This window comes from Serratia sp. OS31 (assembly GCF_014164835.1).
GTDB classification, from domain to species: domain Bacteria; phylum Pseudomonadota; class Gammaproteobacteria; order Enterobacterales; family Enterobacteriaceae; genus Serratia; species Serratia liquefaciens_A.
Window position 1 is genome coordinate 1 of the sequence record NZ_JACJFQ010000020.1, and the last position, 110,934, is coordinate 110,934.

General features: G+C 57.1%; 92 protein-coding genes and 1 pseudogene. 48 read left to right on the forward strand and 45 right to left on the reverse strand.

Translation table 11 applies throughout. The features are described from left to right. A partial coding sequence (locus H5P17_RS16615; protein WP_182824087.1) for a transposase occupies nt 1-97 on the reverse strand: 97 nt, incomplete at its 3' end. 84 nt (nt 98-181) lie between these two features. On the opposite strand from H5P17_RS16615, the gene H5P17_RS16620 reads away from it, so the two are divergent. After that, nucleotides 182-1,111, forward strand: a complete 930-nt coding sequence (locus H5P17_RS16620; RefSeq protein ID WP_255477941.1) for a Fic family protein — start codon at nt 182-184, stop codon at nt 1,109-1,111. A 54-nt stretch (nt 1,112-1,165) separates the two neighbouring features. Here H5P17_RS16620 and H5P17_RS16625 read toward each other — a convergent pair whose 3' ends face one another. Further along, entirely contained in the window at nt 1,166-2,434 is a 1,269-nt protein-coding gene (locus H5P17_RS16625) for a cytosine deaminase (RefSeq protein ID WP_220496880.1), read from the reverse strand. A gap of 303 nt (nt 2,435-2,737) precedes the next feature. On the opposite strand from H5P17_RS16625, the gene nirB reads away from it, so the two are divergent. The 4 genes and pseudogenes from nirB to cysG all read left to right on the forward strand — a co-directional run bounded on the left by nirB (nt 2,738) and on the right by cysG (nt 7,893). Then, on the forward strand, nt 2,738-5,287 hold the full coding sequence (gene nirB / locus H5P17_RS16630) for a nitrite reductase large subunit NirB (RefSeq protein WP_182824091.1): 2,550 nt from the start codon (nt 2,738-2,740) through the stop codon (nt 5,285-5,287). Beyond that, complete coding sequence (nirD, locus tag H5P17_RS16635; RefSeq protein ID WP_182824093.1) at nt 5,284-5,610, forward strand: nitrite reductase small subunit NirD; 327 nt, start codon at nt 5,284-5,286, stop codon at nt 5,608-5,610. The genes nirB and nirD overlap by 4 nt, the downstream gene beginning before the upstream one ends. Nucleotides 5,611-5,640: 30 nt before the next feature. After that, nucleotides 5,641-6,441 (forward strand): nitrite transporter NirC, encoded by an 801-nt coding sequence (gene nirC / locus H5P17_RS16640; RefSeq protein ID WP_044554767.1) that lies wholly within the window; start codon nt 5,641-5,643, stop codon nt 6,439-6,441. A 49-nt stretch (nt 6,442-6,490) separates the two neighbouring features. Next, a pseudogene (gene cysG, locus H5P17_RS16645) lies at nt 6,491-7,893 on the forward strand (siroheme synthase CysG). Nucleotides 7,894-7,943: 50 nt separating this feature from the next. Here the strand turns inward: cysG and trpS are convergent. From trpS to pilM, 13 genes are all read right to left on the reverse strand, one after another. Further along, the gene (gene trpS / locus H5P17_RS16650; protein WP_182824095.1) at nt 7,944-8,948 is read right to left on the reverse strand and encodes a tryptophan--tRNA ligase; all 1,005 of its coding nucleotides are present in this window, start codon (nt 8,946-8,948) and stop codon (nt 7,944-7,946) included. 2 nt (nt 8,949-8,950) lie between these two features. Further along, nucleotides 8,951-9,649, reverse strand: coding sequence for a phosphoglycolate phosphatase (locus tag H5P17_RS16655; protein ID WP_044554770.1), 699 nt, complete (start codon nt 9,647-9,649; stop codon nt 8,951-8,953). After that, entirely contained in the window at nt 9,642-10,319 is a 678-nt protein-coding gene (gene rpe, locus H5P17_RS16660; protein WP_020837326.1) for a ribulose-phosphate 3-epimerase, read from the reverse strand. The genes H5P17_RS16655 and rpe overlap by 8 nt, the downstream gene beginning before the upstream one ends. Nucleotides 10,320-10,375: 56 nt before the next feature. After that, complete coding sequence (gene dam / locus H5P17_RS16665; protein ID WP_044554771.1) at nt 10,376-11,188, reverse strand: adenine-specific DNA-methyltransferase; 813 nt, start codon at nt 11,186-11,188, stop codon at nt 10,376-10,378. A gap of 277 nt (nt 11,189-11,465) precedes the next feature. After that, nucleotides 11,466-12,488: an SPOR domain-containing protein gene (locus tag H5P17_RS16670; RefSeq protein ID WP_044554772.1), complete on the reverse strand. Its 1,023-nt coding sequence runs from the start codon at nt 12,486-12,488 to the stop codon at nt 11,466-11,468. 157 nt (nt 12,489-12,645) lie between these two features. Then, nucleotides 12,646-13,743, reverse strand: coding sequence for a 3-dehydroquinate synthase (aroB, locus tag H5P17_RS16675; RefSeq protein ID WP_044554773.1), 1,098 nt, complete (start codon nt 13,741-13,743; stop codon nt 12,646-12,648). Nucleotides 13,744-13,836: 93 nt separating this feature from the next. After that, nucleotides 13,837-14,358 carry a shikimate kinase AroK gene (gene aroK, locus H5P17_RS16680; protein WP_004391482.1) on the reverse strand — a complete coding sequence of 174 codons (522 nt, stop codon included), beginning with the start codon at nt 14,356-14,358 and terminating at the stop codon, nt 13,837-13,839. A gap of 113 nt (nt 14,359-14,471) precedes the next feature. Then, a complete protein-coding gene (locus H5P17_RS16685) occupies nt 14,472-14,702 on the reverse strand; it encodes a hypothetical protein (protein WP_020837331.1) in 231 nt (76 codons plus the stop codon). Nucleotides 14,703-14,708: 6 nt separating this feature from the next. Next, nucleotides 14,709-15,953, reverse strand: coding sequence for a DNA uptake porin HofQ (gene hofQ, locus H5P17_RS16690; RefSeq protein WP_182824097.1), 1,245 nt, complete (start codon nt 15,951-15,953; stop codon nt 14,709-14,711). After that, nucleotides 15,950-16,306: a DNA utilization family protein gene (locus H5P17_RS16695; RefSeq protein WP_182824099.1), complete on the reverse strand. Its 357-nt coding sequence runs from the start codon at nt 16,304-16,306 to the stop codon at nt 15,950-15,952. The genes hofQ and H5P17_RS16695 overlap by 4 nt, the downstream gene beginning before the upstream one ends. Further along, nucleotides 16,299-16,823 (reverse strand): hypothetical protein, encoded by a 525-nt coding sequence (locus H5P17_RS16700; protein WP_182824101.1) that lies wholly within the window; start codon nt 16,821-16,823, stop codon nt 16,299-16,301. Before H5P17_RS16700 ends, H5P17_RS16695 begins: the two co-directional genes overlap by 8 nt. Continuing rightward, complete coding sequence (locus H5P17_RS16705; protein WP_182824103.1) at nt 16,816-17,352, reverse strand: PilN domain-containing protein; 537 nt, start codon at nt 17,350-17,352, stop codon at nt 16,816-16,818. Before H5P17_RS16705 ends, H5P17_RS16700 begins: the two co-directional genes overlap by 8 nt. Then, nucleotides 17,352-18,194 carry a type IV pilus biogenesis protein PilM gene (pilM, locus tag H5P17_RS16710; protein ID WP_182824106.1) on the reverse strand — a complete coding sequence of 281 codons (843 nt, stop codon included), beginning with the start codon at nt 18,192-18,194 and terminating at the stop codon, nt 17,352-17,354. Before pilM ends, H5P17_RS16705 begins: the two co-directional genes overlap by 1 nt. Before the next feature lie 122 nt (nt 18,195-18,316). On the opposite strand from pilM, the gene mrcA reads away from it, so the two are divergent. Continuing rightward, complete coding sequence (gene mrcA / locus H5P17_RS16715; RefSeq protein WP_182824107.1) at nt 18,317-20,875, forward strand: peptidoglycan glycosyltransferase/peptidoglycan DD-transpeptidase MrcA; 2,559 nt, start codon at nt 18,317-18,319, stop codon at nt 20,873-20,875. A gap of 48 nt (nt 20,876-20,923) precedes the next feature. On the opposite strand, the gene nudE is transcribed toward mrcA, so the two are convergent. Continuing rightward, entirely contained in the window at nt 20,924-21,478 is a 555-nt protein-coding gene (gene nudE, locus H5P17_RS16720) for an ADP compounds hydrolase NudE (protein WP_006319109.1), read from the reverse strand. Between the two features lie 467 nt (nt 21,479-21,945). On the opposite strand from nudE, the gene H5P17_RS16725 reads away from it, so the two are divergent. The 7 genes from H5P17_RS16725 (at nt 21,946) to H5P17_RS16755 (ending at nt 28,847) form a co-directional block, all read left to right on the forward strand. After that, the gene (locus H5P17_RS16725; RefSeq protein WP_182824109.1) at nt 21,946-24,078 is read left to right on the forward strand and encodes an intracellular growth attenuator family protein; all 2,133 of its coding nucleotides are present in this window, start codon (nt 21,946-21,948) and stop codon (nt 24,076-24,078) included. A 97-nt stretch (nt 24,079-24,175) separates the two neighbouring features. Then, on the forward strand, nt 24,176-24,856 hold the full coding sequence (gene yrfG / locus H5P17_RS16730; protein ID WP_044554780.1) for a GMP/IMP nucleotidase: 681 nt from the start codon (nt 24,176-24,178) through the stop codon (nt 24,854-24,856). Continuing rightward, nucleotides 24,853-25,260, forward strand: coding sequence for a ribosome-associated heat shock protein Hsp15 (hslR, locus tag H5P17_RS16735; protein WP_182824111.1), 408 nt, complete (start codon nt 24,853-24,855; stop codon nt 25,258-25,260). Before yrfG ends, hslR begins: the two co-directional genes overlap by 4 nt. 25 nt (nt 25,261-25,285) lie before the next feature. After that, nucleotides 25,286-26,164, forward strand: a complete 879-nt coding sequence (hslO, locus tag H5P17_RS16740; RefSeq protein WP_182824113.1) for an Hsp33 family molecular chaperone HslO — start codon at nt 25,286-25,288, stop codon at nt 26,162-26,164. 196 nt (nt 26,165-26,360) lie between these two features. Beyond that, entirely contained in the window at nt 26,361-27,980 is a 1,620-nt protein-coding gene (pckA, locus tag H5P17_RS16745) for a phosphoenolpyruvate carboxykinase (ATP) (RefSeq protein WP_182824115.1), read from the forward strand. A 127-nt stretch (nt 27,981-28,107) separates the two neighbouring features. Next, nucleotides 28,108-28,371 carry a plasmid stabilization protein gene (locus H5P17_RS16750; protein WP_044554783.1) on the forward strand — a complete coding sequence of 88 codons (264 nt, stop codon included), beginning with the start codon at nt 28,108-28,110 and terminating at the stop codon, nt 28,369-28,371. Further along, nucleotides 28,368-28,847 carry a type II toxin-antitoxin system VapC family toxin gene (locus H5P17_RS16755; RefSeq protein ID WP_044554784.1) on the forward strand — a complete coding sequence of 160 codons (480 nt, stop codon included), beginning with the start codon at nt 28,368-28,370 and terminating at the stop codon, nt 28,845-28,847. The genes H5P17_RS16750 and H5P17_RS16755 overlap by 4 nt, the downstream gene beginning before the upstream one ends. A 16-nt stretch (nt 28,848-28,863) precedes the next feature. On the opposite strand, the gene envZ is transcribed toward H5P17_RS16755, so the two are convergent. Both envZ and ompR read right to left on the reverse strand, forming a co-directional pair. Then, a complete protein-coding gene (envZ, locus tag H5P17_RS16760; RefSeq protein ID WP_182824117.1) occupies nt 28,864-30,243 on the reverse strand; it encodes a two-component system sensor histidine kinase EnvZ in 1,380 nt (459 codons plus the stop codon). After that, entirely contained in the window at nt 30,240-30,959 is a 720-nt protein-coding gene (gene ompR, locus H5P17_RS16765; RefSeq protein WP_004709363.1) for a two-component system response regulator OmpR, read from the reverse strand. The genes envZ and ompR overlap by 4 nt, the downstream gene beginning before the upstream one ends. A gap of 418 nt (nt 30,960-31,377) precedes the next feature. On the opposite strand from ompR, the gene greB reads away from it, so the two are divergent. The 5 genes from greB (at nt 31,378) to H5P17_RS16790 (ending at nt 37,819) form a co-directional block, all read left to right on the forward strand. Further along, on the forward strand, nt 31,378-31,851 hold the full coding sequence (greB, locus tag H5P17_RS16770) for a transcription elongation factor GreB (protein ID WP_044554786.1): 474 nt from the start codon (nt 31,378-31,380) through the stop codon (nt 31,849-31,851). 157 nt (nt 31,852-32,008) lie between these two features. Continuing rightward, nucleotides 32,009-34,339 (forward strand): Tex family protein, encoded by a 2,331-nt coding sequence (locus tag H5P17_RS16775; protein WP_182824119.1) that lies wholly within the window; start codon nt 32,009-32,011, stop codon nt 34,337-34,339. A gap of 632 nt (nt 34,340-34,971) precedes the next feature. Continuing rightward, a complete protein-coding gene (gene feoA, locus H5P17_RS16780; protein ID WP_037426593.1) occupies nt 34,972-35,196 on the forward strand; it encodes a ferrous iron transporter A in 225 nt (74 codons plus the stop codon). Between the two features lie 65 nt (nt 35,197-35,261). Further along, nucleotides 35,262-37,577: a Fe(2+) transporter permease subunit FeoB gene (feoB, locus tag H5P17_RS16785; protein ID WP_182824121.1), complete on the forward strand. Its 2,316-nt coding sequence runs from the start codon at nt 35,262-35,264 to the stop codon at nt 37,575-37,577. Then, nucleotides 37,577-37,819, forward strand: a complete 243-nt coding sequence (locus tag H5P17_RS16790) for a FeoC-like transcriptional regulator (RefSeq protein ID WP_044554790.1) — start codon at nt 37,577-37,579, stop codon at nt 37,817-37,819. The genes feoB and H5P17_RS16790 overlap by 1 nt, the downstream gene beginning before the upstream one ends. A 37-nt stretch (nt 37,820-37,856) precedes the next feature. Here H5P17_RS16790 and H5P17_RS16795 read toward each other — a convergent pair whose 3' ends face one another. Next, nucleotides 37,857-38,141, reverse strand: coding sequence for a YdgH/BhsA/McbA-like domain containing protein (locus H5P17_RS16795; protein ID WP_044554791.1), 285 nt, complete (start codon nt 38,139-38,141; stop codon nt 37,857-37,859). Between the two features lie 260 nt (nt 38,142-38,401). After that, a complete protein-coding gene (gene bioH / locus H5P17_RS16800) occupies nt 38,402-39,178 on the reverse strand; it encodes a pimeloyl-ACP methyl ester esterase BioH (RefSeq protein ID WP_182824124.1) in 777 nt (258 codons plus the stop codon). Between the two features lie 42 nt (nt 39,179-39,220). Between bioH and gntX the strand changes: the two genes are divergently transcribed. Continuing rightward, nucleotides 39,221-39,904: a DNA utilization protein GntX gene (gntX, locus tag H5P17_RS16805; RefSeq protein WP_182824126.1), complete on the forward strand. Its 684-nt coding sequence runs from the start codon at nt 39,221-39,223 to the stop codon at nt 39,902-39,904. Nucleotides 39,905-39,971: 67 nt separating this feature from the next. Further along, nucleotides 39,972-40,547 (forward strand): Fe-S biogenesis protein NfuA, encoded by a 576-nt coding sequence (nfuA, locus tag H5P17_RS16810; RefSeq protein ID WP_006328556.1) that lies wholly within the window; start codon nt 39,972-39,974, stop codon nt 40,545-40,547. An 85-nt stretch (nt 40,548-40,632) separates the two neighbouring features. Here the strand turns inward: nfuA and malQ are convergent, their stop codons facing one another. Both malQ and malP read right to left on the reverse strand, forming a co-directional pair. Further along, the gene (gene malQ, locus H5P17_RS16815) at nt 40,633-42,723 is read right to left on the reverse strand and encodes a 4-alpha-glucanotransferase (protein ID WP_182824128.1); all 2,091 of its coding nucleotides are present in this window, start codon (nt 42,721-42,723) and stop codon (nt 40,633-40,635) included. A 9-nt stretch (nt 42,724-42,732) separates the two neighbouring features. Then, nucleotides 42,733-45,138, reverse strand: coding sequence for a maltodextrin phosphorylase (malP, locus tag H5P17_RS16820; protein WP_182824130.1), 2,406 nt, complete (start codon nt 45,136-45,138; stop codon nt 42,733-42,735). Between the two features lie 542 nt (nt 45,139-45,680). Here malP and malT point away from each other — a divergent pair. From malT to glpD, 6 genes are all read left to right on the forward strand, one after another. After that, nucleotides 45,681-48,395 (forward strand): HTH-type transcriptional regulator MalT, encoded by a 2,715-nt coding sequence (gene malT, locus H5P17_RS16825; RefSeq protein WP_044554796.1) that lies wholly within the window; start codon nt 45,681-45,683, stop codon nt 48,393-48,395. Between the two features lie 25 nt (nt 48,396-48,420). Beyond that, nucleotides 48,421-48,969, forward strand: a complete 549-nt coding sequence (locus H5P17_RS16830) for a GNAT family N-acetyltransferase (RefSeq protein ID WP_182824132.1) — start codon at nt 48,421-48,423, stop codon at nt 48,967-48,969. 148 nt (nt 48,970-49,117) lie between these two features. Next, complete coding sequence (glpE, locus tag H5P17_RS16835; RefSeq protein WP_020837374.1) at nt 49,118-49,444, forward strand: thiosulfate sulfurtransferase GlpE; 327 nt, start codon at nt 49,118-49,120, stop codon at nt 49,442-49,444. 167 nt (nt 49,445-49,611) lie between these two features. Continuing rightward, a complete protein-coding gene (gene glpG / locus H5P17_RS16840; RefSeq protein WP_115060745.1) occupies nt 49,612-50,448 on the forward strand; it encodes a rhomboid family intramembrane serine protease GlpG in 837 nt (278 codons plus the stop codon). Nucleotides 50,449-50,484: 36 nt separating this feature from the next. Then, a complete protein-coding gene (locus tag H5P17_RS16845) occupies nt 50,485-51,243 on the forward strand; it encodes a DeoR/GlpR family transcriptional regulator (protein ID WP_020837378.1) in 759 nt (252 codons plus the stop codon). 266 nt (nt 51,244-51,509) lie between these two features. Next, entirely contained in the window at nt 51,510-53,018 is a 1,509-nt protein-coding gene (gene glpD / locus H5P17_RS16850) for a glycerol-3-phosphate dehydrogenase (protein ID WP_044554799.1), read from the forward strand. Between the two features lie 42 nt (nt 53,019-53,060). Here glpD and glgP read toward each other — a convergent pair whose 3' ends face one another. From glgP to asd, 6 genes are all read right to left on the reverse strand, one after another. Beyond that, a complete protein-coding gene (glgP, locus tag H5P17_RS16855) occupies nt 53,061-55,508 on the reverse strand; it encodes a glycogen phosphorylase (protein WP_044554800.1) in 2,448 nt (815 codons plus the stop codon). 125 nt (nt 55,509-55,633) lie between these two features. After that, nucleotides 55,634-57,067, reverse strand: a complete 1,434-nt coding sequence (gene glgA / locus H5P17_RS16860) for a glycogen synthase GlgA (protein ID WP_044554801.1) — start codon at nt 57,065-57,067, stop codon at nt 55,634-55,636. 127 nt (nt 57,068-57,194) lie between these two features. Further along, nucleotides 57,195-58,472, reverse strand: a complete 1,278-nt coding sequence (glgC, locus tag H5P17_RS16865; RefSeq protein ID WP_020837383.1) for a glucose-1-phosphate adenylyltransferase — start codon at nt 58,470-58,472, stop codon at nt 57,195-57,197. A 12-nt stretch (nt 58,473-58,484) separates the two neighbouring features. Then, on the reverse strand, nt 58,485-60,470 hold the full coding sequence (gene glgX / locus H5P17_RS16870; protein ID WP_182824134.1) for a glycogen debranching protein GlgX: 1,986 nt from the start codon (nt 60,468-60,470) through the stop codon (nt 58,485-58,487). After that, complete coding sequence (glgB, locus tag H5P17_RS16875) at nt 60,467-62,653, reverse strand: 1,4-alpha-glucan branching protein GlgB (protein WP_182824136.1); 2,187 nt, start codon at nt 62,651-62,653, stop codon at nt 60,467-60,469. The genes glgX and glgB overlap by 4 nt, the downstream gene beginning before the upstream one ends. A gap of 496 nt (nt 62,654-63,149) precedes the next feature. Then, nucleotides 63,150-64,253: an aspartate-semialdehyde dehydrogenase gene (gene asd, locus H5P17_RS16880; protein ID WP_020837386.1), complete on the reverse strand. Its 1,104-nt coding sequence runs from the start codon at nt 64,251-64,253 to the stop codon at nt 63,150-63,152. 213 nt (nt 64,254-64,466) lie between these two features. Here asd and H5P17_RS16885 point away from each other — a divergent pair, with 213 nt between their 5' ends. Further along, the gene (locus H5P17_RS16885; RefSeq protein WP_041415736.1) at nt 64,467-65,060 is read left to right on the forward strand and encodes a YhgN family NAAT transporter; all 594 of its coding nucleotides are present in this window, start codon (nt 64,467-64,469) and stop codon (nt 65,058-65,060) included. Between the two features lie 48 nt (nt 65,061-65,108). Here the strand turns inward: H5P17_RS16885 and gntK are convergent, their stop codons facing one another. From gntK to H5P17_RS16905, 4 genes are all read right to left on the reverse strand, one after another. Then, the gene (gntK, locus tag H5P17_RS16890; RefSeq protein ID WP_044554805.1) at nt 65,109-65,636 is read right to left on the reverse strand and encodes a gluconokinase; all 528 of its coding nucleotides are present in this window, start codon (nt 65,634-65,636) and stop codon (nt 65,109-65,111) included. A gap of 183 nt (nt 65,637-65,819) precedes the next feature. Then, nucleotides 65,820-67,136, reverse strand: coding sequence for a gluconate transporter (gene gntT, locus H5P17_RS16895; RefSeq protein WP_037425035.1), 1,317 nt, complete (start codon nt 67,134-67,136; stop codon nt 65,820-65,822). 365 nt (nt 67,137-67,501) lie between these two features. Then, nucleotides 67,502-68,497 carry a gluconate operon transcriptional repressor GntR gene (gene gntR, locus H5P17_RS16900; RefSeq protein ID WP_020837390.1) on the reverse strand — a complete coding sequence of 332 codons (996 nt, stop codon included), beginning with the start codon at nt 68,495-68,497 and terminating at the stop codon, nt 67,502-67,504. Nucleotides 68,498-68,628: 131 nt separating this feature from the next. Beyond that, nucleotides 68,629-69,324, reverse strand: a complete 696-nt coding sequence (locus tag H5P17_RS16905) for a pirin family protein (RefSeq protein ID WP_044554806.1) — start codon at nt 69,322-69,324, stop codon at nt 68,629-68,631. 386 nt (nt 69,325-69,710) lie between these two features. Here H5P17_RS16905 and H5P17_RS16910 point away from each other — a divergent pair, with 386 nt between their 5' ends. Then, on the forward strand, nt 69,711-70,229 hold the full coding sequence (locus H5P17_RS16910; RefSeq protein WP_044554809.1) for a GNAT family N-acetyltransferase: 519 nt from the start codon (nt 69,711-69,713) through the stop codon (nt 70,227-70,229). Beyond that, nucleotides 70,226-71,404 carry a P1 family peptidase gene (locus H5P17_RS16915; protein ID WP_182824138.1) on the forward strand — a complete coding sequence of 393 codons (1,179 nt, stop codon included), beginning with the start codon at nt 70,226-70,228 and terminating at the stop codon, nt 71,402-71,404. The genes H5P17_RS16910 and H5P17_RS16915 overlap by 4 nt, the downstream gene beginning before the upstream one ends. A gap of 60 nt (nt 71,405-71,464) precedes the next feature. Here H5P17_RS16915 and iolE read toward each other — a convergent pair whose 3' ends face one another. The 4 genes from iolE to iolD form a co-directional block, all read right to left on the reverse strand. Next, nucleotides 71,465-72,361: a myo-inosose-2 dehydratase gene (gene iolE / locus H5P17_RS16920; protein ID WP_182824140.1), complete on the reverse strand. Its 897-nt coding sequence runs from the start codon at nt 72,359-72,361 to the stop codon at nt 71,465-71,467. Between the two features lie 60 nt (nt 72,362-72,421). Next, the gene (locus H5P17_RS16925; protein WP_044554812.1) at nt 72,422-73,306 is read right to left on the reverse strand and encodes a sugar phosphate isomerase/epimerase family protein; all 885 of its coding nucleotides are present in this window, start codon (nt 73,304-73,306) and stop codon (nt 72,422-72,424) included. A 39-nt stretch (nt 73,307-73,345) separates the two neighbouring features. Then, nucleotides 73,346-74,359, reverse strand: coding sequence for a Gfo/Idh/MocA family protein (locus H5P17_RS16930; protein WP_044554813.1), 1,014 nt, complete (start codon nt 74,357-74,359; stop codon nt 73,346-73,348). A gap of 64 nt (nt 74,360-74,423) precedes the next feature. Further along, nucleotides 74,424-76,364 carry a 3D-(3,5/4)-trihydroxycyclohexane-1,2-dione acylhydrolase (decyclizing) gene (gene iolD, locus H5P17_RS16935; RefSeq protein ID WP_182824142.1) on the reverse strand — a complete coding sequence of 647 codons (1,941 nt, stop codon included), beginning with the start codon at nt 76,362-76,364 and terminating at the stop codon, nt 74,424-74,426. Nucleotides 76,365-76,898: 534 nt separating this feature from the next. On the opposite strand from iolD, the gene iolC reads away from it, so the two are divergent. Both iolC and H5P17_RS16945 read left to right on the forward strand, forming a co-directional pair. Beyond that, a complete protein-coding gene (iolC, locus tag H5P17_RS16940) occupies nt 76,899-78,827 on the forward strand; it encodes a 5-dehydro-2-deoxygluconokinase (RefSeq protein WP_182824144.1) in 1,929 nt (642 codons plus the stop codon). Between the two features lie 197 nt (nt 78,828-79,024). After that, nucleotides 79,025-79,861, forward strand: coding sequence for a MurR/RpiR family transcriptional regulator (locus H5P17_RS16945; RefSeq protein ID WP_020837400.1), 837 nt, complete (start codon nt 79,025-79,027; stop codon nt 79,859-79,861). Between the two features lie 45 nt (nt 79,862-79,906). On the opposite strand, the gene iolB is transcribed toward H5P17_RS16945, so the two are convergent. Then, complete coding sequence (gene iolB / locus H5P17_RS16950) at nt 79,907-80,728, reverse strand: 5-deoxy-glucuronate isomerase (RefSeq protein WP_044554816.1); 822 nt, start codon at nt 80,726-80,728, stop codon at nt 79,907-79,909. A gap of 177 nt (nt 80,729-80,905) precedes the next feature. After that, nucleotides 80,906-82,411: a CoA-acylating methylmalonate-semialdehyde dehydrogenase gene (locus H5P17_RS16955; RefSeq protein WP_044554817.1), complete on the reverse strand. Its 1,506-nt coding sequence runs from the start codon at nt 82,409-82,411 to the stop codon at nt 80,906-80,908. 553 nt (nt 82,412-82,964) lie between these two features. Here H5P17_RS16955 and H5P17_RS16960 point away from each other — a divergent pair. Together H5P17_RS16960 and H5P17_RS16965 are read left to right on the forward strand one after the other, a co-directional pair. Continuing rightward, the gene (locus H5P17_RS16960) at nt 82,965-84,392 is read left to right on the forward strand and encodes a sugar porter family MFS transporter (protein ID WP_182824146.1); all 1,428 of its coding nucleotides are present in this window, start codon (nt 82,965-82,967) and stop codon (nt 84,390-84,392) included. A gap of 46 nt (nt 84,393-84,438) precedes the next feature. Next, the gene (locus H5P17_RS16965; protein ID WP_182824148.1) at nt 84,439-85,275 is read left to right on the forward strand and encodes a TIM barrel protein; all 837 of its coding nucleotides are present in this window, start codon (nt 84,439-84,441) and stop codon (nt 85,273-85,275) included. A gap of 56 nt (nt 85,276-85,331) precedes the next feature. Here H5P17_RS16965 and fetB read toward each other — a convergent pair whose 3' ends face one another. The 5 genes from fetB to H5P17_RS16990 all read right to left on the reverse strand — a co-directional run bounded on the left by fetB (nt 85,332) and on the right by H5P17_RS16990 (nt 88,824). Then, on the reverse strand, nt 85,332-86,105 hold the full coding sequence (fetB, locus tag H5P17_RS16970; protein ID WP_044554820.1) for an iron export ABC transporter permease subunit FetB: 774 nt from the start codon (nt 86,103-86,105) through the stop codon (nt 85,332-85,334). Further along, nucleotides 86,092-86,769, reverse strand: a complete 678-nt coding sequence (gene fetA / locus H5P17_RS16975) for an iron ABC transporter ATP-binding protein FetA (protein ID WP_044554821.1) — start codon at nt 86,767-86,769, stop codon at nt 86,092-86,094. The genes fetB and fetA overlap by 14 nt, the downstream gene beginning before the upstream one ends. 175 nt (nt 86,770-86,944) lie before the next feature. Beyond that, on the reverse strand, nt 86,945-87,226 hold the full coding sequence (locus H5P17_RS16980; RefSeq protein ID WP_044554822.1) for a FaeA/PapI family transcriptional regulator: 282 nt from the start codon (nt 87,224-87,226) through the stop codon (nt 86,945-86,947). A 15-nt stretch (nt 87,227-87,241) separates the two neighbouring features. Further along, nucleotides 87,242-88,408, reverse strand: coding sequence for an FKBP-type peptidyl-prolyl cis-trans isomerase N-terminal domain-containing protein (locus H5P17_RS16985; RefSeq protein WP_182824150.1), 1,167 nt, complete (start codon nt 88,406-88,408; stop codon nt 87,242-87,244). A gap of 2 nt (nt 88,409-88,410) precedes the next feature. Beyond that, complete coding sequence (locus tag H5P17_RS16990; protein WP_044554824.1) at nt 88,411-88,824, reverse strand: hypothetical protein; 414 nt, start codon at nt 88,822-88,824, stop codon at nt 88,411-88,413. 763 nt (nt 88,825-89,587) lie between these two features. Here H5P17_RS16990 and H5P17_RS16995 point away from each other — a divergent pair. The 9 genes from H5P17_RS16995 (at nt 89,588) to H5P17_RS17035 (ending at nt 98,611) form a co-directional block, all read left to right on the forward strand. Continuing rightward, on the forward strand, nt 89,588-90,118 hold the full coding sequence (locus H5P17_RS16995) for a fimbrial protein (RefSeq protein ID WP_020837413.1): 531 nt from the start codon (nt 89,588-89,590) through the stop codon (nt 90,116-90,118). 88 nt (nt 90,119-90,206) lie between these two features. After that, nucleotides 90,207-90,758 carry a fimbrial protein gene (locus H5P17_RS17000; protein ID WP_182824152.1) on the forward strand — a complete coding sequence of 184 codons (552 nt, stop codon included), beginning with the start codon at nt 90,207-90,209 and terminating at the stop codon, nt 90,756-90,758. Between the two features lie 102 nt (nt 90,759-90,860). Then, nucleotides 90,861-93,362 (forward strand): fimbria/pilus outer membrane usher protein, encoded by a 2,502-nt coding sequence (locus H5P17_RS17005; protein WP_182824154.1) that lies wholly within the window; start codon nt 90,861-90,863, stop codon nt 93,360-93,362. 19 nt (nt 93,363-93,381) lie between these two features. Then, entirely contained in the window at nt 93,382-94,137 is a 756-nt protein-coding gene (locus H5P17_RS17010) for a molecular chaperone (protein WP_370570045.1), read from the forward strand. A gap of 11 nt (nt 94,138-94,148) precedes the next feature. Then, a complete protein-coding gene (locus H5P17_RS17015; protein WP_182824156.1) occupies nt 94,149-94,763 on the forward strand; it encodes a fimbrial protein in 615 nt (204 codons plus the stop codon). 14 nt (nt 94,764-94,777) lie between these two features. Next, on the forward strand, nt 94,778-95,782 hold the full coding sequence (locus H5P17_RS17020; RefSeq protein ID WP_182824158.1) for a fimbrial protein: 1,005 nt from the start codon (nt 94,778-94,780) through the stop codon (nt 95,780-95,782). 18 nt (nt 95,783-95,800) lie between these two features. Beyond that, complete coding sequence (locus H5P17_RS17025) at nt 95,801-96,340, forward strand: fimbrial protein (protein ID WP_182824160.1); 540 nt, start codon at nt 95,801-95,803, stop codon at nt 96,338-96,340. 22 nt (nt 96,341-96,362) lie between these two features. After that, entirely contained in the window at nt 96,363-97,997 is a 1,635-nt protein-coding gene (locus H5P17_RS17030) for a PglL family O-oligosaccharyltransferase (protein WP_182824162.1), read from the forward strand. Nucleotides 97,998-97,999: 2 nt separating this feature from the next. Continuing rightward, the gene (locus H5P17_RS17035; RefSeq protein WP_182824164.1) at nt 98,000-98,611 is read left to right on the forward strand and encodes a LuxR family transcriptional regulator; all 612 of its coding nucleotides are present in this window, start codon (nt 98,000-98,002) and stop codon (nt 98,609-98,611) included. A 14-nt stretch (nt 98,612-98,625) separates the two neighbouring features. On the opposite strand, the gene ctlX is transcribed toward H5P17_RS17035, so the two are convergent. Further along, nucleotides 98,626-99,552, reverse strand: a complete 927-nt coding sequence (ctlX, locus tag H5P17_RS17040) for a citrulline utilization hydrolase CtlX (protein WP_182824166.1) — start codon at nt 99,550-99,552, stop codon at nt 98,626-98,628. 41 nt (nt 99,553-99,593) lie between these two features. On the opposite strand from ctlX, the gene H5P17_RS17045 reads away from it, so the two are divergent. The 5 genes from H5P17_RS17045 to H5P17_RS17065 all read left to right on the forward strand — a co-directional run bounded on the left by H5P17_RS17045 (nt 99,594) and on the right by H5P17_RS17065 (nt 107,176). After that, nucleotides 99,594-100,109 carry an Lrp/AsnC family transcriptional regulator gene (locus tag H5P17_RS17045; protein ID WP_255477942.1) on the forward strand — a complete coding sequence of 172 codons (516 nt, stop codon included), beginning with the start codon at nt 99,594-99,596 and terminating at the stop codon, nt 100,107-100,109. Nucleotides 100,110-100,273: 164 nt separating this feature from the next. Continuing rightward, nucleotides 100,274-101,515, forward strand: a complete 1,242-nt coding sequence (locus H5P17_RS17050) for an SrfA family protein (protein WP_182824168.1) — start codon at nt 100,274-100,276, stop codon at nt 101,513-101,515. After that, complete coding sequence (locus H5P17_RS17055) at nt 101,515-104,460, forward strand: virulence factor SrfB (protein WP_182824181.1); 2,946 nt, start codon at nt 101,515-101,517, stop codon at nt 104,458-104,460. Before H5P17_RS17050 ends, H5P17_RS17055 begins: the two co-directional genes overlap by 1 nt. Next, a complete protein-coding gene (locus H5P17_RS17060) occupies nt 104,457-106,655 on the forward strand; it encodes a virulence factor SrfC family protein (RefSeq protein ID WP_182824169.1) in 2,199 nt (732 codons plus the stop codon). The genes H5P17_RS17055 and H5P17_RS17060 overlap by 4 nt, the downstream gene beginning before the upstream one ends. Before the next feature lie 107 nt (nt 106,656-106,762). Continuing rightward, the gene (locus tag H5P17_RS17065; protein WP_182824171.1) at nt 106,763-107,176 is read left to right on the forward strand and encodes a VOC family protein; all 414 of its coding nucleotides are present in this window, start codon (nt 106,763-106,765) and stop codon (nt 107,174-107,176) included. A gap of 611 nt (nt 107,177-107,787) precedes the next feature. On the opposite strand, the gene H5P17_RS17070 is transcribed toward H5P17_RS17065, so the two are convergent. Further along, the gene (locus H5P17_RS17070; RefSeq protein ID WP_182824173.1) at nt 107,788-108,987 is read right to left on the reverse strand and encodes an NAD(P)/FAD-dependent oxidoreductase; all 1,200 of its coding nucleotides are present in this window, start codon (nt 108,985-108,987) and stop codon (nt 107,788-107,790) included. A gap of 301 nt (nt 108,988-109,288) precedes the next feature. Here H5P17_RS17070 and pitA point away from each other — a divergent pair, with 301 nt between their 5' ends. After that, on the forward strand, nt 109,289-110,791 hold the full coding sequence (gene pitA, locus H5P17_RS17075; protein ID WP_182824175.1) for an inorganic phosphate transporter PitA: 1,503 nt from the start codon (nt 109,289-109,291) through the stop codon (nt 110,789-110,791). Nucleotides 110,792-110,934 lie beyond the last annotated feature (143 nt).

Genomic DNA, 110,934 nt, shown 5'->3' on the forward strand with positions numbered 1-110,934 from the left:
TGCCCAGCTTGCGACAGACGTCCGGCACTGACGTACCCAGTTCAGCCTGCTTCAGGGCAAAAACAATCTGCTCTTCGGTGAATCGTGACTTTTTCATCGGCACATCCTCCGTTCAGGGGAGTCATTATCATGCCGGAATTCTGTTTCTGAATGGAGCAGGATTTTGGGGTAGGGTCAAGCTTTGCTCACTTCTCAGCTTGAAGGGACTCAGGCGACGCTGACAGATGTTTTTGATGAAGAAGCCGGGTTGTCTGTAACGAATGCGAATGATGTCGAAGAAGTCACCCGGTATCTGCAGGCATTTAGATTTGTCCGTGAGCAAATACTCTCTCCAACGGGATTACCTGTATCGGTCCGCTTATTAACAGAAGCCCACAAAATTCTTCTGGATGGCATTCGTGGTGCCAACAAGCAGCCGGGCAGTATACGAACCAGTCAGAACTGGATTGGCGGCACTCGCCCAGGTAATGCAGCGTATGTTCCACCGCCGCCGGAGCATGTTGCCCATTTACTGGCCGAGCTCGAGATGTTCATTCACGATGAAAAACCAACCTTGCCCCCTCTGGTGAGGATAGCTTTGGCGCATGCTCAGTTTGAAACTATTCATCCTTTTCTTGATGGCAATGGCCGCATAGGTCGTTTGCTCATCGCCATGTTGCTTGAAACATGGGAGATTTTGCCTGAGCCATTATTGTATGTATCTGGATATCTAAAGGCTCATCAGACCGAATACTATCGTTGTTTGTCCGAAATCAGGAGCAATGGAGATTGGGAATCCTGGGTGACGTTCTTTCTTCAAGGGGTTGAAGTCGCTGCAGAAGAAGCGCAACGAAGCATCATTCAGATAGCTTCGTTGATCGCAACTGACAGAAAAAAAATTCTCGGTACGGCATCAAGCACACTGCAAACACTGCGCCTTTTTGAGCTATTGCCTACAATGCCAAAATTGACCGTGGAACGAGCTCAAGCGGAATTAGCCGTCTCCTTCCCGACAGCCAGCGCCGCCATCAAAGCGCTGGAAACTGCGGGAATATTGATGGAAACGACCGGTCGATTAAGAAGCAAAAGCTATGTCTATCAGGCCTATGTAGATATATTACGCAATGATTAAAAACACCGGGTGATAAGCCTTTTGTAGCGAACGAAAAAGGTGAATAGCCCGGCCTTAGCGCCGGAAATCCACCTTCTCATCCTGCGCCAGATACAGCGTGGTTTCGGCAGGCTGGGTCTCGGCGATCACCGCTCCCTGCCGTATCGAATAGCGCACCGGCGTCTGTCGGCGCACCGCGTCAAAACCGCTTTCCGCCGGCAGAATCACCAGGTTGGCACTGTTCCCTGCCATCAGGCCGTAATCGGTCAGGTTCAACGTCCGTGCGCTGTGGCTGGTGATCAGTTTCAGCCCGTCATCGATTTGGCCGTATCCCATCAGTTGACACACATGCAGCCCCATATGCAGCACCTGCAGCATGTTGGCGGTCCCCAGCGGGTACCAGGGGTCGAACACATCGTCATGACCGAAGCAGACGTTGATATTCGCCTCCAGCATCTCTTTCACCCGGGTGATGCCGCGCCGCTTCGGGTAGCTGTCGAAGCGCCCCTGCAGGTGGATATTTACCAGCGGGTTAGCAACAAAATTGATGCCTGACATTTTCAGCAGGCGGAACAGCCGTGATGCATAGGCGCCATTGTAAGAGTGCATCGCCGTGGTGTGGCTGGCGGTCACCCTGGCACCCATGTCCATTTTCAGCGCCAGCGCCGCCACGGTCTCGACAAATCGCGACTGCTCGTCGTCAATCTCATCGCAGTGGACATCCACCAGCCGATCGTATTTCTGCGCCAGAGCAAACGCCTTGTGCAGCGACTCCACGCCGTATTCCCGGGTGAATTCAAAGTGCGGGATGGCCCCCACCACGTCGGCCCCCAACCGCAGCGCCTCTTCCAACAGGGCTTCGCCGTTGGGATAAGACATGATGCCCTCCTGCGGGAAGGCGACGATTTGCAGCGTAACCCAGGGTGCCACTTCCTGCTTCACTTCCAGCATCGCACGCAACGCCGTCAGGGTCGGGTCTGAAACGTCAACGTGGGTACGGACGTACTGCACGCCGTTGGCGATCTGCCATTTCAGCGTCTGCCAGGCGCGTTGCTTGACGTCCTCGTGGGTCAGTAACGCCTTGCGTTCCGCCCAGCGTTCAATGCCTTCAAATAGAGTACCTGACTGGTTCCAGGCCGGTTGCCCGGCAGTTTGGGTGGTATCCAGATGGATATGCGGCTCGACAAATGCCGGCTGCGCCAGCCCGCCCTGCGCATCCAGCACGTCGTTGCGCCACTCTTGCCCTTCCGGCTGCGGCACGATATGGGCGATGCGCCCCTGTTCAATGGCCAGTTGCCACAGCCCTTCATGCCCGCTTAAACGCAGGTTATCGATAAACTTCAATGGACTCTTGGCCACGCTTCACCTCTGCTGTTCCAGCCTGTTTTATTCATCATACTGGCAGCGGATCAGACTGACAAAGCGCCCTTGCGGTTATTACCCCGCCCCTTACTCCCAAATAAGTAGAATTCGCGTTAACTGGCTCGTTTCAGCTAAAGATGAATAAAAACCGCAACTTATCAAATATCGATAAAAATCATCCATATACCACATAAGAGGTATATAGAGGGGCGATTGATTTGCATCAATAAATCGCCCGTGGGGAAGAATAAGGTAACCCTAGGAAACCAGAATTTTGAGGCAATAATGAGCAGAGTCAAACTTGCTGTCATCGGGAACGGCATGGTCGGCCACCGGTTTATCGAAGATCTGTTGGAAAAAGCAGACAAAGACCAGTTCGACATCACCGTATTTTGTGAAGAACCGCGCATCGCCTACGACCGTGTGCACCTGTCTTCTTATTTTTCCCACCACACCGCCGAAGAACTCTCGCTGGTTCGCGAAGGCTTTTACGAAAAACAGGGCGTAAAAGTGCTGGTCGGCGAGCGGGCCATCACCATCAACCGCAGTGAAAAAGTCATTCACTCCAACACCGGCCGCACGGTGTACTACGACAAGCTGATCATGGCCACCGGCTCTTACCCGTGGATCCCGCCGATCAAAGGCTCGGACAGTCAGGACTGCTTCGTCTACCGCACCATTGAAGATCTCAACGCCATCGAAGCTTGCGCACGCCGCAGCAAACGCGGTGCCGTGGTCGGCGGCGGCCTGCTCGGGCTGGAAGCCGCAGGCGCGTTGAAAAGCCTGGGCGTAGAAACCCACGTCATTGAGTTTGCGCCGGTACTGATGGCAGAACAGCTCGATCCAATGGGTGGCGATCAGCTGCGTCGTAAAATCGAACGCATGGGCGTCAAAGTTCACACCGGTAAAAACACCCAGGAAATCGTCAACGGCGGGGAACAGGCGCGCAAGACCATGCAGTTCGCCGACGGCACCGCATTGGAAGTCGACTTTATCGTTTTCTCCACCGGCATCCGTGCCCAGGACAAACTGGCCCATCAGTGCGGGCTAGCTACCGCACGCCGGGGCGGCATCGTGATCAACGACAGTTGCCAAACCTCAGATCCTGACGTTTACGCCATCGGCGAATGCGCTTCGTGGCGCGACCGCACCTTCGGCCTGGTTGCTCCAGGCTATAAAATGGCGCAGGTCACGGCTGACCATCTGCTGGGGCGCGAAAATACCTTCCTGGGCGCAGACATGAGCGCCAAGCTGAAATTGCTGGGTGTCGACGTCGGCGGCATCGGTGATGCCCATGGCCGTACCGAAGGGGCGCGCAGCTACGTTTATCTGGATGAAAGCAAAGAAATTTATAAACGCATCGTGGTCAGCGCAGACAACAAGACCCTGCTCGGCGCGGTGCTGGTGGGTGATACCAGCGACTACGGCAACCTGCTGCAGTTGGCGTTAAACGCCATTGAACTGCCGGAAAACCCGGACGGTCTGATCCTGCCTTCGCACGCCGGCAGTAAACCGGCCATCGGCGTCGACTCCCTGCCGGAAACTGCACAAATCTGTTCCTGCTTCGACGTCAGCAAAGGCGACATCATCAAAGCGGTCGGTATGGGCTGCCATACCGTTGCGGCCATTAAATCTGAAACCAAGGCCGGTACCGGCTGCGGCGGCTGCATTCCTCTGATCACCCAGGTGATGAACGCCGAACTGGCCAAACAGGGCATCGAAGTCAACCATCACCTGTGCGAGCACTTCGCCTATTCGCGCCAGGAGCTCTACCACCTGATCCGCGTTGAAGGCATCAAGTCTTTCGACGAATTGCTGGCTAAATACGGCAAGGGTTACGGCTGCGAAGTGTGTAAACCTACCGTTGGCTCGCTGCTGGCCTCCTGCTGGAATGAGTACGTGCTCAAACCGCAACATACGCCGCTGCAGGACACTAACGACAACTTCCTCGGCAATATCCAGAAAGACGGCACTTATTCGGTGATCCCACGCTCCGCCGGCGGTGAAATCACGCCGGACGGTTTGATGGCGGTCGGCCAGATCGCCAAGGAATACAATCTGTACACCAAGATGACCGGCTCTCAGCGCATCGGCATGTTCGGCGCGCAAAAAGACGACCTGCCGGCCATTTGGAGCAAACTGATTGCCGCCGGTTTTGAAACCGGCCACGCCTACGCCAAGGCGCTGCGCATGTCGAAAACCTGCGTTGGCAGCACCTGGTGCCGCTATGGCGTCGGCGACAGCGTCGGGTTTGGCGTCAAGCTGGAACACCGCTACAAAGGCATTCGCACCCCGCACAAAATGAAGTTTGGCGTTTCCGGTTGCACCCGTGAATGCGCCGAGGCGCAGGGCAAGGACGTCGGTATTATCGCGACCGAAAACGGCTGGAACCTGTACGTCTGCGGCAACGGCGGCATGAAGCCACGCCATGCCGATCTGCTGGCGGCTGACCTCGACAGCGAGACGCTGGAACACTACCTCGATCGCTTCATGATGTTCTATATCCGCACCGCCGATAAGCTGCAGCGTACCTCGGTATGGCTGGAAAGCCTGGAAGGCGGCATCGATTACCTGCGCAAAGTGATCATTGACGACAAACTGGGCATCAACGCTCAGTTGGAAGCCGAAATCGCCCGCCTGCGCGACGCGGTGATCTGCGAGTGGAAAGAAACCGTTGAGCACCCTGAAGCTCAGGTACGCTTCGCCCACTTTATCAACAGCAGCCAGCGCGATCCGAACGTCCAGGTGGTCGCCGAACGCGAGCAGCATCGCCCGGCCCGCCCGGATGAACGCATTCCTGTCACCCTGCTGGAAGTCGAGGAGAACAACGCATGAGCCAGTGGATAACCCTTTGCCCCATCACCGATATCCTGCCAGGCACCGGCGTGTGTGCCCTGATTGGCGACCAGCAGGTGGCGATATTCCGCCCCTACGCCGACGAGCAGGTCTTTGCCATCAGCAATATTGATCCCTTCGCCCAGGCCAGCGTGTTGTCACGCGGGCTGATCGCCGAACATCAGGGTGAGCTGTGGGTCGCCAGCCCGTTAAAAAAACAACATTTCCGCCTGCACGACGGTTACTGTCTGGAAGATGACAGCCGCTCCGTCGCGCATTTCACCAGCCGGGTTTTGGACGGCATGGTGCAGGTCGCGGCCTGATATTTCTACTTTAACCTCAGGGGAAGCAGCATGTTCACCGATACCATCAACAAATGCGCCGCCAACGCGGCGCGCATCGTCCGGCTGGCGAAACACAGCCCGCTGGGCTTTTGGATCAGCTCGGCAATGGCCGGGGCCTACGTCGGCCTCGGCATCATTTTGATCTTCACCCTCGGCAATCTGGTCGATCCATCCCTGCGTCCGCTGGTGATGGGTGCCACCTTCGGCATCGCCCTGACGCTGGTGATCATCGCCGGTTCCGAACTGTTCACCGGCCACACCCTATTCCTGACGCTCGGCGTCAAGGCCGGCACCATCCGTCAAAGCCAAATGTGGGCTGTCTTGCCGCAGACCTGGTTGGGCAACCTGTTGGGCTCGGTGCTGGTGGCGCTGATGTACTATTACGGCGGCGGCAGCCTGTTGCCGGTGGACACCAGTCTGGTGCACACCGCGGCGTTGGCGAAAACCACCGCACCGGCGGAAGTGCTGTTCTTCAAGGGCGTACTGTGTAACTGGCTGGTCTGCCTGGCGATTTGGATGGCGATCCGCGTGGAAGGTGCCGCCAAGTTCATCGCCATCTGGTGGTGTCTGCTGGCCTTTATTGCTTCCGGCTATGAACACTCGGTCGCCAATATGACGCTGTTCGCCCTGTCCTGGTTCGGCCATCACAGCGAGGCCTATACCCTGAGTGGCATCGGCCATAACCTGCTGTGGGTGACGCTGGGTAATATCCTGTCCGGCTCGGTGCTGATGGGCCTGGGTTACTGGTACGCCACACCGCGTGCCGAACGGCCGCAGGCTGAAAAAGCCGCAACGCGTCAAACCGCATAATATTCCGGGGCGCTTTGCGCCCCACTGCTGATTGCCCCGAGGATTGCCGATGGATTACCTGCCGATTTTCTGCCAACTGCAACACAAAGCCTGCCTGCTGGTCGGTGGCGGCGAGATTGCCGAACGCAAAGCCCGTCTGCTGCTGGATGCCGGCGCGGCGTTGACCGTCAACTCCTGCAGCTTCAGCCCGCAATTTCACGAATGGGCCGCGCTTGGCCGGGTCACGCTGGCAGAAGGCGAGTTCAGCCCGGCGTTGCTGGCAGAAAAGTGGCTGGTGATCGCCGCCACCGATCGGGTCGAAGTCAACGCGTTGGTGTATCAATGCGCCAATCAGCAACGGGTGTTCTGCAACGTCGTGGATGATCCCAAGCGCGCCAGCTTTATCATGCCGTCGATTATCGATCGCTCACCGATTATGGTCGCGGTGTCTTCCGGCGGTAAAGCGCCGGTGCTGGCGCGGCTGTTGCGAGAAAAACTGGAGGCCATGCTGCCTCAGCACCTTGGCAAGCTGGCGCAGTTGGGCGGTTCATTGCGTCAACGGGTGAAAAAACACTTCGCCGATATCGGTGCGCGCCGTCGTTTTTGGGAAAAACTGTTTGCCCACGACCGCCTGGCGCAATCTTTGGCCAATAATGACCAACCGCTGGCGGATCGGCAGATCGAGGAGCTGTTTAGCCATCAACAGCAACAATGCGGTGAAGTGGTGCTGGTGGGCGCCGGACCGGGTGACGCAGGCCTGTTGACCCTGAAAGGTCTGCAGCAGATCCAGCAGGCTGACGTGGTGGTTATGACCGCCTGGTCTCCGATGAGGTCATGACGCTGGTTCGCCGGGATGCCGAGCGCATTTTCGTCGGCAAACGTGCCGGCAATCATTGCGTGCCGCAAGATCAGATTAACCAAATCCTGCTCGAGCAGGCGCAACAAGGTAAGCGCGTGGTACGACTGAAAGGCGGTGACCCGTTTATCTTTGGCCGCGGCGGCGAAGAGCTGGAAACGCTGGCCGACGCCAATATTCCATTCTCAGTGGTGCCGGGCATTACCGCCGCTTCCGGGTGTTCAGCCTACAGCGGTATTCCCCTGACCCATCGCGACCATGCGCAAAGCGTGCGCCTGGTGACGGGGCACGCCAAGCGCGATGGCGGGTTGAACTGGTCAACGCTGGCCGCCGGACAACAAACGCTGGTGTTTTACATGGGCCTGACGCAGGCGGCAGAGATCCAGCGCCAACTGGTTGCGCACGGTATGCCGGCGTCCACCCCGGTGGCGTTGGTAGAGAACGGCACCTCTTGTCGTCAAAAGGTGATCGAAGGGGAACTGAACCAGCTGGGAACCCTGGCCTTGCGAGCCGCCAGCCCAAGTTTGATCATCGTCGGCAGCGTGGTGAGCCTGCGCAGCAAACTGAACTGGTTCTCCAGTCAGGAATCACCACCGCCGCTGGCGCAAATGGCTTAATCCAGACGTAAAAAAAGCGGCCAATGGCCGCTTTTCATTTATGGCGAGGATCACAGTGGCGACACGAAGCCAACCGCCTGGTAAACCTTGGCCAACGTTTCCTGCGCACGAGCACGAGCCTTGGCCGCGCCGTCACGCATTACCTGCTGCAGTAAGGCCTCGTCATTGCGGAAACGGTGGTAACGCTCCTGCAGCTCACCCAGCATGCCCGATACCGCTTCGGCTACCGCACCTTTCAGGTGGCCGTACATCTGGCCTTCAAACTCGGCTTCCAGCTGAGCGATGCTCTTGCCGGTCACACCGGCGAGAATATCCAGCAGGTTTGATACCCCCGCCTTGTTCGCCACGTCGTAACGCACGACCGGCGGCTCTTCGGAATCGGTCATCGCACGTTTGATTTTCTTGCTCACCGCTTTCGGATCTTCCAACAGGCCAATCACGTTGTTGCGGTTATCGTCCGACTTGGACATTTTCTTGGTCGGCTCTTGCAGCGACATCACGCGAGCGCCGGACTTGGGAATAAACGGTTCAGGGACTTTGAACACATCGCCGTACAAGGCATTGAAACGCTGACCGATGTCACGGCTCAGTTCCAGATGTTGCTTCTGGTCTTCACCGACCGGAACCTGGTTAGTCTGGTACAACAGGATATCCGCCGCCATCAGCACCGGGTAGCTGAACAGGCCGGCGTTGATGTTCTCCGCATAGCGTGCGGATTTGTCTTTGAACTGGGTCATACGGCTCAGTTCGCCGAAATAGGTATAGCAGTTCAACACCCAGCTCAGCTGCGTATGCTCCGGCACGTGAGACTGCACGAAGATGGTGCTCTTTTGCGGATCGATACCACAGGCAAGATACAGCGCCAGCGTGTCCAGCGTAGCTTTGCGCAGTTTCTCTGCGTCCTGACGTACGGTGATCGCGTGCAAATCAACGATGCAGTAGATGCAGTCGTAATCGTCCTGCATTTTCTCCCACTGACGCAGGGCCCCCATGTAGTTGCCAATGGTCAGTTCACCGGACGGCTGTGCGCCGCTAAATACGATGGGCTTACTCATGTTTAAATTTCCTGATTCTCTAAAGATGACAGCCCAAGAGCGGGCAACAAATCGGCAAAGCGCTCCAACACGCGGTCGGGATGGCTCAGGGCAATCGCCTCGCCGTAGTTATAACCATAGGTCAGCGCAACGCTTGGGCAGCCAGCCGCCTGCGCCGCCTGAATATCATTGCGGGAATCGCCCACAAACAGTAACTCGTTGGCACGCAGGCCCAACTTGCCGAGAACCAGATACAGCGGTGCCGGGTGCGGTTTTTTTTCCACCACGTCATCACCGCCGATAATCAGCGAGAAGTCATCGAGAATGCCCAGCGCAGCCAGCAAGGGGGCGACAAACGGCGTCGGCTTGTTGGTCACCAGCGCCATGGGATACCCTTGCGCGGCCAATTGGGTCAGCGTTTCCCTCACCTGAGGAAACAGGAGGCTGCCGTTGTCCACGGTTTGCGCATAGAAGTGATCGAAACGCTCGCGCAGCTGCAGGCAGTGTTCCGGCGTGGCTTCCACTTCGGCCCAGCGCAGCGCGCGTTGCACCAGCACGTCTGCGCCATTGCCAATCCAGGTGCTGACCCGGGCCTCACCGGCCTGCGGCAGTCCCATTTCCGCCAGCGCCATATCGATAGCGGCGGCCAGTCCCGGCGCGCTGTCTACCAGCGTGCCATCGAGATCAAACGCCAGAGCGCGGATGGCACTGAAATCAGCCATGCGTCACCTTCGCCAGTTCGCTGCGCATATCATCAATCACCCGACGATAGTCCGGCTTGCCGAAGATGGCTGAACCGGCGACAAACATGTCTGCACCGGCTGCGGCGATTTCGGCGATATTGTCAACCTTCACCCCGCCATCCACTTCCAAACGGATATCGCGACCGCTTTCGTCGATCAGCTTGCGCACCTGGCGCAGCTTATCCAAAGTGCCGTGGATAAACGACTGGCCGCCAAAGCCAGGGTTGACCGACATCAGCAGGATCACGTCGATTTTATCCATCACATAATCGAGATAGCTCAGCGGCGTCGCCGGGTTGAATACCAAGCCGGCTTTACAGCCGTGTTCTTTAATCAATTGAATGGTGCGATCGACGTGTTCGGAGGCTTCCGGATGGAAAGAGATGTAACTGGCACCCGCTGCGGCGAAGTCCGGTACTATGCGGTCTACCGGCTTCACCATCAGATGCACGTCAATCGGTGCGGTGATGCCGTAGTTACGCAGCGCCTGACAAACCATCGGCCCGATGGTCAGATTGGGAACGTAGTGGTTATCCATCACGTCGAAGTGCACTACGTCGGCACCTGCGGCCAGCACGTTGGCCGTGTCTTCACCCAGGCGAGCAAAATCTGCCGACAAAATGGACGGGGCAATCAAAAATTTTTTCATCCGCTATCTCCAAACGTAGGGTTCGAATTTGTGATACGCCGGGGCGTAACCCCGGTTTAACGATAAAGCGCCAAAAGTTCATTCACTTTGCTGCGACCAAGAATATTGCGGCTGATGGTGCGGCGCGCTTTCACCACGTACAGCGAGGCGTGCTGATACCAGTCACGCGTCAGTTCGGTATCGTGGTTGGAAATCAATACCGGCACCTGGCTTTCAACCGAAAGCTGATGCGCCATCAACGCCAGGCTTTGTTGATCGGCCATGCTGAAGCTGTTGGTGTGGTAGGCGGTAAAATTCGCCGTCGCCGATAATGGCGCATACGGCGGATCGCAATACACTACGGTACCACGCTCGGCTTTTGCCATGGTATCCCGGTAATGCTCGCAGACAAAAGTGGCGTTGCGGGATTTTTCGGCGAACCAGTACAGCTCTTCCTCCGGGAAGTACGGTTTCTTGTAACGTCCAAACGGGACATTGAATTCCCCACGCAGATTATATCGGCACAGGCCGTTATAGCAGTGGCGGTTCAGATAAAGAAACAGCAGCGCGCGGCGATAAGGGTCGTCACTAGTATTGAACTGTTCGCGCAGCAGGTAAAACTGATCCGACTTATTGAATTCATCGGTGAAAAGGAGGCGGGCATCGCGCACGAAGTCATCCGTACGCAGCTTAACGATGTTATACAGGTTAATAAGATCGCTGTTGATGTCGGCGAGAATATAGGCATCGTATTCCGTGTTCAGAAAGACTGAACCCGCACCCACGAAGGGCTCGATTAAGCAGTCGCCTGCTGGTAGATGACGACGAATCTCGTCCACCAGCGGGTATTTTCCACCAGCCCATTTTAAAAAAGCGCGGTTTTTCTTCATGCCGTCAATTAGCTACTTATTATACAATTCAGAGCGGCGGATTGTACTCTGTTTCAGACAGCACATCAGCGCACAAATTTAAGTGATTGATACCCTTCATACTTCAAGCCGCAGCATCGTCGGCCACGCACGGTCGTTCAGCCTGTTTCCTGGCCACTTCAGTCATCTGTCGCGGGCTAAATTGCGCGCCCCGATTAACATGGGCGCAGCATGCTGCGCCCCTCAATGTCTGAAACCCCTGCTCTTGCCGTCTGACTGCAGCTTGAAATCTACCGGGTTACTTTTTCAGTTCTTGCTGTACCTGGCGTACAGGTCGAACCCATGGTTTTTTCGCCTGAACATCCGCCGGCAGCGTCGCGATTGCACGCTTCGCTTCTGCCGAAGAGGCATAGTTGCCACTCACCAGCACATACCAAGGCTTGCCGTCACGCTGAGTCGAGTACACCAGATAATGCTGCAATTTCTGCTGTTTGGCATACGCATTCAGCGTGTCTGAACGCGAGGCACTGCTCAGTTGCAGAGTATAATGGCCTGCCGGTGCAGACTGCAGCGAACCAGCGCTGCCGCTTACGGCACCCGCCTTGGCACTTGCCGCTCCCGCTTTGGCAGAAGAGGTCGGCGCTGGCGTATACACCGTGGTCGGCGCTTTATGCTGCGAGGCCGTAGCCGCTGGCTTGGTGACGGATTTTGCCGGCGTTTTGTGTTGCTGTGACGCCGTTCCCTGAACCGGACGTACGGTTTCTTTCGCCGCTGCGCCGTTCATCAGGGTGGCAGGAGCCGTCGGCAGGGTCGAAGCCGGCCCCGTCATGCCCTGCGTTGCGGTATCAACCTGTCCTTGCTGGGCGGACAACGCATCCGACATATTACCCGGCAGATCAACCCGTTGCTGCGCGCCGCCCTGTTGTGGCTGCGGTTGCGCTTCAGTCGGGGTGCTGGCGATCGGTGGAACGCTGACGGTTTGCGGCTGAGAGCTGCTGCTCACGCCGTTATTGTCATTGGTGTCGGTAGTGCCGCCTGGTACGCCGGAATTACCGGCCGTCAGCGAAGAAGAACCAGACAGGTTAATGTCTTTGGCTGCGCCATTTTGTGCGCCTTCCTGAGCCGCTTCATGCTTGGTTGGCGCTTTCAGCGCCGAGCCAATGCCGACAATCAGCAATAACAGCACCAAAATACCGATACCAATCATTAAATGCTGACGTGAAACGGCGAAACGCGGTCCCGGAGCCGGCTTGCGCGAACGTGCAGGACGACGATCGCTGCTATCAGGTCTGAGATCGTCTTCCGGTTTAAACTCATCCATCTGAAACCCTCCAACTAGAGGCAAAAGCCCACCACTGTAGACCTACCGTGGCACGGGCAGATTAACCCGATGATGGTAAAGCGATGCCATGCATGCTTTACACATATTAATATAGATGTAAACGGCGGCTAAGCCACTGTTACTTCGTCCGATTTACTTAGGCATTCCGTGCAGGAAGGCAAGCTGCGATCGAAGCAAGCACCATTTCATGCCCCACCCCGCCACGGACCTCCGCCTGGCCAATGGCCGTCGGCAGTACCAGGCGCAGCTCACCGGCCAGTACTTTCTTATCGCGCAACATATGTGGCAGATAAGATTCCGGTGCCATTTCCTGCGGGCCACATACCGGCAAACCGGCGCGCAGCAACAGTGCTTTAATACGTTCAATATCTTCGACGGAGAACTGACCGAGGCGGTGTGCGGTTTCTGCCGCCATCACCATGCCGGCGGCAACGGCTTCACCGTGCAACCACACACCATAGCCCATTTCAGCTTCGATAGCATGACCGTAAGTATGGCCCAGATTCAGCAGCGCACGCAGACCGCTTTCGCGTTCATCGGCGGCGACCACCTCAGCCTTGAGTTCACAACAGCGGCGGATGCAATAGGCCAGAGCCTGCATGTCCAACGCCATCAGCGCATCGATATTGTTTTCCAGCCAGACAAAGAAATCGCGGTCGAGAATGATCCCGTACTTGATCACTTCAGCCAGACCAGAGGAGAGCTCACGCGCCGGCAGGGTTTTCAGGCAATCCAGATCAACCACCACGGAAACGGGTTGATAGAAGGCGCCGATCATGTTTTTGCCGAGCGGATGATTGACGGCGGTTTTACCGCCAACGGAAGAGTCCACCTGCGACAGCAGCGTGGTAGGAACCTGAATAAAGCGGACACCGCGTTGATAACAAGCGGCGGCAAAACCGGTCAGATCGCCCACCACGCCGCCGCCCAGGGCAATCAGCGTGGTATCGCGACCGTGCGGTTTTTCCAACAGCGCCGAGAACACCTGCTCAAGCACGGCAAGGGATTTGTACTGTTCGCCATCAGGTAAAATCACCTGATCCACCATGACGCCGGCCTGCTCCAGCACCTTCCGGACGCGGTCCAGATAGAGTGGCGCCAGGGTTTGGTTGGTGACCAGCATTACCTGTTCACCCGCCTTCAGCGGCATAAAAGAAGCCGGATCGTTAAACAATCCGGCGGCTATGGTAATCGGGTAGCTGCGCTCCCCAAGCGTTACGGTAATTCTCTCCATGTCGCGCTCAGTTCTCAATGTGGTTTATCCCCGCTACTGCGGGGAACACAATCAGTCTTTCCGCATTTGCCGTGGCGAACACGGAAACCGCAATCAGTTGCTTTCCAGCATGTTGATAATCTGGTTGGCAACCACTTTGGCGCTTTGATCGTCGGTGCGGATGGTGACATCTGCAATTTCTTCGTATAACGGATTGCGCTCTTTCGCCAGCGCTTCAAGCACTTCACGCGGAGGAGAATCAACCTGCAGCAGCGGACGCTTTTTGTCGCGCTGGGTACGGGCCAATTGCTTCTCGATAGTGGTTTCCAGATACACCACTACGCCACGCGCCGACAGACGGTTACGCGTTTCACGCGATTTAACCGAACCGCCACCGGTAGCCAGCACGATGCCTTGCTTTTCCGTCAGTTCATTAATGACTTTTTCTTCACGATCGCGGAAACCTTCTTCACCTTCCACGTCGAATACCCAGCCCACGTCAGCTCCGGTACGTCGCTCAATTTCTTGATCGGAGTCGAAAAACTCCATATTGAGTTGCTGAGCTAACTGACGGCCAATAGTGCTTTTGCCGGCACCCATAGGCCCAACCAGAAAGATATTGCGTTTCTCTGCCATGTTTTTCGGTATTACTAAGACAATTCGTTAATGTTAACCCGCCCCGCCAATCAAATCAGCGGCGGGACCTAAACTGAAACCTCATGAACGATAGTGCGAGATCAGACGGAAAATTATCTCAACACTCTTGGTAGTTTGGCAACCGAATAAATCGCAATCCACGCCGCAGGAGGGAAACCATACGTTTTTAACGGCGTCTTGGCGCTAACAAAAAAACCTCGGTGCTCAATTCGGTAACCCTTGTAAGCTAAATCGGTCGCAGCGTCAAACGCAGATGCCCCCAAGGCGATAAAAAAGTGCATCTGCTCATCAACTTTAGGTGATTTCCCACGAACCTGACACATTGACGCTCAGGCCTTAATCAATGTCGGAGTAATGAATATCACCAGCTCGCGCCGTTTATGCTGTTTGCTGCTCTGTTTGAACAAAGATCCCAGCAGCGGCACATCGCCAATACCGGGCACCTTATCGGCCCCGCGGGCCCCATGACGCTGAAATACGCCGCCCAAAACGATGGTTTCGCCATCTTTCACCGTCACCTGGGTTTTGATCTCCTGCTTATCTATCGCCAGCGCCTCGCCTGCCCCACGGCTGATTGAACGCCCGGGCATGTTCTGGCTGATTTGCAACGTCAGGGTAATGCGGCCATTGGGCAAAATTTGTGGCGTGACCTCCATCCCCAGCACCGCCTCTTTAAACTCCATCGATGTCGCCCCACTGGAACCACTCTTCACCTCATAGGGGATTTCAGTGCCTTGCTTAATGCTGGCGGTTTGCAGGTTGGCCGTCAGCAGCCGAGGGCTGGCGATAATTTCTACCCGGTTTTCCTGTTCCAGCGCCATTAATTCCAGATCCAGCAATCGTCCGCCGATGCGTGCCAGGTGAAAACCTGCGCTGACGGCGCTGCGTTCCAGCGGCAACGCCACGTTGAAGCCATCCAACTGCCACGACTTTGCCGGTCGCGCATCCGGTGCCAATCCCCAACGCACGCCAAGTTCCCGCAAGCTTTCACTGTTGATGGTGACGATATGCGCCGCCAATTGCACCTGTGCCAACGGCGTGTCCATTTCCGCGATCCGTTGAGTCAATAACGCCACTGTCGGTGCGGTATCTCGGATCAGCACGGCATTGGTGCGTTTGTCCGCCACCACGCTGCCTCTCTCGCTCAGCAATATACCGCCCTGAGCATTCAGGTTTTCGGCAATCTCGGTCGCATCGGCATGGTTCAACGGCAGAGTCACGCTGTGCAAGGGCTGTTTTTGCGCCAGTGCCTGCTGTTGCCGCTGCTTTTCCTGCTCGCTCGGCTCGGGAAACACCATCATGACGTTGCCCTCCAGCGTCATGGTCAATTTCCCCATGCGTAAAATCACGGCCAGCGCCTGCCGCCAGGGCACGTTATCCAATCTCAGCGTCAGGTTACCCTCTACACCCGCAGCGGTGACCACATTCAGTTGCTGATAATCCGCCAGCGCCTGCAATACCACCGCAACCGGCGCATCCTGAAACTCCAGTGAAATGGGGGCGGGTTCCTGTCCTGCGCTTGCGATAGCGCTTCCCCACAGCAGCGCGACAGGCAGCCAACGGTATCCTTTCATTTTTCTTCCTTATGTTTTCCCAACGTCAGCACCACCCTGTTTTCGGCGGCCGGGCATGCCGGATCACCCAGCGCCTCTTTGAGCGTCAATTGCCGTTCCAGCACCTGTTCCACTTGCCAGCGCCCGGCCAGCAGCGTTTGCCGAGGTTTGGCCCGCAGCCACTGCCCAGCGGGGGTAACGATCCAGGCATAGCGCAACGTCGCTTGCCCGATGATGCCTTTTAGTTGCCAGCTCGCCGGCGATTCCGCCGGTGTCGCGCAGTCAGGCGAGGGTAGCGGCCTGAAAGGGTCCCGAGGTTGCGCCAGCAGCGATATCGGCAGCAACAGCAGCCATAACCCGAGGTTTTTATTCATTGGGCGTTACCGCTGCAGCCTCAGCCACGGCCACATCCTGAAAAGTGAACTGCACCGTTAGCCCCTCCTGCTGTGTTCCAATCGTCATCTGGTCGATACGCAGTTTGGCAGGCAGCGCGTCCAGTAACCTTAACAAGCGGCCGTAATCAAGGTGCAGTTGCAGGGTTTGCCGCGAGGAGTTTTCCTGCTGCTGCCAGCGTTGCAGCCCCGCATCTACCCGCTGCAATACCTCCGACAATGCTTCATCCGCGGCAGGCGGTTGCGCAACCTGTTGCAGCTTTTGATTCAGCGCCTCCAGCGTCGGCATGCGGGCCAGCTGTGCCGCCAAAGGGGCTATTTGTTGCGTCACTCGTTGCTGCTCCGCCTGGGTTTTGCCCAGTTGTTGCCACGGGCCCTGCAACAGCAGCAGGCCGAACAGCAGGAACAGCCCACTCAATGCCAGCCACTGCATGCTTAACAGCTTCCACCCTGGCAGGATCAGGCATCTCGTCAGCCAAAACGGCAGTGGCTTACTCATCCCGTCCCCACTGCGCCACCAGGGAAAATGAAAACAAACCATCCTGACGCTGTACCACCTCGGCCAGTTGGCCACGCCGCAACAACGGCAATGCGGTCAGCTGTTGCTCAAACTGGGTTACAGCTTCGTAGCGGTGGCTCAAGCCCCGCAGGGTAAGATTGTGCGCATTGCTTTCCAGTGCGCTAAGCCACAGCGGCGCAGGCAGCAGGGCCGAAAGTTGTTGCAGCAAGTTAAGATGGCGTCGGTTGTGCGCCAGATTCTTGCCATGCTGCTCCGCCTGTGCGGTCAGGTTCGCCAGGCGAATCATTGCCTGTTGCCGTTGCTGATAGCGCCCCGTCAATTCAGCCTGCTGCCGGGCCAGCGCTAACAATGCCTGATGCTGTTGTTCCTGTTGCTGGCTCAACAGGCCATAAGCCCCCATTAGCGCTGCCAACCCCAGCACCAGTTGCAGCACGAACAGGCGTAACCAGAAAGCAGCACGGCGCCGCTGGATGCACGCACGCCAGGGCAGAAGATTAACCTGATACATCAGCGGTCCTCTGCACGCAGCGCCAAACCGCCGGCCAATACAAACGCCGCCGGCACGGGTGGCTGCGGCGGACGCAGCTGACTGAAAGCGCTGAACGGTGACCAGGGTAAACTCCCCGACGGAGGCAGCTCATCCAGCACGCTGCTATAGTAAATCTGCTGCGTCGCCAGCGACGGACAGGCGGCATGCATCGCCGTCAGCGCCTGGTCGGCCCCTTCGGCCTCCCCCAGGCTGACAATGCCATAGGCAAGGGCCTGGGGAGAGGGGGCGACCCATAACCACTCCCGATCGAGACGGTGCAGCAAACCGGCTTCAGCCGACACGCCTGCCGCCGTTGCCATCATGCGCAGTGCGCAAGGAGTGATATCGACCGCCTGCGGCTGCAGATTGGCCTGATGCAAACAGTGCAGCCACTGCTCCAACTCCTGCTGTCGCGCGGCGGTGAGCAGCAAAGTACCGGGATCCGGCGGGGAGGGTCGGTAATCCAGTGCCAGCGTCTGGCTGTCCAGCGGGAACTGTTTTAAACCCTGACTGATGATGTATTCACCGCGAGCCGGCTCTTTCAGCCTGGCGTCCGGCAGCGGCATCTGCTGCTGTAAAACCCGCTGGGCGGGCAATGCAATGCGTAAGGAAATATGTCTTGGTAACTGAATTCGCCATTGTCGCAATGCCTGAATCAGCAGCTCGGGGTGTTCGAGGCAGCCTTCTCGCAACACCGGTTGCGGTAGCCTTTGTTGCCACCAGTGACGCAGTTGCCAGCCGTTGCGGCGGCGCTGTGCTGCCAGAGCGCGAATGCAGTGACTTTGTATATCCAGCCCCACCTGCCATGCTTGAGTGAACATATTTCGCCCGACCTCCATATCGTCAGATGATAAAAGAACATATCCATGTTGCAGGCTTGCCTTTATACTACCGCGCGGTTGTTTATAAACTGCCCAAATGACATGAAAATGGGAAATCTCAGGTGAAGTTCGTAAAGTATTTACTAATCCTTGCAGTGTGTTGCATCGTGTTGGGGGCAGCCTCGATCTTTGGCTTGTACAAATATGTCGAGCCACAGTTGCCTGACGTTGCGACGCTGAAAGATGTGCGGCTGCAAATACCGATGCAGGTTTACAGCGCCGACGGCGAACTGATCGCCCAATACGGTGAAAAACGCCGTATTCCGTTGAAACTGAACCAAATTCCACCGGTTATGGTGCATGCGTTTATCGCCACCGAAGACAGCCGCTTCTATGAGCATCATGGCGTCGACCCGGTCGGTATCTTCCGTGCTGCCTCTATTGCGCTGGTCTCCGGCCACGCGTCCCAGGGGGCGAGTACCATTACCCAACAGTTGGCTAGGAACTTCTTCTTAAGCCCGGAACGCACCCTGATGCGAAAAATCAAGGAAGCTTTCCTGGCGATTCGCATCGAACAGATGCTGAGCAAAGACGAAATCCTCGAGCTGTACCTGAACAAAATCTATCTGGGGTATCGCGCCTATGGCGTGGGTGCCGCGGCTCAGGTTTACTTCGGTAAAGACGTTAGCCAGCTCACCTTAAGCGAAATGGCGACCATTGCCGGCTTGCCGAAAGCGCCGTCTACCTTCAACCCGCTCTACTCCCACGATCGCGCCGTCGCGCGCCGCAACGTGGTGCTGTCGCGCATGATGGATGAGCATTACATCACTCAGGCGCAGTACGATCAGGCTCGCAGCGAAGAACTGGTGGCCAACTACCATGCACCGGAAATCAGCTTCTCCGCCCCGTATCTCTCCGAGATGGTGCGTCAGGAGATGATCAAACGTTATGGCGACAACGCCTATACCGACGGTTACAAGGTCTACACCACCATCACCAAAAAGCTGCAGTTGGCGGCGCAGGAGTCGGTACGTAACAACGTGCTGGCCTACGATATGCGCCACGGTTACCGTGGCCCGTCCAACGTGCTGTGGAAAGTCGGCGAAGCGGCGTGGGATCAAAAACAGATCGTCGATTCCTTGAAGAATCTGCCGAACTACGGCCCGCTGTCTCCGGCGGTGATTGTCGCGGCCAACGCCGAAGAAGCGACGGCCATGATGGCTGACGGCAGCCATATTGCGCTACCGATGGCGACCATGCGCTGGGCGCGTCCTTACAAATCCGATACTCAGCAGGGCCCAACGCCGAAACGCGTTACCGACGTAGTGCAGGCCGGTCAGCAAGTCTGGGTGCGTAAGGTGGGCGAGAATTGGTGGCTGTCACAGGTGCCGGACGTCAACTCGGCCCTGGTGTCGATCAACCCGAATGACGGGGCCGTGAAGGCGCTGGTCGGCGGGTTCGACTTCAACCAGAGCAAGTTCAACCGCGTTACCCAGGCGCTGCGTCAGGTCGGTTCGAATATCAAACCTTTCCTGTACACCGCCGCGATGGACAAGGGCCTGACCCTGGCAACCATCCTGAATGACCTGCCGATCACCCGTTGGGATCCGGGCGCCGGCACCGACTGGCGACCGAAGAACTCACCGCCAACCTACGATGGGCCAATTCGCCTGCGTCAGGGGCTGGGGCAATCTAAAAACGTGGTGATGGTACGTGCTATGCGCGCGATGGGCGTCGACTATGCGGCAGAATACCTGCAGCGTTTCGGCTTCCCGGCACAGAACATCGTGCACACCGAATCGCTGGCGCTGGGTTCCGCTTCGTTCACCCCTATGCAACTGGTGCGTGGCTATGCGGTTCTGGCCAACGGCGGTTACCTGGTGGATCCATACTTTATCACCAAGATTGAAGACGATAGCGGCAACACGGTGTTCGAAACCAAGCCGAAGATTGTCTGCAGCAGCTGTAACCTGCCGGTGATCTACGGTGATACCCACCGTTCTGCCGTACTTTCTGAAGACAATATTGAAAATGTCGCGACGTCGCAGGAAGGCAAGAATGGCAGCGTGCCTATGCCGCAACTGGAGCAGGTGACTCCGGCTCAGGTGCTCCAGGATGGTGATCAGCAGTATGCGCCACACGTGATCAGCACCCCGCTGGCGTTCCTGATGCACGACGCGCTGAACAGCAACATCTTCGGCGAACCGGGCTGGATGGGCACGGCATGGCGTGCAGGACGCGATCTGAAGCGTCGTGATATCGGCGGTAAAACCGGGACCACCAACAGCTCGAAAGACGCCTGGTTCTCCGGTTATGGCCCGGATACCGTGACCTCGGTATGGATTGGTTTTGATGACCATCGCCGCGACCTTGGCCGTGCTACGGTTTCAGGTGCGATACCGGATCAGGTCTCCGGCGGCGAAGGCGGTGCGAAGAGTGCACAGCCGGCATGGGACGACTTTATGAAAACCGCGCTGGAAGGCATTCCGGAGCAGAAGGTCACTCCACCACCGGGCATCATCAGCGTTACCATCGACAAGAGCAGCGGCAAGCTTTCTGGCGGCGGCGGCGGCAGTCGCTCCGAGTACTTCATCGAAGGGACTCAGCCAACGGACTACCCATCGCGAGATACCGGCACTACGTTGACGGATCCCGGCGGTGAGAGCCACGAGCTGTTCTAACAAAATAGGCCAGATTTCTCTGGCCTTTTTTTATTTAGGATTCAAAGATTAACGCGAACCGCGTAAAAATGCCTCGGTCAGGAACAACGCGCTGACATTGCGCGCCTCACGGAAATCCGGTTCAGCCAGCAACGCCATCATATCGGCAATCGGCCAGCGTACCTGCGGCAAGGGCTCCGGCTCATCCCCTTCCAGACTCTGCGGGTAGAGATCGTGTGCCAGCACGATATTCATTTTGCTGGAAAAGTATGACGGCGCCATCGTCAGCTTGCTGAGGAAGTCAAAGCGTTTGGCGCCAAAACCCACCTCTTCCATCAGTTCGCGGTTCGCCGCCTCCAGCACGCCTTCACCAGGATCGATCAACCCTTTGGGAAACCCCAGCTCATAGGATTCGGTGCCCACCGCATATTCACGGATCAGCAGCAAGTCGTCGCCAATCACCGGCACAATCATCACGGCCTCACGGTCCGAGGGCCGCATCCGCTCGTACACCCGCCGTACACCGTTACTGAACTCCAGATCGACGGACTCAACGTTAAATAAACGCGAACGCGCGACCGTTTCCACTTTCAGAATTTTAGGTTTTTGCAGGTGTTTATCCATGATTGCCTCAAATGAGTTATCCGGCGACAGGCCACAATTTCAGACGTGATGGCGCGGATAACCAGAATAGTGATTGGCGTGACGCGCAGTTCACTTGCGTTCAAACGCTGACCAAATCCGATCTTGATCACATTGTGCGTTAATGAGAACCTTTCCCGCAACGAGCACAAGCAGTAATTTACTTTTTTTTAACAACTGTAGCCAGCGCTGGCCGATTTTCTGCCTCTCTCAAGCAAAAAAGAGTGCATTAAAATAAGATAATGCCGATACCGATAGAAGGGCCCGATTGCTATCATCACACAGGTAAGGCATGGCGATAAAACGGGCAATTATTATCAATAAATGAGATCCCAACGGAGAATCTGTTCTCCCGTCACTGTTCGGGGTGTCTCTTGATGATTTGGCTGCGTATAATGCGCCACGATTCATCAGGTTGGTGAGGTTCACGGGTTCAAGATGGGGATAGCATGAGCACAATAGTGTTGATATTGGCCTTAGTGCTTGCCTGCCTGATTGCCGCCGGCCTGTATCTCTGGTTTAAAGCCCGCAATCAGCCGCTGCTGACGCGCGCGTTGCCCTTTATCAAACCCACACACCGTAAACTGACTGGCGAAGAGCGCGCTGCCGTTGAGCATTATCTCGGCCAGCAAAATAAGCTGAGCAACAAACTGTTGCCCGGCAACAGCTCGCTGCCTTCCGCCAAGCTGGCTCTGACACCGCAGAGCGACAACGTCTATCCCATCACCCATGCCATTACCCGCTACGGGCTGGCCAGCGATGAACCCAACAAGTGGCGCTATTATCTGGACGCTGAAGAGGTGCATCTGCCGCCGTTCTGGGAGCAGTACATCAGCGCCGATAACCATGTGGAAGTGATCAGAACCCAGACGTTACCGCTGGTCATCTCCCTCAATGGGCATTCGCTGAAAGACCATATTCACGATCGGCCGCAACCGCCGGTGGTGAAAGCCGCCCCGAGTCAAAATGCCTCCATTCGCAAGGAGGAGAGCGAACTCGTCGAGCTGGTGAATATCCGCAAGGAAACGCCGGAAGAACATGCGCTGACTCGCCCGAACGGCATCAAGGAGGCCGCCGTTATCTCGGCCGCCCTGCTGCTGCTGTTCTTCAGCCTGATAAGCCCGGTGGTGGTTATCCCCTGGATGATTCTGGTTGCCGTGCTGATGATCTCCTGGGGCTGCTGGAACCTGTTCCGTCGGCCGGCAACGCGTGAACTTAAAGAAGTGCACTGCCTGCGGGGTACTCCCAAGCGCTGGGGGCTGTTTGGCGAATCCAATCAGGGGCAGATCAGCAATATCTCTCTCGGCATCATCGATCTGATTTATCCGCCGCATTGGCAGCCTTATATCACCCAGGATCTGGGCAAGACCACCGACGTGGATATCTACCTTAACCGCCAAGTGTTGCGCCAGGGACGTTTCCTCTCACTGCACGATGAGGTGAAAAACTTCCCGTTACAGCAATGGGGCAGAAACGCGGTGCTGATGGCCAGCTCGTTTTTGGTGCTGGTGCTGCTGCTGACCTATATTCCGCTAAGCCTGCCGCTTAAGCTGAGCATGGCCTGGCTGCAGGGCGCGCAAAAAATCGAAGTGACCAACGTTCAGGCTCTCGAAGGCGCAACCTTGCGCATCGGCGATACCCTGAAAGCGCAAGGAAACGGTATGTGTTATGTGCCGCCACCGGTCAACGGTTCGCACACCTCCAACTTTATGCCTTTCGACTGCTCTGGCATTTACTGGAACAACGCCGCCCCCCTGCCGCAGCCGGAGTCCGATATCATCGACAAAGCCTCCGCGTTGCTGGCGACGGTCAATACCCAGTTGCATCCCGACGGTACCGATCAGAAACTCAACCCGCAGCTGGCCAGCGCGATTGAAAAATCCGGTATGATCCTGTTGGATGATTTTTCCGATATCGTGCTGAAAACGCAGGATTTATGCCAGGCGGACAACGACTGCGTCCGGCTGAAGAACGCCCTGGTGAACCTGGGTAACGTCAAAAACTGGGCAACCCTGGTAAAACGCGCCAAGTCGGGCGCTTTGCAGGGGGTCAACGTGTTGCTGCGCCCGGTGAGCGCCGAATCGCTGGAAAGCCTGACCAAGGTTGCCGCATCGTCGTTTGTCTACAGCGAAACCCGGCAGGCCGCCGCCGCGCTCAACAGCCCTCCGCCTGGCGGGTTCCTGATCAGCAGCGATGAAGGCAAGCAGTTGGTCAATCATCCCCAGCCTGCGGTCCCCTTAAACGAATACAACGCGCTTGATCAGTGGAATGAGCTGCAACGCCTGGCCAGCATGCTGCTGCATACGCCGTTTGAAGCTCAGGGCGTGATCACCAATATCAGCGTCGACGCCAACGGCACACGCCATATTGCGCTGCACAGCGAGCCGGATATCATCACCCTGTGGCGCTATCTCGGCACCAGCCTGCTGCTGCTGACGGTCGCCGTCGTTCTGGGTTACAACACCTGGCGACTGGTACAGCGCCGCCGCATCAACCAGCACCGAACCGCCGATATCCAGCGCTATTACGAAAGCTGCTTTAACCCGCAGCTCTCCCCGATGTCATTGCGGCCGATGCCCTGAGTCATCCGTCGGCCTGCTTCCTGTCACCCACTTTATGCTAGGCTAACGCTATTCCCCTTATCCTGCGGACCCGCGACGGTTCGCCTATGGAGTTTTCATGGTTCCCGAGTTTGACTGGCGTGAAATTGATACCGTGCTGCTGGATATGGACGGCACCCTGCTCGATCTGGAGTTCGACAGCCATTTTTGGCTCAGCCTGGTACCACAGGCCCTGAGCGAGCAGCGCGCTATTCCGTTCGACGAAGCGCGTAAAATCATTCACCAGGAATACCTGGCAGTACAGCACACCATGAACTGGTACTGCTTCGACTACTGGAGCGAACGGCTGGATCTTGATATTTACCGCATGACTACGGAGGTCGGCAGCCGAGCTCGCCTGCGTGAGGATACCGAGCCCTTTTTGCAGGCATTGCGAGCCGCAGGTCACCAGACTATTCTGTTGACCAACGCCCATCCGCACAGCCTGGCGGTAAAAATTGAGCATACCGGTTTGGATCGGCACCTTGATTTATTACTTTCTACCCACACATTTGGTTATCCGAAAGAAGATCAGCGTTTGTGGCAGGCCGTGCAGCAACACACCGGATTTGATCCGCAACGCACCCTGTTCGTCGACGACGGTGAACCTATTCTGGATGCTGCCCGCACCTTCGGGATCCGCTATTGCCTGGGCGTTCAGAATCCGGACTCCAGCATGGCGGAGAAAACTTTCCGACACTACCCGGCAATGCGCGACTACCGCTTGTTGATTCCGGCGTTAGCCAAGGGGGAGCAATGAAAGATAAGGAAACACGGGACGACGCGGTCCGGCTGGATAAATGGCTTTGGGCGGCTCGTTTCTACAAAACCCGCGCGTTGGCGCGGGACATGATCGACGGCGGCAAGGTGCACTACAACGGACAGCGCGGTAAGCCGAGCAAGATTGTCGAGCTCAATGCCGAGATCAAGCTGCGTCAGGGTAATGATGAGCGCACGGTGATCGTCCTGGCTCTGGCCAGCCAACGGCGCGGCGCCGACGAGGCGCAGCAAATGTATCAGGAAACCGAAGCCAGCATCGCCAACCGAGAGAAAGTGGCGCTCGCACGCAAGATGAATGCGCTGACCATGCCGCATCCGGACCGCCGTCCGGACAAGAAAGAGCGGCGCGACCTGATTAAATTTAAATTTGGTGAGCAGGAATAACCCCTCGCCGCAATGAGAGAAAACTATGTCTAACCATGACCAATTGCACCGTTACCTGTTTGAAAACTACGCGGTGCGCGGTGAGCTGGTTACCGTCAGCGAAACCTATCAGCAGGTCCTGAACAACCATGATTACCCGGCACCGGTTAAAAAACTGCTGGGTGAACTGCTGGTAGCCACCAGCCTGCTGACCGCAACCTTGAAGTTCGACGGCGATATCACCGTACAATTGCAGGGCGACGGCCCGCTGAAGCTGGCGGTGATTAACGGCAACAACCGCCAGGAAATGCGTGGCGTAGCGCGCGTACAGAGCGAAATCGCCGATGACAGCACGCTGCATCAGTTGATCGGCAATGGCGTCATGGTGATCACCATCGCGCCAACCGAAGGCGAGCGCTATCAGGGCGTAGTGGCACTGGAAGGCGAAACGCTGGCCGAATGCCTTGAGGCTTACTTCCGCCAGTCCGAACAGCTGCCAACCCGTCTGTTCATCCGCACCGGCGAGTTCGAAGGCCAACCGGCCGCGGGCGGTATGTTGCTGCAGGTGCTGCCGGCGCAGGACGGCAATGCCGATGATTTCGATCATCTGGTACAGCTGACCAACACGGTGAAAAGCGAAGAGCTGTTCAGCCTGCCGGCCAACGAAGTGCTGTATCGCCTGTATCACCAGGAAGAAGTCACGCTGTATGAACCGCAGGACGTGATCTTCCGTTGCACCTGTTCACGCCAGCGTTGCGCTGATGCGCTGATCACCCTGCCGGCGGAAGAAGTGGCCCAAATGCTCGAGCAGGATGGCAATATTGATATGCACTGCGATTACTGCGGCAATCACTATGTGTTTGACGCCGTAGACGTTGCCGCCTTGTACACTGGTAACACCGACGAAAGCGAGCAGTTGCACTAAGTAGCACCCCATATCGGCGGGCGCGCCCTGCGCCCGCTCATTCACCTCGTTTGCACGTTTGCTTTTTTCCGTGTGCTATCTCTCAGATCGTAACGAAAAACCGACTAAAACGTTAAATATTTGATACCTATCGCGGTTACTCGCTGCTGAATCCCTACAATTGGCGCCAGAAATTCTGTGACCAAGGAGTAGTGACATGCGTGTTAAAGGTATAACCCCTCAGGATCTGGCCGCTTATGGGATTCATAACGTCGGCGAAATCGTTCACAACCCGAGTTATGACTTGCTGTTCAAGGAAGAAACAGACCCATCTCTGGAAGGTTATGAACGTGGGGTCGTAACCAAGCTGGGTGCTGTATCCGTCGACACCGGTATTTTTACCGGCCGTTCCCCGAAAGATAAGTATATCGTCCGTGACGACATCACCCGCAACACCGTCTGGTGGGCCGATCAGGGCAAAGGAAAAAACGACAACAAACCCCTCAGTCCGGAAATTTGGGCTGACCTGAAACAGCTGGTCACCACTCAGCTCTCTGGCAAACGCCTGTTTGTGGTGGATACCTTCTGCGGTGCCAACGCCGACTCACGCTTGAAAGTCCGCTTTATCACCGAGGTTGCCTGGCAGGCACACTTCGTCAAAAACATGTTCATTCGCCCGACGGAAGAAGAACTGCAGGATTTCGAACCGGACTTCGTGGTGATGAACGGCGCCAAATGCACTAACCCGAACTGGCAGCAACAGGGCCTGAACTCGGAGAACTTTGTCGCTTTCAACCTGACCGAACGCATGCAGCTGATTGGCGGCACCTGGTACGGCGGCGAAATGAAAAAGGGTATGTTCTCCATGATGAACTACCTGCTGCCGCTGAAAGGCATCGCTTCCATGCACTGCTCGGCCAACGTGGGTGAAAAAGGTGACGTGGCGGTATTCTTCGGCCTGTCCGGCACCGGCAAAACCACCCTGTCCACCGATCCAAAACGCCAGCTGATTGGCGATGACGAACACGGCTGGGATGACGACGGCGTGTTCAACTTCGAAGGCGGTTGCTACGCCAAAACCATCAAGCTGTCCGAAGAAGCCGAGCCGGATATCTATCACGCCATCAAACGCGATGCGCTGCTGGAAAACGTCACGGTGCTGGCCGACGGTACGATTGATTTCAACGACGGCTCGAAAACCGAGAACACCCGCGTTTCCTACCCGATCTATCACATCCAGAACATCGTCAAGCCGGTTTCCAAGGCTGGCCACGCCACCAAGGTGATCTTCCTGACCGCAGACGCCTTCGGCGTCCTGCCCCCGGTTTCTCGCCTGACCGCCAACCAGACCCAGTACCACTTCCTGTCCGGCTTTACCGCCAAGCTGGCCGGTACCGAACGCGGCGTGACCGAGCCGACCCCAACCTTCTCCGCCTGCTTCGGCGCAGCCTTCCTGTCTCTGCACCCAACGCAGTACGCCGAAGTCCTGGTGAAGCGTATGCAGGCTGCGGGTGCCCAGGCCTACCTGGTTAACACCGGCTGGAACGGCACCGGTAAACGCATTTCGATCAAAGATACTCGCGGCATTATCGATGCGATCCTCAGCGGTGAAATCGATAAGGCAGAAACCATTACTCTGCCTATCTTCGATCTGGCGATGCCAACCTCACTGCCGGGCGTTAATCCGGACATTCTGGATCCCCGCGCCACTTACGCCAACCTTGAGCAATGGCAAGAGAAAGCGCAGGATCTGGCCGAGCGTTTTGTCACCAACTTTGACAAATACACTGACACCCCGGCAGGTGCCGCACTGGTCAGCGCCGGTCCAAAACTGTAATACCTTCTTTTTTACAGCTTCCTCTAAGGCGTGGATATCACGCCTTTTTTTATTTTCATCGGTTGTTTTTTGAGCGGCACAAAGAGATAATAATGCAGTGCAATCATTGATAGCAAAGGAGGTTTCAATGGCTACCATAACCGTCAGAAATCTGGATGACGAAGTAAAGGAGTTGCTGCGCGTCTCGGCAGCAAAAAATGGCCATTCCATGGAGGAGGAAGCTCGAATGATTTTGAAACAGGCCTTGGTGAAAAAACCGCCGCGCTATGGTTTAGGCACGCGTATGCATCAACACTTTGCCGAATTGGGTGGCGTTGAGCTGGAGATCCCGCCGCGTGATAAAACACCGCCGCGGATTGTCACCTTTGACGACGACGATGACCAGGTATGATTATTCTCGATACCAATGTAGTTTTAGAATTGCTGCGTCCGGCGCCTCATTATCACGTCTTAAGGTGGCTGGACCAACAAGATACCTATCAATTCTATCTGAGCGCTGTCGTAGTCGCGGAACTCTATACCGGCATAGCCCGTATGCCCTATGGCAAAAGACAGTCCGAGTTGCAAACCAATCTCGGTGTCATGCTGCATGAGGAGTTTTCGGAAAGAGTTTTGCCCTTTGATACTGGCTGCGCTCTGCAGCAGGCGGAATTAATGGGTGCCAACCACCGCCAAGGCATCGGCGTCAGCTTTCCTGACACCCAAATCGCCGCCACCTGCCTGCATTACGGTGCCACCCTGGCCACACGCAATACCCAAGACTTTATCCATTGCGGCATTGAGTTAATCGATCCCTGGCAAGCCAGCACCGGTCGGCGTCTGCATGAAGAAGCGGCGGAGTACTACGTGATGAGCAGAAAGCCCTGACAGGGCAACCTCACTGTCAGGGGAGTTTGGCGTTATCTTTCGCTGCCTGATGCCCGTTTCCCGACTCTTTTTTCTCCATCGGTAACGGAATATAAGCCCGGATCAACAGCCCACCGCGTTCGCTGGTGCCGATATCCAGTGCGCCATGATGCCCATCGATAATGCGCTGTACGATAGCCAGGCCCAGCCCGGTCCCGCTGGTACTGCGCGCGCTGTCACCACGGACAAACGGCTGCAACAGATGCTTCAGCTCTTCCGGCTTGATGCCAGGACCGTCGTCCTCCACCTGGAACCAGCCGCGCTGCAGCTCACGGCCGCTGCTGACTTTGATCCAGCCGTTGCCGTAACGCGCCGCATTCACCACCATATTTACCGCCGCACGCTTGATCGACAGTGGATGCACATTCATCATCAGCTCGCCCGGCGCCAAAGCGGTTTCAATCACCCGCTCATAGCCACTCTCGGCGGCCACCACTTCGCCCAGAATGCTATTCAAGTCGCTGATTTCTGTCTGCATCTCCTGGCCGGTGCGCAGATAATCAATAAACTGCTCAATGATGTCGTTGCACTCTTCAATATCTTTATTGATCGACTCCGCCAGGTAGCCGTCTTCGGCACTCATCATCTCGGTCGCCAGACGGATACGCGTCAGTGGCGTACGCAGGTCGTGGCTCACCCCGGCCATCAGCAATGTGCGGTCGTCCGCCAGTTGCTTGACGCCCGACGCCATCTGATTAAAGGCCCGCGTTACCGAACGGACTTCCGATGCGCCATACTCACGCAGCGGCGGTGGAATGATGCCCTTACCCACCTGCAAAGCGGCGTGCTCAAGCTCCACCAGCGGGCGGTTCTGAATACGGATAAACAGCCAGGCGCCGCCGATCGCCAACAGCATAATCGCCAGGGTATAGCGGAACAGCGGCGAGAAATCGCCCTGGTGAATTTCAGTCAGCGGAACACGCACCCAGATATCCGGCTGCAGCCAGGTTTTCAGCCACACTACCGGTGAGTTTTTGTTCACTTCCACCCGGACGTCGGTTGGCCCGCCGAGCTGCTGCGCCATTTGCTGGCTGAGGAATTGGTAGTGCTGCGCCCAGCGCAGGCCGCTCTCCTCCGCCGCAGAATTGGTGTAGAGAGAAATTCCCAGTTCGCGATAGATTTCGCGACGGAACGCCGGCGGCACTTCCAACAGCGTCCCATCCTCCAGCTGCAGCCGGTCGGTCATCAGCATACGAACTTCGTAGGCCAACACCTTATTGAACTGCTGCAGGCTGGGCAGGATGGCAAAGTTCAGCACCACCAGATAGGTCGTCACCAGGCTGACGAACAGCAGGGTGACGATCAATAGCAGGGTTCGGGCAAACGAGCTACGCGGTGAAAAGCGCAATCGTCTCATGCCTTGCTGCCGTCCGGGACGAAGACGTAGCCAAGACCCCAAACGGTCTGGATGTAGCGTGGATGCGCAGGATCTTCCTCTACCATGCGACGCAAACGAGAAATCTGCACGTCGATGGAGCGTTCCATGGCGCTGTATTCACGGCCGCGGGCCAGGTTCATCAGCTTATCGCGTGAAAGCGGCTCGCGTGGATGGCTCACCAGTGCCTTCAGCACCGCAAACTCACCGCTGGTCAACGGCATTGGTTCGTCTTCGCGGAACATTTCGCGGGTGCCCAGGTTCAGTTTGAATTTACCAAAGGCGATCACCGCCTCTTCCTGTGAAGGAGCGCCCGGCAGTTCATTGGCCTGACGGCGCAACACCGCACGGATGCGGGCCAGCAGTTCACGCGGGTTGAAGGGTTTTGGGATGTAATCGTCGGCGCCGATTTCCAGGCCAACGATACGGTCGACTTCTTCGCCTTTGGCGGTAACCATAATGATCGGCATAGGGTTGCTTTGGCTGCGCAGACGGCGGCAGATGGAAAGCCCGTCTTCGCCCGGCAACATCAGGTCCAGCACCATCAGGTGGAATGATTCACGAGTCAGCAAGCGATCCATTTGCTCAGCGTTGGCTACGCTGCGAACCTGAAAACCCTGTTCGGTTAAATAACGCTCTAAAAGCGCACGCAGGCGCATGTCATCATCGACGACCAGAATCTTATGATTCTCTTGCATTGTATTACTCCCAAAGGCTTTATTGCCTGACGTGAATATTGTTAAAAAACCCTGTCATTTCGGACAGCGTTTAATGGTATATATTCTAGACGAAATTGTTACAAAGCTTATTCTTTTGCCCATTTATCAACAATTTTCATCAAAATGCCCGCGACGATCCGCCAAAATCCCGATGCGCATAGGTTAAATTTACAAGCACCGCGTCTTATGGCAGGCGGGCATACCCGACGGCTGATTCGGCAGTGTAACTCAGCCGGGGCGATAAGAAACGCGAGCACCGGCAATTTTGCCGCGTAGCCGATGATTAACGCTCATTTGATTGTGCAACAGCAGCCTACAGCCCGATGCGAGTTTGTGCGACACTTTGCCAATGCAATGACGTCCTTCCCTTTGATATGCCCCTAAAGGCGGAACCACGATGAGAACGCAGCTGATAACCCGCGAAGGTTACGACAAGCTAAAGCAGGAATTAGACTTTCTCTGGCGCGAAGATCGGCCAGAGGTCACCAAAAAAGTGACCTGGGCAGCCAGCCTCGGCGACAGAAGTGAAAATGCCGATTATCAGTACAATAAAAAGCGACTGCGGGAAATCGATCGCCGCGTGCGCTACCTGACCAAATGCCTCGAGCAATTGAAGATTGTCGATTACTCGCCGCAGCAGGAAGGCAAAGTGTTTTTCGGCGCCTGGGTGGTGGTAGAAAATGAGGACGGCGACATTAAACGCTTCCGCATCGTCGGCTATGACGAAATTTTTGGCCGCCGAGACTACATCTCCATCGATTCGCCTATGGCCCGCGCGCTGCTTAAAAAAGAAGTGGGCGATGCAGCCACCGTCAATACGCCGGTCGGCGATGCCCTGTGGTACGTGAATGAGATCGAGTACGTAAAATAAGATTTCAGTTTTTTCCGAGCGGCCGCCCGCCGCCGCAGTACAGGCCGCTTTACGCGCTATGACTGTCGAGAGGCGGCCCGCTCCACTGGCATTTTCCCCGCGCAATCCGTATAACTGTCCCCCTGTTTACCAACCGTTCTCAACAGATACCAGACTTATGAATGACCCACTGAGCCGCATTATTGCAACAGAACTGCAGGCCCGGCCGGAGCAAGTTGACTCCGCCATCCGTCTGCTGGATGAAGGTAATACCGTGCCCTTTATTGCACGCTATCGTAAGGAAGTCACCGGGGGTCTGGACGATACCCAACTGCGCCAGCTGGAAACCCGCCTGGGTTATCTGCGTGAACTGGAAGACCGCCGTCAGACCATCCTTAAATCGATCGACGAGCAGGGCAAACTGACCGAACAGCTGGCGACGGCAATCACCGCCACGCAAAGCAAAACCGAACTCGAAGACCTCTACCTGCCTTACAAACCCAAGCGCCGCACCCGCGGTCAGATCGCGATTGAAGCCGGTCTGGAGCCTCTGGCAGACACCCTGTGGCAGGATCCTCAGCAGCAACCTGAACAACTGGCCGAAGGCTACGTTGATGCAGACAAAGGCGTAGCGGACGTAAAAGCCGCCCTCGACGGCGCGCGTTACATCCTGATGGAGCGTTTCGCCGAAGACGCCGCATTGCTGGCCAAGGTCCGTAACTACCTGTGGAAACATGCGCATCTGGTGTCCAAAGTGGTGGAAGGCAAGGAAGAGGCCGGGGCCAAGTTCCGCGACTATTTCGATCACCATGAACCCATTGCCCAGGTGCCATCGCACCGTGCGCTGGCCATGTTCCGCGGCCGTAACGAAGGCGTACTGCAGCTGGCGCTGAATGCCGATCCCCAGTTTGAAGAAGCCCCACGCGAAAGCCAGGCGGAGCAGATCATCATCAGCCATCTGGATCTGCGCCTGAATGATGCTCCGGCGGACGCCTGGCGCAAAGCGGTGGTCAACTGGACCTGGCGTATCAAGGTGCTGCTGCATCTGGAAACCGAACTGATGAGCACCGTGCGCGAACGTGCGGAAGACGAAGCGATCAACGTCTTTGCCCGTAACATGCATGACCTGCTGATGGCGGCACCGGCCGGTATGCGCGCCACCATGGGGCTGGATCCGGGCCTGCGTACCGGGGTCAAAGTGGCGGTAGTCGATGCTACCGGCAAGCTGGTCGCCACCGACACCGTTTACCCGCACACGGGCCAGGCCGCCAAAGCCGCAGCCATCGTCGCCGCACTGTGCATCAAGCATAAAGTGGAACTGGTCGCCATCGGCAACGGCACCGCATCGCGCGAGACCGAGCGCTTTTACCTCGACTTGCAACAGCAGTTCAGCGAAGTCAAAGCGCAGAAGGTGATCGTCAGCGAAGCCGGCGCTTCGGTGTACTCCGCTTCCGAACTGGCGGCGCTGGAGTTCCCTAACCTCGACGTCTCGCTGCGCGGTGCGGTATCCATCGCACGTCGTCTGCAGGATCCGCTGGCCGAGCTGGTCAAAATCGACCCGAAATCCATCGGCGTCGGCCAGTATCAGCATGACGTCAGCCAAAGCCAACTGGCGAAAAAGCTCGATTCCGTGGTCGAAGACTGCGTGAATGCCGTCGGCGTCGATCTGAACACCGCCTCGGTGCCGCTGTTGACCCGCGTAGCTGGCCTGACGCGCATGATGGCGCAGAACATCGTCACCTGGCGCGACGAAAATGGTCGCTTCAGCAACCGCGAACAACTGCTGAAAGTCAGCCGCTTGGGGCCGAAAGCCTTTGAACAGTGCGCCGGCTTCCTGCGTATCAACCACGGCGACAACCCGCTGGACGCCTCGACGGTTCACCCGGAAACCTACCCGGTGGTCGAACGCATTCTGGCGGCAACTCGTCAGGCTCTGCAGGATCTGATGGGCAACCCGGCGGCGGTGCGTAGCCTGAAGGCCAGCGACTTTACCGACGAGAAGTTCGGTGTGCCGACGGTGACCGACATCCTGAAGGAGCTGGAGAAACCGGGGCGCGATCCTCGTCCGGAATTCAAAACCGCAACCTTCGCCGAGGGCGTGGAAACCCTCAACGACCTGCAACCGGGAATGATCCTGGAAGGTTCGGTCACCAACGTCACCAACTTCGGTGCCTTTGTGGATATCGGCGTGCATCAGGATGGACTGGTGCATATCTCCTCGCTGGCGGACAAGTTTGTCGAAGATCCGCACACCGTGGTGAAAGCCGGCGATATCGTCAAAGTGAAGGTGATGGAAGTGGACCTGCAACGTAAACGCATAGCATTGAGCATGCGCCTGGACGAGCAACCGGGTGAAGGTTCCCCACGCCGCGGCGGCAATTCGGCGCCGGCCCGGGACAACGCTACCCGACCGCAGGCCAATAAGGCTAAACCGCGCGGTGGCAACACCTCGGCTGGCAACAGCGCCATGGGCGACGCACTGGCTGCCGCCTTCGGCAAAAAGTCGTAGTCAAAACGCAAGATGCACAGGGAGGGGTTAACCTCTCCCTTTTCCGCTAAATATCCTCACCTTTTTTTGACCCGCCTCAATAAAACTGCATTCTTCTTCCGCGCTACCGACAGCAATAATCACTCCGACTTTAAGCCCGGAAAAAACGTCGAATCGCCATTCATTAACATCGTTATTAACATTAAATTCTCATTTCAGCATTTCCCAGCGAAACACAAATGGTTAGCGCTCGTATTCAGCCTGTTAAATGTTGCCAAATAAATACCGATAGTGACGCCATCGAATAAAAGCAGTCGAATATGTCGTTAATTTTTTCAAAGTAGAAAAAATTACTACAATAACGTAACTGATTTAACTCACCATTCGCATTTGCACCCCGCCCGGCACGGTGATAAAAATAGCGCTGTCAGGCAATTGCATTCACTAAATGTGATCGCCACAACCTTTGGTTACCAATACCCCTATTTTTTGTATTGAATACGATAATTATTCTCACTATTATTATTTTGCGTGTTCACTGCATTACCTCATGGATTGAAAGCGTCGGCAGCCCGTGGTTTTTATCTCGGAACTGCCATTGGAACGTTCTTTTATCATCACCAGCCCAATAGCCTGGGCTTAGAGAAGGTTACATGCATCTTCTGCCTAAACGATCTTATAAGATCGCCGGCTTCGCCAATGAAATCGGCCCGGCTTATCGCCAAAAACTTTTATCCCTCGGCATGCTGCCAGGGTCGTCATTTGAAGTGGTACGCGTAGCGCCATTGGGTGATCCCATAGAAATCAAAACCCGCCGCGTCAGCCTGGTGCTGCGCCGGAAAGATCTGGCCCTGATCCTGCTCGACGGCCAATCCTGAGCCGTTGTGCCTTGGCCATGCGCATCGCCTGGCCCAATTTTCTTCGACTGATATCACGCTAAACTATGAAAAAACTCACGATTGGCTTAATAGGCAACCCCAACTCCGGCAAAACTACGCTGTTCAACCAGCTGACCGGGGCGCGCCAGCGGGTCGGTAACTGGGCTGGCGTGACGGTTGAGCGCAAAGAAGGCCTGTTCAACACCCCGCAATCGCAGGTGAAACTGGTCGATCTGCCCGGCACCTACTCCCTGACCACCATCTCGGAGCAAACCTCACTCGACGAGCAAATTGCCTGCCACTACATTCTCAGCGGCGACGCCGATCTGCTGATCAACGTGGTCGATGCCTCCAACCTGGAGCGCAATCTGTATCTGACGCTGCAACTGCTGGAGCTGGGCATCCCCTGCATTGTCGCGCTGAATATGTTGGACATCGCCAAAAGCCAAAAAATTAATATCGATATCGCGGCGCTGTCGGCACGTCTCGGCTGCCCGGTGGTGCCGATGGTGTCCACCAAAGCCGACGGCATTGGCGTGCTGAAGCAGATGATCGACAACCATCAGTTCAACGAATTAAAAGCGCTGGTGAACTACCCGCCGTTGCTGCTCAAGGAAATGACCACGCTGAGCGACGCCATGCCGCAGACCCTGCCAAGCGAGCAACGCCGCTGGCTGGCACTGCAGATGCTGGAAGGCGATATCTACAGCCACCAGCTTGCCGGCCCTGCGGCGGCCCTGCTGCCGGCCGCCAGACAGGCGCTGCAACGGCAGCAACAGGAAGACCCGGCGCTGGTGATTGCCGATGCACGTTATCAGTCAATCGCCACCCTGTGCGATGCCGTCAGCAATTCACAGCAGGCCATGCCGAACCGCCTGACCGAAGCTCTGGATAAAGTGATCCTCAATCGCTGGTTAGGGGTGCCCATCTTCCTGCTGGTGATGTATTTGATGTTCCTGCTGGCCATCAACCTCGGCGGCGCACTGCAACCGATCTTTGATATCGGGTCGGCGGCAATCTTTATTCAGGGTATTCAATGGCTGGGCTATACCCTGCACTTCCCTGAATGGCTGACCATTTTCCTGGCGCAGGGGGTCGGTGGCGGTATCAACACCGTGCTGCCGCTGGTACCGCAAATTGGCATGATGTACCTGTTCCTGTCGTTCCTCGAAGACTCCGGCTATATGGCGCGTGCGGCATTCGTGATGGATCGCCTGATGCAGGCGCTCGGGTTGCCCGGCAAGTCCTTCGTGCCGCTGATCGTCGGCTTCGGCTGTAACGTTCCTTCAATCATGGGCGCCCGCACGCTGGATGCGCAGCGCGAACGCCTGATTACCATCATGATGGCACCCTTCATGTCCTGCGGCGCCCGGTTGGCGATCTTCGCCGTGTTTGCTGCCGCCTTCTTTGGCCAGGACGGCGCGGGGGTGGTGTTCTCCTTGTATATGCTCGGCATTGTGGTGGCGATCCTCACCGGATTGGTGTTGAAGTACACCATCATGCGCGGTGAAGCCTCCCCCTTCGTAATGGAGCTGCCGGTTTACCATGTGCCGCACCTGAAAAGCCTGCTGCTGCAAACCTGGCAGCGTCTGAAAGGCTTCGTGCTGCGCGCCGGTAAGGTGATTGTGGTTGCCAGCATCTTTATTGGCGGCCTGAACAGCTTTTCGTTCAGCGGCAAGCCGGTGGATAACATTAATGACTCGGCGCTGGCATCGGTCTCCAAGGTGTTGACGCCGCTGCTGCAACCTATGGGTGTGCACAGCGACAACTGGCAGGCTACCGTCGGCCTGGTGACCGGTGCCATGGCGAAAGAAGTGGTGGTCGGTACGCTAAATACCCTGTACACCGCCGAACATATCAATAGCACCGAGTTTGATGCCGCCAACTTTAACCTGCTGGATGAACTGGGTGGCGCATTGGACACCACCTGGCAAGGGCTGAAAGACACCTTCAGCCTGAGCGTACTGTCCAACCCGATTGAGGCCAGCAAAGGCGACGGGGAAATGGACGTCGGCTCAATGGGCGTTATGAGCAGCAAATTCGGTTCCGGGGTTTCGGCCTACAGCTACCTGATCTTTGTCTTGCTGTACGTCCCTTGCGTCTCGGTGATGGGGGCCATCGCCCGCGAATCCAGCCGCGGCTGGATGACCTTCTCCATTCTCTGGGGATTGAACGTCGCCTACTCGCTGGCCACGCTGTTTTATCAGATTGCCACCTTCAGCCAGCATCCGCAGTACAGCCTGACGGCGATCGCCATCGTGGTGGTGTTCAATCTGCTGATCCTGTTCGGCCTGCGTCGGGCACGTAGTCGGGTCACGGTACGCCTGAGCAACGCCACTCCGGCGGCCTGTTGTCAGGGTGCCAAGGGCAATTGCCACTGATGGCCGGCCTGCTGCAGATCCGCGACGCATTGGCGCTGCACGGTAGCGTGCAGGCGCTTCAGCTCAGCCGTCAGTTGGCGGCCCCGCTGCCGCTGGTGCAGGCAATGCTGGAGCGTTTGGTCGCGATGGGAAAAGTGGAGCGTATCGAGCAGGATAACAGCGCTTGCCTGAGCGGCAGTTGCAAAAGCTGTCCGGAAGGCAAAGCGTGCAGCAGTACGGTGATATATCGGTTAAAACACTGAGAGGTGGGGCGCGGCACGAGGCGCGCCCCCTTCTGGATTATTGCTTGTCTTTGTACACTTCGGCGATAGCACTGAACTTGCCGTGCTCACGGCCTGCCAGGATCACGTAATATTGTCCGCCTTTCTCATCAGCCAGTTTGGACAGCTCTTCTTTAGCATCCATCGGCGATGTGGTTTGTGCGGTGGTGGTTACCGTACCGAGCTTCTCGTATTTACCCGGATTCTTATCCAGATCTTCCTTGGTCAGCAAGGTCGCCGCCAGGGTGCTGAAAGACACGGAACCCACAACTAACGCTGCAACAATCATTTTCAAAGATTTCATTACCATACCTCTCAAGGGATAATTTATTTGTTATGAAAGCCGTCCAGAGTAAATGCGCGATAATACTGACTGCCGTGACATCTTCGGACCTCGTTGCTTTCCCTGACGAGACCGTTTTCCCAGAGACGAAACGCCGAATGAAAATACGCACGCGTTTTTTCATTTTGCAGCCAACGCAGTTACCCACCTAAGTATCGAACAGGTTTATTTTTTATCCACTAAGCGGCTCTTTTTTTAGCGCTTTATTGTGCGATTTGGGGTCAGATCCCATTTTCGGCCACAAAGGTGCCAATAATTTCTGCAAATTCATCAGGGTGGGAAATGAATGGTGCATGAGCTGCTTTTGCAATGATGATTGATGGCGAGTTTGGCCACTTGGCATCAAGCAGTTCTGCCACCTTACGCGGCACCAAACCGTCCAGATAACCGTAAACCCGCAACAGCGGCAACGGCAGCTTGGCCAGTGGCTGGCGCAAATCGGCCGTTCGCAGTATTTCCAGCCCGCCGTTTAATACCTCAACGCTTGGCACCGGTTGGTTAAGCACCACCGATTTCAGCAGGCGGGCATCTTGCCGCGCGCTTTCCGTTCCCAGCGTCTGCAATGCCAGAAAACGCTCTACGGTACGCTGAAAATCCTGCCCCAGCTGATGCTGGAAACCGCTCAACACCTCCGGGCGGATCCCCGGCCAGTCATCCTGAGCGGCAAAACAGGGTGATGAAGCTACGGTGATCAACCCGCTCACCCGTTGCGGCTGCAGCAATGCAATCTGGCTGGCCACCAGCCCGCCCAGCGACCAGCCCAGCCACCAGGCCTGCGCCGGCGCCGCTGCCATTACGGTTTCCGCCATCTGTTCGAGTGACATAGGGCCAAACCCCTGGCTACGGCCATAGCCCGGCAGGTCGACCAGATGCAGGCGGAAATGCGGCGTCAGTCGCTCAATCATGCAATGCCACACTTCGGCATTCAGCCCCCAGCCGTGGAGCAGCACAAGATCGCGATCGCCTTCACCTATTGTTTGCCAGTACAACGCACTCATCCGTTATTGTCCTTTCATTCTCATCCGTCAGGGAGGACGGTTATGCTATCAATCCAGAGCCGCTGTTGGCTATGCCGACAGTCGCTGCGTCTTCATGGTCAGGGGATCTGCAGCTACTGCCTGCGTCACATGCCCGCCAAACCTTTGTGCTGCCCGCGCTGCGGCCTGCCCGCCGGCGATGCCAGATTACCTTGTGGCCGCTGCCTGCAACAGCCGCCGCCCTGGCAGGCGCTGGTGTTCGTCAATGACTATGCCGCGCCGCTGCGCCAACTGATAAAAAAGTTCAAGTTTCAGCACACGCCGGAGCTGGCCCCGCTGCTGGCGCGGCTAATCCTGCTGAACTGGCAACAGGCGCATCGAGAGCAATATCTGAACAGACCCGATATCATTTTAGCGGTACCCTTGCAGGCAAAACGTTGCTGGCGGCGTGGCTATAATCAGAGCGATCTGCTGGCGCGGCCGCTGGCCCACTGGCTAGGGTGCGATTATCGCCCCGCCGCCCTGAGCCGGGTGCGTAAAACGGCCCCGCAGCTACGGCTATCGGCCCGCGCGCGGCGGCGCAATCTGCGCGGTGCGTTTCGTTGCCATGAAGCCATGACGGGCCGACACGTCGCCCTGCTGGACGATGTGGTGACGACCGGCAGCACGGTCATGGAAATCGCCAAGTTGTTGCAGCGGCAGGGAGCCGCATCGATCCAGATCTGGTGCGTTTGCCGCACGTTGTAGTGCCAGGGCAATGGGCGTATTATAACCTAGTATTAAAGTCAACTATTTGAACTAACGAGCTAATGCCATGATTCGTATAACAGATACTGCACAGGAACACTTTGCCAAACTGCTGGCAAACCAAGAGGAAGGCACCCAAATCCGCGTATTCGTGATCAACCCGGGTACGCCTACGGCCGAATGCGGTGTCTCTTATTGCCCGCCGGACGCCGTGGAAGCGACAGACACCGAGCTGAAGTTCGAAAAGCTGTCCGCCTATATCGACGAGCTGAGCAAACCGTATCTGGAAGATGCCGAAATCGACTTCGTCACCGACCAACTGGGCTCGCAGCTGACGCTGAAAGCGCCAAACGCCAAAATGCGCAAGGTAGACGACAACGCGCCGCTGATGGAACGTGTTGAATACGTGCTGCAGTCGCAGATCAACCCACAGTTGGCCGGCCACGGCGGCCGCGTGACGCTGATGGAAATCACCGATGATAGCCTGGCCATCCTGCAGTTCGGCGGCGGCTGTAACGGTTGTTCAATGGTCGACGTGACGCTGAAGGAAGGCATCGAGAAAGAGCTGCTGCAGAAGTTCCCTGAACTGAAAGGCGTGCGCGATTTGACCGAGCACCAGCGCGGCGAGCACTCTTACTACTGATCTCCTGAACCAGGGCAGCCTACCCAGGGCGGATAAAAAAATGCCGGATTAGGTTAAGCCAATCCGGCATTTTCACGATGTGCAATTACCCCACCGAGACCTTGCGCCGCCGCTTGTCCAAATCCTTCAGCAGGCGATTGACCTGCTGATCGGCAAACATCTCTTCCAGCGTTTTAGTCAGTTTACGCCGCCAGTTAGGGTACTGATCGCTGGTGCCGGGAATATTGACCGGGTCCGCCATATCCAGCCAGTCTTCCGGCTGCAGACCCAGCAAGGCGCTGGCGCTGTCGGCGACATAACGCTGCAAACCACGGTTAAGCAGCGGGCTCATATTCAACAACGCCGCCTTTTTACCCACTTTCTGCGGCACACAGCCATAGTGATGCAAGCCGTCCAGTAACCCCTGCTTGGCGCGTTCGCGATCGGCGAACAGCTCTTTCAGGATCTCCGCGTCCGGATACAGCCCCAGCTTGTTGCCAAGCTTCAGATCGCCACTTTGCCAATAACCACGCAGCGTCGGCAGGTCGTGCGTGGTGATGGTCGCCATCGCCTGAACCGGATAGGCCTGCGGGGCGCGGAAGTGGTTCTCGCCGTCGCGTTCGAAGTACAGCACCTTATAGGAATAAACGCCGCTGTCGCGCAGCTTGCCGACGATTTCCACCGGAACGGTACCGAGGTCCTCACCAATCACCATGCAGCAGTGACGTTGACTTTCCAGCGCCAGCACCGCCAGCAGATCATCTACCGGATATTTCACGTAGGCGCCGTGAACGGCGGTTTCACCGTAAGGGATCCACCATAAACGCAGTAACGCCATCACATGATCAATACGCAGCGCACCACAGCTGGTCATATTGGCGCGCAGCAGATCGATAAACGGCTGATAGCCACGAGCCGCCATCACATGCGGATCCATCGGCGGCAGCCCCCAGTTTTGCCCTAGCGGCCCAAGAATGTCCGGCGGTGCGCCAACCGAGGCTTTCAGACAATACAGATCGCGTTCGCACCAGGTTTCAGCCCCCCCTTCCGCCACGCCAACCGCCAGATCGCGATAAAGGCCAATCGGCATCTGCTGTTGCTGACTCTGGCGGAAACAGTCGGCGAACTGGCTGGCAGCCAGCCACTGCAGCCACAGGTAAAATTGCACCTGTTCTTGCTGCTGCTGACAAAATTGCTTTACCGCAGCGCTGTCACCCTGCTGATATTCTTTCGGCCAGGCCGGCCAGCCCCACAGGCTGTCATCAGCGGCCGCAAGATGAGCATGCAGCGCGTCGAATGCCGCCTGCTGATACAAACTTTCACCGCCGTCGATAACAAACTGCTCGAATGCCTGGCGCTGCTCGTCACCGGGTTTGCGCGACTGGAACAGCGGGAATGCCAGTTGCAGCGCCGCCAGCTTAAGCTGCGTCACCTTGGTGTAATCCACCCGATCGCTGCCACGGGCCTCCGCCAGCTTTTTTTGCGTTGCCGGTTTCAGCCACCATTGCTGGGCGGCTTCGTTGCGTTGGAAATCTTCCACCGCATTCACATCGATATAGATCACGTTCAGCCAGCGGCGCGATGACGGGCTGTACGGGCTGGCACTTTCCGGGTTGGCCGGATACAGCGAGTGAATCGGGTTCAGCCCGACAAAAGCGCCGCCCCGTTCACCGACCTGCTCCACCATCTGGCGCAGGTCGCCAAAGTCACCGATGCCCCAGTTGCGATCGGAGCGAAGAGTGTAAAGCTGGACGCAGGCGCCCCACAGCTTCTTGCCGGTCAACAAGGCATCCGGTTCGAAGCAGCGTTTCGGTGCCACAATCAACCGGCACTGCCACTGCTGTTCGCCCTGTGTCAGCGTCAGTTGATGGTAGCCCGTTGGCAATTCAGCCGGCAGGGTGAAGGTTTTGCGTGCGCTGGCGCGGCCTTGCTGCCGGCCGCCGTCTTCACGCAGCAGCGTCCACTGATACTCACCGCTGCCCGCCAGCGGCAATGCCACCGGCGCGCCCTGATAAAACACCTTCACCGCCGGCAGCGGCGTCACCGCAGCCTCCTGCGGTGTGGCGCTCCGGCCCATGGCGTCCAGCAGCCTGCGCTTGGTGTCCTCAGCGATCGCCTGCTGTTGACCATGGGCATTAATATAATCGGCAGCGATACCCGCCTGAGCTGCCGCCTGATCGATGACCTTGCGATCCATTCGCTCTCCTTAACGCTTGGCTTGCCAGATACGCTGCTGGTAGTCGCGGATCGAGCGATCCGAACTGAACATCCCAACGCGTGCGGTGTTAAGAATAGTACGACGCGTCCATTCATCACGGTCACGATAGAGTTCGTCTACCTGCTGTTGAGCTTTGCAGTAAGAAGCAAAGTCCGCCAGCACCAAATAAGGGTCGCCGCCCTCCAGCAGGCTGTGCAGCATCATGTCGAAAGCATGCTTGTCGCCGTTGCTGAATGCGCCGCTCGCCAATTCGTCCAAAATCGCTTTCAGGTGTTTGTCTTTCTTGCGGTAGCTGAGCGGATCGTAGCCTTTCGCCAGCAGTGCCTTCACCTGATCCACGGTGTTGCCGAAGATAAAGATGTTGTCTTCGCCCACCTGCTCGGCGATTTCCACGTTAGCGCCATCCAGCGTGCCGACGGTCAACGCACCGTTTAACGCCAGCTTCATGTTGCCGGTCCCAGAAGCTTCTTTACCGGCGGTGGAGATCTGTTCGGAGATATCCGCAGCCGGGATCATCAGCTCAGCGACGGAAACGCGGTAATCAGGAATAAACGCCACTTTCAGGCGATCCTTCACCAGCGGATCGTTGTTGATCTTCGAAGCCGCCTGGTTGATCGCATAAATGATGTTTTTCGCCAGGTAATAGCCCGGAGCCGCTTTGGCGCCAAACAGGAACACGCGCGGCACGATGTCCAACTGCGGGTTATCGCGCAGTTGGCGATACAGCGACAGGATATGCAGCAGGTTAAGGTGCTGGCGTTTGTATTCGTGCAGGCGCTTGATCTGCACGTCGAAAATCGCGTCCGGGTTCAGTTTCAATCCCATGACGTCGTGCACATAATTGGCCAATACGACTTTATTATCGCGCTTGATTTGCTGATAGCGCTGACGGAACGCCGCGTCATCGGCGAACTTCTCCAACCCTTTCAACGCGTCAAGATCGTTAGCCCACTCCACCTTCAGCGTTTCGTCGATCAGCCCAGACAGCGCCGGGTTACACTGCTTCAGCCAGCGACGCGGCGTGATGCCGTTGGTGACGTTGTGGAATTTGTTCGGCCACAGTTGGTGGTATTCCGGGAACAGATCTTTCACCACCAGATCGGAGTGCAATTGCGCCACACCGTTGACCGCAAAGCCGCTGACCACGCACAGGTTAGCCATACGAACCTGCTTGTTATGGTGCACCGCCAACTTGGCCCACACCGCGTCGTCACCCGGCCAGTGTTGGTCCACCAGCTTTTTGAAGTTGGCGTTGATCTGCTTGATGATGGAGAAGTGGCGCGGCAGCAGGCTGCGTACCAGCTTCTCATCCCAGCACTCCAGCGCTTCCGGCATCAGGGTATGGTTGGTGTAGGCGAAGGTCTTGCTGGTGATGGCCCAGGCGGCATCCCACGCCAACTGATGTTCATCCAACAGAATGCGCAGCATTTCCGGAATGGCGATGGTCGGGTGGGTGTCGTTAAGCTGGATCACTTCGTACTTCGGCAGATCTTCAATCTTGCGGCCCGCCAGATGGTGCTTACGCAGGATATCCGCCACCGAGCAGGCACACTGGAAGTATTGTTGCATCAGGCGCAGGCGCTTGCCCGCCTGGTGGTTGTCATTCGGATACAGCACCTTGGTCAGCTTGGCCGCTTCAACGCCCTGCTTCTCCGCCTGCAGGAATTTACCGTCGTTGAAATCGCCAAGATTAAATGGATGTTGATGGGTGGCCTGCCACAGACGCAGCGGTTGAGTCACGCCATTGCGGAAGCCCAACACCGGCAGATCCCAGGCCTCGCCGCGCAGGGTAAATGCCGGGCGCCACAGTTCGCGGCCATCGGCCAATTTCTCCAGTTTCCCGCCGATGCCCACATCCACCGACAGCGCGGCGTTGTGGCGGAACCACGGATAGCTTTCGCGCTGCCAGTTATCCGGCGCTTCCTGCTGCTGGCCGTCGCTAAACGACTGGCGGAACAGCCCGTATTGGTAATTCAGCCCGTAACCGGTGGCCGGTTGCTCCACCGTCGCCATCGAATCCAGGAAACAGGCCGCCAAACGCCCCAGCCCGCCATTGCCCAACGCCGGATCGGTTTCCTGCTCCAGCAGATCCGCCAGTTTGATATCCTGCTCCGCCAATGCCTGCTCGACGGTGTCATACCAGCCCAGGTTAATCAGGTTGTTGGCCGTCAGGCGACCAATCAGAAACTCCATCGAAATGTAGTTCACGTGGCGCAGCGGCTTGCTGCTTTTGCGCGGTGCAGGTTGTGCAGCCAACTGCTCGGCCAATGCCGCGCTTACCGCCTCCCACCATTGGTGCTGAGTCATCTGTTGTGCAGAACTGAGGCCAAACTTTTGCCACTGACGGGTCAGTGCCGCCAGGAAAGCATCCTTTTTAAGCGTAGGCTGGGACATAAAAAACTCTCTATCCAGTAAGTGGGTCAAATTAGCGTTATCGTGCCGGGGAGAAAGAGTGAAGGCATCATCCCGCCTGGGGATTAGCTGGGGAGGAGGATTGGGGCGTAGCTAAAATTGTGATCTCAGGCACTTTTTGACTCCCTTGCATCATGCAAAAAAGCCCACCGACGGACACAGTGAGCACTGAGAACAAGGTGAAAACTTGTTCAATGACGTTAGCACAGTTATTGCAGAGGCTACAGTCGCCTGCGCGCCCATAAATGCTTTCCTGTACCTGCGTCACTTAAGCGCGCTAAAACACCACGCTTCCACAGGGCTTTAGCTGTAAACGTAAAAAAGTGTGATCAATAGCAATATAACTCCAAGCCGATGCGGAACCTTGTTGCAATACGTTTAACGTTGTCAGAAGTTAGGAGGGGGATTAATTACGAGCCATAAAATAATTAACCCCACTCCGATCCCGGCAGGCGTCGCGATGCAATGAACGTCAACGGGCAGGCCAACGGCTACGGAAACCGCGATTTTCACTCTGGAATACTATGCTAATCCCATCAAAACTGAGCCGTCCGGTACGGCTGCAAAATACCGTGATCCGCGATCGCCTGCTGGCCAAATTAGCCAGCACGGCCAACTATCGTCTGACATTGGTCAATTGCCCTGCGGGATACGGGAAAACGACGCTGGTCGCTCAGTGGGCGGCCGGCAAATCAGATTTAGGCTGGTATTCGCTGGATGAAAGCGACAACCAGCCCGAGCGCTTCGCCAGCTACCTGATCGCCGCCTTGCAACACGCCAGCGGCGGCCACTGCGTCAAAAGCGAAGCACTGAGTCAAAAGCATCAGTACGCCAGCCTGTCGGCACTGTTCGCCCAGGTGTTTATCGAGCTTTCCGACTGGCATCAGCCACTGTATCTGGTGATTGACGACTACCACCTGATCACCAATGACGTGATTCATGAAGCCATGCGCTTTTTCCTGCGCCACCAGCCGGAAAATCTGACGCTGATCCTGTTGTCCCGCACCTTGCCGCCGTTGGGCATTGCCAACCTGCGCGTGCGTGACCAACTTCTGGAGATGGGCACGCAGCAGCTGGCGTTTACCCATCAAGAAGCCAAACAGTTCTTCGACTGTCGCCTGACGGCCCCCATGGAACAGCATGACAGCAGCCGGCTGTGCGATGAGGTCGAAGGTTGGGCCACCGCACTGCAGCTCATTGCGTTATCCGCCCGTCAGTCCACCTCTTCCGCCCAGCAGTCGGCCAAACGCCTGGCGGGCCTTAATGCCAGTCACCTGTCGGATTATCTGGTGGACGAAGTGTTGGATCACGTCGATGCCGAGGCGCGCGCCTTCCTGCTGCGTTGTTCGGTGCTGCGTTCCATGAACGATGCGCTGATCGTCCGCCTGACCGGCGAAGACAACGGCCAGCAACGGCTGGAAGAGCTGGAGCGTCAGGGCTTGTTTATCCACCGCATGGACGACAGCGGCGAGTGGTTCTGTTTCCACCCGTTGTTCGCCACCTTCCTGCGTCAGCGTTGCCAATGGGAATTGGCGCTGGAGCTGCCGGGCCTGCACCGGGCCGCCGCCGAAGGCTGGCTGGCGCTGGGGTATCCGGCGGAGGCAATCCACCACGCGCTGGCGGCCAGCGACGTCAGCATGCTACGCGATATTCTGTTGCAGCACGCCTGGTCGCTGTTCCACCACAGTGAGCTGGCCCTGCTGGAAGAGTGTCTGAACGCACTTCCCTACGAAAAGCTGATCCAAAACCCCAAGCTTGCACTGCTGCAAGCCTGGCTGGCGCAGAGCCAGCACCGCTATATCGAAGTGAACACCCTGCTGGAGCGCGCCGAGCAGGCGATGCGCGAGCATAAAATTGACGTCGATCGCACCCTGCATGCCGAATTCGATGCCCTGCGCGCGCAGGTGGCCATCAACGCCGGCAAACCGGAAGAGGCCGAACGCCTGGCCACCGAAGCGCTGAAATTCCTGCCGCTTTCCAGCTATTACAGCCGCATCGTCGCCACCTCGGTCACCGGCGAAGTCCATCACTGCAAGGGCGAGCTGGCTCGCGCACTGCCGATGATGCAGCAGACCGAGCAGATGGCGCGACGCCATCAGGCATACCACTACGCGCTTTGGGCGCTGCTGCAGCAGAGCGAAATTCTGATTGCCCAAGGGTTCCTGCAGGCCGCCTACGAAACGCAGGACAAAGCTTTTGAGCTGGTGCGCGAACAGCATCTGGAACAGCTGCCGATGCACGAGTTCTTGCTGCGTATCCGTTCACAAATTCTGTGGTCCTGGTCGCGACTGGACGAAGCGGAAGACGCCGCCCGCGAAGGCCTGAAAATCCTGGCCAACTACCAGCCCCAACAGCAGTTGCAGTGCATTGCCATGTTGGCCAAGTGCTCGCTGGCGCGTGGCGATCTGGATAACGCCAATGCGCATATGCAACGTTGCGAAGTCCTGCTGCACGGCTCTCAATACCACCGCGACTGGCTGACCAATGCCGACAAACCGCGGGTGATCCACTGGCAGATGACCGGCGACACCGCAGCCGCGGCCCAATGGCTGCGCCAGACCGAAAAACCCGGCATGGCGGACAACCACTTTATGCAGGGCCAGTGGCGCAACATTGCCCGGGTGCAGATCATGCTGGGCCAGTATGAAGAGGCCGAAGTGGTGCTCGATGAGCTCAACGACAATGCCCGCCGCCTGCGCCTGGTTAGCGATCTGAACCGTAACCTGTTGCTCAGCAACCAGCTTTACTGGCAGATGGAGCGTAAAAGCGACGCGCAAAAAGTTCTGATGGAGGCGCTTTCACTGGCCAGCCGCACCGGATTTATCAGCCATTTCGTCATTGAAGGCGAAGCGATGGCGCAGCAACTGCGCCAATTGATTCAGCTTAATACGCTGCCGGAGTTGGAAAATCATCGCGCTCAACGTATTCTGCGCGATATCAACCAGCATCATCGGCATAAGTTCGCGCATTTTGACGAGAACTTCGTCGATAAGCTGCTAACTCACCCTCAGGTACCGGAACTGATCCGCACCAGTCCGCTGACGCAGCGCGAATGGCAGGTACTGGGGCTGATTTATTCCGGCTACAGCAACGACCAAATCGCCGGCGAACTGGACGTGGCAGCCACCACCATCAAAACCCATATCCGCAACCTGTACCAAAAGTTGGGCGTAGCCCACCGCCAGGAAGCGGTACAGCAGGCGCAACAACTGCTGAAGATGATGGGGTACGGCGCCTGACGAATACAGAAAGGACTAATCGATTATGGAAGATGTCATTATAGACAACGCTAAACCATCAGATGCGGGAGAGGTCGTCAGGCTTATCGCGCTGGCGGATAAAGATGCGGTACTGGCCCTGTCTGGCAAAGACGATATCAACGAAGCCCTTTTTCAGTACGAAGTGAACTTCGGCCGCCATGATGTGTATTTTGGCTATAAAAATGTCTTCGTGGCTCGGGACAAGGAAAAAATCCTTGGCTGTATCCTCTATTTCAAAGGGGAAGACGAGTCAGGGTTCACGGCCATAACAGAGCATCGAGCTGAAATGGAAAATGAATCAGATCCCGATGAAATATATATCGATTCCCTGGCCGTCCTGCCGGAGTGCAGAGGACGAGGGATAGCAAAATCTCTGATTAACCGTGTCGTTGAGGAAGCCGGGCGGCAAGGGCTCAATAAAGTCGGCCTTCTGGCCGATACCAAAAAGCCCCACCTGAAAGCCCTGTACCAAAAGCTAGGGTTCAATGTGACGGCGGAGATAGAGCTGCTCAACGATCGCTACGAAAAGATGACGGTCGCAACGGGCGCGTAATCAGTCAGGAAAAGGGGTCGCTTCTCCGATAGTGTTCCGTATGCCAGCAACATAACTCGCGTGATAAACCACAGTCTTCATCTGGTCTTAATTGCTACGAAATTGATTACAATGGCGGCATATTCTTATTACGAGGCAGTTGGCAGTTATGGAACAGTTTGAAGCGATCAACGTTGAGCAGGCGCACAGCCGTTGGAAAGACGACAGCGCCGCGCTGGTCGACATCCGCGATCCCCAGAGTTTTGAAGCCGGGCACACGCCAGGCGCCTTCCACCTGACCAACGCCAGCCTGCAAACCTTCATGCAGCAAAACGACTTTGATCGTCCGGTGATGGTGATGTGCTACCACGGCAACAGCAGCCGCAGCGCGGCGCAATACCTGCTGCATCAGGGGTTTGACGCGGTGTACAGCATCGACGGCGGCTTTGAGGCCTGGGCTCGCCAGTATCCTCAGGACGTTGAAACCTCCGCATAATCCTCCCCCCGCCGTCTCGGCGGGTTCCTTTTTCGCGCTTTTAGTGAGTGTTTTTGCGGGTTTTTCACAGATCTGCTGCCTGCGCTCAGGATTTCGACGGTATAATCGGCCGTCAACGCCATCGGGGCAAACCGGCGGCTAAAATCATTCACTTAGACGGAAAAGCCATGGTTAGAGTAATCGCCGTATCCAACCCCCGCCTGGCGCAGGCCTTTGTCGACTATATGGCGACACAGGGCATCGAGCTACGGGTGCACAACAGCGGCGAAGCGGCAGAGATCTGGCTGGCTGACGACAGCCATCTGGAGCAGGTACAACATGAGCTGCAGCAGTTTCTGATCGATCCACTCAACAGCCGCTACCGGGCCGCCAGTTGGCAGGCCGGCAAGACCGACGCCGAGCTGCACTACCAGGGCTATTCTTATCTGCAAACCTTGCGCAGCAAGGCCGGCCCGCTGACGCTGAGCGTGATGGCGCTGTGCATTGTGGTCTATATCCTGATGCAGATACTGGGCGACGACGCGGTAATGTACTGGCTGTCCTGGCCGCAGAACAGCGAGCAGTACACGCAACTGTGGCGCTGGGTCAGCCATGCTTTCCTGCATTTCTCGCTGCTGCACATCACCTTTAACCTGATGTGGTGGTGGTATCTCGGCGGCCCGATGGAAAAACGCCTCGGCGCCGGCAAGCTGTTCGTGCTGGCGGTGGTCTCGGCCTTTTTCAGCGGTTGGGCGCAGTCGCTGTTCAGCGGTGCCTTGTTCGGTGGTCTGTCCGGCGTGGTCTATGCGCTGATGGGTTACTGCTGGCTTAGCGGCGAACGTGCGCCGGAACGCGGTCTGATGCTGCCACGCGGCCTGATGGTGTTTTCGGTGCTGTGGCTGGTGGCCGGATATTTCGATATTTTAGGAATGTCGATCGCTAACGCGGCACACGTAGCCGGTTTAGTGTTAGGGTTATTGATGGCATTTTGGGACACGCGTCATCGCGCGCACAACGAACAATAACAGCCAGGTACAAGCCGGGCGTTTTAGGGGATTACCGTGAAGCAAACACAGCGTCATGACGCAATTATCGAGCTGGTGCGCCTGCAGGGGTATGTCAGCACGGAAGAACTGGTCGAACATTTTGACGTCAGCCCGCAAACGATTCGCCGTGATTTGAATGACCTGGCCGATCAGAACAAAATCCAACGCCACCACGGTGGGGCCGCGCTGCCCTCCAGCTCGGTGAATGCCGCGTATAACGATCGTAAAGTGATGTGGTCGGAACAGAAAGCGCGTATTGCCCAACGCGTCGCCAGCCAGATCCCGGACGGCGCCACGCTGTTTATCGACATCGGCACCACGCCGGAAGCGGTCGCTCATGCGCTGATGAACCACAAGAACCTGCGCGTGGTGACCAATAACCTGAACGTCGCCACCCTGCTGACCGCCAAAGAAGATTTCCGCCTGATCCTGGCCGGTGGCGAAGTGCGCACCCGCGACGGCGGCATCATGGGCGAGGCCACGCTGGACTTTATCTCCCAGTTCCGTCTCGATTACGGCATTCTGGGTATCAGCGGCATCGATATGGACGGCTCGCTGCTCGAATTCGACTATCACGAAGTGCGCACCAAACGCGCAATTATCGAAAACTCGCGCTGCGTCATGCTGGTGACCGACCACTCCAAATTCGGCCGCAATGCGATGGTCAACCTTGGTAACATGAACCTGATCGACTATCTGTTTACCGACCAGCTGCCACCGCCAAGCGTGATGAAAATCATCGAGCAGTACGACGTACAACTCGAACTGTGCTAAGCCCTTTCCGCCACGTTTAACCCTGCGGTACCGCTTTTCAGCGCCATTACGCCCGCCGTTTTCTCCGGGGTTCAGCCTGCTGGCCCCGGTCATTCCCAATCGAAATACCCCCTCTTTTTGTATAACTACTATCATCAAACTGTTACCTCTATCACGCCTAAATGTTTTTGTTTGGTTAAGTCTTGGCTTGTTTGTTGGTTTTTGATTACAATCATGAGCGAAAACGAACATGAAAGAGCTATTTCGAACATCTGGAGGAAGTTGACGTGGAAACCAAAGACTTGATCGTTATCGGTGGCGGCATCAACGGTGCCGGCATCGCGGCGGATGCTGCCGGGCGCGGCCTGTCCGTACTGCTGCTGGAAGCGCAAGACTTGGCCTGTGCTACGTCTTCCGCCAGTTCCAAACTGATCCACGGTGGCCTGCGCTACCTGGAACACTATGAATTCCGTTTGGTCAGCGAAGCGCTGGCAGAACGTGAAGTGCTGCTGAAACTGGCACCGCACATTGCCTTCCCAATGCGCTTTCGCCTGCCGCACCAGCCGCACCTGCGTCCGGCCTGGATGATCCGTATCGGCCTGTTCCTGTACGATCACCTGGGCAAACGCACCAGCCTGCCGGGCAGCAAGGGTTTGCGCTTTGGACCAGAATCGGTGCTGAAGCCTGAATTGAAGCGCGGTTTCGAATATTCCGACTGCTGGGTTGACGATGCTCGCCTGGTGGTGTTGAACGCCCAGGAAGTGGAAAAACGCGGTGGCGAAGTTCGCACTCGTACCAAGGTCACCCGTGCATGGCGTGAGAATGGCCTGTGGATGGTTGAAGCGGTCGATGTCGACAGCGGCAAAACCTTTACCTGGCGTGCCAAGGGCCTGGTGAACGCCACTGGCCCATGGGTGAAGCACTTCTTCGACGACGGCCTGAAACTGAAATCGCCTTACGGTATCCGCCTGATCAAAGGCAGCCACATCGTGGTGCCGCGCGTACACGATCAGCCGCAGTCCTATATTCTGCAGAACGAAGACCACCGTATCGTGTTCGTGATCCCATGGAATGACGAGTTCTCCATCATCGGTACCACCGACGTGGAATACCACGGCGATCCGAAAGACGTGAAGATTGACGATAACGAAATCAACTACCTGCTGAAAGTGTATAACGATCACTTTAAGAAACAGCTGGGCCGTGACGATATCGTCTGGACTTACTCCGGCGTGCGCCCACTGTGCGACGACGAATCGGACTCACCGCAGGCGGTCACCCGCGACTACACGCTGGACGTGCATGACGAACAGGGCAAAGCGCCGCTGCTGTCGGTGTTCGGCGGTAAGCTGACCACCTATCGCAAGCTGGCTGAGCATGCGATGGAAAAACTGGCACACTACTACCCTGGCTGCGGCCCGGCGTGGACCAAAAACGGTTCGCTGCCAGGCGGTGACATCGGTGGCGATCGCGACAGCTACGCCGCAAAACTGCGCCGCGAGCACAGCTGGTTGCCTGAAGCACTGGCGCGTCGCTTTGCTCGCACCTACGGCAGCCACAGTGAGCTGATCCTGGCCGGTGCCAACAGCCTCAACGATCTGGGCGAAGATTTCGGTCACGGCCTGCATGAAGCCGAGCTGCGCTACCTGATCGAAAAAGAGTGGGTGGTAGAGCTGGATGATGCTATCTGGCGCCGCACCAAGTTGGGCATGTGGTTGGACGAAGCGCAGCAGGCACGAGTCAAAGCCTGGCTGGCGGAACACGCGAAAGCGAAAACGCTGTCTCTGGCATCGTAAGACGCCAAACGTAAAAAGGGCCGGATATCCGGCCCTTTTGCATTAAAGCTTGATGGGTTTGATGTGCCAGATTTCGTCCGCATACTCCTGAATGGTGCGGTCGGAAGAGAAGTAGCCCATATTGGCGATATTCAACACCGCCCGACGCGTCCAGTCGTCCTGATTGCGATACACCTCATCCACCTTGTCCTGCGTATCCACATAGCTGCGGTAATCTGCCAGCAACTGGTAGTGATCGCCCAGGTTTACCAGGGAATCAAACAGGTTGCTGTAGCGCTTGGGCTCCTCAGGGCTGTAAACGCCGGTGGCGATCTGGGTCAGCGCCTGATGCAGCTCGGGATCCTGCTCATAGTACAGATGCGGGTTGTAGCCATTGCGGCGCAGCTCCTCGACCTGTTCGGCCGTATTGCCGAAGATAAAGATGTTCTCCGCCCCTACGTGCTCCAGCATTTCAACGTTGGCGCCATCCAGCGTGCCGATGGTCAGCGCACCGTTAAGCGCGAACTTCATATTACTGGTGCCGGATGCCTCGGTACCTGCCAGCGAGATCTGTTCGGACAGGTCCGCCGCCGGAATAATCATTTGCGCCAGGCTGACGCTGTAGTTTGGAATGAACACCACTTTCAGTTGCGTATGCACTCGCGGATCGTTGTTGATCACCTTGGCGACGTCGTTGATCAGGCGGATGATTTGCTTGGCGGCGTAATAGGCCGAAGCCGCCTTGCCGGCAAAGATCACCACGCGCGGTACACGCTCGGTTTCCGGATCTTGCAACAGACGGTTATACAGCGTGATCACGTGCAGTACGTTGAGCAATTGCCGTTTGTACTCGTGGATACGTTTAATCTGCACGTCAAACAGCGCGTCCGGGTTGACCACCACATTCAACGTTTTGGCGATGTAGGTCGCCAGTCGCTCCTTGTTCTGCCGTTTGGCGCTTTGCACCGCCTTCAGGAAGCTGGGGTAATCGATATTGGCCTTGATCTCGCTCAGTTGGCTGAGATCGGTACGCCAGGTCTGACCGATGCTGTCATCCAGCACGTCAGACAGCGGTCGGTTAGCCAGCCCCAGCCAGCGCCGTGGGGTGACGCCGTTGGTTTTATTGCAGAAGCGATTAGGGAAAATACGGGCGAAATCGGCAAACAGCGATTGCACCATCAGTTCGGAGTGCAGCGCCGAAACGCCGTTAACCTTGTGGCTCGCCACCACCGCCAGCCACGCCATACGCACACGACGACCATTGGTTTCATCAATGATCGACACCCGCGCCAGCAACTCATTGTCGCCCGGCGCCACTTCCTGCACCTGTTTGAGGAAGTGATCGTTAATCTCGAAAATCAGCTGCAGGTGACGCGGCAGGATCCGGCCAATCATGTCCAGCGGCCAGGTTTCCAGCGCTTCGCTCATCAACGTGTGGTTGGTGTAAGAAAACACCTGCTCGACCACCGCCCAGGCATCCAGCCAGCTGAACTTATGTTCGTCGATTAGCCGGTGCATCAGCTCAGGGATAGACAACACCGGGTGGGTATCATTGAGGTGAATAGCAATCTTGTCTGCCAGGTTGTCGAAGCTTTTATGCATCGTCCAATGGCGGTTGAGGATATCCTGCACCGTGGCCGATACCAGGAAATACTCCTGCCGCAGGCGAAGCTCACGCCCTGAATACGTCGAGTCATCGGGATAGAGCACGCGTGATACGTTTTCAGAATGGTTTTTATCCTCAACCGCCGCAAAGTAATCGCCCTGATTGAATTTACCCAGGTTGATTTCATTACTGGCCTGCGCGCTCCACAGCCGCAGCGTATTGGTGGCGTCGGTATCAAAACCGGGGATCACCTGATCGTAAGCGGTAGCGATGATCTCTTCGGTTTCCACCCAACGCGCCTTGGCGCCTTCCTGCTGGATCCGTCCGCCAAAGCGTACCTTATAGCGGGTGTTATGACGCGGGAACTCCCACGGATTACCGTATTCCAGCCAATAGTCCGGTGACTCCATCTGCTGGCCGTTAACGATATTCTGTTTGAACATGCCGTATTCGTAACGAATGCCGTAGCCCCGACCCGGCAGCGCCAGCGTCGCCAGCGAATCCAGGAAGCAGGCGGCCAATCGGCCCAGCCCGCCGTTGCCCAGCCCGGGATCGTTCTCCTCCTCCAGCAGTTCGCCCAGGCTCAGCCCCATCTCATTCAACGCGTCGTCGATATCCTGATAAATCCCCATCGACAGCAAGGCGTTGGACAGCGTCCGGCCAATCAGAAACTCCATCGACAGGTAATAAACCTGGCGCACATCCTGCGAAAGTTGCGCACGGTTAGAGCGTAACCAGCGCTCCACCATACGGTCGCGCACCGCAAACAGCACGGCGTTCAACCAGTCATGCTGGTTGGCGATAGCCGGATCCTTGCCGACGATAAACATTAACTTATAGGCGATGGAGTGTTTCAGCGCTTCAACACTGACCGTGGGTGAGGTGTAACTAATCGGTGAAGTCATAGCTTTTCGATCCCCTGAAGGGGGCGCATATATTCGCCCGGAATAGATGCGCCCCACTGAACTCGGGCGCCGCATGTTGCGCCCCTACAACCTACAATAGCGGGTGTCGCTGCACGTCATGACGTCTACAACAAACGCTGATAAAGCGACAGGTATTCTTTTGCCGCGACCTGCCAGCCAAAATCCACGCTCATGGCGTGGCGCTGGACGTGACGCCAATGCTTCGGCCTGCTCCACAGCACCATGGCGCGCCGAATGGCGTTGCCCAGTGCGGTGGCGTCACAATCATCAAACACAAATCCGCTGGCGCTGCCGTCGGCCAGATTCTCCAACGCGCAGTCCACCACCGTGTCCGCCAGCCCCCCGGTGCGGCGCACCAGCGGCAGCGTGCCGTATTTCAGGCCATAGAGTTGGGTCAGCCCGCAGGGTTCAAAGCGGCTCGGCACCATGATCACATCGGCCCCGCCGATGATCCGGTGCGAGAAGGCTTCGTGGTAACCAATCTGTACGCCAACCTGCTCCGGATAGTCGGCGGCAGCGGCGAGGAACGCCTGTTGCAGCACCGCATCGCCGGCCCCCAGCAGCGCCAGTTGGCCCCCCTGCTCCAGCAGCGCCGGCAGGGCTTCCAGCACCAGATCCAGCCCTTTCTGGCTGGTCAGACGGCTCACTACCGCAAACACCGGCAGCGACTCGTCCACCTTCAGGCCCATGGCTTTTTGCAGGTGCAGCTTGTTCTTGACCTTGTTCTTCAGATCGTCAGCGTCGTAACGGGCGGTCAGACGCGGATCGTGGGACGGGTCCCAAATTTTGTCATCTACGCCGTTAAGAATGCCGCTCAAGCGCCCCTGATGCTGGCGCTCCTGCAGCAGCCCCTCCATGCCATAGCCAAACTCCGGCCGGGTAATTTCCCGCGCGTAGGTCGGGCTGACGGCGGTGATATGGTCGGCGTAGTACAAACCCGCCTTCAGGAATGACATCTGGCCGTAAAACTCCAGGCCATAGACGTTGTAGAACGAAGGCGGTAACCACAGCTCTGCCACGTGATGGGCGGAGAATAGCCCCTGATAGGCCAGGTTGTGCACGGTGAAAATGGATCGCGCCGGATGGCCATTGGCGGCCAGATAGGCGCAAGCCAGCCCCGCATGCCAGTCATGGGCATGCACTACCTGCGGACGCCAGTACCGATCCAACCCCTTGGCCAGCTCGCAGGCCATCCAGCCCAGCAGGGCAAAGCGCCGGTGGTTGTCGGAATAGGCATTCATTGATTGGTCGTGATACGGGCTGCCCGGCCGCTCGTACAGCCAGGGGGCATCAATCAGGTAAATGCCCACGCCGTGGTAGGTGCCGTAACGCAAGCCGACCCGACCGGCAAAAGAATCGATTTCTGCCACCAGCACGGAATCCGGTATGCCGTTGCGCACGTCAGGAAAAGCGGGCAATAACACCCGAACATCGCCGCCCTCGGCGATCTGAGCCGCGGGTAATGCGCCAACCACGTCTGCGAGCCCCCCGGTTTTCAACAGGGGGAACATTTCAGAACATACGTGTAAAACCTGCATTATCACTCCTGAGAATCGGCAAAATTACTCTGGAAAAGCAGGCTTGCCGCTGTTGTTAACCCCGCGTTGTGCAAGCCATCAGTCCGTTTATATGGCGGCAGGCTATCGTTCTGCCGACTACCTTAACTCACAACTTTGACAACATTTCGCGCGTCACCAGCACAATGCCACCTTCCGAGCGATAAAAGCGTTTGCTGTCCTCGTCGGCGTTTTCGCCAATCACCATCCCCTCGGGAATATGGCAGGCACGGTCGATAATGCAGCGCCGCAGCCGGCAGGAACGGCCGACGTTAACGTCCGGCAGCAATACGGTAGAGTCGATGGTGCAGAACGAGTTCACCCGCACCCGCGGGAATAGCACCGAATGCACCACCACCGAACCGGAGACGATGCAACCGCCGGACACCAGCGAGTTCATGGTCATGCCGTGGCTGCCGGAGCGATCCTGCACAAACTTGGCCGGCGGCAGCGGTTCCATGTGGGTGCGGATCGGCCAGGCGCGGTCATACATATCCAGCTCCGGCGTTACCGAAGCCAGATCGAGGTTGGCGCGCCAGTAGGCCTCCAGCGTACCCACATCGCGCCAATACGGTGGCAGATCGGGGTTAGAGGTCACGCAGGACAGCGTGAACGGGTGCGCCCAAGCCGCTTTCTGGGCAGTGATTTTCGGGATCAGATCCTTACCGAAATCGTGGGTGGAGCCCGGCGTCGACATGTCCTCCTCCAGCAGTTGGAACAGGTAGTCGGCGTTAAAGATGTAGATCCCCATGCTGGCCAGCGACATATCCGGATTGCCCGGCATCGGCGGCGGGTTGCTGGGCTTTTCCAGGAATTCGAGGATCAGATCGTTTTCGTCCACTTCCATCACGCCGAACTCGCTGGCTTCCTCACGGGGTACCGGCAAGCAGGCGACGGTGCATTGCGCGCCCTTTTCCACGTGGTCGATCAGCATGCGCGAGTAATCCATCTTGTAGATGTGATCGCCCGCCAGGATCACCACATATTCGGCGTCGTAACGGCGAATGATATCCAGGTTCTGGTACACCGCATCCGCCGTGCCCTTGTACCAGTGCTCGGTACTGAGGCGTTGCTGGGCTGGCAACAGGTCAACAAACTCGTTCATCTCTTCGTTGAGGAACGACCAACCGCGCTGGATATGCTGCACCAGAGTATGGGACTGGTATTGGGTGATCACGCCGATGCGGCGGATCCCCGAGTTCAGACAGTTCGACAGGGCAAAATCGATAATGCGGAATTTACCGCCAAAGTGGACGGCCGGCTTGGCCCGGGTTGAGGTTAAATCTTTCAAACGCGAACCGCGGCCACCGGCCAGGATCAGGGCGACGGACTTAATCGGCAGTTGGCGTGCCAACATCAGGGGGTCTTTATTTTCAAACCTAACCATAGCTGACTCCTTTTATTTTTTCTTTACCAGCACGCAAATCGAGTGCGCAGCCTGGTGCCAGGCGGGTAAAACCGCCCGTGAATCTTCCTGAGTAAAGGGGGCGACAAGCTGCCAATCGCCGACGGGCAACGTCATCTCCACCGCCTGCTGCGTGGCATTCACCACCACCAGCCAACGTTGCGACAGACAGATCTGCAACCGCAGTTCACCCTGCTCCCACTCTTGCGCGTCGAGGGGTTGCCCCTGCGCGTTCAGCCACTGCACGCTGCCGTCACCCTCCTGCCACCAGCGGTCTTGCTGCAAGGCAGGGATTTGTTGGCGCAAACGGATCAGTGCGGCGGTGTAATCGGTGAGAGCGTCATCTGCCGTGGCCCAATCGAGCCAGGTGATAGCGTTGTCCTGACAATAGGCATTGTTGTTGCCCTGCTGGCTGTGTCCATGCTCGTCGCCGGCCAGCAGCATCGGCGTCCCCTGGGACAGCAACAACGTAGCGAGCAGCGCTCGCCGGCTGGCCCTGCGGCGTTGCAAAATGGCATCGTCGGCAATCGGGCCTTCAACACCGTGGTTATTGCTAAAGTTACGGTCGCTGCCGTCACGGTTACCTTCACCGTTCAGTTGGTTGTGCTTGCGGTTAAAACTGACCAAGTCCTGCAGAGTGAACCCGTCATGAGCGGTCAGCATGTTGATGCTGGCGTAAGGCGCACGCCCGCGTTGGTTAAACCAATCGCTGGAAGCGGCGAAACGTTGGGCGAACTGGCCCAGCGATACGCCGTCCTGCAGCCAGAAACGACGGATATCGTCCCGATAATGGTCGTTCCACTCGGCGAATCGCCCCGGGAATTGGCCCACCTGGTAACCGCCGGGGCCAATATCCCACGGCTCGGCAATCAGCTTGCAGCGCGACAGCAGGTCGTCTGCCAGCATGGCCTGGAAAAGCGGCGCATCGCGGTCGAATGCGGGCGTACGGCCGAGCACGCTGCCCAGATCGAAGCGAAAGCCGTCAACATGACACTCGCCAACCCAAAAACGCAAACAGTCCATCACCCAGGCAACACCCTGTGGTTGATCCAACCGCAGGGTGTTGCCGCAGCCGGTATCGTTCACATAATCACCGTCGGGGGTAAGCCAGTAATAGCCTGGGTTATCGATACCGCGTAGCGACAGCGTCGGCCCGTCGACGTCCAGTTCGGCGCTGTGGTTGAACACCACGTCGAGGATCACTTCAATGCCGGCTTTATGCAGCGCCTTCACCGCATCGCGAAACTCGCGCAGCGGCGTCGTATCCGTGCGCAGGCTGGAATAACGGTTATCCGGCGCATAGGGCGCCAGCACGTTATAGCCCCAGTAATTAATCAATCCGAGCCGCTGCAGACGCGGTTCAGAACTGTGCTGCTGCACCGGCAACAACTCCAGCGCAGTGATGCCGAGCCGCTTGAAATAGGCGATCATCACCGGATGGCCGAGCGCGGCGAAGCTGCCACGCAGCACCGGCGGGATCTCCGGGTGCTGCAAGGTCAGGCCGCGGACATGCGCTTCGTAGATCACCGTTTTGCCCCAGGGCGTAGCCGGCGGGCGGTCATCCTGCCAATCATAGGCTTCATCAATCACCACGCACTTGGGCATCAGTTCGGCGCTGTCATGCTGATCCGGCCGGTCATAGCCGCCATGCAGGTAAGGGTCATCCGCCACCGGTCCCTCCACCGCACGCGCAGCGGGATCCAACAGCAGTTTGTTGGGGTTAAAACGCAGCCCCCGAGCAGGATCAAACGGACCATGCACGCGAAAACCGTAACGCTGCCCTGGTTTACCGCCCGGCAAGTAGCCGTGCCAGATATCACCGCTGCGTGCCGTCAACGGCAGCCGAACCTCCTGCTGCTGTTCGTCAAACAGGCACAGCTCCACCCCCGTGGCTCGGGCGGAATACAGGCTAAAGTTGATGCCGTTACCGTCATAGTGCGCCCCAAGAGGCGCGGCGATGCCGGGCGTCAGCTCAGTCATTGCGCCTCCCGCAACAGGTAGATGGTCGCCAATGGCGGTACGGTCACGCTAATCGAATGCTCGCGGCCGTGATTGCCTATCGGTTCGGACACTACGCGGCCCTGATTGCCGGTATTGCTGCCGTGATAATGATGCGAGTCGGTATTGAGAATTTCCCGGTATTCGCCGGCACGCGAAATGCCGATGCGATAATGATGGCGCGGTACCGGAGTGAAATTGCTGACGGCAATCAGCTCATTCCCTTGGGAGTCGTAACGGGCAAAGGCAAAGACCGAGTTGTCGTGGTCGTCCACCACCAACCACTCAAAGCCGTCAGGGCGGTAGTCGCGTTCATACAACGGCGCCTGCTGTTGATAGCAATGGTTGAGATCGCGCACCAGCCGCTGTACGCCGTGGTGCCAGCCGTCCAGCCCTTCCAGCAGGTGCCAGTCAAGGCTGCTGTCGAAGTTCCATTCGCGCCCTTGGGCAAACTCGCAGCCCATAAACAGCAGCTTCTTGCCCGGATGCGCCCACATAAAGCCGTAGTAGGCGCGCAGGTTAGCGAACTTCTGCCAGGCATCGCCGGGCATGCGATCGAGCACCGATTTTTTGCCGTGCACCACTTCGTCATGGGAAATCGGCAGCACAAAGTTCTCGGTGTAGGCGTACAGCATGCCGAAAGTCATCTGATTGTGATGATATTTACGGTGCACCGGATCACATTGCATGTAGTTAAGCGTGTCGTGCATCCACCCCAGGTTCCATTTGTAGTGGAACCCCAGGCCGTTGGATTCCGGCGGCAGCGTCACCCCAGGGTAATCGGTAGACTCTTCCGCCAGCGTCACCGCGCCGGGGCGCTCCTTGCCGACGGTCTGGTTGGTGTAACGCAGGAAGGCGATGGCCTCCAGATTCTCATTGCCGCCGTAGTAATTCGGCACCCATTCGCCGTCGGCGCGGCTGTAGTCACGGTAGATCATCGAGGCTACCGCATCGACGCGCAGCGCATCTATACCGTAACGTTCCAGCCAGTAAAGGGCATTGCCCGCCAGATAATTACGCACCTCATTGCGGCCATAGTTATAGATCAGGGTATTCCAGTCCTGATGGAAACCTTCGCGCGGATCGGCATATTCATACAGGGCGGTGCCGTCGAAGTTCGCCAGGCCATAGGCGTCGCTGGGAAAATGCCCCGGCACCCAGTCGAGGATCACATTGATACCGGCCCGGTGCGCCGCAGCCACAAACGCCTTAAAGTCGGCCGGAGTGCCGAAACGTCGGGTCGGGGCATACAGCCCTAGCGGCTGATAGCCCCAACTGCCGTCAAACGGGTGCTCGTTAATCGGCAGCAGCTCGATATGGGTGAATCCCATATCCTTGACGTAATCAATCAGCTGCACGGCCAATTCGCCATAGCTGAGCCAGAAATTATCGTCGGTGTGGCGGCGCCAAGAGCCAAGATGCACTTCGTAGATAGAAATCGGTCGGTCAAAACCATTGGCCCGCTGACGTTGCGGGGTGTTTTCTACCACCTCAGGCAACGGAGTGACCAACGACGCGGTGTCCGGTCGCATCTGCGCTTCGAATGCGTAAGGATCGGCTTTGAGTTGGGTATTGCCGTAGCAGTCGATGATTTCATATTTGTACAACTGCCCGGCCTTCACGCCCGGCAGAAACAGCTCCCAAATGCCGTTTTCACGGCGCAGGCGCATCGGATGGCGGCGTCCATCCCAAAAGTTGAACTCCCCCACCACCGAGACTCGCTGGGCGTTGGGTGCCCAAACGGCAAAAGTGACGCCTTCGACATCATCGAGCGTGGCGAGATGAGCGCCCAACCGCTCATAAGGACGCAAATGGGTACCTTCAGCCAACAGCCAACTGTCGATATCCTGCAGCAGGGTGCCGAAACGGTAGGGATCGTCGACGATCTGTTGGTGATCGTGCCAGCGCACATCAAACTGATAGCGGAACGGCGTTTTACGGCGCGGCACCGTGGCGCTGAAAAAACCGCGTACATCATCGCAGTTCAACTGCACCAGTCGGCGACCGGTTTGCTGATCCCGCAGCCAGACTTCGCTGGCGTCAGGCAACAGCGCACGCACCTGCAGGCCGTTATCAACCGCATGCATGCCAAGCAGGGAAAAAGGATCGGCAGAGTTGCCGGAGAAAAGCTGATCAATCACGTCACGATCGGGAAGTACAGGCATAGTCTTCTTCCTAAGATTAAGAGCATGATTTATAAGAGGCCACGCAGCCCATCGCCTTTCAGGTTACAGCGGCGTTGGCTGTACCTTGAGATCCGCAGGGCGTAACGCTTAATCCATAGCCGTTTTGGTTATCATGCAATTCATTCGGTGTCTAAAGCGTGATTGCGGTCGGTTATTGATCAATTCTCACCTTCCCGACCCGAATTCCGCTCTTTATGCTTATTTTTAGCGCTGGTGAAAGTTTATTCGCCAGTGCTTTAAGCATAGCTAATGTCGGTTAAAAACATTGCCGCATTACCAGGAAAAAGCTTCATTAAGAAAACTGCCAGCCTGACAGCGTCTTTGCGCTGCTGCCCGCATGGAGGAATGCCGATGACTTGTGCTCTTTCTCCCCTTTGCAGCGACTTAGTCCATAGCGCGCCGAAACGGAGAAAAAGGAAGAAAATAAGGCTTTTGAGGGCTGAAAGAGCTCAGCCCTCGGGAAGTACAGTTCAGGTTACAGCAGGATACGCAGCATGCGGCGCAGCGGTTCAGCCGCACCCCACAGCAATTGGTCACCCACGGTGAACGCAGACAGGTATTCCGGCCCCATATTCAGCTTGCGCAGGCGACCGACTGGCGTATTCAGCGTCCCGGTGACCGCGGCCGGCGTCAGTTCACGCATGGTCAGTTCACGGTCGTTCGGGATCACCCGCACCCAATCATTGTGGGTCGCCAGCATCTGTTCGATCTCCGGCAGTGAAACGTCTTTTTTCAGCTTCAGGGTGAATGCCTGGCTATGGCAACGCAACGCGCCAACGCGCACGCACAGGCCATCAACTGGGATCACGCTGCTGCTGTTGAGGATTTTGTTGGTTTCCGCCTGGCCTTTCCACTCTTCGCGGCTCTGGCCGTTATCGAGCTGTTTGTCGATCCACGGGATCAGGCTGCCGGCCAGCGGCACGCCAAAGTTATCGGTTGGCAATTTGCCGCTGCGGGTGGCCGCAGTGACTTTGCGTTCGATGTCCAAAATCGCCGATGCCGGATCCTGCAGCTCTTTCGCCACGTCGGCGTGCAGCATGCCCATTTGGGTCAGCAGTTCGCGCATATGGCGCGCACCGCCGCCGGAAGCGGCCTGATAGGTCGCGACGGACGCCCACTCGACGAGGTTGTTGGCGAACAGGCCGCCCAGCGACATCAGCATCAGGCTGACGGTGCAGTTACCGCCGACAAAGGTCTTGATGCCTTTGTCCAGGCCCTGCTGGATCACGTCGCGGTTGACCGGATCCAGAATGATAATCGCGTCGTCCTGCATGCGCAGAGAAGAAGCCGCATCAATCCAGTAGCCTTGCCAACCGGTTTCACGCAGCTTCGGATAAATTTCGTTGGTATAATCGCCGCCCTGGCAGGTAATAATGATGTCGAGCGCGCTCAGCGCATCAACATCGTAAGCATCTTGCAGCGTGCCCTGCTGGCCGCCGAATGCCGGTGCCGCAGAACCGTGCTGCGAAGTGGAGAAAAAGACCGGGCGAATGGCGTCGAAATCGCGCTCTTCCGTCATGCGTTGCATGAGTACGGAGCCGACCATTCCGCGCCAACCGATGAAACCAACGTTTTTCATATGACTGTCCTGCCTTGGAGGATGACTGCTATAAGTTGTGTGCACTATCTCTCCACCTTACAAAATGTCAGCGCAGGCGCAAAGTGAATTTATTCGATAGCTGAACGATTCTCAGCAATCCTTCTTATATACCCCGTCGTCTTTCAAGCCATCGGGGATGGGTTAGTGCGTGGGTCGGGATGGCCGACACGTTTTTCAGAGTCAGAGGTAATGATGACAGAGATGATTTCCGTCACGGTGTTGCTGTTTTTAATCATGGATCCGCTGGGCAATTTGCCGATTTTCATGTCGGTACTCAAACATCTGGAACCGCGCCGACGCCGGGTGGTGGTGATCCGCGAACTGCTGATCGCCCTGTTGTTGATGCTGATTTTCCTGTTCGCCGGCGAGAAAATTCTGGCGTTTCTTAACCTGCGAACCGAAACCGTGTCCATTTCCGGCGGGATTATTCTGTTTCTGATCGCCATCAAGATGATTTTCCCTACGCAGGAGGGCAACAGCAGCGGGCTTTCCGCCGGGGAAGAGCCCTTCCTGGTGCCGCTGGCGATCCCGTTGGTCGCCGGGCCTTCGATTCTGGCGGCGCTGATGCTGCTCTCGCACCAGTATCCGAACCAGATTTCGCACCTGGTGGTGGCATTGCTGATTGCCTGGGGCATTTCCGCCGCTATCTTGCTGATGTCGGATCTGTTCCTGCGCCTGCTGGGCAGTAAAGGGGTGAGTGCATTGGAAAGGTTGATGGGGCTGATTCTGGTGATGCTGTCGACCCAGATGTTCCTGGACGGCGTGCGGGCCTACATGAAGTTGTAGTGAATAAACGGGCGCCTGTTCGGCGCCGGCTTAGGGTGGCAGCCCGGATTACTGGGCTGCAACATGCCGAATATACGCAAGGGTATCGGCGACTACGCCATCCAGCGGCTGATCGATATCAATCGCCTGCACATCCGGCTCCTGTGCGCCCGGCTCTTCCAGGGTGGCAAATTGGGAAACCAGCATCTGCGGCTTGAAGAAATGGCCTTTGCGCTGCTTCAGCCGCTCTTCAATCACCCCCTTGTCACCCTTCAGATAAATGAAATGCAGGTTGCGGTTGCCTTCACGCAGGCGGTCGCGATAGCTTTTTTTCAACGCCGAGCACACCAACAGGGAAACGTCGTTGGTGCGTTCCATGGCAAAAATAGCGTCATTCAATGCGGCCAACCACGGGGCGCGATCGTTATCGTCCAGCGCATGCCCGGCGGCCATTTTGTTGATGTTGGCGCGCGGGTGCAGGTAGTCTCCGTCCAGCATCGCGGCATGAGCTTCATGGGCAACGGCGCTGGCTACGGCAGATTTTCCGCTGCCTGAAACGCCCATCAAAATAAATACGTGGTGCTGTGGATTACTCATAATGTCATGCCCTTACGGAGTCAGATGTACGTTCTGGCAACGGGTTACGCCGCCTGCGCCATCAAATGCGCCCCAAACTCAAAATAATGTCCGACACCCCACGGGGTGCCGGATAACCTCGCTATTCCCTGCGCATTTCAAGCGGCAGCCAACGCTGCGTCAGCCTGAAAGGCGGCGGGAATACTAGACCACCGTCGCCAGCAGCAAACACCCTACCAGGCCGCAGACGGAAATGATGGTTTCCAGCACCGACCAGGACTTGATGGTTTCCATGATGCTCAGGTTGAAATACTCTTTGAACAACCAGAAACCTGGATCGTTGACGTGAGAGAAAATCACGCTGCCTGAACCGACCGCGATCACCATCAGCTCCGGGCTGACGCCGGTGGTGGCGATCAGCGGGGCCACGATGCCCCCGGCGGTGATCGCCGCCACGGTAGCGGAACCCAGCGCCAGACGCAGCGCAGCCGCAATCGACCAGGCCATCAGAATAGGTGAAACGTTGCTGCCTTCCATCAGAGCGGCAATGTATTTCTCCACGCCGCTGTCGACCAGTACCTGCTTGAACGCACCGCCACCGCCGATGATCAACAGCATCATGGCGATAATTTTGATGGAGTCGGTGATGGTCCCCATCACTTCATCCATAGTACGGCCGCGGTTCAGACCAAAGGTGAAGATAGCGATCAGTACCGCAATCAACGTCGCCATCACCGGATCGCCGAAGAACTCGGCAAAACGCAGCAGGCTATGGCCCTTCGGCAGCACCATTTCCGCTACCGCGCGCAGCGCCATCAGGATCACCGGCACCAATGAGGTGGCAACGCTGATGCCAAAGCTTGGCATTTCCGCTTCGGTGAAGATTTTTGGGTTATACAGACCTTCAGGAACCGGCTTGTCGATGCCTTTCAGGAAGCGGGCATAGACAGGACCGGCCAGGATCACCGTCGGAATGGCCAACAGCGTACCGTACAGCAAGGTTTTACCCATATCGGCATGGAAGATGGTGGCGATCGCCGTTGGGCCAGGGTGCGGCGGCAGGAAACCGTGGGTCACCGACAGCGCAGCCGCCATGGGCACGCCGACATACAGCAGCGGTACGCGAGCAGAAGCGGCAATGCTGAAGACCAGCGGCAGCAGCAGCACGAAGCCCACTTCATAGAACAGCGCAAAACCGACGGTAAAACCGGTCAGTACCACCGCCCATTGAATGTATTTTTGACCGAATTTCTCGATTAGCGTAGTGGCGATGCGCTGAGCGCCGCCGCAGTCCGCCAGCAGCTTGCCGAGCATGGCGCCGAAGCCCATGATCAACGCCAGGCTACCCAAGGTGCCGCCCACGCCGGCCTTGATGGAGCCGATCACTTTATCGACTGGCATACCCTGAGCGATACCCACCGCCAGAGCAACCAGAACCAGAGAGATAAAGCCGTTCAGCTTAAAGCGGATCATCAGCAGCAACAGCAGCGCGACGCCGCCTGCAACAATCACTAATGGCATATTTTTTCTCCAACCTTTTTATCGCAGACTCTCTTTACGATAGGCCGTAAAGCGCGCGTTTGTTGTATTTTTAGGCTCTTCCCGGTGTTAGAAGACGAGCTGTAGGTGGTGCTGAGTCAAGGGTTCTATTTCTCCCTGTAGCGACCCTAACGCGCCGCCACAAGGTCATTGACCTCGTTGTTACCGGTATCATGATACCGGTAACAACGGGAGTGCCGGAACCGGGTAACGGGCTAAAATTCACGTTCTGGGATAGAGATCAAACTTATGGGGGTAACGAGTGACGGGCTTACAGGCGGGGATAAAAACGCGCCGGGCGGCGCGCGTTCAAAATTAAAATTGGTGAAACAACGGCTTAAAAGCGATCAGATGCTGCCGCCGGGGATCACGGTGAAACCGACATCCACCATGCGTGGGCTGACCGTCTCACCCCGCAAACGGGCCAGCAGGCGTTCAGCCCCGATTTGCCCCATGCGTTCACGCGGCGTCAGGACGCTCGCCAGTTTTGGCACCATCACCTGACCAATATCGTGGCCGTGGAAACCGGCAATCGCCATATCTTTGGGGATCGACAGCCCCTGCCGTTGACACTCAAAGGTCGCGCCAATCGCCAGGTCATCGTTGGTGCAGAAAATACTGTCGATCTGCGGATAATCGCGCTGCGCCTGACGCAGCAATTCGCCACCGGCGGAATAGGACGACGAACGCGCGGTCATGACGCTGTACGGCTCAAGACCGGATTCGCGCATCGCCTGTTCATAGCCCTGTTGTTTGATAATGGTACGTTCATCCTGACGCGCTCCGAAATACACCACGTGGCGATGACCGTGCGCGATGATTTGCTGAGTCATCTGGCGCGCCGCTTCAAAGTTATTGAAACCCACGGCCAGGTCAATGCAGGGCGAAACGCAGTCCATCAGTTCGACAACCGGGATCCCTGCCACCTCAATCATCTTCATGGTACGCGGCGTATGGTGGCGTTCAGACAGGATCAGCCCATCGATGTTGTAAGACAGCAGCGAGGTCAGGCGCTGTTCTTCACGCTCCGGCAAATAGCCGTAGTGCGCCAGCATGGTCTGATAATTGTGCGCATCGGTGACGCTCTCGATGCCGCGCAGCACTTCGGCGAACACCTGATTGGTCAACGACGGCAGCAATACGCCAATGGCGCGACTGGTGGAGTTGGAAAGGATATCCGGCGCACGGTTGGGAATGTAGCCCAGCTCATCCAGCGCGACGGCAATTTTTTGCTGCAAGATGGCAGAAACCTGCTCGGGATTACGCAGATAACGGCTCACCGTCATCTTGGTAACGCCAACCTTGTCTGCGACATCTTGAAGTACCGGCCGTTTTTTCTTCATTATCAATGAACTGGCTAACCGTGAATGGGCGCTCATTTTAGCAAAAAAAAACCGCTGCCGATATTGTTGGTTATCGGACGTCACAACGCAAAAAGGGCTCACTGTGTGAGCCCTCGGTATTGACTGCTGAATCAGACCGGCGGCAGATCGAACAGCAGGATTTCACTGTCTTCATCGGCATGAATCGACAGCGCGGTTTCATCCCACACCGCGAAAGCATCGCTGGTGCCGGCCTGCTGACCGTTGACCACGACCTTACCGCGCACCACCTGGATCCACACGCGACGACCGGCTTCAATCGGGCACTCAGCCTGTTCGTCTTGCTTCAATGCCCAGCGGGACAGCGTCATGTCCTGGAACACTTTCAGTGAACCTTCACGCGCATCCGGCGACAGCACCAGTTGACGGCCCTGTGGCGCATCGAACATGCGTTGCTCATAGCGCGGCTCCAGCCCAACCTGATCGGGAATGATCCAAATCTGGTACAAATGCAACGGACGATCGTTATTGCCGTTGTACTCGGAGTGACGCACCCCGGTGCCGGCACTCATGATCTGGAATTCACCGGCCTGGATCTGCTCTTTATTGCCCATGCTGTCCTGGTGCTCTACCGTGCCGCTCAGCACGTAGGTCAGGATTTCCATGTCTTTATGCGGGTGAGTGCCAAAACCCTGCCCTGCGTCGATCACGTCTTCGTTGATCACCCGCAGCGCCGAGAAGCCCATAAAATCGGCATCGTAATAGTTGGCAAAGGAGAAGGTGTGCCAGCTATCCAGCCAACCATGATTGGCATGACCGCGATCTTCTGCCTTACGTAGATAAATCATATTCAACTCTCCTCAATGTTTTTTACAGTCTAGTCCTGGCAGCAGAATATGAAAGCGTAAAAAACTCATCTCTCTGTTCAAAAAATTAGATGGAGTAGCGAAGCCATTGGCAGGGAATTTGTTGAAGGCGGGTGAGCTGAAAACAGGCAAAAAAAAAGCCAGCACCCGAGCTGGCTAAGTAATACTTGGAAGCAATGTGAGCAATGTCGTGCCTTCGCAGCGAGGGTATCAAAGGTTGATACTCTCCCCGGAACGCATCGCAATAATAATCATTATCATTCGCACCTGTAAAGCGTTTTTTTAACCAATCCGGAATAATATTGACTCGATACAATAAACCGATAAATTCAGAGGTTATTCAACCGGTAAGCCAAAGGAGCAGCGTAATGAGTGAAATCGTAGTTCGTCACGTGGAAACGGCAGATGCACAGGCCCTGCATCAACTCTATTCTCAGCCGAAGGCTTACCGTGACACGCTACATCTCCCGCTACCCTCAGTCGAGCTATGGCACAAACGCCTCGCCAACCTCGAACCGGGCACCCATAGCCTGGTGGCCTGCATCGACGGGCAGATTGTCGGCCAGTTGAGCGTGATGCTGAATCAACGCGTGCGCCGCCGCCATGTGGCGAGCTTCGGCATTGGCGTCGATGATCGCCACCACGGTAAAGGCGTCGGCAGCAGCCTGATGAAGGCGATGATCGACCTTTGCGACAACTGGGCGGATATCGAGCGCATCGAACTGACGGTGTTTACCGATAATCAGGCGGCCATCGCGCTATACCGCAAATTCGGTTTTGAAATCGAAGGCACCAGCCGCGCTTATGCCATGCGCGACGGGGTGCTGGTAGATTCTTACCATATGGCGCGTTTTCGCAGTGAACAGCAGAAAAAATCAGCCTCATGAGTGAGATAAAAAAAGGATCAGGGGCGGCAAACCGCCCCTTCACCGTCAGCCGTCGCACCTTCGTGCAAACGCTGGCCTGCGTAACGGGTGCTATCGGCATCCTCTCTCCCACCACCTTCCTGGGGGCCGCAATGCCAACCTCTCCTGCCGTACGAACCGGCGCCCGTAACCTGATTACCGACGTGCCCGGCCTGAAAGTCGGGGTCGCCCACGACAGCCGGGTGCGCACCGGCACGACGGTGATCCTGCCGGATCGCCCGGCGATCGCCGCAGTCGATGTGCGCGGCGGTGGCCCGGCAACCCGCGAAACCGATGCGCTGGGGGAAGATAATCTGGTGCAAACCCTCGATGCCCTGGTGCTGAGCGGCGGGTCGGTGTATGGCCTGGCGGCGGCCGATGGCGTGGCGGCCTGGCTGGGGCAACAGGGCCGGGGTTATGCCCTGCGCCCGGCCCCGGGCGTACCTGTCTCTCCAATAGTGCCTACCGCCTGCCTGTACGATTTAAGCAACGCAGGGGATAAAAACTGGCAGCTCGACCCGCCTTATCGCCAATTGGGGATAGAAGCCGCCGCTAAAGCCGGTCACGATTTCCCGCTCGGCACCGTTGGCGCCGGCTATGGTGCCATGACCGGCATGGGCAAGCTGAAAGGTGGCCTGGGGTCGGCTTCGATCGTGGCGACCAATGGCGCTACCGTCGGCGCATTGGTGGCGGTCAATAGCCTGGGGTCGGTCGTCGCCCCCGGGACCCGTGCCTTCTGGGCGACGCCTTATGAAATCGACGGCGAGTTTGGCAACGGCGGTGCCGCAGCGCTGGCGCAGTTGCATGGCCAGGGCGAAGACTGGATGCCAGAAGAACTGACGGGCGGCAGGAAAAACACCACCCTGGCCTGCATTGCCACCGATCTGGCTTTAACCCGGGTGGAGCTGAAACGCGTGGCAATGATGGCACAGGACGGCATGGCACGCGCCATCCGTCCACTGCACAGCCCGTTCGACGGCGACGTGGTGTTTGCCTTATCCACCGGTCAGCGTGAGGTGGAGGGCAGCCGAGAGCTGGCGGTACTGCAGATAGGCGCACTGGCGGCGGACACCCTGGCACGGGCCATCGCCCGTGGTGTCTATGCGGCAACCCCATGGCCCGGCGGACAGGTCACCACCTGGAAAACCCTCGCCTGATATCGCCAATAAAAAGGGGCGCATTGATCACTCAAGCGCCCCTTGCCGCTCGCCTGCGAATTAAAGGCCGGCGGTCTCTTTAATATAACGGCGCGCCTTCACCGCATATTCAAACGGGTTGGCCAGCGCCGGATCTTGCTCAGCCTCCACCACCATCCAGCCTTTATAACCGCGCTCATCCAGCAGTTTAAACACCGGACGGAAATCGATCGCCCCATCACCCGGTACGGTGAAGGTGCCTTTCTTCACGCCGTCGAGGAAGCTGAGCTTGTTGGCTTTCACCTCGGCCACCACCTCGTCACGCACGTCTTTCAGATGCACATGGTTGATACGCGGCAGGTATTTTTCCAGTATCGCCATCATCGCCTGCTGGCTACCTTCAGAATAGTAAGCGTGGCCGGTATCAAACAGCAGATAGACGTCGTCGTTTACCATGCTCATGTAACGGTCGATCTCGGCGGTAGTTTGAATGCCGGTGCCCATATGGTGATGCAGACAGACCTGCATCCCTTTCCCGGCGGCAATTTTCGCCAGTTCGTTGTAACCGTCAGCCACCCGCTGCCACTCTTCATCGCTGAAATAGGGCTTCTCTTCGAACACCCCTTTAGTGGTGCCCTGAATGCTTTTGCTCTGCTCGGAGCAGCCAATCACCTTGGCGCCCATCGCATGCAGGAAATTCATGTGGTTAATAAATTCATCGATGGTTTTTTCTTTCTGACCATCGGCGAAGAAGGTGCTGAACCAAGCGTTGCAGATTTGAATGCCGCGGATATCCAGCATCGGCTTGAGCACCGCCGGATCGCGCGGATACTTGCTGCCCACTTCGCTGCCGGTAAACCCGGCCAGTGCCATTTCACTGACGCACTGCTGGAAAGTGTTCTCTTTGCCCAGGTCAGGCATGTCGTCGTTGGTCCAGCCAATCGGGGCGATGGCCAGTTTTACGTTGTCTTTGTTCATTTTCAGCCTCAATCATAGGAGCAGCACGCCGGTGATTTCACACCCACGCAGCCGAGAAATTTATTTGCCCAACAGCTCTTTTTCGATGCGCTCTCGGGTCGCTACCGCCTGAGTTTTCATTCGTTCCGGATAGCCAAACAGCGAGGTGCAGATAATGGATTCGCCCCCCACCTTAAAATTACGATTGGCAAACTCCATATCGCGCAGCGTCTGGAACAGGGCATCGAAATCCACTTCCCCTTCGCCGATACCCATATGCTGGTGGACGGCGGCGTCTACGCCCGGCGGGTTGACGATATAGCGGCAGTGCTTGGTATGGTTCATGGTGTCGGCTATCAACACGTGCGAGAGATCGTCACCGGCATATTTCAGCATGCCGGCTACGTCACCCTGACCTTTGTCGTAGTAGAAGGTGTGCGGCACGCTGTAGAGATACTTCACGTGATCGCTGCGTAACGACTTGACGATATCGGCGGTTTCGTTGCTCAGCTCGCAGAAATCCCACGGGTGCGATTGGATCTCCATGCGGATACCTTCGCGCTCGATAATCGGCAGCAGCTCCTCCATTGAGCGGTACCACAGCTCTTCACAGATCTCCGGCTCATTGGGGTTGCCCGCCAGCTCGGTGTTGATCACCTGGACGCCCATTTCCACTGCGATTTCAATCATCCGGCGCCAGTTTTTGACCGCCGCCTGGCGGCGATCTTCCCCCGGACCGGACCAGCGATACACCACGATAAATGAGGAAATCTCCACGCCGGTGGCCTTCAGCGCATTTTTGTATTCCGCCATCACTTCACGCCCGGCTTTCGGGTGCTTGTAAAACGGATTGATCTGCGGGTGCGGCGACTGCTCAATATACTGATAGCCCCAGTCCGCCACCTGCTCAACCATTTTGGTGATGCCAAGGTCCCTGATGACATCCACATCAAAAGCGATCTTCATGGTTATTCCTCTTTAAACGTAAGTGCGGCGCTCAACCCATCAGTTGCCGTAAAAAGCCGGGCGCGGCGGCAAGGTCACCGGCACAATTTCACCGCTGAGTTGCGCAGCCACGCAGGCGTCGGCAGTGACAGAAGCGGCATAACCATCCCAGGCAGAAGGCCCGGTCAACTTGCCGGCCAATACGTCATTGATAAAGCCTTGCAGCTCGACGTCATAAGCATCGATAAAGCGGTCTTTCCAGTCGGTCAGAATTTCGGTAGACAGTCTGGCACCGCTGCGCATCTGCACCGAAGACGGCTCTGGCAGCTTGGCAATGCCGGTTTCACCCACCACTTCACACTGGATGTCATAGCCGTATTGGCAGTTAACGAAAATTTCGACGTCGATACGCGTGCCTTTGGCGGTTTCGAACAGCACAATTTGCGGATCTTTCAGATGCGGGAACGCCTTGGGGCTTTTACGCGGGAACACTACCTGCACCGAGACATAGTCGTCATCCAGCAGCCAGCGCAGCACGTCAATCTCGTGGATCAGGGTGTCGGTGATCGCCATATCCGTGGTGTAAGCTTCGCCGACGGTCGGGTTACGGTGTGCGCAGTGCAGCATCAGCGGTTCGCCGATTTGCCCGCTGGTCAGCACCTGTTTTAATGCGCGGTAACCCTGATCGTAAGGGCGCATAAAGCCGACCTGCACCAGACGCTTACCGTGCTTCGCTTCGGCCTCGACGATGTTTTTACAGCCCTGAGCGGTGACCGCCAGCGGCTTTTCGCAGAATACCGGCTTACCGGCGGCAATCGCAGCCAACACAAACTCTTCGTGACTCGGCCCCCAGGAAGTGACCAGCACCGCCTGCACGTCCGCCGCCTTGACCAGATCGTGGCCGTTGTCATACACCTTGGCGTCCAGTTGCAGATCGCTCACCACCTTGGCGGCGCTGTCGCGATTGATGTCGTTGACCGCCACGATGCGGCTGCCCTGCAACACTTTGCTGCAGCGGCGAATGTGATCCCGACCGATTGCGCCGGTGCCAATAACCCCAATGTTCAATGTCATTTTCGTTATCCTCTTCAAATAGTTGCGGCAGACGCAAGGTCTGGGTAATCAAGCCTGGTGACGATCAGTAGTCGCGCGCCTTATCGATGTTTTCCTGCAGCTTGCGGGCCACGGCGACAATTTTTTCGCTGTCGGCAACCTGGGCACCGCCCACGCGCCACCAACTGAGATATTTGTGCACCATGGTTTTTGGCAGCACCTTGATGTCCAGCAGGGTCGACACGGTTTGCCGACGGGCATCGGCCAGCGCTTCGATCAGCTGCTGCTCGGTGGTCACGCTGTAGGTCTTGCAACCATAGGCCGCGGCCAGCATGGCAAAGTTGACCGGCACCAAATTGCCGTCGAGTTTACCGCCCTGCGGATTGCGGAAGCGGAATTCGGTGGTGTAGCTGTCCATGCCGTGTTCCATCTGCAGGTTGTTGATGCAACCGTTGGTCATGTTGTCGAGCAGCACCACGTTGATTTTGCAGCCTTCCTGAATCGAGGTGACCAGTTCGGAATGCAGCATCATAAAGGCGCCGTCGCCGACCATCGCATACACCTCGCGGTTCGGCTCAGCCAGCTTGACCCCCAGCGCGGCATTGACCTCGTAGCCCATACAGGAGTAGCCGTATTCCACGTGATAACCCTGTTCCCCGTAGTTGTGCCACACCCGTTGCAAATCGCCCGGCAGGCTGCCGGCGGCGGCGACGATCACGCTGTCCTGCGGCAGATGCTGGTTCAGCACCCCCAGCACCCGGCTTTGGGTTAACAAGGAATCGGTCTTTTCGATAAATTCGGCAAACACGCGATCGCGATCGAGGTGATCGTCAATTTCAGGAACAAATCCTTCTCCGGTGTATTCCACCGCATAAACCCGGGCGGTTTCCTGCTGCTGTGCGCTGCGCGCGTCGACAATGGCATTGCCCCAGCCGGCGCGGTAATCCGCCTGTGCCAGCCGTTCGCTCAGTGCGGACAGCGCTTCGCGGGCATCGGCCAGTACCTGCACGCCGTCGAGCTTGCCGGCGTCGAAAGCGCTGACGTTGATATTGAGGAAATCGACGTCCGGATCCTGGAACAGCCATTTTGACGAGGTGGTAAAGTCGGTATAACGGGTGCCTACGCCAATCACCAGATCGGCCTGACGTGCCAGCGTATTCGCCGCCAGACAGCCGGTTTCACCGATGCCCCCCAGGTTGAATTCATGGCTGCTAGGCACCGTGCCTTTGCCCGCCTGAGTTTCGGCAAACGGGATGTGGAAACGCTCGGCGAAGTCACGCAGCGCCTGGCCGGCCTGCGAGTATTTCACCCCGCCACCGCACACCAGCAGCGGGCGACGTTTAGCGGTCAGCAGCGCCAACGCATCCTCCAGCATGCCAGCGGTCGCCGGGCGGCGATCGAGCCGATGCACACGCTTTTGGAAAAAATAGTCCGGGTAGTCATAGGCTTCGCCCTGCACGTCCTGCGGCAGGCACAGCGTCACCGCGCCGGTTTCCGCAGGATCGGTCAGCACGCGCATCGCGTTGATGCAGGCGCTCATCAGTTGCTCCGGTCGCACTATGCGGTCCCAGTACTTGCTCACCGCACGGAAGGCGTCATTGGTGCTGATGCTGAGATCGTAAGACTGTTCAATCTGCTGCAGCACCGGGTCCGGCTGGCGTGAGGCGTAAACATCGCCCGGCAGCAACAATAAAGGAATGCGGTTGGCGGTGGCGGTCGCGGCGGCGGTGATCATATTGGCGGCGCCGGGCCCGACGGAAGAGGTGCAGGCATAGATCTGCTGGCGCAGCTTCTGTTTGGCGAAGCCGGTCGCTGCGTGGGCCATACCCTGCTCGTTACGCCCCTGATGCACCACCAGCTCGCCGCTGTCCTGTTCCAGCGCCTGCCCCAGACCGAGAACGTTGCCGTGGCCGAAAATCGCAAAGATGCCTTTGACGAATTTGGTTTCCACGCCGTCGACCAACAGGTACTGGTTGTCGAGGAACCTGACGAGTGCCTGTGCCATGGTTAACCGGATCTTGCCCATTTACTCACCCTTTTAGATTAGTCTCGCCCGCGCCGGCACCAGCTGCATGCCGAACCTGAGAAGCTGTGTGATACTCGCCGTCAGCAAGCGCTTTGCCCTGCTTAAGCCGACAACGTGAAACGTGTTGGGATTATAAACAAATATATTTTTCATAAAATCACATTACAGAAGAAACATTTCATTTTGCGATAAAGATCGCATTATGATGAAAACCCCGTTTCATCCATGCCTTTAGAATTCACTGACTTAGCCACCCTTTCTCCCGTTGCGGCGACCGCCCCACACCGCCTGAACTCGCCGCAATCCTTGGCACCATCAGCCTGTGACATCAGGGCGACGCTTACCGACCTTCGGCATTTTTATCTCAGTGCGGGCGGGGTTTTCGATGCCCTTAACCGCCGTAACAACGGGGTTTTAAATGCATCACATTTTTGGGGTGTAAATTTCATTCAATCTTGAAATTGAAATTTTTATTCCTCATACTCCAAAAATGCTTCGCAGTCGGGGTTTCGCTTAATACAGAAGGAAACGGGTATGGCTACACAAGAAAAACAGCTTGATGTCATTTGTCTCGGGCGTATCGCCGTCGATTTCTATGCACAGCAAATCGGCGCGCGCCTGGAAGATGCCAGCACATTCTCAAAATATCTCGGCGGCTCTTCCGGCAATGTGGCTTACGGCACGGCCATTCAGGGTCTGAAGTCCGGCATGCTGGCCCGCGTCGGCGACGAACATATGGGCCGTTTCCTGCGCGAAGAACTGCAACGCGTCGGTGCCGACACCCAAAGCCTGATTACCGACCCCCAGCGCCTGACCGGCCTGGTTATCCTCGGCATAAAAGATCAGGAAACCTTTCCGCTGATTTTCTACCGCGAAAACTGCGCCGATATGGCGTTGACGCCGGACGATATCGACGAGGCCTACATTGCATCGTCACGGGCATTGGCCATTACCGGTACCCACCTGTCGCATCCGAATACCCGTGCGGCGGTTTTGAAGGCGCTGGAATACGCACGCCGCCACGGTCTGCGCACCGCGCTGGACATCGACTACCGACCGGTGTTGTGGGGCCTGACGTCGCTGGGCGACGGGGAAACCCGTTTCGTCGAGTCAGAAAAAGTGACCCGCGAACTGCAAGAGGTGCTGCATCACTTTGATCTGATCGTCGGCACCGAAGAAGAGTTTCATATTGCCGGCGGCAGCACCGATACCCTGACCGCGTTGAAAAACGTGCGCAAGGCGACCCAGGCTACGCTGGTTTGCAAACGCGGCGCCCAGGGCTGTTCGGTATTTGAAACGGAGATCCCGGCAAGCTGGCAGCAGGTCAAACTGCACTCCGGCGTAAGGGTCGAGGTACTGAATGTACTGGGCGCCGGCGATGCCTTTATGTCCGGCCTGCTGCGCGGTTACCTGAACGATGAAGGTTGGGATCAGGCCTGTCGCTATGCCAATGCCTGTGGCGCACTGGTGGTTTCGCGTCACGGTTGTGCGCCGGCGATGCCGACCAAACAGGAACTGGATGACTACCTGCAGCGCGAGCAGGAAGTAAAACGCCCGGATCGCGATGCGCGGCTTAACCATCTGCACCGGGTCACTACCCGCAAACAGCAGTGGCCGGAGCTGTGCGTGTTCGCTTTCGACCACCGCAAACAGTTGGCGGACATGGCACGGGAAGCCAATGTCAGCGAGGAACGCATTCCCAAACTGAAAACCCTGCTGCTGACCGCGGCGCAACAAGCCGCCGAGGTTGCCGGGTTGCAGGGCAACAGCGGCATTCTGGCCGATACCACCTATGGGCAGGCGGCGCTGAACAGCATCACCGGGCAGGGCTGGTGGATTGGCCGGCCGATCGAGCTGCCCAGCTCACGCCCGCTACGACTGGAGCACGGCAATATTGGCTCGCAGCTGATCGACTGGCCGCAGGAGCACGTGGTGAAGTGCCTGGTATTTTACCACCCGCATGACGCCGCCGAACTGCGCTGCGAGCAGGATGAACTGATTAGCGACGTGTATCGCGGCTGCTGCAAGTCCGGCCACGAACTGTTGCTGGAGGTGATCCTGCCGGAAAGCAACGCCGACAAGGCCGAAAGCTACTATCTGGAGATGTTGCAGCACTTTTACAAGCTGGGCATCAAACCGGACTGGTGGAAGCTGCCGCCGCTGAGCGCAGAAAATTGGCAGCGAGTGGGGGCTTTGATAGAGGCGAACGATCCATTCTGCCGCGGCGTATTGATACTGGGGCTGGACTCACCGGAAGAAACGCTGAAGGCCGGTTTTGCCGCGGCGGCGGACGCCCGCTGGGTGAAAGGTTTCGCCGTCGGCCGCACCATCTTCGGCCAGCCTTCACGCCGCTGGTTGCAGGGCGAGCTGGATGACGCCGGGTTAATCGAACAGGTGAAACAAAAATACCTGACGCTGATTGGCTTCTGGCGCCAATACCGCCCAACCTCTCACTCGTCTTAATCGGAAAAACCTCCCCTTAAACGGATTTTCGCCGCTTTAAGGGGATTTTTTTGCCTGTTTTCTGTGAAGTAACGCAACTTGCAATCGAATAAATCGCTTTTTGGTGAAATGAAACTTCCGCTCCATCTGTTAGAATGAGCTGTCAATAATTCAGGCGTCAGGCCAATACGCCTTAGCCCACACTGCGAGCCGAATGGATGAACAACCCAACTCAACTTTCGCTGTTACAGGACGAGATCCGCCACCGCTATGAAACGCTGAGCAAGCGTTTGAAGCAGGTGGCGCGTTACATTTTGGATAACAGTAACAGCATCGCTTTCGATACCGTCGCCTCCATCGCCGCACAGGCCAGCGTCCCACCGTCTACCCTGATCCGCTTCGCCAACGCGTTTGGCTTCAGCGGTTTCAACGAAATGAAACAGGTTTTTCGTCAGCACCTGATGGAAGAAACGGTCAACTATACCGAACGCGCTCGCCTGTTTCGCCAGACCTCTACCGACGATAACGTTGCGCCGGAAAAGCCGGCGGAAATTCTTAACGTTTTCACCATGGTCAATGCTCAGGCCCTGCAACAGCTGGCGATGCAAACCAGTCCCGAGCAGTTGGATCGCGCGGTTGAGCTGCTGAACAACGCCGAGAATATCTACGTGATCGGCCTGCGTCGTTCATTCAGCGTCGCCTCTTACCTCACCTATGCCCTGCGTCACCTGGAGCGCCGAGCCTTTCTGATCGACGGTTTGGGCGGCATGTTTACCGAGCAGCTAAGCATGGTGAAGCCCAATGACGTCGTGATCGCCATCAGCTATTCGCCGTATGCGCAGGAAGCGTTGGAACTGGTGGAGTTGGGCGCCAAACGTGGCGCACAACAGATCGCCATTACCGACAGCCAGGTCAGCCCGCTGGCCGCCTTCAGCGACGTGTGTTTTGTGGTACGCGAAGCGCAGGTGGACGGTTTCCGCTCCCAGGTCGCCTCTATGTGTCTGGCGCAAACCCTGGCGGTCTCGCTGGCGCTGAATAACGCCAAAGAAGAGTAATACGGGCAGGATCAACAAGGCCCGGCTAGCCGGGCCTGATGCGAATTATTTCGCCGCCGGGTAACCGTCGCTATTAATCCAGGCGTGGTCTTTTTCCCAGGTGAATTTCCACAGGCGCACCGGCCCGGCCATCACGTTGAGATAGTAGTTGTCGTAACCGGCCAGCGTTGCCACCGGGTGGTAACCACGTGGCACCTTGACCACGTCGCGGTTATAGACCGCCATGCACTCGTCCAGCGACCTGTCATCGGTATAGACCCGTTGCATGCAAAAGCCTTGTTCCGGCTGGATCCGGTGATAGTAAGTCTCTTCCAGATAGGTTTCATCCGGCGAGTCTTCCTGATCGTGCTTGTGGCTAGGGTACGAGCTGGTATTGCCCTCATCCGTGTACACTTCCACCACCAACAGGCTGTCGGCCGGCGCGCTGTCCGGCAAGATGTTGTGCACCAGACGCTGGTTGCGCCCTTTGCCGCGCCGCTCTACGCCCACGTCCGCCGGGGTGATCAGCCGCGATGGCAGGTGCCCGTGGCTGGGCGCGCTGCAAACCGCCAACTCCAACGCACTTTCCGCGCGCACTTCAATTCGATCGTGATGTGGCACATATACCGCGTAAGGCGGGGTGCGCTCAAACGGGCTCATCCGTTTACCGATGCTCGGGTATTCCGCTCGCAGGGTAGCGACAGAAGCGATACCGGCGACCAGCACCAGACACAGCTCTTTGTCGCCGCTTTCCAACTGCAGCGACTGACCGGCTTCGAGACGATAGACGTCAAACCCGACAAAGCGCCAGTCGGCATTCTCCGGGGTGACGTGCTGGATGCGCCCCTCGGCATTTGGCTGCTGACATTTGGCGAGCAATGAGGACATGGTGATTCTCCCAATTAAGTATGAATAGACCCCAAATAATTGGCGCTGCATCATCGTAGGGGCGCTGCAGGCTGCGCCCGCGTTAATCGGGGCGAATTTATTCGCCCCCTACAGGATGGCTGGGCCGAATGCACGCAGCCAACACAGATGCAGCTTTCAGTATGAAAGGTATATACCCTAACCCAGCGTCGGCATACTGTATTCAGACACCGTTTGCTGCCCGGTTGGCCAGCGGGCGGTGGCGGTTTTCATCCGCGTGTAGAAACGCACGCCGTCGGTGCCGTGAACGTTTAATGCACCGAACACCGAGCGCTTCCAGCCGCCGAAGCTGTGGAACGCCATCGGGACAGGCACCGGGACGTTGACCCCCACCATGCCGGCCTGCACTTCCTGCACGAACTGGCGCGCATAGTGGCCGTTGCTGGTAAAGATAGCGCTGCCGTTACCAAATTCATGGCCATTCACCGTATCGATGGCGGTCTGGTAGTCCGGCACGCGGACAATGCCCAGCACCGGCCCAAAGATCTCTTCGCGATAGATACGCATGTCCGGCGTAACGTGGTCAAACAGGGTACCGCCAACGTAATAACCGTCCGGGTAACCCGCCACCTGATAGTTACGGCCATCGGCCACCAGGGTGGCGCCTTCCTCCACGCCCAGATCGATATAACCCAATACTTTCTTCTGGTGCGCCGAAGATACCAGCGGCCCCATTTCGTTTTCTTCGCCACCCTGTTTAAGCCCTGGGCCAACGCGCAGCTGAGCGATCAGCGGCTTCAGTCTGGCAATCAGTTTGTCGGCCGTGTCGTCGCCGACCACCACCGCCACCGGCAACGCCATGCAGCGCTCGCCGGCCGAGCCGAATGCGCCGCCCATCAGGGCATTGACCGTCGCGTCCAGATCGGCGTCCGGCATGATGATGGCCTGGTTTTTCGCCGCGCCGAAGGCCTGCACCCGCTTACCGTGGGCGCTGGCGGTAGTATAGATATGTTCCGCCACCGCAGAGGAGCCTACAAAGCTCACCGCCTGAATGTGGGGATCGGTGCACAGCTGCGCGGCTTCTTCGTTCGCGCAGTGCACCACGTTGAATACGCCGTCCGGCAGCCCGGCTTCTTTCAGCAGTTCGGCCATGCGAACCGAGGCCGAAGGCACCAGCGCCGGGGGCTTGAGCACAAAGGTATTGCCGCAGGCCAGCGCGATAGGGAACATCCACATCGGCACCATCGCCGGGAAGTTGAAGGGGGTGATACCGGCCACCACGCCTAACGGCTGCATCAGCGAGAAGCTGTCAACGCCGCTGCCGACGTCCGCCGAATACTCGCCCTTGATCAAATGCGGAATGCCGCAGGCAAATTCCACCACTTCGATACCGCGGGTCAGTTCGCCCAGCGCATCGGAATAAACCTTGCCGTGCTCGCTGACAATCAGCGCAGCCAGCTCGTCGCGATGCTGTTCCAGCAGCGCCTTAAAATTGAACATGATGCGCGCACGGCGCAGCGGTGTGGTGCGCGACCAGTCGGCAAATGCCTGGTGGGCCACGTCAATGGCCTGCTTCACCTCGGCGGCAGTGCTCTGCGTCACGCGGCGTTCAACCTGCCCGGAAGCCGGATTATGCACGTCGACGGTTTGATTGCTGCTGCTCAGGCACACCTGCCCGCCAATAAAGTTACCCACGGTTTTCATGTCTCACCCTCTTTTAAGTCCGCTGTCGCCTGACCGCCTGCGGCCGTAGCGTTTTCATCACACCGCTTGCCGGAGACTGCCCGCAAGCAGGCTAAATCCTGACCGGATGAAGCAAACTCTATTTCATTGAAAAAAAAGTTTCAAATAAATTATTTTAGAAAATTTGTTTTTAGTGCGGAAGGTCGCAGTTTTGCCACGTCACTGTGCAAGGCCATTACATGCGGGAAAAAAAGCGGTCCCGGTGTTCACACGCCAACGACAGGGAATTAGCCCTGACTTTTATACAGAAATAGGCAGCCCGTGGGGAAATGCGACCCGGCCAGACGCTAAAGGATCGCGCGGTAACGCTTGTGGGGCATTTGCGGTTTTTTTTGAACTGGATCTAAAAATCAATATTTCATTATTCACTAATTATGAAATAAATGTTCTTGTTTACCGAAGCATTAACTCGACTATCACCGCCTTAATGACAGGCAGGGTCCAACCCCTTCCGCCTCCTCTTCCCTACAACCAACAGCGCGGGTGGAAGCCAGGAAAAAAATCGGAGCAACACATGTCATCTCAGCGTAAGCATAATACCGGGTACATACTGCGAATATGCGGCATTGCGGCACTTGGCGGCATTCTGTTCGGCTACGACACCGCCGTGATCTCCGGCGCGATCGAATCCCTGAAAACCTATTTTAATCTCAGCCCCGCCGAAACCGGCTGGGCCGTTTCCAACGTGGTGATCGGCTGCGTGGTCGGTGCCTTTGCCGCCGGGCCGCTGGCCGGCCGATATGGCCGTAAGAAGGCCCTGATGCTGGCGGCAGTGCTGTTCACCATTTCGGCGGTGGGTTCTTCACTGGCGCCGACCTTCACCTGGTTTGTGATTTACCGCATTATCGGCGGTTTGGCGGTGGGTATCGCCGCGACCGTTTCGCCGATGTACATGTCGGAAGTCTCCCCCAAAGACATGCGCGGCCGTGCGCTCAGCATGCAGCAGTTCGCCATCGTGTTCGGCCAAATCGTGATCTTCTACGTTAACTTCAAAATCGCCAGCATCGCCAGTGAAGCCTGGCTGGTAGAGATGGGCTGGCGCTGGATGTTCGCCTCCGGTGTGCTGCCCTGCATCCTGTTTTGCATTTTGGTCTTTATCATTCCAGAGTCACCGCGCTGGAGCGTGATGGTCGGCCGGGACGATCAGGCGCTGGCGATGCTGACCAAAGTGTCCAATGCCGAACATGCGAAAAAAGTGCTGCAGGAAATCAAAGACTCGATACGGCAGGATCAGCAAGCCAGCCAGAAAAAACTCAGCTATGCCGATAAACGGGTCCGCTTCATTCTGTTCGTTGGCTGCATGATCGCCATGCTGCAGCAGGTCACCGGGGTTAACGTGATGATGTATTACGCGCCGGTGGTGCTGAAAACCGTCACCGTAAACGCGCAGGAAGCTCTGTTCCAAACCATCTGGATCGGCGTGATGCAGCTGGTCGGCTCCGTCATCGGTGCCATGTTGATGGATCGCATGGGCCGCATCCCGCTGATGCGTTGGGGTACGCTGGGCGTCATCGCCGGCCTGCTGATCACCTCCTATGCGCTCTATACCGAGGCCACCGGCTACTTTGCGCTGTTTGGCATGCTGTTCTTTATGGTGTTCTATGCGCTCTCCTGGGGCGTGGGCGCCTGGGTTCTGGTGTCAGAAATCTTCCCCAATCGCATGCGCGCCCAGGGCATGAGCATCGCCGTCGGCTGCATGTGGCTGGCCAACTTTGTCGTGTCCCAGACCTTCCCGATGATCAACGATAACCCTTACCTGTTCTCCAGCTTCCACGGTGCCTTCCCGATGTGGGTGTTCGCCGTCTGCTGCCTGTTCAGTTACTGGTTTATCGGCCGCTATATTCCTGAAACACGAGGAGTATCGCTGGAAAAAATGGAGGATGTGGTCATGGCAAAACGCTATCGCCAACCCCAACCCGAAATACAGCGCACGCCGCTGTAAGTCGGCAAATATCAGGCTTTATCAACTCATTCAGGAGTAATGCATCATGACCATTGCGCCAGACCGTTTTTGCATCAACCGCAAGATCGCGCCAAATCTCGATTTGGAACAGTTTTTCAGCCTGGTGAAAAAGTGCGGGCTCAACAAAGTAGAGCTGCGCAACGATATGCCGAGCGGCAAGGTGACCGATAACCTGGGCAACGATCAATTAAATACGTTGGCAGAAAAATACGGTATCGAAATCATCACCATTAACGCGCTCGGCATGTTTAACCTGCTGGACGATCAAGCCGCGTTGCTGAAAAACGCCGAGGCGCTGTTGTCACAAGCTCAGGCAATCCGCAGCAAGGCACTGGTGCTGTGCCCGCATTGCAGCGCGAACGATAACCGCAGCGAAGAGCAGAAAAAAACCGACACGCTGGCGGCCCTTAAGCTGCTGGCTCCGCTGTTCAGGCAATACGGTGTGCAGGGCTATGTGGAGCCGCTGGGGTTCGGTATCAGTTCACTGCGTTCATCGCTGCTGACGCAGTCCCTGATCCGGGATTCTGGCGCGCCTTACAAAATCGTGCTGGATACCTTCCATCACTATTTAAGCGACGTGGCGCAGCCTGAGTTTGATGCGCAAGTTGAGATTGACGGCATTGGGCTGGTGCACCTTTCCGGGGTAGAAGATCCGCGGGCTAAAAGTGCATTAAGCGATGAAGAGCGCATTATGCTGAGTGACAAAGATAGGCTGGAGAGCAACCAGCAGGTGCAGAATCTGGAGCGTCTCGGTTATCGCGGTCTCTACGCCTTCGAACCGTTCTCGTCGCAGCTGGACAGCTGGACGCCAGCGGATATAGAACGTGAAATCCGCCAGAGTATCGCTCTGCTGCAAGGGTAATGCTTGCCCCTGATTTAACCGGGCGCTGCGTGCAGCGCCCTACTTTTTTTTCTGTATTATTTCAACGTGCTGACCACCAGTTGGTGGCGCTCGTTGTAGAACTTCCGGTAGGCCAGGTAGCAGGCGATGATGGTCGACAGGCTGGCGGTCGACAACAGCATGAAAGTCACCATAATCTGGTACTTAATCGCCTTGACCGGATCGATACCGGCGAAGATCAGACCCGACATCATGCCCGGCAGGCTGACCAACCCCACGGTTTTGGCAGAGTCCACCGTAGGGATCAACGAAGCACGGATACTGTCGCGGATCAGCGCCGCCGAAGCAAACTTCGGCGAGGCGCCCAGGCTCAGCATCTCCTGAATCTTCTGCTGATCGCTTTTGAAACGCTGTCCCAGGTTGTTGTAGCACAAACCAACTGCCACCATCGCATTGCCGGCCACCATGCCGGCAATCGGGATCACCTGCATTGGGGTAAATTCTATCGAGCCGGTCAGCACCAATACCGCCAGCGTTAATACCGCACCGGTGGTTATGGCAATAAACGACGTCACAAAGGCATGATCGATATATTTGCTGCGTTTTTGCGCGTTGTAGGCGGCATTAAAGCAGATAAACAACACCATCAGCACCGTCAGAATGGCGTTATTCACATCAAAAATATATTTCAGCACGTAGCCGACAATGATCAGCTGCACCACCGCCCGGCAAATGCTCCAGATAATGTCTTTTTCCAGCGCCAGCTTTTCTTTGTGGCTGATTAAAATGGCGACAATCACCAATACCATCGACAAAGCCAAAGATTCATTGCTGATATTATGCTGGTTCATGGGTCGTCTCCTGTGCCCGTGCGCCCTGCGCACTCAGGGTAATCACATCATCCGCATGCTTGATTTCGTCTTTATCATGCGTGACCCACAGCACCGCTACGCCATGCTGCGCCACCAGTTGATGAATAATGTCGTTAACGTTGCGTTTGTTATCTTCATCCAGCGCACTGGTGATCTCATCCAATAACAACACTTTGGGCATAAATTGCAGGTTACGGATCAATGAAATTCGCTGTTTCTCCCCGCCCGATAATTCGTTTACGCTTTTATCCAACATATTTTCCGGCAGCCCAAAACGTGCCAGATCGGCCTGCATTTTTTTCCTGTCCGGTTTTTGCTTTCTGATCTGGTAAGGCAGCGCGATATTGTCATACACCGCGTCACCAAACAGCGAAGGGGTTTGAAAACAGTAAGACACCTGCTGGCGATATTCTTCCGGCGGTATATCGGTTATGGCCTTACCGTCAAAGATAATTTCTCCACGAGTCGGGTCGATCAGGGAAGAAATGATTTTTAGCAGGGTGCTTTTACCGCAGCCCGACGGCCCGGTAATCAGTTTAAATTCCCCCTGATTCAGTCCGAAAGACACAGAATCCAAAATAACCTGATCACCTATTTGATAATGAATATCATTTAATATCAGTATGTCTTTGCTTTCCTTCATTATAAACTCGCATCCCTCATGAAAATATTTGTCCCCAGGCAGCCAGTATAAAGCTTCAAAAATTACACTAGCAATGGCTGGTCATTAAGGAGTCGGGCTGAGGCGCTTTTCGCACCGTCAGCCCTGTATTGATCCGCTGTGAAGCGGTAGTCAAAATGACGAAACAGGAAAGGAATTACACTTTTTTGGGTGATGCACAAATATACCAGCGTAACGAGTTATTGATGCTGCGATGGGTACAACGAACTTTACCCTCTTTTTCCAATGCTAATAACAGCGTGCGCGTGGTGTAAATATTTTCACCGCACTTGTCTGCCAGCTCCCTGGTTTTAGGCCAGTGTTCCGGTGCCGGAGGATGATGCTCCCCTGCTCCCGACGCGCGTTCCATACAGAGTTTTCGTAACACGTTTAGCATATGTGACTTCCTGATTTCATATGTTATCGGCGCCTTGGCCATCACGTACTCCTTGGGTTACTTTTGCCTGCTCCTGTCCTGCGGCAGCACGTCGGCCACGCGCAAGGTGTAAATCATGGTGGCCCCTGGCGGGATCTCGGGCGGACTTCCCTTATCGCCATACGCCAAGGCGGGGGGGACCACCAGCGTCATGGACCCGTGCTTATTCAGCTTGCCGATGGCAGCCCTAAACAGCGGCGGGTATTGCGCCAACGGCAAAGAGATTGTGGTGCCGGCCAAGTCCATATCCTTGATCACTTGCCCATCGGGGAGGCTTTCGCGTACCACGATATCGACGTTGTCATTGGCGTCTATCTGCCCGTTGCCGGCATAGTCCACGCGGTAATAGAAACCGAGCGCATCTTTTTGCACCCCGGGTTGTTTGGCGAAATCGGCGAGGTAGGTTTTACCCCCCACTCGTATCGCCTGCTGCCGCTGCCGTTGAGCCTGCTGCAAGGCAGCGTCTGCGGCCTTTAGCGCGTGGTCGATGGCGGCGTCATCCAGGCGTTGCCGCCCCGCCAGCGTATCGGCAATGCCCGCCAAAAGACGCGGGCGATCGGCTTCAATTCCCAAGCGGCGGTTCTCTTCCTGTAAATGCATAATGTCACGCCCCAGTGAGACCCCGGCGGCGTAGGCCTGCTTATCCGCATCGCTGACCAGCTCCGGCGGTTGTCGCTGCGCGGCTAGCTGACGGTTGAGTTGCTGCAACTGCTGCTCTTGCTGCGAGGCGATCCGTTGTTGCCGGGCCAGAGCCGTCGCCATGGCGATCAAGTCTGGCGGTGTGGTGATGGCCTGACGAACACCTTTCAACGCTGCCACCAGCGGCCGGATATCAATAGGATCTGGCTTGGGTGTTGCCTTGATGGCTGGCGCCGCCGGTTGAGCCTGAGCTGCCAGCTGCTGTTCCAATTGGCGGATGGTCTCGGCCTGCCGTTGCAGGGCCTGATTCAGCGCGGTCAGACGGGCGTTGTCTCCGCGCGCAACAGCGGCGGGTTTGGGCTTGGCAGTCACAGGCTGAGGCGCTACAGGTGCAGTTTCCACCACCGGCGCCGCCTGCTGTTGCTGGGCAAATTTCAGCAATGCGGGAATGCCGTCATCCTTGCCAGGTGCAGTCTCTGCCGCCGATGCAGCGCCACATGCCAACAACAGCAGCAAAGCCGCGGCTCCTTCCGCGCACTTTTTCATGGTTACAGGCTCTCCACCCGGCTAGACAGATCGGACATCAGCTCATGTTCAACGTCGGCGCAGAATTTCTCGGTTTTATATTTATAAAGCGCATCTATGGCTTTACGGGTGCTTTCATCGACATTACTGCGAATGCCGGCATATCCCGAGGCGTTGGACAACAGCCCGTTAAAATAAGCAATCCGTTTCTGATAGCTTTGCGGATTAATATTCTTAAGTGAGTTGACCCGCTGCTGACAAAGCGCGATCCGTTGCTCATCAGTGTTTTCCTTAGGATTACTCTGTGAAACTTTTTTCATGGCAACCGTACCGGTGCCATTTTTTCCTACGCAACCGGACAGCAGTAAACAGGACATTATCATCACCGCCGTAGCGACGGCGGAACGGCGAGTTGAATCATTAATTATGGTAATCATTCCGTTTATCATCCCTTAATTATCACTTAGGTCATTATTATGTCGCGAAGCCCTGTTTTATCTGACTGCTTCTGATTAATCCTAACGAGTTAAATAACAGAAACGCACAATAACAGTCGGGTATTGGTAATAATCCGACACACATCTGTATTGTTATGTTTTTGTTAAAATTCAAAAAGGAATTATCGTAGCCACATTGAATGAATGTCACATCCCAGGCCTGTATTACCGGCCTGTTCATCCATAAAAACAAAGAGTTAACTTTTTACCCGCGATTAACGCGCAGAATTCATCATCTGCTGTCTGAGGGCGATATTATCAAAACAATATTGCTAATTGTAGTGCGAACACTAATTCTGGCGATCTAATATCTCGCATATTGCTATTTATATAGTCATTTATTCTGGATAATATTTGTATACGATCTATTGATTTTCAATTATATATATTTCTTTTTCCTTTTGGTTTTATATTCTGTATTTGACTTAACTTAATAAAAGCTATTTCCAACTACACCTATTATTTGCAAGAATAATCCCAGCAAGACGCTATGGTGATATACCTATTTTTCTTTTATGGATTTCGCTTGTACGACTTCCAAAATATTTCGTTATTCACTCATGAATAACGGAGGGTGGCGTATTGCCCAGAGCAAAAGGATCTGGCTCCAACTACGGCGTCGGCGACATGACGTTGCCGCTGTTGTGGGGGATTTAGATGTGCTGTTCTTTTTATTTAAATACTCTCTACAGGAACTTGAGAAATGAAACTGAATAAATTAATGCTGGCAACCGTGATTGCTTTCGCTTCTGCATCTGTTGCTCACGCCGCATCTAACCAGGGCAGCGGTAAAGTCACTTTTACCGGTGAAATTATTGATGCGCCATGCAGCGTAGCACCGGAATCTGTTGACCAAACTGTCCCTATGGGCCAAATCAGCAGCCGTCTGCTGGCTAAAGAAGGCAAATCCAGCTCTGAGCCATTCAGCATCGAACTGAAAGATTGCTCCATTGCGACCATGAAGAACGTCCAGGTAACCTTCACCGGTACACCGGATCCAGACAACAGCAAACTGCTGGCACTGAGCGGCACCGCAACCGGCGCTGGCATCCGCATCTATGACAACCTGCACTCCAAAGACGTTGAACTGGGTACCGCGACCGATGGTCAGGGTCTGACCGAAGGTAACAACTCCCTGAAATTCGCCGCTTATCTGCAAGGCAGCAGCGCTTCTGGCGCCGTGGTCCCAGGCGAATTCACCAGCGTTGCAAACTTCACACTGGCTTACCTGTAATCCCCCCTCGGGGACGCCCTTTAGGTGTCCCCGTTTTACCTGCACGGACATTGGGTAACGGGACCAACGGCTACAGGGAGACGCCAGCATGACAAACCGGATTTGGCGCGTACTGCTTATCGCGCTCAGCCTTTGCAGCGCAGAGGCGACGGCGAAAAATCAGGGCCACGGCACACTTAACCTGGGTGGCGAGATTGTCGAAACCCCCTGCGGGATAGCCAGCGAAAGCCTGGACCAGACCGTTGATTTCGGGCTGATCTCGATGACCGATGCGGCATTGGATACGCAGCCGGTGCTGATCGGCAGCCGCCGCAACTTTGAGATCAAGCTGGTGAACTGCGAATTGGCCAGCATCGTGAAACCCGACTTTATCTACCGCGCGGCCACCGTCACTTTCAACGGTATCGCCGACAGCCGGGATCCCGATCTCTTGGGGGTTTATGGCGAAGCGCAGGGCGTGGCCATTGAATTACTGACCGCCAACGGCGTTCAGATACCGCTGGGCAGTACCACCGCGGATTACCAGATTGTCGCCGGCGACAACACGCTGCGCTTTGGCGCTCAGTTACGCATTCATCCCGACAGGGCCAGAGCCGGCGGATTCAGCTCACTGGCGAAATTCACCCTGTCTTATCTGTAAGTAACGCCTCGTTAGGCGGGTGCCGCCGTCAGGCACTGAATGACATCACGTATTACGTATTCAGGTCGTACAGGATGACCTGCTATTGGGCGCGGATTTGCCATGAGTGATTATTCTATGACGTCATTACTGACACGGAAAAAAATACCCCTTACCGTCATTCTATCTTTCCTCTGGGTGCATTCGGCTTTTTCCGCCACGGAATTCAATACCGACGTATTGGATATTGGCGATCGCAGCAAAGTGGATTTATCGCGTTTTTCCGACGCCGATTACGTCATGCCCGGCGCCTATCTGCTGGATATCAAAATCAACCAGAAAACCTTGCCGCAGCGCAGCATTCAATATTATCCGTCGCCGGATAAAAAGGATCGCTCTCGCGTCTGCCTGCCGCCGGATCTGGTCGAGAAAATGGCGCTGAAAGAAGACGTCCTCAAAAAAATCACGCTGTGGCACGACAACAGCTGCGCCGATATCAGCGGCATCAAAGGGGCGACCATCTCCGACCGCATCGGCGGCGGCGTATTGGCCATCACCATCCCGCAGGCCTGGATGAAATATTCCGACCCGGACTGGACACCGCCGGAGCAGTGGGACGACGGCATTCCCGGACTGTTGCTGGACTACAGCATCAGCGGCCAGGTCGGCAAGCAGAGCCACAATAACAATACCGCCGAAAACCTCAGCAGCTACGGGACGGTGGGAGCCAACCTGGGTGCCTGGCGCCTGCGCGCCGATTATCAGGCCAATTACAATCAGCAGGCCGGCGAGCGCGACAACAACTTCGACTGGAACCAGATCTACGCCTACCGCGCGCTGCCAATGCAGGCTGCCAAGCTGACGCTCGGTGAAATCTTTCTCGACTCGGGGGTCTTTGATTCTTACCGCTTTACCGGTCTGAATCTGGCCAGCGACGAGCGCATGCTGCCGCCAAACCTGCAGGGTTACGCGCCGGAAGTACGCGGCATCGCCAAAAGCAACGCCAAGATCACCGTCTCGCAAGAAGGCCGTACGCTGTACGAAACCACCGTGCCCGCCGGGCCGTTCGCCATTCAGGATCTCAACAGTTCGGTACGCGGCCGGTTAGACGTGAAGGTGGAAGAACAAGACGGCAGCGTCTCCACCTTCCAGGTCGACACCGCCACCATTCCTTATCTGACGCGTCCCGGCTATGTCCGCTACAACGTCGCGGTGGGCAAACCTTCGGCATACGATCACCGCACGCAAGGGCCACTGTTTTCCGCCAGCGACTTCTCCTGGGGGCTGACCAGCGCCTGGTCGCTGTACGGCGGAGCCCTGCTCGGCGGCGATTACAACGCCTGGGCGCTCGGCCTGGGTCGCGATCTTAACGTGTTCGGCGCCATGTCGGTGGACGTGACGCAATCCATCGCCCGTTTGCCCAATGAACCCACCGCCAGCGGCATGTCGTTCAAGGTCAACTACGCCAAGCGTTTCGATGAACTCAACAGCCAGATCACCTTCGCCGGCTACCGCTTCTCACAGCGCAAGTTCATGAACATGTCGCAGTATTTGCAAGAGCGTTACAACGACTACGACGAACGCTACAACGGCCGCCAAAAAGAGCTGTACACCATTACCGCCAGCAAAACCTTTATGGCGGAAGACAGCGCCAAGGCGATCACCGCTTACCTGACCTATTCGCACCAAACCTATTGGGATGCCAGGGCGCAGGATCGCTACGGGTTATCCGCCAGCAAGCTGTTCAACGTCGGCAATGTCAGCAACGTTACCGCCTCGCTGTCGGCCTACCGTACCACCTATCACGGCCGCACCGATGACAGCGTGATGCTGAACTTCAGCATACCGATTGGCGATCGCCGTCGACTGGGTTACTCACTGCAAACCAGCAACAGCGATGTGACGCAGATGGCGTCTTACAACGACTATACCGACCCGAACAACACCTGGCAGGTCAGCGGCGGCTTTAACCAGTCCGGCAAATCGCTGGCCCGTGGCTACTACAGCCATAACGCCTCGTTCGGATCGCTCAACGCCAGCGCTTCTTACCAGCAGGACAGCTATTCGTCGATCGGCGGGACCTTCCGCAGCGGCATTACCGCCACCCGACACGGCATAGCCGCCCACCAGAACTCCAGCAACGGCGGCAGCCGGATGATGTTGGACACCGACGGCATCGCCGGGGTGCCGATCAACAACGGCCGCGCCTACAGCAACCGCTTCGGCCTGGCGGTGATCTCCGACATCACCAGCTACTACAACACCGACACCCGCATCGACGTCAATACCCTGGCGGACGACGTGGAGGCCACCCGAGCGGTGGTGCAGGGCACGCTGACCGAGGGCGCCATCGGTTACCGCCACTTTGAGGTGGTGAAAGGCAGCAAGCTGTTGGCCACCATCAAACTTGCCGACGGCAGCGAACCGCCGTTCGGCGCCACGGTGCTGAGCGAAAAAGGCCGCGAGGTTGCGGTCGTGAACGACGGCGGCTCGGTCTACCTGACCGGCGTACAGCCGCAAGAGCAGTTGGACGTCGCCTGGGAAGGCCAACGCCAGTGCCGCATTGTTATACCGGGCGCCGCCAAGCCGCTGGACCAGCTACTGCTGCCGTGCGCCAAACTGTAATCCGTAACGCAGAGAATTGATGATTATGAACAACTTTCCGTTAGCAAAAATGGCCGCACTGGGCCTGGCTTTGACCGCTGCAGTGCCGGTCGCCAACGCAGCGATATCGCTGGATCGTACCCGCGCCGTTTACCTCAGCGACGCGAAATCCATCAGTCTGAATATCGTCAACGAAAACAAGGAACTGCCTTTCCTGGCGCAGTCCTGGCTGGAAAACGAGCAGCACCAGAAAATCACCTCGCCGCTGGTGGTGTTGCCGCCGTTGCAACGGGTCGAGGCCAGCGAGCGCAGCGTCGTGCGCATCACCAAGACCCCGGAGGCCGACCGTTTGCCTCAGGATCGCGAATCGGTGTTCTATTTCAATCTGCGTGAAATTCCGCCGAAAAGCAGCAAAACCAATGTGATGCAGTTGGCGCTGCAAACCCAAATCAAACTGTTTTACCGGCCAAAGGCCATCGTCGCGCCGAAAGGCGAAGTGTGGCAGGAAAAGCTGGTGTTTCGTAAAAGCACCGGCGGTTTCACCGTTGAAAACCCTACGCCGTTTTACATCACCCTGACCGGCATGACCCGCCAAACGCAGAAACAGGGCGGCGGCGCGCTGGGCGACTTCCAGCCGGTGATGCTGAAACCGAAATCGAGCGAAACCGTTAAGGTGCGCGACAACGGCCTCAACAGCTTTGTCGTTACCTATATCAATGACTACGGCGGTCACCCGGAGCTGCGCTTCGCCTGTAACGGCAGCGTGTGCAACGCCGTGCCCGAGACCAAAAAATAAGGAGATTCCGCATGGCTGAATTCACCGGCGGCCGCCTGCGGCCCCTGCTGATCGCCGCGCTGCTGGTTAGCGGCAGCGCGACGGCGGCTACGCCATTGGGCGTGATCCAAGGCACCACCGGCACCGTCAGCTTTCATGGCGGCCTGCTCAGCTCCCCGTGCAGCCTGACGCCGGACAGCCAGGATCAGTCGATTGATTTGGGCGATGTTAACGCGCGCGACTTCCAAAATGCCGGCGATCAGAGTACGCCGGTGCGTTTTCGCCTCTCGTTCCGCAACTGCCTGCTGGGGGCCAAAGCCTTGGCGGATAACCCGGCCGGGCAGCGCAACGGCGATGCCGGGCAGCTCTACTTGCAGGGTGAGCAGGCCGCCACGCTGGTGTTTCTCGGCGAAAGCGACATCAACAACCCCGACCTGCTGAAACTGCACGGCGGCGTACAGGGCATCGGCCTGCGTTTGAAAGATCAGCAGGGCCATGCGCTGTCGCTCAACCAGCAGAGCCGGCCTTACATTCTGCAGCCCGGCAGCAATACGCTGTGGTTCAGCGCCAGCGTGGAATCCACGCAGCGAGCGGTGATGGCGGCCGGTTTTTCCGGCGTGGCGCACATTCAGGTGATTTACCTGTGAGGTTCACAAACGCGATGAAAAAAACCTACCTTAACTCCTGCCTGCCGCTGGCACTGGCGCTGACGGCTCCGGCCGTCTGGGCCAACGGCTACGTGACGCCGGACGGCGGAGCAAAACCGTTTTATATCGACCTGAATGAAAGCAATATCACCAACAAGGTCGGTTTTACCAAAGAGTTTCCCTATTCATTAGGTGGCCAATATACCGGCAAGGCCTATTGCGATACGCCGATCCCCCGTAGCCCGCACTTTTATAAATCGGACTCGGCATTGCCCGCATCCGACTACGGCAATGGCTATTTGAAACTGAATGACTATCTGGACCTAAAAGCCGAGGTTTGGATCGCCGGCAATAAAAAAGCCTATGTCACTGTGCCGTTTTATAACGTCTCAAATGAATACACCAACCACTCTTGCAATCCGCCATATGCGCAAATCAATAACTACGAAAGTGGATCCAAAGGCAAGGTCACCTTCCGGGTACGCAAAAAAATCATCAACGGCGTACAGATCAACGACCGGCAGATCATCGAGATGTATGGCCGCTTAGGGTCAACCGACGCCGGTTTCGGCCCCAACCCGATGGCGCAGGTGTTTATTCAGTCCGCCATTCTCTACGTGCCGGATAAATGCGTGGTGAACGAAGGCCAACTGATCAACGTCGAGTTCGGCGAAATCGGCGGCAGCAACCTGAACGGTGCCAGCTACCCGCAAAGCATTCCGGTGCGCTTCCAATGTGAAGGCGGCAGCTTCGAGGACGGCACGCTGAATATCAAACTGGCGGTCTCCGGCACCCCGGCACCCTTCACCAATAACGCATTTAAAACCGATAAAACCGACCTCGGTATCGAGATCAAACATAACGGCCAGTTGGTGATCCCGAATGAGTTTTACCCGGTATCGAATATCGGTAACGGCGGTAGCTGGAACCTGGTTGCCGCGCCGTTGGCCAACGGCGGTAAAGAAATCGCGGAAGGGGAATTCAACGCATCTGCCACCATTGTGGCGGCCTTCGAGTAATTCAGGGAGAAACAGACGATGCGTTTACGCGCTTTAGCGATGCTCAGTTGCACGCCGCTACTCTTTTCGACACTGCCGACGCTGGCGGACACCGAGCTGGTCGGCTCACCGCTGCAGTTCCACGGCACCGTGGTGAGTCGCCCCTGCAATATCGAACCGCAGTCGGCCGATCAGGTGGTGGAAATGGACACGGTGATCGTCAAAACCCTGTACCGCTACGGCCATAGCAACCCGGTGCCGTTCAACATCAAGCTGACCGACTGCAAAACGGCGGTGTTCAAAACCGTCAATGTCACCTTCAGCGGGAACGAGGACAGCGAACTGCCGGGCAAGCTGGCGATCAATAACGGCGCCAACGGTGCCGCGATCGCCCTGTTTGACAGCAAGGGCGCGGACATTGATTTGAACCAGGCCACCAGCGCGGTGACATTGCAGGACGGCGCCAATATCCTGAATTTCACCGCCTATGTGCAGGGCCATCCCAGCGCGATACAGAATAAAACCATTACCGAGGGTGAATTCAGCTCGGTAGCCAATTTCGTACTGGCTTATCAGTAAGTCGGCGCCGCAGGAACACGTCATGATGTCCAAACCCAAAGTGGCCTGGTTATTCGGGCTGGCGGCATTTTATTGCCTGATCGCCATGCACATTTACTGGCCCAATCGCGGCGGCAGCGGATTCTATCTGCCGTGGAATCTGGTCGGCGGGATCTTTATCGCCCTGTTGATCATGGGTGCGATGCTGTTCAGCCGCCCGCCGCTGGTCACTTCCGGCTTTTTTAACCTGCTGGCGTCAGGCAGCCTGATTTTGCTCTTGCCGCTGTTGTGGGCACAGCAGCCCTGGTTGAGCGAGGCCCTGCCGCGCCTGATGGGGCTGGCGCTGGGCGTTCTGGCCTACTTTGCGCTGCTGCAAATTCCACTCGACCGCCTGCGGCGGCGCAGGCTGTTGATGCTGCTGCTGGCTGCGACGGTCATCGAAGCCTTGCTGGGGCTGGTGCAATACAGCCTGCTGCAGCCGGGCAACTGGATCGGCTACAACACCCTGAAAAACCGCCCTTACGGCATCTTCCAACAGTGGAACCTGATGGCCAGCTTTATGGCCACCGGCCTGGCGCTGGCACTGTATCTGCTGAGCACCCGTCGCCCTTTGTCGCGCAGTCTGCAATGGCTGGCCGCCGCCATGCTGCTGCTGGCACCGCTGTTGTTGATCGTTATCGCCTCGCGCGTCGGGCTGCTGGCGGCGGCGCTGCTGTCACCGCTCCAACTGTGGATGTTGTACCGCCTTAACCGCCGTCGCGCCGGCATCGCCCTGCTGTTGTTGATGGCCGGGGTAACCGCCGGACTGTTGCTGGTGATGCTAAATGGCGCCACGCGGGCAATCACCGTGGCGGAGCCGATTTTTTATCGGCTGGCTTACTGGCAGGAGGCCCTGCGCATGATCGCCGAACGCCCTTGGTTGGGCTGGGGTTACGGCCATTTTCAGCACGATTTTCTGCATCATTTCTACACCACTCACAGCAGCGGCATGGAAAGCGTTGCCATCAGCCACCCACACAACGAAATCTTGCTGTGGGGCATCGAAGGCGGCCTGTTGAGCCTGATCGGTATCGCCCTGATCGTCTGGGGGCTGTGGCGTTTGCTGCGGCGCACCCGCGCCCCGGCGTTACGCCCCGCGCCCTGGCTGGCGGCGTTGCCGATCCTGCTGCACATGATGGTGGAATACCCGCTTTACCTCTCTGCCGCCCATGCGGTGCTGCTGCTGGCTATCCTGCGCGTTGGCGACGTTCCTCGCCGTTTGCCGCTGCCCTCCCGTTTGCAACTCCCGCTGCGGCTGACCACCGCGGGCATCGCTGCATTGATGGTGCCGTATCAGCTTAACGGCCTGCACAGCGCGCTGATCATTACCGCGGTGGAAAAAAGTGGCCTGCGGCAATTCGGCTCCATGAGCCAGGTCGTCACGCCAACGCCCTGGCAGGTCCGTTACGACTATGACGTCCAGTTGCGACAGCTGCTGCAATACCCGCAAACCCGCGATGTCGCTACGTTGCTGAACTACCGGCAGTGGGCGGAAAACGAAATCCTCGTACGGCCGGACGCCAATATTTACATCAATTTGATGGCGGTCAGCCGGTTACTGCAACAGCCCCAGCGAGCCGCCGATCTGCAACGCCAGGCCAAGCGACTGTTTCCGCACGATGCGCGCTTTGAGGAGTAACTATGCTTAATATCCGGTTCACCCTGTTGGGTAGCGATAAATTTTATCAGCTCGGGCTGCGCCTGCTGGTGGAAGATTACCTTCATAACCTGAATGCAAGCAGCCGCAGCGCCTCGGCCGGCTTGCAGAATATGGAGCCGATAGAAATCGTCTTTCGCACGCTGGAAGACAGTTGCGGCTGCGCTCACTGCTATCAAAGCCCTTATCAGATACCCCGCCACCGGCAAATGACCGTGCTGATCCTCAACGACCGCGATGCCCACTATGAACACAAGCACCCGGCGCTGTTTAGCATTCATCGGCGCGATGATGACGCCGTCATCCGCGCCAAACTGCAGCTGGCGTTGGAGCGTTTCTGCCAGCAGCCCTGGGTCGCCCTGCACGCCAGCGGCATCTGGAAATGCCGTCAGTGCCGTATTGCCGCCCTGAGCAGCTGTGAAAAAAAGGTGCTGAAGCTGATGAGCTCCGGTATGTCCGCCTGCACCATCGCCGGCATGCTGCAACGCAGCCAGAAGACCATCAGCGCCCATAAGCGCTCGGCGATGCGCAAACTGAACGTCCACAAAAGCATCGAATTGAACAAAATGCTGCTGAATCAATTGGGATTGAACTGAGCGGCCGACGGGGTTCAGGCCGAGGCGAGTTTCCGTGGCAGGAAAATCTCCGCCAGCATGCACCGCGCCCCGCCGCCGCCCAGATCTTCAATGATATCAATCGGCCCGAGCGCCAGGCGGGCATAGTCGCCGATCAGAGCCTGTTGCTGCGCAGTGAAATGGGACCAGGCCCGGGTAGACATAGCGTAAACCGGGTGGCCGTCTTTGGCCTGCAGCTCCAGTACGTTGCAGGCAAAGGCTTCCATCTGGGCAAAACTGACGTCAACAATGGTTTTCCCGCTGCGTTGCAGCGTGGCGATCAGCGTGCCTTTTTGGGCTTCGTTGCGAATGCTTTCAAGGCAAACGATGGCATATTTCACCCCGACGCTCAGCATCACGTTGGTGTGATAGATGGGCCGATTATGGCGGTCCGCAGCCTCGAACCAGACAATCTGATAGCCAGAGTGACTTTCAAATTCGCGGCCTACCTCCGGCGAGCTGCGTGACGACAGACAGGCATAGGCCAGCTTATGCGGATGATCCAGGATCAGCGAGCCGGTGCCCTCCAGAAAGTGCCCCGCCAGTTCGTGGGCGGAAAGGTCGATTTGCCGTTCAACCACAAACGCATCGGCAAGCTGCGTGATAATGTCCTGACGGCGCTCCCGTCGTCGGTTCTTCGCTTCCATCGGGAAGGTGAACAGGCTGCCGTCAGCCAGCAGTGCAATCCAGTTATTGGGAAATAGCGCATCCGGAGTTTCTTGCCCGCCGGCATCGTCAATCACCGTGACGTCGATACCGGCTTGCGTCAGTGCATCGACGTAGTCATTAAAGGCAATTAATGCCCCCATCGCCTGATTTTCATTATTTTCCGTGGTTTTTTGGAAGAAATTGCTGTGCCGGGTTTCTTGATTGGCGGCAAAACCGGAGGGCCGGACCATAAAAACTGTTTGGGTGGTTTGCATGATGTTTCTCACAGGGATGGGGGTAGCAACGCGACCCTATTATGGAAAATCAATTTGACGCCAAACAGTGTGATAACTGGCTAAATTGCTCTATATTTTTACAAATCGCCACCGCCAACCGACACTTTGCCACCATGAACGATACCGATCGCCAAATCCTCGCGCTGCTGCGCGAAAACGCCCGTAGCTCGGTGACCGAAATAGCCAACAAGGTCCGGGTTTCGCGCGCTACGGTGCAAAAAAGAATTGAGGCGCTGGAAGCGCAAGGGATCATTACCGGTTACACCATCCGCGTAAAACCGGGTGTGGAGCACAACCGCATCCGCGCCTGGATGTCCGTGGCGGTCGAAGGCACCAAGGCGCAAAGCGTGTTGCAACAGCTGCGCGGCGAGCCCGCGGTGTTTACCCTGCACACCACCAACGGCAAGTGGGATATTTTGGTGGAGATCCGCACCGACAGCCTGGAGAACTTCGACAAAATCCTCGGCCGTATTCGGCGCATTGCCGGCATTTCCAGCACCGAAACCAGCATCCAGCTGTCGACGCACAAGGCCTAGCTTACTGCTTAGCTCGACGGAACATCGCCTCAAGCATTTCCAAAAACACGCCCATTAAAGCAAGAGGTGCCTTTTTACGCCTGTCCTTGGCCGTTTGCCGCTTTAGTTCGCAGGTTACCATGACCGTTTATGCGTTTATCGGTAACAGGACAAGGTGCTTGGCAGTGGGAAAACCCTTTTTACGCAGTGGCCGTTTGGATGATGTGCTCGCATTGGGCGAGAATGGACAGCCGGTTTACGCCTGCGCGTTGCAGCTGCGGGAAACCCTGCGCATTCGTCAACAGCAGCCGGCCGCCGATTGTCTGGCGATCCCGCAGCCTAACGAGGCGGGCACTCACATTGATTGGTACTCACCTTTCCCTGGAAAAGTCACCTCCTGGCTGGCGGCGAACGAGGCTCAACGCGCTCAGGCCGTGCGCCAATTGGAGCGCAGCCTGGCAACCTTCAATGCCCTGATCGCCGAGACGCAGACGACCGACCATCCCAGCCAACGCCTTTTCGGCGCCTTGTTAAGCAAGGCGATGCAAATACCCGATCCCAACCATGTCTATCTGGTCGGCGATAAACCGGTGCTGACCTTTTGGGGCTTTATCAGGCCACAGGCCCAGTGTCAGGACGATCCGCTGGCCTGTCTGCGCCCAGCCGAGGAGCCGGCAGAAAAACCGATGCCCATTGCCGCCACTCCGCGCGCAGTCGCCGCCCCCGAGCCTCAACCTGCTGCTGAACCCGAAGCCCTGACGCCAGAGATTATCCCCGCGCCGGTGCGCAGGCCGTGGCGCCGCTATGTGTGGATGGCACCGGTGATGCTCCTTATGGCCCTGCTGGCAGGCTGGCTGTACCAGGCAAACCGGCAACCGGTCACCTCTCCGACGGTGCCATCGCGCCCCCCACTGCCGGCCCGCGTCGCCAAACCGATCCCCAAACTGCATCTGCCATTGGCGCACGCCACGCTAATGCCGCCGCCGCCCGTCCCGGTGGTGTTGCCGCCGGCGCCCGTCCCGGTGGTGTTGCCGCCGGCGGACAAAAATTCGCTGGTACTGCCAGCCGAAGCGGTCAAGGCCGGCTCCACCCGTTTTCTCAACGGCAGATGGCGCGCGACGGTGGCGTTGAAAGATCCGCTGACCGGCAAACGGCCCAGCCTGCAATACCGTCTCAATAACGGCAAAGGCACCGCCAGCATCACCTACGGCGACGCCATCACCTGCCGGGCACCGGTAGAGGCCGGGCTGATGCAGTCAGGCAATCTGGTGATCAACAGCCGCACCAAAGCGCGTTGCAGCGACGGCAGCCGCTACCCACTGCCGGAAATCGTCTGCAGGCAAAATGAGACCGGCCCGGCGGAATGCACCGGCCGTTACGCTGCGGACACGGTTTATCCCATGACGTTAAAGCGCGAGAGTAAATGATGCTGGCCCCCCTTACGGACTATAAAAACGCCATTACGCTGATTCAGGACAGCGGCATCCAATTTCTGGACTTTGCCCTGACGCCGGTTTTGGATGCCGACTTCCCGGGCAAGTTTGTCCGCCAGACGGCAAGCGGCCCGCTATTGCGCCTGCAATGGCATGCCGACAGCGGCAAATACCTGTTGCCCGCGCAGCCGGGGCAGGCCGATGAAGTGGTGCGCCCTGAATTCAGTTATCCCCTGCAGCAATCTTTGCGCCTGTTGGATAAGACCTGGCTGCCCCTGCCGTTCTTTCGCTACACCCCTTCTGGCGCGTTTCTGGCCGGACCGGACAACTGGGCGCGCATGCAGATCCTTCAGTTGGACACCCCCGATCAGGACGGTAACTCGCTGCGGGTGGTGCTGGCGTTCGATACCCGTATCGCGGCACCAGGCCAGGAGGCGTTAGTCCCAAGCGAAAGCGATCTCGACACCGGACTAAGCTTTGCGCTGGCCCACCGCAATCACGATCTGGGCGAGTTTCTCGATCTGACCTGGGTGGACGGTTGGCTGCGAGAGGTCTTTACCGAAGCCGCAGCCACGCTGGAACAACGTGCCGAAGCTCAGGTCTACACCGGGTTGAAAACTTTCGAATATCAGGCGCACTACCTCAACGTGTTGAATATGCTCGGCGACCAACTGACGGTGCCGCAGATAAAAATTATTGCTGCCACGCTGCAGCAGCCCGCGGTCAACGTGGACGTGATTCTGGACGTCGGCAACTCCCACACCTGCGGCGTGTTGGTCGAAGACCATCCGGAAGAAAGCAACGGCCTGAAGCAGACCTATGAACTGCAGCTACGCTCGCTCAGCGCGCCGCACTGCGTGTACAACGAACTGTTCGAAAGCCGGGTCGAGTTTTCTCAGGTCTCGTTCGGCAAACCCGGCCTCTCGTTCCAGAGCGGGCGCGACGACGCCTTTGTCTGGCCTTCCATCACCCGCGTGGGCCGCGAGGCGGCACAGCTGGCACAGCAAAGGCAAGGCAGTGAGGGCACCACCGGCATTTCCAGCCCTCGTCGCTACCTGTGGGACGAAGAACGCTATGCGCCGGGCTGGCGTTTTAACGGCAAGCTGGAGCCGATGGCCACCGCCGCGCCCTTGACCACTCTGTTAAATGACGAAGGCGTTCCGCTTTCTGCGCTGCCCCTGGCGGAACGGCTACCGGTATTCGCCGCCCATTACAGCCGCAGCGCGGTCATGACGCTGATGCTGACCGAGTTGCTGGCGCAGGCGCTGATGCAGATCAACAGCGTCGCCCAACGGGCAAAAATGCCGAATGCCACCGCCCCGCGCCGCCTGCGTACTATCATCCTGACATTGCCTTCGGCGATGCCGAAACCGGAACGGGAAATTTTCCGCCGCCGCATGCAGGAAGCGATTGGCCTGGTGTGGAAAGCCATGGGCTGGCACCCGCTGGACGCGCCGTTCGACGGCCAGCAAACCCGCTTCCCCGTTCCGCAGGTGCACATGGAATGGGACGAAGCGACCTGCGGCCAAATGGTTTATCTGTACAACGAAACCCAGGTGAACTTCGCCGGCCGTACCGACGCCTTTTTTGCCAGCATGGCCCGACCGGATCGCCCTTTGGCAGCCGATGAGCCGGCAGGAAAAACGCTGCGTATCGCCTCCATCGACATCGGCGGCGGCACCACCGATCTGGCGATCACCCAGTACAGGCTGGACGATGGCGTAGGCAGTAACATCAAGATCAACCCTCGCCTGCTGTTCCGCGAAGGCTTTAAAGTTGCCGGTGACGATATTTTGCTGGACGTGATCCAGCTGTTTATCTTGCCCGCCGTGCAGCAGGCGATCGAAGACGCCGGGGTCGCGGCTCCGGCGGCCGTGATGGATAAGCTTTTCGGCAATGAAGGCCGCATGGACGGATTTTCCACCCTGCGCCAACAGGCCGCGCTGCAGATTTTCATGCCTATCGGGCGTGCGTTGCTGGCAGCCTATGAGGATTACGACCCGCTGGACGCCCAGGCAGAAATGGCCGCCAGCCTGGGCGATCTGTTGCCTCAAACCCCAACCCCGCAAGTGCTGGCGTTTATCAACGGCGAGATCCAGCGCGAAACCGGCACTTCTTCTTTCGATATTTTGCACACGCCGCTGGTCGTCCGCCTGGGTGACTTACACAGCGCCTTCCTGTCTGACCGGATTGGCATTGGCCGCTGCCTGCGGCTGCTGTGTGAAGTGGTGGCGCTGTACGCCTGCGATGTGCTGCTGCTAACCGGCCGCCCGGCACGTTTCCCCGGCGTTCAGGCCCTGCTGCGCCATCTGCAGCCGCTGCCCGCCAGCCGCATCTTGCCGCTCGAGGGCTATCACACCCGCAGTTGGTATCCGTTTAACAAACGCGGGCGTATCGATAACCCCAAATCCACCGCTGCCGTGGGAGCGATGCTGTGCCTGCTGGCCATCGACCTGCGCCTCGAGAGTTTTTATTTCAACGTCGGAGATTTCCAGCCTTACTCCACCGTTCGCCATCTGGGCATGCTGGACGGCAATAACATGCTGGCGGACGATAACGTCTACTATCGCGACATCGATCTGGATCGCGCCGATTTTGCGCTGGATCCCGCCGGGTGCTTCCAGCTGCGCGGTCCTTTGCGCCTGGGGTTCCGTCAGCTGGACAACCCGCGCTGGCCGGCATCGCCGTTATATACGCTGACCATCACCGACCCCCTGTTGGCACGCAAGCTGGCAGGCGATGCGGTCATCAGCCTGCGGTTGGCCATTACCGGCAGCGAAAAGCAAGGTGCCGAGGGCGTTAAAATTGCCCAGGCCATGCTGGCCGACGGCAGCCCGGTTCACGCGCATCAGCTACAGCTTAAACTCAATACCCTGGCTGCCAGCGCCTCTGGCGCAACCCATTACTGGATCGACAGCGGGAGCATTTATCAACGATGAAACCTATCACCACTGATCCGATAAACCGCCTCAGCGACGGGATCCTCCAGGCCATTGACTGGGTCGCCGACGCACGGCAACAGTCCACACGCCTGGACCGGGAAGCCGATAACCTGACGGTTCGCCTGCGCCGCAGCTACAACAAAGCCCACAAGCTGGAAGCCGCCACGCCTCACCGCGTCGCCATCGGCCTTTATGGCCATAACGCGGGCGCCAAGGCTCACCTTCTGACGGCATTGGCCCCCGGCGCCGAGCTGCTATCAGAGGATTGCGCGCTGGCAGTACGCTACTGCGTGCCCACCGTCGTAACCCCTCCAGCTTATCCGGTGGTCATCACCTTGCTGGATAACGCGCAATTGCTCGCCATGACGGCCAGTACAGCGTTGATCAACGGCTTTCGCCCGGATGGAGACGCACGAGCTATTGCCGCACACCTGAATACATTGGAACGCCATCGCCAGCCGATGGCGATTGACGGCATGGACAGCAATGCCATCGTGGTGCTGTGGGACACTCTTCGTCACCACGGGGGCAAATGGCAACAGGCGCTGGACCGGCATTTCTGGCCGCAGGCCGTCTCACTGGCCCCCTATCTGAGCATTGACGACCGGGCTCGCCTGTTCGCACCGCTGTGGGGTGAAGACCCGGCGCTGACCATGCTCTATCGTCAGTTGGCGCATAGCCTGCAAGCGTTGGGATGTAGTGAACGCGTGCAGGCTTCGCAGCAGGCGCTGGATAAGGAAGTGGGCATTCAGCATGCCCACGCGGTCAACACGCCAGCCGAGGTGAGACTCTCCGTGCTGACAGAAAAGGGTGCCGTCGTGGCGATCCCACAGGCCGATCTGGCGTGGTTGGCTGCCGAAGTGACGATACCTCTGCCCGCCGGGCTGCCCGCCGACGTTGAGCTTCTCGATATTCCAGCCAGCCTCCGTCGTTCAGATGGCGATCTGACATGGCGTATGCAACAGGCCAAACGCGCCAATCTGCTGACCCACTACGCCGATAATCTGCAGGCCAGTCTGTTGCTGGTCAGCGATGCCGCCGGCACACCACAGGAGGCCAGTCGAACCGGCCATGCGCTGGCCTACTGGGTTAAACGCACACAGGGAGAAAATGCTGCGGTACGCAGCCGTCGTAAGCCCGGTTTAATCTGGGTAATCACGCCGTTCGACGCGTCGCGCGAAGGGAAAGCCCGCCCCGATGACGCCGTTCAGCGCTATGTCGGTGAGCCCGGCGACAGTTGGGCCACGCTGCTGGCCATGGATGAACGCGACTGCCGCCGCATGACGGACTATTTGATGGTGCAGGCGCGCCCGGCATTGAAACAGGCGCGCATTCAGGAACTGCAACAAGAATTGCGGCGTGAGCTGAGTGAAAGCCTGCTCGGCAACTGGCTTGCCGCAGCGGATCCGCAGCCTTTGCAACAGCGTAGCCAACAACTGCTGCGAGCCTTGCAGGCGCAGGCTGGGGCGCATGGCGAATTGCTGGAATGGCTGTTGCCGCAGCGCGACAGGCTGCGCCAACTGCTCGTGCAGCAACAGCATGCTTCACCGGCGCCGACTGTCGCCGCACCGCCCTTCGACGTGGAGATCGACCTGTTTGGTGAGGGGGATAGCGCCGCGGCCAGTTCGGTGGAACATGGGCGTTCGTCCTTTGCCCAAAAGGTATTCGCCGACTGGGTTAACCATCTGCGTTGCCTGCCGGACAATGCCCAACTGCTGACCCTGTTGGGTGTTGATAAACCGCAGTTGGAACTGCTGGTCGATGCATTGATTAGCGCCGCCTGCCGCCTGGAGATTGACGCAACGCTGGAGCGCGCATTAGCCGCAGGCACCCTGCCGGAACAAGGGGAGGATCGCCAGGTCAGCCAGGCGCTGACGGTATTGAGCGATTTCGTTGCCTGGCTGGGCTTCCAGCAGCGCGAGGCGGCTTTACGCCCCGCCAGCCGCATCAATCCCGGCCAGCCGATCTTCACTCCACCGCCGCAGCCCGCGGTCGACTGGGGCAATCAGCAACGCCTGACCAAACTGGCGCCCACGCCGGCGAAAAATGCTGCCTTCTATATCTACGACTGGCTGGTCGGGCTGCAGCGGCTGCTGGCGGAAAACGCCCAGGCGGAAACTGCACTCGCAGCAGCGCCGCATGCCGCGCTGGAAGCCATAGTGGCAACTCTGGCTGGCAGTGACGGGCACTGACAAATTCAGGCTGGGCCACGTAACCAAGAGCAGGTAACGACGCGGCAACTTGAAAGGTGACGGGTATATTATACTGATTAATTATCCATCGATCTGAGGACATCAGCGTGCGCCCATTCAGCCTGAAGAAAATCGATCACCTGGTACTGCGCGTCACCGACCTGGAAAAAAGCCTTCAATTTTATACCCAGATACTGGGGTGTGAAATCGCCAGACGGCGTCCCGATCTGGGGCTGGTGCATCTGCGCGTCGGCGTTTCCATGCTTGATCTGGTCGACGTCGACGGCGTGCTGGGGAAAAAAGGGGGCCAGCATCCCGATGCTCGCCAGCAGAATGTCGATCATTTCTGTTTGCGCATCGAACCTTTCAACGAGGGCGAACTGCTGGCCTATTTGCGATCGCAGGGGATCAGCGTTGATCCCCCCGAGTCCCGATTCGGCGCAGAGGGCGACGGGCCGTCTCTCTATTTCACCGATCCGGACGGCAATCACGTGGAGCTGAAAGGCCCTGCAGCGGAGTGAGCCAGGATAACCCGCAGGGCGGAGTTTTATTGGCTGGTGCTGCCTGCTCCGGCCCTATTCCCTGATAACGTGCAACGCCATCAGCGCCTCAACGCAGGGCTGAAACCGTCGCGATGAACTCGTGATCCTGTGCAGCCGGATAATTGCGTGTTGCCACGGTTCAGGAACCAGGCCATGGCTGCGGAACCGCTGTGTGCCAGGTCATTGATATTGTTATAGCGCAGAAAGCCATTGGCTTGTTTTGTTAACGCTGTAACCTGAATGGCTGGGGTAATAGGTCATTGCCGGGTAAAGAAAATGCCGTTCGCGACAATTTCTCACTCGAAAACATGAGAAATAATTATAGGTTAGGTTTTTATTTATTACGGGAAATAAAAGACTGATTGAATTACATTGTTATTTTAATTAATTAAAAATCATTAATACGGAAATCATCTGAAAACACTCTCTATTTGAAATCATTTTAAAGGGCGTTTTAAAAATCATCTCATCACTCTATTTTTCTCATGGCGTACGATATTTAATTCATCTTTACTCCATAACTTTATTTACCGCGCAGGTTCCGATCCCGCGCAGCAAATAGCGGTTTTAAAATCATTCCGGCGGCGAGATTATTGCTTCTGCGCCGCCAGCGCCTGAGCGCAGGCCCAGGCAGAGCTCCAGGCCCACTGGAAGTTATATCCCCCCAGCCACCCTGTCACGTCCACCACTTCGCCGATAAAGTACAGTCCCGGCACCTTGGCGGCCTCCATGGTCTTGGAGGAAAGCTCTTTGGTGTCGACGCCGCCGAGCGTCACTTCCGCCGTGCGGTAGCCTTCGGTGCCGTTGGGTTGTACACGCCAGTTCTGCAACGTTTCGACCAACGCGGCCTGTTGCGTCGGATTCAACTGCTTGAGCGTGGCTTCCGGCAGTTGGCCCAGCGTCTGCAAACATTCCACCAAGCGCTTCGGCAGATGCAACGCCAGGGTATTTTTCAGGCTTTGATTAGGGTGTGTCTGACGTTGCTCATTGAGGAAGCCCGCCAGATCAAGCGTAGGAAGTAAGTTAACGCTCACAAACTCTCCAGGCTGCCAGTAGCTGGAAAGTTGTAATACCGCCGGTCCGGACAGACCACGATGGGTAAACAATATGCTTTCGCGGAAGCTGACGCCGTTTTCTGCGGTGATCACTGCCGGCACAGACACGCCAGACAGGGTCTGCAAATGCTCCAGCAGCGGCTTATGCAGCGTAAAAGGGACCAGCGCAGCACGCGTCGGCAGCACTTTCAGGCCAAACTGCTCCGCCAGCTTATAGCCGAACGGCGTCGCGCCCAGGCCCGGCATCGACAGCCCACCGCTGGCCACCACAAGTGAGCGAGCGCTCACTTTCTCACCGTTCAGCGCCAGTTCGAAGCCTTCTGCGGTTTTCTCTACGCCCAGCACTTCGCTGCGCAGGCGTGTCGTCACCTGACCCTGCTCGCACTCTTTCACCAAGAGTTCGACCACCTGCTGCGCCGAGTCGTCGCAAAACAGTTGTCCCAGGGTTTTCTCGTGGTAGGCGATGCCATGACGGTTGATCAGATCGATAAAGTCCCACTGGGTGTAACGCGCCAGCGCCGACTTGCAAAAATGCGGGTTATTCGACAGGTAAGCGGCAGGCTCCGTGTACATGTTGGTAAAGTTACAGCGTCCGCCGCCGGACATCAGGATTTTGCGCCCCGGTTTTTTGCCGTTGTCGAGCAGCAGCACCCGGCAGCCGAGTTGCCCTGCCTGCGCCGCGCAAAACATGCCCGCTGCGCCCGCACCTATTACCACGACATCAAACTGTTCCACCTGCGCCTCTCTGAATAAAAACCACAATCGCGACAAAAGGCCGCTATTTTACGCCGTTTCGCTGCCGGTAACCGACAACTTTACGGCGGCAGATTGTAAAGCCATGCCGCCCTCAACGCCATAGTAAGAAAATATTACAGCGAGCCATTCAGCATAACGCGCTGATATTTCATGTATTTGTCATACCAGCGCCATCGTTTCGTCATATCGAAATCAAAAAAACGTCATATTTTCCTTTTCCCCGGCCCCGGTTGTCACTGATAATGCGCGGCGTTCATGTCCACAAACTGGCGTAACGCTTATGCTGCATTTGTTCGCTGGCCTGGATTTCCATACCGGCCTGATGTTAATTCTCGCATTGTTGTTCGTGTTGTTTTATGAAGCCATTAACGGTTTTCATGACACGGCCAATGCGGTTGCTACTGTAATTTATACCCGTGCCATGCGTTCGCAACTTGCGGTTGTGATGGCTGGCTTGTTCAACTTTCTTGGCGTTATGCTCGGCGGTTTGAGTGTTGCTTACGCCATTGTTCATCTGCTGCCAACCGATCTGTTGTTGAACGTCAGTTCAGCGCACGGATTAGCCATGGTGTTCTCCATGCTGCTGGCGGCTATCATCTGGAACCTCGGCACCTGGTATTTCGGTCTGCCGGCCTCCAGCTCTCATACGCTGATTGGCGCAATTATCGGTGTGGGTTTAACCAACGCACTGATGACCCACACTTCGGTAGTGGATGCGCTTAACGTCCCGAAAATGATCGGTATTTTCCTGTCATTGCTCATCTCGCCGCTGGTCGGCATGATGGTCGCCGGGTTGATGGTGTTTGCTTTGCGCCGCTATTGGAGTGGTACCAAGAAACGCCAGCGTATGCACATGACCCCTGCGGAACGTGAAAAGGTCGACGGCAAACGCAAGCCGCCGTTCTGGACCCGTATCGCACTGATCCTGTCAGCCATCGGCGTTAGCTTCTCGCACGGCGCCAACGATGGTCAGAAAGGCATCGGCTTGATCATGCTGGTGCTGATCGGCGTTGCGCCGGCCGGCTTCGTGGTCAATATGAATGCAACCGGCTATGACATCACCCGTACGCGTGATGCCGTGACCCACCTGCAGCAATATTACCAGCAGCACAGCGACGCCTTGGCGCACGTGGTCACTCTGACCCCACTGGTGCCAAGCCCGGATGAGGACGTCTCGCCGGATAAACCTATCGAGTTCCACTGTGACAGCGCTCGCGCCATGCCGGCGATTGAGCTGACTCAGGGCTTGCTGAACAATCTGCAAAGTTACGATCAACTGACGGTAGAACAGCGTAGTCATCTGCGCCGCCTGCTGATGTGCGTAACGGATACCGCAGACAAGATCGCCAAGCTGCCGGAAACCTCGTCCCAGGACCAACGTTTCCTGAAAAACCTGCGTCAGGATCTGCTGCAAACCGTTGAGTATGCACCGATCTGGATTATCGTCGCGGTTGCTCTGGCGTTGTCGCTCGGTACCATGGTCGGCTGGCGTCGCGTCGCCACCACCATCGGCGAGAAAATCGGTAAGAAGGGCATGACCTACTCTCAGGGCGTGTCGGCTCAGATGACCGCAGCCTTGTCGATTGGCGTTGCCAGCTATACCGGCATGCCGGTTTCCACCACCCACGTACTCTCTTCGGCGGTAGCCGGGACGATGATTGTGGATGGCGGCGGCGTGCAAAGCAAAACCGTGAAGAACATCCTGTTGGCGTGGTTGTTAACCCTGCCAATCTCGATTCTGCTTTCCGGTTCGCTGTACTGGTTGGCGCTTAAGGTGATCTAAGCAGTTTGCCGGGTGAGAAAGGCGGCCCTGGTGGCTAATGCCGATCGTTTAAGGATCGGTTGAACGATCCGGTGGTTGCTGTAAAAAGGGTTCCAGGACATGACTGGAACCCTTTTTTATGCACCTTTCTCAGGCTCTTGGCA

What these genes read in the sequence shown, in the direction of transcription:
- nfuA (WP_006328556.1), top strand. Translation starts at nt 39,972, where the DNA reads ATGATTCGTATAACAGATACTGCACAGGAACACTTTGCCAAACTGCTG.
- gntX (WP_182824126.1), top strand. Translation starts at nt 39,221, where the DNA reads ATGCTATCAATCCAGAGCCGCTGTTGGCTATGCCGACAGTCGCTGCGT.
- feoB (WP_182824121.1), top strand. Translation starts at nt 35,262, where the DNA reads ATGAAAAAACTCACGATTGGCTTAATAGGCAACCCCAACTCCGGCAAA.
- H5P17_RS16990 (WP_044554824.1), bottom strand. Translation starts at nt 88,824, where the DNA reads ATGATTACCATAATTAATGATTCAACTCGCCGTTCCGCCGTCGCTACG.
- H5P17_RS16995 (WP_020837413.1), top strand. Translation starts at nt 89,588, where the DNA reads ATGAAACTGAATAAATTAATGCTGGCAACCGTGATTGCTTTCGCTTCT.
- asd (WP_020837386.1), bottom strand. Translation starts at nt 64,253, where the DNA reads ATGAAAAACGTTGGTTTCATCGGTTGGCGCGGAATGGTCGGCTCCGTA.
- iolD (WP_182824142.1), bottom strand. Translation starts at nt 76,364, where the DNA reads ATGGGCAAGATCCGGTTAACCATGGCACAGGCACTCGTCAGGTTCCTC.
- nirB (WP_182824091.1), top strand. Translation starts at nt 2,738, where the DNA reads ATGAGCAGAGTCAAACTTGCTGTCATCGGGAACGGCATGGTCGGCCAC.
- ctlX (WP_182824166.1), bottom strand. Translation starts at nt 99,552, where the DNA reads ATGCAAACCACCCAAACAGTTTTTATGGTCCGGCCCTCCGGTTTTGCC.
- hslO (WP_182824113.1), top strand. Translation starts at nt 25,286, where the DNA reads ATGTCTAACCATGACCAATTGCACCGTTACCTGTTTGAAAACTACGCG.
- iolE (WP_182824140.1), bottom strand. Translation starts at nt 72,361, where the DNA reads ATGAACAAAGACAACGTAAAACTGGCCATCGCCCCGATTGGCTGGACC.
- H5P17_RS16655 (WP_044554770.1), bottom strand. Translation starts at nt 9,649, where the DNA reads ATGGCTGATTTCAGTGCCATCCGCGCTCTGGCGTTTGATCTCGATGGC.
- glgC (WP_020837383.1), bottom strand. Translation starts at nt 58,472, where the DNA reads ATGGTTAGGTTTGAAAATAAAGACCCCCTGATGTTGGCACGCCAACTG.
- malQ (WP_182824128.1), bottom strand. Translation starts at nt 42,723, where the DNA reads ATGGATCGCAAGGTCATCGATCAGGCGGCAGCTCAGGCGGGTATCGCT.
- H5P17_RS17025 (WP_182824160.1), top strand. Translation starts at nt 95,801, where the DNA reads ATGCGTTTACGCGCTTTAGCGATGCTCAGTTGCACGCCGCTACTCTTT.
- bioH (WP_182824124.1), bottom strand. Translation starts at nt 39,178, where the DNA reads ATGAGTGCGTTGTACTGGCAAACAATAGGTGAAGGCGATCGCGATCTT.
- gntR (WP_020837390.1), bottom strand. Translation starts at nt 68,497, where the DNA reads ATGAAGAAAAAACGGCCGGTACTTCAAGATGTCGCAGACAAGGTTGGC.
- H5P17_RS16670 (WP_044554772.1), bottom strand. Translation starts at nt 12,488, where the DNA reads ATGGATGAGTTTAAACCGGAAGACGATCTCAGACCTGATAGCAGCGAT.
- H5P17_RS17010 (WP_370570045.1), top strand. Translation starts at nt 93,382, where the DNA reads ATGATTATGAACAACTTTCCGTTAGCAAAAATGGCCGCACTGGGCCTG.
- H5P17_RS17035 (WP_182824164.1), top strand. Translation starts at nt 98,000, where the DNA reads ATGCTTAATATCCGGTTCACCCTGTTGGGTAGCGATAAATTTTATCAG.
- nudE (WP_006319109.1), bottom strand. Translation starts at nt 21,478, where the DNA reads ATGGATAAACACCTGCAAAAACCTAAAATTCTGAAAGTGGAAACGGTC.
- H5P17_RS16930 (WP_044554813.1), bottom strand. Translation starts at nt 74,359, where the DNA reads ATGACATTGAACATTGGGGTTATTGGCACCGGCGCAATCGGTCGGGAT.
- glgP (WP_044554800.1), bottom strand. Translation starts at nt 55,508, where the DNA reads ATGACTTCACCGATTAGTTACACCTCACCCACGGTCAGTGTTGAAGCG.
- hofQ (WP_182824097.1), bottom strand. Translation starts at nt 15,953, where the DNA reads ATGAAAGGATACCGTTGGCTGCCTGTCGCGCTGCTGTGGGGAAGCGCT.
- H5P17_RS17000 (WP_182824152.1), top strand. Translation starts at nt 90,207, where the DNA reads ATGACAAACCGGATTTGGCGCGTACTGCTTATCGCGCTCAGCCTTTGC.
- H5P17_RS16885 (WP_041415736.1), top strand. Translation starts at nt 64,467, where the DNA reads ATGACAGAGATGATTTCCGTCACGGTGTTGCTGTTTTTAATCATGGAT.
- H5P17_RS16750 (WP_044554783.1), top strand. Translation starts at nt 28,108, where the DNA reads ATGGCTACCATAACCGTCAGAAATCTGGATGACGAAGTAAAGGAGTTG.
- glgA (WP_044554801.1), bottom strand. Translation starts at nt 57,067, where the DNA reads ATGCAGGTTTTACACGTATGTTCTGAAATGTTCCCCCTGTTGAAAACC.
- H5P17_RS17015 (WP_182824156.1), top strand. Translation starts at nt 94,149, where the DNA reads ATGGCTGAATTCACCGGCGGCCGCCTGCGGCCCCTGCTGATCGCCGCG.
- malT (WP_044554796.1), top strand. Translation starts at nt 45,681, where the DNA reads ATGCTAATCCCATCAAAACTGAGCCGTCCGGTACGGCTGCAAAATACC.
- envZ (WP_182824117.1), bottom strand. Translation starts at nt 30,243, where the DNA reads ATGAGACGATTGCGCTTTTCACCGCGTAGCTCGTTTGCCCGAACCCTG.
- dam (WP_044554771.1), bottom strand. Translation starts at nt 11,188, where the DNA reads ATGAAGAAAAACCGCGCTTTTTTAAAATGGGCTGGTGGAAAATACCCG.
- gntK (WP_044554805.1), bottom strand. Translation starts at nt 65,636, where the DNA reads ATGAGTAATCCACAGCACCACGTATTTATTTTGATGGGCGTTTCAGGC.
- H5P17_RS16830 (WP_182824132.1), top strand. Translation starts at nt 48,421, where the DNA reads ATGGAAGATGTCATTATAGACAACGCTAAACCATCAGATGCGGGAGAG.
- rpe (WP_020837326.1), bottom strand. Translation starts at nt 10,319, where the DNA reads ATGAAAAAATTTTTGATTGCCCCGTCCATTTTGTCGGCAGATTTTGCT.
- malP (WP_182824130.1), bottom strand. Translation starts at nt 45,138, where the DNA reads ATGTCCCAGCCTACGCTTAAAAAGGATGCTTTCCTGGCGGCACTGACC.
- feoA (WP_037426593.1), top strand. Translation starts at nt 34,972, where the DNA reads ATGCATCTTCTGCCTAAACGATCTTATAAGATCGCCGGCTTCGCCAAT.
- H5P17_RS16915 (WP_182824138.1), top strand. Translation starts at nt 70,226, where the DNA reads ATGAGTGAGATAAAAAAAGGATCAGGGGCGGCAAACCGCCCCTTCACC.
- H5P17_RS16910 (WP_044554809.1), top strand. Translation starts at nt 69,711, where the DNA reads ATGAGTGAAATCGTAGTTCGTCACGTGGAAACGGCAGATGCACAGGCC.
- H5P17_RS16695 (WP_182824099.1), bottom strand. Translation starts at nt 16,306, where the DNA reads ATGAATAAAAACCTCGGGTTATGGCTGCTGTTGCTGCCGATATCGCTG.
- glgX (WP_182824134.1), bottom strand. Translation starts at nt 60,470, where the DNA reads ATGACTGAGCTGACGCCCGGCATCGCCGCGCCTCTTGGGGCGCACTAT.
- H5P17_RS16685 (WP_020837331.1), bottom strand. Translation starts at nt 14,702, where the DNA reads ATGTGTCAGGTTCGTGGGAAATCACCTAAAGTTGATGAGCAGATGCAC.
- iolC (WP_182824144.1), top strand. Translation starts at nt 76,899, where the DNA reads ATGGCTACACAAGAAAAACAGCTTGATGTCATTTGTCTCGGGCGTATC.
- ompR (WP_004709363.1), bottom strand. Translation starts at nt 30,959, where the DNA reads ATGCAAGAGAATCATAAGATTCTGGTCGTCGATGATGACATGCGCCTG.
- H5P17_RS17030 (WP_182824162.1), top strand. Translation starts at nt 96,363, where the DNA reads ATGATGTCCAAACCCAAAGTGGCCTGGTTATTCGGGCTGGCGGCATTT.
- nirD (WP_182824093.1), top strand. Translation starts at nt 5,284, where the DNA reads ATGAGCCAGTGGATAACCCTTTGCCCCATCACCGATATCCTGCCAGGC.
- H5P17_RS16980 (WP_044554822.1), bottom strand. Translation starts at nt 87,226, where the DNA reads ATGGCCAAGGCGCCGATAACATATGAAATCAGGAAGTCACATATGCTA.
- H5P17_RS16790 (WP_044554790.1), top strand. Translation starts at nt 37,577, where the DNA reads ATGGCCGGCCTGCTGCAGATCCGCGACGCATTGGCGCTGCACGGTAGC.
- H5P17_RS17060 (WP_182824169.1), top strand. Translation starts at nt 104,457, where the DNA reads ATGAAACCTATCACCACTGATCCGATAAACCGCCTCAGCGACGGGATC.
- H5P17_RS16965 (WP_182824148.1), top strand. Translation starts at nt 84,439, where the DNA reads ATGACCATTGCGCCAGACCGTTTTTGCATCAACCGCAAGATCGCGCCA.
- H5P17_RS17055 (WP_182824181.1), top strand. Translation starts at nt 101,515, where the DNA reads ATGCTGGCCCCCCTTACGGACTATAAAAACGCCATTACGCTGATTCAG.
- trpS (WP_182824095.1), bottom strand. Translation starts at nt 8,948, where the DNA reads ATGAGTAAGCCCATCGTATTTAGCGGCGCACAGCCGTCCGGTGAACTG.
- H5P17_RS16985 (WP_182824150.1), bottom strand. Translation starts at nt 88,408, where the DNA reads ATGAAAAAGTGCGCGGAAGGAGCCGCGGCTTTGCTGCTGTTGTTGGCA.
- gntT (WP_037425035.1), bottom strand. Translation starts at nt 67,136, where the DNA reads ATGCCATTAGTGATTGTTGCAGGCGGCGTCGCGCTGCTGTTGCTGCTG.
- H5P17_RS16775 (WP_182824119.1), top strand. Translation starts at nt 32,009, where the DNA reads ATGAATGACCCACTGAGCCGCATTATTGCAACAGAACTGCAGGCCCGG.
- iolB (WP_044554816.1), bottom strand. Translation starts at nt 80,728, where the DNA reads ATGTCCTCATTGCTCGCCAAATGTCAGCAGCCAAATGCCGAGGGGCGC.
- H5P17_RS16905 (WP_044554806.1), bottom strand. Translation starts at nt 69,324, where the DNA reads ATGATTTATCTACGTAAGGCAGAAGATCGCGGTCATGCCAATCATGGT.
- greB (WP_044554786.1), top strand. Translation starts at nt 31,378, where the DNA reads ATGAGAACGCAGCTGATAACCCGCGAAGGTTACGACAAGCTAAAGCAG.
- fetB (WP_044554820.1), bottom strand. Translation starts at nt 86,105, where the DNA reads ATGAACCAGCATAATATCAGCAATGAATCTTTGGCTTTGTCGATGGTA.
- H5P17_RS16955 (WP_044554817.1), bottom strand. Translation starts at nt 82,411, where the DNA reads ATGAAAACCGTGGGTAACTTTATTGGCGGGCAGGTGTGCCTGAGCAGC.
- glpG (WP_115060745.1), top strand. Translation starts at nt 49,612, where the DNA reads ATGGTTAGAGTAATCGCCGTATCCAACCCCCGCCTGGCGCAGGCCTTT.
- H5P17_RS16755 (WP_044554784.1), top strand. Translation starts at nt 28,368, where the DNA reads ATGATTATTCTCGATACCAATGTAGTTTTAGAATTGCTGCGTCCGGCG.
- pilM (WP_182824106.1), bottom strand. Translation starts at nt 18,194, where the DNA reads ATGTTCACTCAAGCATGGCAGGTGGGGCTGGATATACAAAGTCACTGC.
- H5P17_RS17005 (WP_182824154.1), top strand. Translation starts at nt 90,861, where the DNA reads ATGAGTGATTATTCTATGACGTCATTACTGACACGGAAAAAAATACCC.
- glgB (WP_182824136.1), bottom strand. Translation starts at nt 62,653, where the DNA reads ATGCCTGTACTTCCCGATCGTGACGTGATTGATCAGCTTTTCTCCGGC.
- H5P17_RS16925 (WP_044554812.1), bottom strand. Translation starts at nt 73,306, where the DNA reads ATGAAGATCGCTTTTGATGTGGATGTCATCAGGGACCTTGGCATCACC.
- H5P17_RS17045 (WP_255477942.1), top strand. Translation starts at nt 99,594, where the DNA reads ATGGAAAATCAATTTGACGCCAAACAGTGTGATAACTGGCTAAATTGC.
- H5P17_RS16795 (WP_044554791.1), bottom strand. Translation starts at nt 38,141, where the DNA reads ATGAAATCTTTGAAAATGATTGTTGCAGCGTTAGTTGTGGGTTCCGTG.
- fetA (WP_044554821.1), bottom strand. Translation starts at nt 86,769, where the DNA reads ATGAAGGAAAGCAAAGACATACTGATATTAAATGATATTCATTATCAA.
- yrfG (WP_044554780.1), top strand. Translation starts at nt 24,176, where the DNA reads ATGGTTCCCGAGTTTGACTGGCGTGAAATTGATACCGTGCTGCTGGAT.
- H5P17_RS16945 (WP_020837400.1), top strand. Translation starts at nt 79,025, where the DNA reads ATGAACAACCCAACTCAACTTTCGCTGTTACAGGACGAGATCCGCCAC.
- pckA (WP_182824115.1), top strand. Translation starts at nt 26,361, where the DNA reads ATGCGTGTTAAAGGTATAACCCCTCAGGATCTGGCCGCTTATGGGATT.
- H5P17_RS17020 (WP_182824158.1), top strand. Translation starts at nt 94,778, where the DNA reads ATGAAAAAAACCTACCTTAACTCCTGCCTGCCGCTGGCACTGGCGCTG.
- aroK (WP_004391482.1), bottom strand. Translation starts at nt 14,358, where the DNA reads ATGGCAGAGAAACGCAATATCTTTCTGGTTGGGCCTATGGGTGCCGGC.
- glpE (WP_020837374.1), top strand. Translation starts at nt 49,118, where the DNA reads ATGGAACAGTTTGAAGCGATCAACGTTGAGCAGGCGCACAGCCGTTGG.
- H5P17_RS16700 (WP_182824101.1), bottom strand. Translation starts at nt 16,823, where the DNA reads ATGAGTAAGCCACTGCCGTTTTGGCTGACGAGATGCCTGATCCTGCCA.
- H5P17_RS16960 (WP_182824146.1), top strand. Translation starts at nt 82,965, where the DNA reads ATGTCATCTCAGCGTAAGCATAATACCGGGTACATACTGCGAATATGC.
- H5P17_RS16705 (WP_182824103.1), bottom strand. Translation starts at nt 17,352, where the DNA reads ATGTATCAGGTTAATCTTCTGCCCTGGCGTGCGTGCATCCAGCGGCGC.
- aroB (WP_044554773.1), bottom strand. Translation starts at nt 13,743, where the DNA reads ATGGAGAGAATTACCGTAACGCTTGGGGAGCGCAGCTACCCGATTACC.
- H5P17_RS16725 (WP_182824109.1), top strand. Translation starts at nt 21,946, where the DNA reads ATGAGCACAATAGTGTTGATATTGGCCTTAGTGCTTGCCTGCCTGATT.
- pitA (WP_182824175.1), top strand. Translation starts at nt 109,289, where the DNA reads ATGCTGCATTTGTTCGCTGGCCTGGATTTCCATACCGGCCTGATGTTA.
- nirC (WP_044554767.1), top strand. Translation starts at nt 5,641, where the DNA reads ATGTTCACCGATACCATCAACAAATGCGCCGCCAACGCGGCGCGCATC.
- hslR (WP_182824111.1), top strand. Translation starts at nt 24,853, where the DNA reads ATGAAAGATAAGGAAACACGGGACGACGCGGTCCGGCTGGATAAATGG.